Here is a 98,946-nt window from a genome sequence, read left to right as displayed (position 1 = left end):
GAGCACTGCCTCAAGAGTTTGTTTTAAGTCTTTAGTTTGATTGAGCATTCGCGCTTCAATCTGGCGCGCCGGCCGGATCTCCGAGGTTTGTTGGGGGGGAGGTCCGCCCGTGCACAACACAACCAGCCGATCGACGCGTCGGCGCTCGAACAGCTGGGCGTCGATGCGCTTGCTGGTGTGTCCTCCCGGAAGCACCGCGATGCTCGGATCACTGACGCCAGCCAAGTCGATGACCGCCTCGGGCCCTACGGCGCTGACCCAGCCGATATCCACGCTGGCCACGCGGTGTCCCTCGAGCAACGGCCGCGCGGCGTCCATCAGCGCCAGGCGATCTGCCATCACATGCCGCGCGGCAAAGCCGCCTTGCCACCACAAGGCGCTCAGGGCGAGCCATGCAAGTAGACATCGAAGCAGCGACGCCCAGCGCGCTGCGTGCCGCCAGATCCCCACGGCGACGACCAACGCCAGCGGCAGCACCGGAACGTAGAGCCGGAAGAGCGCCATCCAGTCACCGCCCGCCAGGGTCAGGGCCACGGCGTGGGCAAACAGCGCCGCAGTCCACCAGCGCAGGCGCGGCGAGAGCTTGGGCCAAACCCGCGGCGCCACGACGCACAGCGGCAGTCCGGTCAGGATCCAGCCGCCGAGCGCGTAACGCAGCCCATGCTCCAAGTCGCTTGGCTTCGCCAGCACACTGAGCGGCATCGGGCGCCCGAAGTAGGCGCTCCGCAGAGCAATCACGAGTAGCGTCGGAGCGATCCCAAGTAGCAGTGGCAGCGCACGCCGCAGTCCCTGTTCGCGACTCGCGCGCTCGAGGAGCAACACTCCGACGCACGCCAAGAGCTCAGGACGCCACGCCCCGGCGACGCCCAACGCGAGGCTCGCTGACAGTGCGACGCGACGCGACTCCGGCGCATCCCCTCCCCCCAAACCCACGATCAAGAGCCCAAACACCAGCGGTGTTTCCATGCCGGTGCTGGCCCAAGTGGCGGCGCACGGGGCGAAGGCCAAGAGCAGCGCGAGGAGCCAGCCGCCCTGACGCGGGAGCGCCAACTGGCCGAGGCGTGCCCAGCCGAGCACATACGCGACGGCGCCAATTCCACGCGCAAACTGCAACACCGCGAGCGGTGACTCACGCCCGCCCGAGCTCAGCAAATGGGCGTAGCCGAGGGGCGTGACTGCGTCGACGATGTCTCCGTGAGGATTGAAGCGATAGCCGAGGCCCGAGGCCAGGTTCGCTGCCATCCGCGCGGAAATGAGTGCGTCATCGACCGCGAAGCCCCAACACAAGAGGAGCCCCGCCGCCCCCAGCAGCGCTCCGTAGAGGCATGCAGGTCGAGGCTTCGGCACTTCCATAACTCCCGTCTGAGGCGTCCCTAACTCGATTGGCCGAGTGTGTCCAAAACCCGGCGATCCCGTCTCAAAAGTTAGGAAATCCGCCGCGGCTTCCTACGATGAGGTCCACATGTCGGCCCTCCATGTCGTCGTTCGTCCTCGCCCGGAAAACGCACCCAACGCTGCCCTCGCCCCGCTCTACGGCCTGTTCGATGTCGTCGTCGATGGCGTGAACCTCACCGCTCGCATCGGCGACGGTGAAGCCCTGGCCCTGCTCGGTGAGCTGGGACATGCCGTCGCCACCCTGGCGGCCGGCCGAAAAAGCCGCGCTACCCTCGGTTTGTATGCCGATGAGGAGGCCTGGGAGCTCGGCCTCGAGCGCGCCGGGGAGCAAGTCCTGCTCACGGTGTTCCGCAACGGACCGCAGCCCGAGGTTGCGGTGTTCGAGCGCAAGGTGAGCCTCACGGCGATGCGCCAGGGCGTGCTGCGCGCGCTGAGCGATGTGGCGCCCCCGGCCAAGACGCCGACTGGCGTGCTCGCGTCCCTACGCTCCGCGAAGAGCCTGCTCGAGCGTGCGCTGCCAAGTGGCAAGAGCTTCGGCGCCGAGCGCGTGCCGGCGCGTATTCGCATCAAGACCAAGGACGCCCTGGGATTCGCCGCCTCGGGACAGTTCCGGGTGCCTCAAGGAGCGGAAGCCGACTGCCCCCACGTGGAGCGCGCGGATCTACACAGCCTGCTCACCCTGGGCACGTTCGAGGTCTCCGCCCACGGCAAGACGGCGCGCCTCAGCGGGGTGCACCTGTTCCTGGTGGCGGAGCGCTTGGTGGCACTGGCAGACGAGCTGCTCGAGGCGTGGCGCTCGGCGCGTCCACTGTTTCGGCGCTTTGACGTCGGCGGCGCGCGCCTCGGCTTCCGGCGTGGACCGGGAGAGTCTCCAGTGGCGCTCAGCTTGAGCGCCGCGGACGCGAATCCTGATTCCCCACGGATCACTTTTCCAGAGCTGTCCGCACCGGGCATGGTGGACGGCATCGCGCGCTTCTGCCGCTCGCTGCTCGACACGTTCGTTGATAAGGACGCTTCCCAGGGCAAAAACCTGCGGTTGATCGGGCTGTCTTCCGCCGTCGGCGCCCTTCAAGAGCGCCTCGACGACGCGCTGTGCGACGACAGCGTCACGAACCCGGAGCCTGAGAGCTACGCCTCCTTTGGGGCGCGGCGTGCCACTCGCGGCGCCAGTGGCATGTGGGAGCACGGCGGCAAGATGCGCTTCATGCCGCGCTGGGTCGCGACGGTGCCGGGCATCGACTTGCGCGCGACCTTCCTTTGCGGTGACCGCCTGATGGTTGGCGCCGCGCGAGAGACGGCTTGCATCGACCGCCAGAGCGGCGTGGTGCTGTGGCGCCTGCGCACCCAGCGCGCCGCCTGCGTGGTGACTCCCCTGGGCCTTGCCCGGATTCATCCAGATGGCCGCGTCGACTTGCTGGATCTCGAGACGGGTGAGACGCGCTTTACGCGCCACCTGCTGCCGCGGGTGCCAAGCGGTGCTTCGGGAGCCGTGGTGCACACACCGGGCCTGCCGAAGCTGTTGGTGTTGGCTGAAGGCGACCGGCAGATCACGGCCATCGACCTGGTGAGCGGCGAGGTGCGCTGGCGTCATACGGCGCGCCGCCCCGGCGCCTACCGCATGCGCCGCGCGGGCAAGCTGCTCTTGGCGGGCGGCGGCGACTCCAGCCTGTTCGCGCTGGATGTCTCCACCGGCGAAGTGGTGTGGCGCATCCGCGACCGCATGCCATTCCACGCGGATATTACCATCGACAGCGACTCAGCGTTTGCGATCAGCGCGGCGCCCGGTGGGCCCTGCCGCCTGCACCGTCTCGATCCGTGGACCGGTCGCCAGCTGTGGAGCGCGGATATCGAAGAGCGCCAGGCGCCCGGCCAGGCACCGCTGGTGACTCAAGAAGTGGTGATCGTGCCGGTGCGCGACAAGCGCGGCACGGGCGCCCGGGGCTTCCATCGCGAGACCGGAGCGGCGCTCTGGGAGCACGCGCCGGGACTCAGCTCACCGACTGCCGCCTGGCTCGCGGTGGACGACGCGCTGATGATCAACAGCGACGCGGGCACCTTCTTCTGCCTCGACGCGGCGACCGGCACCATCCGCTACAACCACGTGTTCTCGCGCTCCCTCGATGCGGATCAGCCGCGGCGCCTGGAGCCGGTGCTGCGCAGCGGCGCCCTGTTCGTACCGCAGCACGAGGTGCACGTGGTGCGGCCGCGCGACGGTGAGGTGATTGGTAGCGTACCCACGGACTTGATCCCGGATTTGCTCCGAGTCGATGAGCGCTGCGATGTGTACGTGGCGGAAGAGAGTGGGCACCTGGCAGCTTTCGGTGCTGCTCCCCGCTTGAGTGTGGTGGGAAGACGCTAGTTCCCTCCCCCGAACAAGCAAACGGGCGGCTCCAGTGGAGTCGTCGACGTTTGTGGCTGGTAAGGCTCAACCGCAGTGGGCTTCGCCGCCGTCGATGAAGATCACGTTGGCGGTCATCCAGTAGGTGCAGGGCTGCGCCAAGGCGACGATGCAGTTGGCGACGTCTTCCGGCAGCGTGAGCCGGTGGGTCGGCACCTTGCGGATCGCGACCTCGGCGATCTTGTCGTTGTTCGGGATCTTCTTGAGCGCTGGCGTATCGGTGACGCCGGCGCACAGCGAGTTCACGGTGATTCCGCGGGGAGCCAGCTCGGCGCCCAGCTGGCGACAGTGCGACTCGAGGGCGCTCTTGGCAGCGCTCACCGCGCCATACCCGCCCCAGGTCTCCCGCGAGCCGTTGCTGGTCATGGCGAAGATCCGACCCTCGTCGCACATCAGGCCGCGCTCCAGCACGTCCTGAGTCCAGTAGACGAGGCTATGGGCCATGACGTCGAGGGTCATGTCCATCTGCTTCTGGTTCAGCTGCTCCTTGGGGTTCTCGTCGATGAACGGGCGCAGCGTTCCGAACGCCAGGGAGTGGAGCATCACCCGCACTTGTTCGTTCTTGCCCCGTTCGGCGAAGCGGCGCTTCACGTCATCCAGCACTTCAGCGCGCTTGGCGGGATCCGCGGCGTTGACGTTGTAGAACCACGCCTCACGCCCGAGCTCCTGGATTTCCGCAGTGAGTTCCTCGACGTTGGACATCGTCGCCCGGCGATCGAGGTGCACACCGATGATGTTCGTGCCGGCGCGGGCCAGTGCACGACTCACCGCCGCGCCAAAGCCGCTCGAAGCTCCGAGGATCAACGCCCAACCGCTCAGCGGGGGCAGCGCAACCTTCTTCGTGTCGCTCATCGGAACCGCGCTGTACTACAGCCGAGCCCATCGTGTGACCCCGCAATCGTGCGCAAGTGGCCAGAATTCGGCCTCGAGAGCCACGAGCGAGCCACGGAGCAAACTCGAGATTGCTGCTCCACAAGGTGTGTGGAGCGTTACGCAGCTGCGTAAACTCGCTACTCGGCCGCTTGCTCGGCGGCGTTGCCTTCCGCCAAGCGTTGCTCTTCCGCTGCCTTCTCCCGCACGAAACGCGCGATAGCGCGCATCGGCACTCGCGTTGGGCACTGCGCTTCTTTCTTCGCAAGCACGGCGTCTGGAACATGCGCGAAACCCAGTGCCGCGGCGGTGTAGTCCGGCATGCTTCTGGAGCCTCCGAGCATCAGCAGCATCACACCGCGATACTCCCCGTTCGACTCCTCAATCCGCCTGCCCTCCCCGCGATCACACAGACCACATGCGATGCAGCCGCCAAAGCCAGCCAGCTGTTCGCGCTCGTCAGGCGTCACCGGAGGCAGACGGTCGGGACCGTAGTTCTCCTTGAAGAGCCCGATGCCGAGGTTCTCCTTCGAGCCAAACAGCCGCTTCAGCAGAGTGACGATCAAGGACCAGGCAAGGAAGACTGCAGCTTTGACGCGCGCCGGCACGCGGGCAACGTAGCACGAAGCCAAGCGGCGTAAGATCGCGTGCAAACCGGCCGTTCCTTAAACACCAGCACGCGACTGCTCGAGCCGGGGAAGGCGCTCGGCCGAGCCCCGTATACCTAAGCCCTCGCGTAACCGCGTTACGCCACGTCGTTACGCTGTTACGGGGGGTGTTACACGGCTAAGTGGCTGAAAACACGGTCAAATTACTTGGCACGCTGCGTGCTCTAAGGCTCGGTATGCAGACGGAAAGCGTAGCCCAAGCCCAGCCCACCAGCGCAGCCCAGCCCGGCCGCCACGACCCGGCGGAGCTGGAGCAGGAGCGGATCCTCCTCGAAGGCCTGATGGCGGACGACCCCCGCGCCTGGCAGGAGTTCAACACCCGCTACTCGCGCCTCATCTATCGCTGCATCACGCGGGTCACGGCGCGCTTCAGCGCGGTGGTTGGCCCCGACGACATCCGCGAGATCTACGCGATGCTCTGCCTCAGCCTGCTGGCAAAGGACAAGCGCAAGCTACGAAGCTTCGAGCCCGGTCGCGGCAACAAGCTTGGTAGCTGGATCGGCATGCTGGCCATCCACACGGCCTACGACCACCTGCGGAGCCTGAAGCGTGAGCCGAAGCGCGGCTGCCTGAGCGAGGCCGAGTCCCTCACCAGCGACACGCCGGACCCCTTCGAGCACCTGCTCATGCGTCAGCGCGCAAGCATCGTGAGCGAGCTGCTCCAGCAGTTCAGCGAGAAGGACCGCCAGTTCATCACGCTCTACTACGGCGAAGGTCTGGAGCCTGAGCAGATCGCCGAGAGCATGCAGATCAGCGTGAAGACGGTCTACAGCAAGAAGCACAAGATCCGTAATCGCCTCACCGCGCTGCTGCAGGATCAAGCCCTCGCCGCCTGAGGTTCCCGGTTTTCTACCGGGGACCGCGCTCCCCTCCCGATTCCCCCTCGCCAGTTCCTGTACGGAAACCTCGGGAAGTCTGCACCCCAACCTTGCGTAAAAAGCGATTCAACGGCAGGACCTCGGTCCTGACGGTTACCGGCGCTGGCGTAGAGGAAACACATGGGGACGAACGGGTATGAGTCGCGAGGCACTGAGCTAGTCCACGCGAAGTTTTTGGGGGTGAGGTCCAGCGCTTGGTCGCTGGTGCTGGCGGGTCTGACGCTCTGGCTGGGAGCCTGCGGCATCGTGACCATCAAGCCAGCCAGCGCTGGCACGGAAACCGAAGCCTCACGGAAACGCGCCGCGCGCTACGATGGCCCCGAGTGCTACCAGGTGCTGTACACGCCGGAGGAGAGCCGCGAGCGCCACGAGCTACAGACGGACACGAGCGCGGCCGCGCAGGTGCTGCTGGCGACGTGCGCCCGCAACGAGTACCGAGGACACACCCAGGATCCCAAGATCGCGGCCGTCCGCTTCATGGACTTCTACGAGGGCTACGACGAGCGGTCCGCGGACCCCATCCTGCTCGCAGCGACGACGATCAACGAACACTACAGCCTGAACGGCGGCGGCGGCATCTACATGGGCGGCCGAGGCGCACCGCCACTGATTGCGCTGTTCCTCGGCCCTGTGGAAGAACCTGAGCTGACGAAAGCGCTCGCGTCGGTGCAAGTCCCCGATGACGCGAAGCAAGCCTTCATCGAGAACTTCCGCGAGGCCAAGTCTCACTTCACGCATCAGACGAATCAGCTAGAGGGCGCCTACAAGGAGCTCTTCGTCGACGTCCCGAAGCAGGTCCAGGCGCGGCGCAAGTCCCAGTTCGAAGCGCAAGCGGCTAACTGGTCGACGCTGGATGGCTACGCGGAACGCATCAAGCAGGCTGCGGCCAAGCAGGGCGGCGACCCGGAGCTACTCGAAGACCTGAAGGCGCTGCGCGTGAAAGTCGTCGAGTCCTCCAAAGACGATTACCTCAAGGATCCGCTATTCGCGCGGCTCACCCGGGAGATCGCACTGCAGTACGCGCTAGCGCAAGACGCCGCGAGCCTCGCCGCGGAGCGACGCGTCTTCCGGCGTGACTTCCGCGAGCCAGACCCATTCCCAGAGACGCTCGCCGTCGAGGTCTATTACGCGCAAATCGAACTCATCAACGAGTTTCGCGTCGCCAAGGATAAATTCCGCAAGGCAAAATATGCAGGTCTCGACGACGCCACCGCAAAGGCGCGCGCCGGACGAGATTTCGAGGACGTGATCCCGAGTGACCTGCGCGTGCCCGAGCAAATGGGGATCCCGGAGTATGAGAAGCTCTTGGACAAGCGACGCCAGGCTTTCCCGTTTCAGGAGGTCGTCGAGACCATGACGCCGAAGGAAGATGGGGTCCTCGTTGCGTTCAAGAAGACCCCCATCAAGACGTTCGAGTACTACGGTTGCTACCGCACCAATCGCATCCGCCGCATCAGCTCCGACGGCCGCATCGAATACGAAGAACACTGCAACACCCGGCCGAAGGTCGAGATGCACGAAAACGTGAAACCTCTATTGTTTCCCGCTGAAGAGGCCCAATGGCTCAAGCGTGGGACGAAGATCCGCGGGGTGAGCGTTGGGGGGCAAGGCAGGGTCGTTTGGCTGATCGAAAAGGAAGAAATCGTTTCCGAGCGTGGGTACCCGGTACCCCATCGGCCGGCGAACCCGAAAGCAAAGGACTGAATTCCGGCTCGGCTTTGCTATAGAGGCCCGCGGTGCCCCTTCGAGGAACAAACGCGGCGAAATTCCCAAGCGCGGCGACGCCCCTGCTCTTGCTCGCGCTGACGTGCTCCGCTTGCGGCGTCTTCGGCAACGGCAGCGAGCCACCGGCGATCAGCGCTCCCTCGCCCCACAGCGGGATCCAAATCGAGGAGTCTCCGGACCGCCCACGGCTTTCGCTGATCGAGCGCTTCGCTGCTCCGAGCGCCACAGCAGCGCTGGGCGTCGCCCACGATCTGGGTCCAGAGGCTTCGGCGGCGCTGGGCGGCCTCGTGGAGGGACGCCTGCGCGCCCAGGGTTTCCCCGAGGTAAAGCTCGAGGTACTGAGCGTTGGCTTCGTCATCACGACTCCAGTCGCTGACGCAAAGAGCGCCGGGCGCTTCATCCAGCTGGCACACGGCGCGCTTCAAGCACCGGTGCAGGCTGGCGATCCAGCGCTGAAGCAAGCCGAACAGCGCGTCGCCGGGCTCGGCTCGCATCGTGACGACCTGGCGGCGCTGCTCAGCGGCTGCACCGGGGAGCTCGCCGTCGCCAGCAACCGCCCCGTGCCGAACTTCGCCCAGCCGAGCGCCGCGCAGTCGCTGGAGCAGTGGAGGAACCAGATCTCCGCCCCGGGGTTCAGCTCGTTCGCGGTGGTTGGCCCGGCGCCTGTGCTGAGCGAGGCACGCGCCGCTCACGCCGGGCTGCCGAGCGGCGACACCAGCAAGCGCCCGGTCGACGCCTGGCCGGCGCGCTCGGCTCAGCTCGTGAGTGATCCAGCAGCGCGTGGCCTGTTGAGTGTCGCCGTGCGCGTGCCCGACGGCGCGAAGGCTGTGCAAGCCGCGGAGCAGCTCTCCGCGCCTGGCTCCCGCTTCAAGCGGCGCCTGGCTTCCCTGGGGATCGCCGATCCCGAGCGCATCGTTGGCACGACACGCCCGCGGGGTGGCTGCTTGGCAGCAGCGATCCCCGTCGAAACCACTGCCGTGGTGGGGCCTGCGGAGCTCAGCCTGGTGCTCGAGGACGAGCTGCGTGCCGCGCTCAGCGAGAGTCGAGACGAGCGCTGGAGCCTCGACGAGAGCGTGCTCGAGCCGGCGGATCCCCGTGAAGTCGCAGCTCGCGCAGCTTGGCGGGCGCTGAGCGGCTTAGAAGCAGCGACCACGGCGCCGGTACCCTTCGTCGCCTACCGGCCGCCGCTCTACGACGCCGCCGAACGCAAACTCGACTCGGCGACACTTGGAGCCGCACGGAAACAAGCGAGCACGGCCGCGGTGAAGATGCTCTCCCGTGTCGAGCAGTCGAGCACCGGCGTGCGCATCTTGCTCGCCAACCCCTGTGCACCGACGGATGAGGATCGCGGGAGCGCTGGGAGTGCGGCGCTCTGGGCCACCGCCGTCGCTGAAGCAGCGAATCGGCGGCGCAGTGCGGATCTCCGCTTCGAGCCGTGGATCACCGGGCACGGCGTAGGCCTGATCGCCACAGCGCACCGCACGCGTCCCGATGACGACTTGTACACCCGCGCCGCTGCCGCCCTCGGGGAGGCGGTGAGCGCGCCCCTTGACGCGCGCTGGACCGTCGATGCACGGGAGCAACTCCTGGGGCAGCTCGGGGGCACCCCGGACCCCGGTTGGCAGACGGCGTTCGTCGCCTTCTCGGGCGAGCACCCGTCTTGGCTTGATCCCCGAGGATCCTGGTCGAGCATGAACCGACTAGGTTCGGCCGCGGCGGACACTCGACGCAGCCTGATGCTCCACGGCCCATGGCGCGCCGCGGTGCTGAGCGGCAGCCCCGAAGCAGAAACGCGCGTGAGCGGCGAACTCCAGCGCTGGCTCTGGCCGTTCGCGCAGAATGACTCGCGCTGCCCGGTCGAGCCCGCATCCGTGGCGAAGCCTGGCCTCTACCGCGTCAGCACCAGCAAGAAGGCAGAGCTCAAGGCAGACGCCTGGATCATCGCTCCGCTGCCTGTCGCGAGCAGCCTGTCCGCGGCGGGCGAGTACACCAGCTTTCTCCTGAATCGGCCCCAGGGCTGGCTCGAAGCAGCGCTCCGACCGCGACGCATCGCCGCAAGCGCCGAGGCTCGACTCCTGGGCGGAGAGCGCAACGCCGCGCTCGCGATTGCGATTCATGCGGAGCCAGAGAAGCTCGAAGACGCCGTCGCTCAGGTGCGCGGCCTGCTCGAGCGCTTGGCTTCCGGCGCCATGACGCGCGCTGAGTTGAACTTTGCCGAGCGCTATTTCCAGCTCCGCGATCGCGAGCGTTCGTTCGACCCCATGTTTCGTTTGGTCGCACTCTGGTTCAGCCGCCCGCTGGTGAGCAAGCCGCCAACGCTGGCAGAAATCCGCGCCCTACAGCGCTCCCTCACCCCCGCCCGCCATGTCGTGGTGATTACGACCCGCGACAAGTGATGCGGCGAACACTCCCCGTTTCCCGCCGCGGCGCGTCGTGGTAGGCGCGGCGTGCCCATGACGACTTCTCACGCCACCGCACACCCGGACCGCCAAGTCGTTCTGATCCTCGACTACGGCTCCCAATACACTCAGCTCATCGCGCGACGCATCCGCGAGAGCCACGTCTACTGCGAGATCCACCCCGGCACGTTGAAGCTCGAGGAGATCCGCGCCATCGGCGCCAACGCGATCATCCTGAGCGGCGGCCCCGACAGCGTCTACGGAGAACACGCCCCGAAGAGCGATCCTGGCGTCTTCGACCTCGGAGTTCCGGTGCTCGGCATCTGCTACGGACAGCAGCTGATGGCGCTGCAGCTCGGTGGCAAGGTGGAGGGCAGCGAGCACCGCGAGTACGGCCCAGCGAAGCTCGAGGTCGATGAGTGCGTCGGCATCTTCCGCCCGTTTCCCCAGGGAGAAAAGCTTGACGTCTGGATGAGCCACGGAGACCGGTTGACCCAGCTCCCCAAGGGCTTCCGCCAGCTGGCGCACTCCCCAGGAGCACCCCACGCCGGCATCGGCGACCCCGAGCGCAAGCTGTACGGCATTCAGTTCCACCCCGAGGTGGTCCACACGCCTCGCGGCCGCGAGCTGTTGGAGGCGTTCCTCTTCGACTTGGCCGGGCTCGAGCCGTCGTGGACGCCGGGCTCCTTCGTGGACGAAGCCATCGAGGCGGTGCGCTCCAAGGTGGCCGACGACGAGCACGTGATTTGCGGACTGTCAGGTGGCGTCGACTCCAGCGTTGCGGCGCTGCTCTGCCACAAAGCGCTCGGCGATCGCCTCACCTGCATCTTCGTGGACAACGGCCTGCTTCGGCAGAACGAGGCGCGCGCAGTCGAGCAGATGATGGGCGACCACTTCCACCTGAACCTGGTGTGCGTGGACGCGCGTGAAGAGTTCTTGAGTCAGCTCAAGGGCGTCACCGATCCGGAGCAAAAACGCAAAATCATCGGTCGCGTGTTCATCGAGGTCTTCGAGAAGCACGCCGCCGAGGTGCAGAACGCCAAGTACTTGGTGCAAGGCACGCTCTACCCCGACGTGATCGAGAGCGTGAGCGTCAAGGGACCGAGCGCCGTGATCAAGAGCCACCACAACGTCGGTGGCTTGCCAGAGCGCATGAAGCTCTCGCTGATCGAGCCCTTGCGTGAGCTCTTCAAGGACGAGGTGCGCGCCGTGGGTGAAGCCATGGGCATGCCCCATCACGTCGTGTGGCGTCAGCCCTTCCCCGGCCCTGGCCTCGCCGTACGTTGCCTCGGGGAAGTGACTGAGCCACGCCTCGCGGTGCTGCGCCAGGCCGATGCCATCGTCGACGAAGAGGTGCGCAAAGCCGGGCTCTACGGCCAGCTGTGGCAGTCCTTCGCCGTGCTGCTCCCCGTGCGCTCCGTCGGCGTGATGGGCGACGACCGCACCTACGACGAGACCTGCGTGATTCGCGCCATTCACTCCACAGACGGCATGACCGGCGACTGGGCGCGGCTACCTCATGATTTGCTGGCCTCGATGAGCTCGCGCATCATCAACGAGGTCAAAGGCATCAACCGCGTGGCTTACGACATCAGCAGCAAGCCGCCCGCCACGATCGAGTGGGAGTGAGTTCGGGGGTGAGGTACCGCGTGCGTCTCTGGAGCCTTCCCGTGCTGGTGCTGCTAGCCTTAGCGCCGTCCGTCGGTGCGGGCTGTGGGGTCGGCGCCGGGCGCGCCGCCGTTTCCCTACGGATGTCTCGCACCGTGGAGACGCCGCGAGATGCCTCGGTGTTCATTGACGAGGAGTACGTCGGCCCCCTCGGCTTCGTCGCCGTGCGCGGCGTGCGTCTACCCGTGGGTGAGCACCGAATCACCGTCCAGAAGGAAGGCTACTTCCCCTGGGACCAGTTGGTCGTCGCCGACCGCGAGCCCATCCAACTCGAAGTGGTCCTGGAACCGATTCCAGACTGAGCCCGAATCCGAGGAAAACGCGCGCCCACAAGGGCACTTTCGCGGCCCAATCGCGCGCTAAGTGCATAGACTTGCTGAAAGTCTCTTGCTCACCCTCAAGGACTCGAACATAACTCTGCCCTCTCCGGGGTGTACCTCAATCTGGTAGAGGGCCGGCTTTGGGTGCCGGCTGTTGTAGGTTCAAATCCTATCACCCCGACCCGGCCCCCAATGGCGAAGGCCTGCTCAAAGAGCAGGCCTTTTCGCCATTTGGGGGCCTCGATCTTCTTCTTGTGGGCGGGCGCCCCGCAGGCCCGCCCACGACCTTCGGCCGCTTCGCTTCAGCGGCTTTGCTGGTTTGGACGCGTCTTAAGTCTTGCCGTGCGGCGAAGCCCTGCTCACAGAGCAGGCCTCTTCGCGTTTGTGGGTCGGGGTATTCTTCTTGTGGGCGGGCGCCCGCAGGCCCAGGCACGGCTGTCGCTTCCCTGCTTTTGTTCTGTCGGTTCGGACGCGTCTTCGGCCTTGTGGTGCGGCGAAGGGCAGGCCAGCAGTCTCTGACTATCAACCCTACAGGTGATTCGCGTTTGCGTGTCCGGGCATAGAGCGTGTTGCCGTCGACCGCGCGGAATCGTGCGCGCAGTCTCCACACGGGGGCTGATCCGGGGTAAGATGCTGTTCATGCGTCTCAGTACCCTCACCACGCTCACGCTCGTCCTCTCCATCACCGGCTGCGGTGGCGACGGCCCGGGAGGTGGCGCGAGCGGAATGGCCGGCGTCGGAGGCACAGGCGGTTCCGGTGGCATAGGCGGTTCCGCGGGGAATGGTGGCGTGGCAGGACAAGCGGGGAATGCCGGCATGGGCGGCAGCGCCGGGACGGGTGGCGCTTCAGGGAGTGCCGGTGCGGCCGGCATGGGCGGCAGCACCGGGACGGGTGGCGCTTCAGGGAGTGCCGGTGCGGCCGGCATGGGCGGCAGCGCCGGGACGGGTGGCGCTTCAGGGAGTGCCGGTGCGGCCGGAGCGGGTGGCGCTTCAGGGAGTGGTGGAAGCGGCCCGACTGCAGCGGACTGGGAGTGCTGCGGAGATGGCTACGAGAGCGTTGGGGGCACGTGCAAGCCAAAGGGCATCACCTGCGGCGCCACTCGCTGCGAGGATCGCGCGCACACGGCGGCAACGTGCAACGGCGGCACCTGTAACTACACCTGCGATTCCGGCTGGGACGACTGTGATGGAGACCCAAGCAATGGCTGTGAGGCATCGCTACTAGTCGGCGCTCGCTGCGGAAGCTGCACCACGAAGTGTGAGGCGGGAGAGCTGTGCTCCGAATCCGCGGGTTGTGTGGCCGCGTGTTCCCCACCAGAAACGCAGTGCTCGAGCAGGTGCGTCAACCTCACCGCCTCGCCCAGTCGTTGCGGCGGCTGCTCCGCGAGCAACGCCTGCGCCGACAAGCCTCACTCGACGCCGGTTTGTACCGGAAGCTGTGACAACCAGTGCGACGACGGCTACACCAAGTGCGGTGGGAATTGCGTCGACACCACCGCGGACACGGCAAACTGTGGTGGCTGTGGATTGCCCTGCACTGCCCCCAGCGGTGGCCTGGCCAAGTGTAGCGGGAGCGCCTGCTCAAAACTGTGCCCTCCAGGGCAGCAGTTATGCGGAAACGAATGCGCGGATACGCTGCGCAACAACTCTCACTGCGGGGGCTGCAACCAACCTTGCGCCGGGCAGTGTGTCAACGGAACCTGCGATGCAAGCTACGACAGCCTCGTGCTCCCCGGTGTGACCGCGGAGTATTTGGTATACGAGCAGGGCAACCTCTACTGGATCGAGGGCAACGACATCAAGTCCGCCCCCGAAGCAGGCGGTGCGGTCAGCACCGTGATCGCGAATCAGGAAACGCCCAAGTACTTGGTCGCGGAGTCCGGCTATCTCTACTACATCGCGACGTTAGGAGGCGCGGTGTACCGAGTACCGACCAGCGGCGGCAGCCGGGAGTTGGTCTCCGCAGCAAGCCAGGGATCGGAGCTGGCAGTGGGGGCTGGCTATGCGCTCTGGACCCAGCCCCCGCAGACTGGCTTCGGACCCATCGTTTACCGAGCGCCAATCACCGGCGGGTCCAGCGAGGAGTTCTTCACCACGACGCTGGGCACGGCGCTTCGCGGTATTGCGGTGGACGGCAACGACGCGGTCATCATGGTCTCCGCCGGGCCGATTTGGACGAAGTCTCTGGTCACCGGTCAGGAGCAGGAGATCAGTAGCAACATCATCGGCGTTGGTCTCACCTCCTCGAAGCGCGTTGCCTACCTGACGAACCGCTCGGGAACCGGAAGCGGCGGATCACTGGAAGCGATCAACCTGGGTACCGGCGCGAAGCGAGAACTCGACAAGCGGACGCAGTTTCCCGCCATCGCCACGGGAGTCTCCGACACACCTTGGAATTACTTCGGTGCCTCCGGACCGTTTGCGGGTGGTGTCGTGCCCCCGAGAGCGTTCTACCGCGTGCACAGCTGCGGCTTTCCGGCCGAGCAACTGTATTCTGAGAGTTCCAACGACACGAACCTGATCGAGCACCCGGCCCTTGGACCAGACTTCGTCTATTTCGCGACTCCGGCAGGCGTTCGGCGCGTCCCTCGCTAGTGTTTCGCGCGCTGAACACTACTCGTGCCAGTACACAGTCACACCGCCACGGTGGATTGCCGAGGCACCGTCGTTTTGTTCCGCGCGGATACTATCGGGACTGAGCGCACGCAAATGCTCGTAGAACTCATCCAGCACCTGCGGGGTGTGGCGAGTGTATTCGACCTGTGGCGTACCGATGTGGAGGAGTGTCCAGATCACCTCGCACTCGTCCTCACCAGCCGCCAACCAGGTGGGCAGCAGCGGGCGCGCGACGTCGCCGCCAGCAACCTCCGTGTAGGCGATCTTCGCTGGTCCACGCCTGAGCTTGCTCCTACCAACGCATGCGAGCCAGCCCCGCAAACTGCGGCGCGCCGGAGGCAATCGCCGTCGGGGCGCTCCAAGTCGTCCCCGTGAGGCTCGAGTGCTGCAATGCACTGCCCCGCACGAAGACCAGCTCCGCGTCGTGGCCACCAACCCCTGGAGCCAGCGCGGGAGAGCCTTGCTGCCCAAAGCTGTCCACCTGAGCGACGCTCCAGCTGCTTCCGGTCAGCTTGCCCGCGTAGAGCGACTGATCGTCGAGGGACACCCAGGCCACCACGATGTCGCCGGCGTCGGTTGCGGTGACGGAGAAGGTCTGGTTATTGGCTGGTCCACCCACTGCCTGAGGCGCACTCCAGCCGGTCCCGTTCACGCCGGAAATCCACTGAAGGGTGCGATCCGAGCTGCGCTCGAAGACGACTACGTAGTCTGCAACGCGCCCAGCGATCGCCGGGGGCGAGTTGGCCACAATCGCCGTGCTCCCTTGATCCGTCCCGGTGGGGTCCCAAATGCCGCTGAACGCTTGGGTGATCAGCCGCGTGTTGTCTCCCTTGTAGGTGATGCTGAAGCCGGCGTCCCGGGCGGCAATTCCCACCTCCAGTGGGCCAAACGCCTGGGGGTTCCCTACGTTCGCGAAACCGTCCCAGGCGCCGCCGCTGTAGTTGGTGGAGTAGTACTTGAAGTCTTCCCCGTGGAAGACCAGGCGATGGGTCCCGTTGCTCGTCGTAGCCGCTGCCGGAGTGCCCCGAGTGGTGCCGGTTGACAGATCCGCGAACGAACTCCAGTTCCCCGCGGTATCGACCGTCATGTAGCGGAGCTTGTTGCCAATCTCACGTACCACGACCATGCCACCCAGCTTGCCCGCCGTCACCGCGACGCCGCTTTCGGTGTTCTGGGCGACGGTGTCGGAAGTCCAGCTAGTCCCGCGATAGATCGCCCGAGTGACGGCCGATCCGGCTAGCCCCACGGCGACGAGTGCTTCGTTTGCGACGGTTGTCCCGCCGGTGCCACCGGTGGTACCGCCGGCGCCGCCTACGCCGCCAGTACCCCCGCTACCGGCACTGCCGGCGAGCCCACCACTCCCCGCGGAACCGGAGGCACCGCTGCTCCCGCCAGTGCCGCCGCTACTACCACCCGTTCCGGCTGCGCCTGATGCACCGCTGCTGCCAGCATTCCCGGAGGCGCCGCCGTTCCCCGAGGTGCCGCCGTCCCCCGAGGTGCCGCCCTGACCGCCGGCCCCGCTGCCTGCAATGCCCCCGCTACCCGACGCTCCGCCGACGCTGTTAGTGCCGCCCTGCCCGGCGGGCTGCTTGTCCTCGATGTCGCCGCCAGCGGCGCAACCCACCGCGAGGACGCCCATTGCGGCAACGCCCCATGCCCACCTGATCCCCATATCAGCGAGGTTAGCGCCAAACGCGAACGTTTCGTCCGGATTTCGCGCGCACCAGGGCTCGCTTGGGGCCGCTATTCGCCGCGAAATCCAGGGCGCCGCTTCTCCAAGAAGGCGGAAATGCCCTCTGCGTAGTCCTGGCTCGAAAAACACGCGTCAATCTGACCCTGGGCGCGAACCAAGAGCGACGCGTCCCCCGTGGTGAGCGCGCGGATCCCGCTCTTCGCGGCGCGCAACGTGAGCGGTGCGTTGTCGCAGATCTTCCGGGCCACCTCCGCCACATGCGCGTCGAGTTCGGCCTTGGGGAGCACGTGAGATACCAGGCCCAGGCGCTGCGCCTCCTCCGCGCCCAATTGCCGCGCGGTAAAAAAAAGTTCCTTCGCCGTCGCCGGCGGAAGCACTCGCAGGGCGTTCTGGAGGTTCGTCAGACCGTAGCCGATCCCCAGTCGCGCCGGCGGAAGCGCGAAGCGCGCGTCCTCTGACGCATATCGGATGTCCGTACACAGCGCGATCGCCAGGCCTCCCCCCACACAGAAGCCATGAATGCAGCTGAGCACGGGCACATCCAGCTGCAGCAACGCAGCAAACGCCCCGTCCGTGGTGCGATCGTACTCACGCGCCAGGCCGGGGTCAGAACGCAAACCGTGGAACTCGCTGATGTCCGCCCCGCTGACGAAGGCCTCTTCCCCAGCCCCGCGTAAGACCACGCAGCGCACGTCGCTCGCTTGGTTCAGCTCGCCGGCTACCCTTGCAAGCTGTCGCCACATGCCCTGATTCATCGCGTTGCGCCGAGCAAGCTGATCCAGGATCACCCAAGCCACATGCCCCTGCTGGTCGACGCGCACTTCGCTCATGACGGCGACCATCTCCCGCCGGGCGCCCTGGGGTCAACAGCGCAGCCAGGCGGGAGTTTATGAGCTTCAGAGCAGCGGCTGAATCAGGAAGGTGCCCGCGACCGGAGCGTGGTCACTCAAATCGGCCAGGTTCTGAGGCAGCTCGTCGTCGTGGATGATGCGCGCGGATCCGTTGACGTAGTACGAGCTCAGCAACGGATTCACGATCACGTCGTCGTGCAGGGCGACTCCCGTACCCGTCGCGCTGCTAAACACCGACCAAGCGTCAGCCGTTGGCAGGCGCTGGCCAGTGCTCTGGAAGAGCGGTGAGCCCTCGATCGCATCGATCGGTGGTGACCCCGGGAAATCATTGAAATCGCCCAAGATCGCGATCGCCGCATCCGGCTCTTGTTCCGCGAGGAAATCAGCGATGAACCGAGTGTGCTGCGCCTCGGCGAGCCGCTTGTCGGGGTCGTCGTTGCTCTTGGCTTTGAAATGTACCCCGAGCAAAATCAGTGGCCGCCCAGCGACGCGCAGGTGGATCTCCAGGCAGTCGCGAGCGTAGTGATACTTGGGTCCGCCAGAGATATCGATACGCCCGAAGTAGTCATCCTTGTGGGACGACTGGCTCTCAATCGGCCTCACTGACAAGAACCCGATGTCGATGCCGCGGGGGTCGTTCCCAGCAATCAAGTAGCGATAGGGGTACGCGCGACCCATTTCAGGACGATCCGCCAGGTCGTCCAGCACCGAGCGATTCTCGATTTCCTCGAGCATCAGCACATCGGCATTCACCATCGCGAGCAGCGAGGCAGTGTCCCGAAGCTTGGTCTGATACTGCGCCGATGTCGGCGTGCTGGACTCCTCGTCCCGCACCCAGCTCTCGCCATCGATGCGGTCGTTGAAGAGGTTGCGGGCGTTGAACGTGGCAATGCGCACTTCAGTGGGGACCTTGGGCCCCCCATCGAACTCACCCCCGGTTCCACCCTGCGCGGAGCCGCCTTGGGAAGAGCCACCCTGGGAAGCGCCACCTTGGCCGGCCGAGCCGCCCTGACCACCGCCAGCGCCCCCGTCCGCCTCTGCAGTGGTTGCGTCCTGAGCACAGGCGCCCAGGCCGACCAGAGCACCGATCAGCGCGAGGCCCGTCAGGACACGCGCAACACCATGATCCGCAAGGAAATGAGCGGAGCCCAAGCGCTCAGCGATCCGCAGATCGCCACCGCTTGGGCTCGTTGCAGCCTTTTTCGCCACTTGGCTCAGGGGCAAGTCCCGACGCCCGAGCAAGCGAAGTCGTCGCAGTCGGTGAAGCCGTTGCCGTCGTTATCGACTTTATCGCTACAGGTGTCTTCGGTGCCTTCGCACACGGTCACATCGAAGTTCTTGCTGCAGGAGAAGTCCTTGCAGTCAGCGAAGCCGTTGCCGTCGTTGTCGATGCCGTCGCTGCACGATGCATCGGTGTTCTCGCAATGCGGGCTGTCCCAGCGGCAGGCGTTGTCGTTGCAGTCGACGTAGCCGCTGCCGTTGTTGTCGATGCCGTCGTCACAGACCTCGTCGGCCTCCACGGGATCAGCGACGCACGCTGGATCCTTGTTGTCCTTGCCGTAGCAGTCGGGGTCGAAGCAATCCTTGCGGCCGTCGCCATCGTTGTCCACGCCATCGCTGCACTCCGCGCCGGTCTCGCTGCACACGTCGGTGCCGTCACAGTCGCGGTCTTCACAGTCGGTGTAGCTGTCGCCGTCGTTGTCGGTTTGGTCGGAGCAAGCGGCCTCGGTGTTCTCGGCGCCGTTCCCAGTGCCACCGCTACCCGCGTTGCCCGAGCCCCCGTTGCCCGCGGTTCCACCGCTGGCGCTGGACCCGCCGTTGCCGCCAGTAGCACCGTTGCCCGCGTTGCCGCCACTGCCGCTGCTCCCGCCGGTGTTGTCGACGTCGTTGCGATCCGACGCGCAGGCCATGAAGCCGATGGGGAGCACTGAAACCAAAGCCGTAATACAAGCGAGAGCACGCAGATTCATGAGACCTCCAAGGATCCAATCAAAATATAGCCGAAGCGCCCGGCATAGCATGTGTTCGCCTCACGTCGAGAACAGGAAAGCGCGCTTTGTGTGACGAGCGGTGCAGCTCCGCAGTTCGCTCCTCGGCCGAGCCACGAGCACACCGCGGGTCGCCTCAGCGCGCTACTGCGTTGCTGCCGTAGCGTGTTGCGGCGCTACAAACCCGCAAGATAGCTCGGTGGTCGACGGCAGTTGCTGAGTCGGCTGAGACGCTTCGGGACAGCGAGTCCACCCAACCCGCCCGCATTCACACGGGAAAAAACCGACGCCCGATTGAAGGAAACGCGAACTGTAGATCGCACTGGGAAAAACCTGGGCGGTTTCCCAGCGCCGGCTCCGCGCGCGAGCAGTGCACCCCTCCGATCGCTGGCTGAGCGTGCCAGGTGACATTCCATGTCACCGTTCTTTGGCGCTGCTTCGTGTCTTGACGTCAATCCACGTTTGTTGTTCTCGTGCGCCCCCTATGCTTCGGCGTGCATCTCCACGCGTGTCCGGCCCGACCGGTGCGCCAGGTGAGGCGTCGGCGAAAACCAAGAGTGCTCGACGCCCCTTGTGGCATCGCCCGCACGCCTGGCTCGCTTTGGCGGCTCTGATTGGACTGGGTACGGCTGTCAGCACTGCTGCAGCCGAACCTGAGACCTTGGTCATCCTCAACAAGAAGGCGACTCCCGTCTACTTCAACGATGGGGACACCTTCCGCGCGCTGGCAGGCCCCTTCGCGGGCCCGTCGAACCGCCTCGCGGGGTTCAACACTCTGGAGAGCTACGGCACCGTCCACCGCTGGAAGGGCTGGACCTACAAGGAGCTCTACGCCAACGCGAAGATGGCGACGCTGAATGCGCGCCGCGGGGTCTGGCACTGCGAAGCCGACATGTCCCGCCGGGACGGCTATGGGCGCTTGCTGACGTTCTGCCCCGACTTGCAGATGAACCAGATCCGCAACGGCTTCGCCCACGCGCTCAGCGTCGACGGCCCCGCGGAACCCCGGCTCATTGCAGCTCAGCGAGACGCGATCATCCACCGCCGCGGAATGTGGGCGAAGGGCGCCCCCGCCGCGATCTTGACCTCAGTCCACTCGGTGGAAGAGCGTCCGGACAACGAGAACAACTACAACCGCCTCGTCTCCGTCGTCGACGGCGCGTCCATCGAGTGGAAGCACCAAGAGCGCTACGCCGAGTGCCAGAGCGTGTGCCACGAGGACAAAGAGGTGAGCCGCGAGGCGGCCCTCGCGATCATCGCCGCCATGCGCCGAGATGCGGACACGGCTCCTGCGATCAAAGGCATGGAGGACCCGTACCTGATCCTCGTGCTCAACGAGTTCGCTACGTTTGGCCGCGTCCCCATGATCTTTGGCGACCGGCAGAAGACCGTGGAACATTTCCTCAAGGAAGCGGAGGTCCACGGAGACTTCGCGCAGCCGAAGTCCGTGGAAGGCGCCTGCATGATCTACGTCCAGTGGCAGCGCCGCTTCCGCTACAAGCCCAAGTGCCTGAAATGGTGAAGCCAATGCCACGAGCACTCACGAAACGACTCAAGCGCGGCCTCGGCCTTGGACTTTTTGGAGGCCTCGGCCTCTTCGCGCTCAGCCTGCAGCCAAACTGCGACTATCAGCGCCCCGCGACGACGAACTTCGGCTACGAGCAGTACGACATCGACTGCGCCGACGGCATCGACAACGACTACGACCAGCTGATCGATTGCGCGGATCCGGACTGCATCTTCACCTCGAGCTACTGCGGCGAGGTCATCCCGGATATCCCGCCGGAAAGGGTCCCCGAGGCCACGTTCGAGCTCTGCACCGACGGCCTCGACAACGACGACGACGGCACGTTCGACTGCGGCGACCGCGGCTGCCAAGCCATCCGCGAGCTGTGCTGCTCCTTGGAGTGGACCAACGAAGCCTGCAGCGACGGCATCGACAACGACGGCAACAACTTCGCTGACTGCGGCGACTTCTCGTGTCGCAATAGCCCGTACGTCACCGTCTGCCGAGAGAGCACTTCCAAAGCTTGCCCCGCCAGCGACACGAACTGCCCCGGAGCCGAAACCACGCTGGAGAAGTGCACCGACGGCTTCGACAACGACGGCAACGGCTTCACCGACTGCGGAGACTTCAGCTGCAGCCGCAATGGCGATGCAGAAACCATCGCGGAGTGCGCCCGTCGCGCCGAGGACACGCTCGAGAAGTGCACCGACCGCGTCGACAACGACGGCAACGGCTTCACGGATTGCTCGGACTTCAGCTGCAGCCAGAGCGCGAACCAGGAGATCCTGGACGAATGCGCTCGCCGCGCGGAAAACACCAAGGAGAAGTGCAGCAACGGCGTCGACGACGACGGTAACGGCTTCACCGACTGCGCGGACTACAGCTGCTCCCGCGATGGCAACGCTGACGCCGTCGAGTACTGCTCGACGATCGTCGAGGGCACCGTCGAACGCTGCCACGACGGTCAGGACAATGATGGCAACGGCTACGCCGACTGCGCGGACAACTCCTGCAAGAACTTGGTGCCCCAAGCCTGCCAGGAGACTTACCTGCAAGATGGCGAGACCGACCCCGTAGGCGCCGCAAACGCGCGTTGCTCCGACGGCAAGGACAACGACGGCGACGGCTTCGTGGACTGTGACGACTGGGACTGCGACTACGACCCGAACGTCACCATCTGCAACGGCGTAAAGAAGGTCTGCCAGTAGCTCACCCCAAAACTCGCAACGGCGGAAAGCGCGCTCCGTGTCGAGCGCGCTCCGCGCTCCCCCCGATTCAGATCCTCGACCTCGACAGGTTCAGTACGATGCAAAACGACGACTCCATCTCCAGCTCCCGAGGACGCTTTTCCTCACGGAACCTCAAGGCAGCCCTGCTTGGCCTGTGCGCGCTCAGCGTGAGCGTCAGCGCCACCGCCCAACCGGCAGATCCTCCCCCGCCCCCGCCGGAGCCGCCCGCGGACGCGCCCCCGCCGCCTCCCCCGGAGCCCGCACCGGCGCCCGAGCCAGAGAAGGCTCCGCTCCCCGAGAAGGAGACGAACTGCACCGATCGCATCGACAACGACGGGGACTCCGTCGCCGACTGCGCAGACGCCGATTGCTACGATTTGCCCGTCTGTCAGCCGAGCGGCCTCACGGAGTCCACGAACGCCCTGTGCAGCGACTGGATCGACAACGACGGCGACGGCGTCCTCGATTGCGATGACAGCGACTGCCAGGCGCCAGGCATCACCGCCTGCAAGGGCTCGTTCAAGGCTGGCGCAGGCGACAAGGACAGTGTCCCGGCGCTCAAGGACGGCGAGAGCGTGACGAGCCTGATTGGCAAAGGCGGCGACGCCGATGGCGAGCGCAACGACATCTTGTGCTCCGACGGCTACGACAACGACGGCGACGGCCGCACCGACTGCCAAGACTTCGGTTGCCGCTTCGACCCCGACGTCACGGTCTGTGGTGGCAACCCCGGCCTGAACTTCAGCGTCGTGGCTCAAATCACCCAGAGCTACATGTTCGAGAACACCCGGGACAACGGCATCCAGGGCGACGAGTGGGACACCCGCTTCTCTCTTCTGCAGCTGCGCGCCATGGGCCCCATCCGCGGGATCCAGAACAGCTTCTTCCTGGTCAGCATGCGCGCAGAGCGTACGCCTCGCGTCACCTTCGCGATGTTCCAGATGCCCATCGGGACCGGTGGTCACTACGTGAACATCAACTCCGGTGGCGGCGGCCTCTCGAGTCAGCTGATCATCAGCGCATCCAAGCAGCTCTTGATCGAGCCCGCGTACTACATGTTCTCGGCGTTCGAGCAGGGCAACGGCGCAGCCCTCGAATTCGGCGGCCCCCTCGATAGCAAGGGCATGCTGGAGTACCGCACCTTCGTCGCTGGCGGCTCGGGTCGCTCGAGCGGCAATATCGGTGGCCGCTTCTACGCCGACGCGAACACCAACTACACCTGGGCCGCGGGCGCGCAGCTGCACGTCAACGCCATCGGTTACTACAGCCGCTTCGACAGCCCATTCCTGTATGAGCCGGCCCCGACGACGCTGGCCTTCATGGTCGGCGCGAAGTACGACCAGCGCGCTCAGGAGCGTTACCCCGCGGCAAACGCCTCGACCATCTTCAAGTATGGCCCCTTGGTCGTGATGGGTGAGTTCTACGGCAAGCGGGAGCTCGAGTTCGAGTCGACGCAATACGCCTACAATGCCCAGGTTGGCTTCCTGCTGTGGCCGAAGCACCTGATGCTCGCAGCAGACTACGGCGCCTACATCGCAGGCGACCTGGAGAACCCGCCTCAGGACCTGAGCTCGCTTGGCGGCGACGTGACCAAGCAGCGTGACGAGTCCCAGTACCGTGCGGCGCTGCACTGGTACGTATTCCGCAACATCGGCGTGCTCTCGCTCTTCTATCGCAACCGCGACGTGAAGTCTGGCCGCAACGCGGACGACGGCTACGTCGAGCGCGAAGGACGAGTCGTCGGCAGCTACCGCTTCTGAGACGGTACCCAATCAGCGATGAGGCCCGGGCGAAAGCGCGGGCCTCTGTGCTTTGTGCTCAGCGTCTTTTACTGCAGACCTAGTTTTGGGGGGTGAGAGTGTGCCTCACGGCGCTGAGTGCTCGCGGCGCAGTGTTCTCACGGCGCGGTGTTCTCTCGGCGCAGTGTTCTCACGGCGCCTTGAAATCGAAACTCAGGCTCCCGATGTCGGTGCCCACGAACTCCACTTCATAGCGCTGCCCACTGACCAATGCCCGCGGCGGCACCAGCGTGTCCCAGCCTCGCGGCGTCACAGCATATTCCACATAGAAATAATCGGTGCCGTCTTCGACTGGGCTCTGGATGCGCCAGGCGTCGTCGGTCGTCTGACTCTCTCCAGCCCCGCCGTCCCCCGCGGCATCCGCGGCGCCGGCATCACCGTCCGTACCCGTGTCGATGAAGGGCTCCTTGGGGGTCACCCGCACCGCGACGAGCTGCGCCGCTTGTTCGTCTTTGCAGTCCACCCAGAGCGTCACCCGCGGCGTGCCGTCTGGCGCTTGCTCCGTGCGCGCACACGGGCTCAGGTCGGCGTCACAACCAGCGACGGTCAGCGCTGCTACGAACAACCAGGGCGAGCCGCTGTGGTGCCGCCTCCCCCCCAAAAAAGACCGACCCGCACGTATGTCCAAGAGCCTTCGCTCCTCCGGGGCGACCGATAACAGCTGGGGCGCTCGCGCTGCGTTTCCGTGACGCTGCGTGATGAACGGCGGTCGCTGCCGCGCTCCACCTGGCGGAGACACTTTGGATTTTGCGGGATCGTGCCGCGCTGGGTGAAAACCTCGCATCGAGGCTCCCACTGTAGGATCGGCCGAAGTCTCTCGCCAGCCGAGCTTCCCGCTCGGGGCACCTAGCGCGGATGTCAGCGCGGCCGTTCAAAGGTTCGGGTTATGCTGCCGAGTAGCGTGGTCGAAAGCGGAAGAGCACAGCGACATGGGCGCATCAAGGGCGTTGCGCTGCGCGAGTTCGTCAACTGGGTCGAGCAGAACTGGGGACGAGCGACGCTCGATGCTGCGCTCTCCAAGCTCCCGCCGCGCTTCGGCGGGATACTCAACGCGGACCGGCCTGGTCTCGGTCTGCTCGCCGCGTCCTGGTACGACGGTGAGCTCGGGATCCTGCTACTCGAGGCGTTGTTCGACGGGCGCTCCGAGCAGGAGCGCAATCGGGCCATCGCGGAGGCCACGCAACGGCTGATGGAGGCGAACCTGGGGAGCGTCTACAAGCGCTTCTTCATTCGCCTGTTCTTGAGCCCGCAGCAGTACGTGGTGCACTGCCAGAAGCTCTGGGCGCTGCACTTCGACACAGGAGAGATCGACGCGCAGTTCATGGGGCCAACGAAGATCCGCTGGCGCATCGCTGGTTGGCGCACCTACCACCCCTATCTGTGTCGCTTCGTGATCAGCTCGGAGCCCGCGGTGTTTGGGGCGATGGGCTGCAAGCAAGTACGCGCCACCGCGACCACGAACGAGCCTGGCTACGAGTGCAGCCACTTCATCGAGTGGGACTGAGGAGGCGGCTATCGAGCGCCATCGCCTGGTCAACGCCAGACGGCTGGCGGGGACGGCAGCTCAATGCGCTGCTGAAAGGAGCGCCGCCCCCTCTACGCGATCAGTCGGCGTACATCGCTTCGATTGCGTCGGCGAAGTGCTCGTTGACCTTGTTGCGCTTCACCTTGAGCGTCGGCGTGAGCTCGCCATCTTCGATGGTCAGCTGACGCGGCAACACGGTGAAACGCTTGATGGTCTCCACCTTCGCGACCTGGGTGTTCACGTCATCGATCACTGTCTGCAGATGCTTCCGCACGGCATCGGACTCATGGGCCGCCTTGCCTGAGTCGAGCTGCTTGGCGACATCGGGATCGACAGTGATGAGCGCGCTCAGGAACTTACGCCGATCACCAATCACCACTGCCTCGGTGACCATCGAGTCGTTCTTGATCGCCGATTCGATGTTCTTGGGCGTGATGTTCTTGCCGCCCGCGGTGATGATGATGTCCTTCTTGCGCCCCGTGATGTGCAAGAAGCCTTCACGGTCGATTTCGCCCAGGTCGCCCGAGTGCAGGTAACCGTCGATCAGCGTGGAAGCGGTCGCATCGGCATCCTTGAAGTAGCCGAGGAACACGTTGGGTCCCTTGACCAGGATCTCACCGTCTTCGGCGATCTTCACTTCACAGCCCTTCAGCACCGGCCCAACGCTGCCGAACTTGGCTTGGTTGCGCAGGTTGTAGCTGGTGGGGCCGGTATCCTCACTTTGCCCGTAGACCTCTTGCACGATGATGTCGAGCCCAGCGAAGAACTCCAACACCTCCTTGGAGATCGGCGCGGCACCGCTCACGCATACGCGCGCGCGACCGAGGCCGATAGCCGGCTTCAGCTTGGAGAAGATCAGCTTGTTCGCGAGGTTGTACTGCATGCCGAGCACGCCGCTCGGCGTCTCCCCGCGCATCTTTACGGCGCTCGCTCGCTCACCGACTCCGCGCGCCCACTGCACCAAGCTCTTCTTCACGCCCTTTGCGTCCTTGAGCTTTGCCTCGATTCCCGCGTGGAATTTCTCCCAGATACGCGGGACACCGAAGAACACGGTAGGCTGCACCTCCTTCAAGTTCTCTGGCAGCGCGTCGATGCTCTCGGCGAAGTACACATGGGAGCCCGAGGTGATGGGCGCATGGATGGTGAACATCGACTCGGCGATGTGGCTCAGGGGTAGGTAGCTGACCGAGCAGTCGCTTGGTCGCGTGTCGTTGATCTCCACCGCGACCTTGGAGGTCCAAGCGAGGTTTTCGTGACTCAGCATCACGCCCTTCGGCGGCCCGGTGGTGCCAGACGTATAGATCAGCGTGGCGAGCTGATTCGGCTCGAGCGCGTGCATGGCCGCGAAGAAGTCGTCATCACTGACGGACTCGGCCTTCGCCAGGAATTCCTCCCAGCTGAGCACCATCGGGTCGTCGATCTTGGGAGCACCGCGCATCATTACCGCGTGCTTCAAGAGCGGCATGTTGGCCTTCTCGGCCTCGATCTTCTTCCACTGCTCAAGGTTCTCCAGCAAGACGACTGGGGACTCGGAGTGGTCGACGATGTACCGAACTTCGACGGGCGAGCAGGTCGTGTAGATCCCCGCGGGAGCGCCCCCGATCGCCATTGCAGCGAGATCGAAGATCACCCACTCCGGGCGGTTGAAGCCGAGGATGCTGACCTTGCTGTCCTTGCCGAGGCCTAGCGCCATCAGCGCCTTTCCCGCGGTCTTCACTTGCTCGGCGTAGTCGGCGTAGCTCGTCTTCTTCCAGCTGCCTTCCTCCTTGGCGAAGTAGGCTGGAGCGGCGCCCCGCTTCTTGGCTTGCTCGAATAGGCGCGCAACGATGGTGTCGGTCATGGGCTGAGCTTTCCTCCCTCTCGGTGAACGGTGGTTCGTTCGCGCCTTGCGGGCGCGACTCTGCACGACGCGCCTCCCCCGAGGCCAGCCGGTGACGTGCACCTCAGGGGCGTCCGCCGTGCGTTGCGGAGCATACCTGAAAGCGCTGTAAGCACAGGCCACAAGCGGAGGCGTCCGGCCACCGTCGGCGACGAATTCGTTGCAACGAAGCCTCGTTCCAGCTGGCAGTCAGCAAGGGAAGCGACTCGAGACGGCCTTGACCAGTTGGACCAACGGCCGTACGCCCGAAGGAGCTGGGGCGCGCCGCAGCGAGCCCCCTACTTTGAGATGCGCTTTCGCCTGCTCCGTTTCAGTCGCCCGCTCTACTTTTCGGTGTTTGCGGCGCTGCTCTTGATCGCCACCCAATCGTGCAGCTCGGGCGGCGAAGAGCCGGCGCCCCTCGCCCGCTGCGTGACCTTGGACGAAAACTGCAGCCTGCTCTACCAGCCGGTTTTCAGCGAGATCCACCGCCGCACCTTGGCGACGACCTGCGCCGAGCCTGGCACCTCTTGCCACGCGAGCGAGGGCCGGCGTGGTGGCCTCGCGCTCGAAGACATCGACGAGGCCTACGACTTGCTGTTGGATTCCGAGCGTGCGCGCGTCGTCCCCGGCGACCCCGAGTGCAGTCGGATCATGGTACGCCTCGAGCACACTGGCAGCTCCGTGATGCCTCCGGGCGATCCGCTGCCCGAAAACGAGCGCTGCACTATCGCCACTTGGATCCGCAACGGAGCCCTGCGTGACTAACAACCTCCCTCGCACCGGATTGCTGCTGGCTCTCGGGCTCGCATCACTCAGCGCCGCCAGCTTGAACGGCTGCAGCTCTGATGACCGGGTGGAAAAGAAACTCTCGGTTCAAGAGCTGATGAACCCAGAGACCTGCAAGAGCTGCCACAGCACCCACTACGAAGAGTGGAGCGGCAGCATGCACGCCTACGCCGCAACGGACCCGGTGTTTCGCGCGATGAACAAGCGCGGCCAAGAAGAAACCGACGGCGCCCTCGGCGACTTTTGCGTCGGTTGCCACGCGCCGCTCGCCGTGGCCGTCGGCGCGACCACCGACGGCCTGAACTTGGACGAAGTGCCGGCTGAGCTCCAGGGCGTGAACTGCTTCTTCTGCCACAATACCAAGGCCGTGGAGGGCACTCACAACAACCCTCTGCGCATCGCCTTCGATCAAACGATGCGTGGGCCGATCGGCGACCCGGTAGAGAACTCAGCGCATCACTCGGAGTACAGCGAGTTGCTCGATGGCAACGTCCAGGCGAGCGCGACCGCGTGCGGCAGTTGCCACGACATCGTGGTGCCGTCTCCCCCAGGCGTGGCTGAAGTCGCCCTCGAGCGCACCTTCGCCGAGTGGCAAGAGAGCCTGTTCAGCGACGAACCTGAGAAGGGCGGTCTCAGCTGCGCGAGCTGCCACATGCCAGGGCGCACGGGGATCGCTGCCGACACCAAGAATGTGAAGACCCGTCGGGTGCACGCCCATACGTTTCCTGCGGTGGATGTCGCGCTCACGGACTTTCCCCATATGGACGAACAGCGCGAGCTGATTCAGCGTGAGCTGAACGACACCTTGCGCGCGGAGATCTGCGTCGCCCAGCTGGTCGACGGGGCGGTGATGGAGGTCACCCTCGAGAACGTCAGCGCGGGGCATCGTTTCCCCACGGGAGCGAGTCAAGATCGCCGGGTGTGGGTCGAAGTGCGCGCGTTCAGCGCCGATACACCAGTCTACGAGAGTGGCGTGGTTGACGATCAAACCGCGGTGAGCGACCTGAGCGATCCCGATCTATGGCAGCTCAGGGACTTCGCCTACGGCCTGCAGGGCCAGCCTGTTCACATGTTCTGGGACATCGCAAAGCTCGAGAGCACGACCATCCCAGGTCCCCTCACCTTCGACCGCTCGAGCCCCGACTACTTCGCCACCCACGTGAAGCGTCGCTACCCCGGTGCCGACTCCACCCCGAACCAGCTGAGCGTGATGCCGGATCGCGTCAGCGTGCGAGTTCGGCTGCGACCCATGGGGTTCGATGTGCTGGATGACTTGATCGCCAGCGGCCACTTGGATTCCGCGCTGAAACAGCGCATGCCGACCTTCGACATCACGAGCGACGGCGTGAACACCGTGGAGTGGACGCTAGAAGCCAGCGACGATCCGCTGCGCGGCAGCAAACGCGAGCTGGCCGGTGTGCTCGCGCGCTGTGTAACCAGCGTACCTCAGCAGAATTAGCGGCCTTTTCCCGCGCACGGTGAGCGCCGCTCCGCCTGTGCGACGAAAAACCCCAGGCAAACGACCGGAAAAAGCCCCGAGTGGAGTAACCCCGTACCCCGATTCAGCGTAGGGTTATCTGCCATGGCTCCCTCGATCTCAGGCGCTCTCACTCGTCACCCCGGCCGACAGCGTTTCTCACGTAGCCTGCGCTTGCTCGTCCCCCTCGCCACCTCGGCGCTGCTGCTGGGCGCTTGCAGCAGCGATTCCGACGACCCAAGTGGCAGCGGGGGCACGGGCAACAGCGAGTTCAGCTGCAAGCACGCCACGGACACCTACAGCGTGGGTCTGTCCAAGATGAGCTCGAAGGCGATGTTCGAGGTGATGCTGATGGATGCCGACCCAGCGCCCCCGGCCAAGCTAGCCAACACCTGGATGGTCCACGTGAAGGACGCCAGCGGAAATAACGTTTCAGGCGCAACGCTGAGCGTGAATCCGAACATGCCCGACCACGGGCACGGCAGCACGCAGACCACGGTCGTCACCGATATGGGCGACGGCATGTACCAGCTCACCCCCGTCTACATGCAAATGGCCGGGTACTGGGCAGTCCCGATCACCGTGACGATGGGCGCTGACACCGACACCGCCCAGTTCGATTTCTGCATCGCGCCCTGACGCTTGTCGGTCTGGGAAGCGCCTGTCCGCCTCCGCAGGCACCGAGCGATCCCCACGGAATCACTCGAGACGGGGCGTCAGCGGCGCGACCTCTTCTGTCTCGGGAGTACGCGGCGTCGCGGGAGCCGCGTCGGACTGACTTCCGAGCGGCGCGCGCGCGGCATAGGCGTCAGACAGCCCTGGGTCAGAGAGTGAGGGGTCGCGGGGAGTTGGCGGCGGGAGCTCCCGGGGTGTCCTGGGTGCGGGCTCCGGGGGGCGCCAGGTATGACCCCGACCGCTGGTTGCCTCATCAGTCGCTAGAGGGTCGCTCTCGTCCGTGCGTGGCGTCGGGGGCCCGGCGCTGTGAGGGCCGGACGGCGCCTGCGTCTCCGCGGGCAAGTGGACGGCAGGCATACTGCGCTGCGTGAGGCCACTCTGGCGCAGGGCTGGTCGCTGTGAGAGCGGTCCCGCGTCCTCGTCCGCTGCAGGCTCCGGGGGTGGCATGAGTCCGCTTTGCACTGGGCCGCGCCACGCATCCAGCTTCCTGAGCTCATCCCAAACTTGCGCGGGAGTATTGAAGCGATATTGCTCGTGGCGCCGCAAGAGCACGCTGATCACGCTGCCCAGTGGCGAACCAAGCGCTTCCGCGCGGCGACGCGGAACGCCTTCACGGATTTGGCGAATCACCTCGTCGTAGCCTGCCTCGAGGTCGAGGGGCGGCTGACCGGTGTACATGCCGAACATCAAGAGACCGAGCTGGTAGAGGTCACTCTGAGCGGTCGAGTAGCCTCCGAGCGCCACCTCGGGCGCCATGATGCGATTGTTCACGATCGGCGGCCGCACCCCGGAGCGACCGTAGAGATCCTGAGCGATGCCAAAATCGCTGAACTTCGGCACTGGCTCCTTGCCGTGCACGATCAGGATATTTCCCGCATGGATATCGTTATGCACGATCTCGTGGTCGATCAGGTACTGCATCGCGAACAACAGCTGGCGAGTCAGCTGAATCACGAGCTTGTCCGTCAGCGGCTGCCCCAGCATGTCTTCCAGGCTGTGGTCACAGCGCTCGAGCACGAGGTAGAACAGCCCCTCTCGCTCGAAGTAATCGTGCACGTACACGATGTTCGGGTGTCGCAGCTGCCACAGGCGTCGCGCCTCCTCGAGCCACTCCCGACGCACCTGAGCGTAGGGGCGGTTCGCCGGCATCATCACCTTCAGCGCGAACGGCTGGTCGAACGGCCCGTGACAGTCGAACACCGCCCCGAAGTGCCCGCCGCCAATGTGTGCGCGCACCTCGTAGCCCCACCCGCGGGGGGAGCGCACGACTTGACCCACCTCGGGGAAACTGGGGGCGTGTGAGACACCGACCACGGTCCCCGCAGTCTAGTGCGCGACTCCCTCTCGGCGCATGCGGGATCCGCTCTGTGGCTGCCTTCCCTCGGGACGGCTCCAAACTCCCCGAAGGGGCCAGATGCTGGGTTTCAACGGAGAGCTTGCGCGAGCCCCGCCTGTTGGCTATGAGAACGACCCCTTTCGCGCCCAGGTTGGTTGCGAAGCATCAGCCTTACGGTTTTTTGGGGGTGAGGAGCCTCGTCGCTGACCGAGCGGCACCTGCTCACCTCCTGCAGTTAGGAAGTCTCTACATGGCAAAGCTCTGGAACATCCGCCTCCGTCACGAGTGGCTCACCCACGGTCTCAAGGGCAAGCGTCTCAAGAAGCGCAAGCGTGAGCGCATCGGCCTCGAGGAGGCCCTGCAGCGCAAGGCGCCGAAGTCCGAGCCCGCAGCTCAGACCGAAGGCTGAGCCAAGCGACTCGCGAAATCGCGCGCTGCAGGAGCGCGTCCCTGGCCGACCTGAGTTCTTCAGGCCGGCCTTTTGTGCTTTGTACCGAGTACCGCAAGCAGAAAAGCTGCGCCGCACCAAACACGGCCCCCGCAAACACCGCCCGGCCCCGTCACATACGGGGTTTGGCGAACAGCCGCTTGAAGAAGTCGCTGATGGTGTGCTGCTTCAAATCGCGGAACTCACCTGCGTCGAAGAACGAACCACCACACGCCGAACATTGCTCGAACCAGATGTGAGGCTGACCGGGGTCCACCATGCGCAGCATCTGAGTCGTGCAGCGGGGGCATTTGATACGGTCGTTGGTGTTGTGCTGCTTGCCGAGCTGGGCGTTGCCGCTGTCGATCGTCTCAGCGCCTTTGGCACGCAGCAACGCGTCGAGCTCGAGGGCGTCGAACCAAATCCCGGCGCACGCTTCACAGCGATCCACCGTGACACCGGCATACTCGACCTCAATCAGCTCTGAACGACACTTGGGACAGTCCACGTTGCTCCTCAACAAGGAAAGGCAGCTCGCCCCGATTGGCAAGGTGTTTTCAAAGCCCTGCTGGTGCGAGCTGCCGAGCATAACCCGTGGGCCGAGCCGAGCCACAGGATCCGACCGCCAGACTTCGGGCGGTCAGCGCTATACGGCCAGCACCGTGGAGATCGCGTGCTCCAGGCGTTTCACGCCGTCGGCGATGACCTCCTGCTTGACCGTCAGCGTTGGACGGAAGCGGACCGTGCGCTGTCCGCAAGGCAACACGACCATGCCGTCTTCGAACGCGGCGCGGATCACCTTGTGCCGAGTTTCAGTGTCGGGGAGATCAATCGCGCACATCAGCCCTCGGCCGCGGGCATTCGTGATGCGACCGGAGAAACGACTCTGAATCGCCTCCAGCCCGCTCAATAGCTCCGCGCCCCGCTGCTGCACGTTCTCCAAGACCTTGTCCTCTTCCATGATCTCGAGGATCCGCGTGCAGCGCACCATGTCTACGAGGGATGCGCCCCAGGTGCTGTTGATGCGCGACGACTTCTTGAACACATGCTGCTCGACGTCGTCGATGCGCTTGCTGACGAAGATCCCGCCGACCTGCATCTTCTTGGCGAAGCACACGATGTCGGGCACCACGCCGAACTGCTGGAAAGCCCACCAGCTGCCGGTGAGTCCGAGCCCGGTCTGCACTTCGTCGAAGATCAGCAGCGCTTCGTGTTCGTCAGCCAGCTCGCGGAGCGCCTTGAGGAATTCCACACGGAAGTGGTTATCGCCGCCCTCGGCTTGAATGGGCTCAATCAAGATCGCCGCGATGTCGTCGCCACGTTCCGCGAAGTACTGCCGCGCTTGCGCCAGCGCGCGCTGCTCGGCGGCCTCCGTCTCTGCGAGGTTCTGTGCGTCGAGAGGGAAGCGAATTGCCGGGTTTTCGATGCGGGGCCAGTCGAACTGCGGGAAGTACTGGGTCTTGACCGGGTCCGTATTCGTGACGCTCAGCGTGTAACCAGAGCGTCCGTGGAACGCGTGCCGCAGGTGCATGATCTGCTTGCCCAGCTCGCCCTTCCCGCGCGCTAGGTTCTTGCGCACCTTCCAGTCGAAGGCCGTCTTCATCGCGTTCTCCACGGCGAGTGCGCCGCCGTCGACGAAGAAGTAATACGGCAGCTCCGCCGGCGCGGCGGTGCGCTCGAGCGTCGCCACGAACTCCGCCATGAATGACGTGTAGTAGTCTGCGTTACTGACCTTCGTGACGGCGGCGCGGGTCAACCGATCACGAATTAGCTCGTCACTCATCCCAGGGTGATTCAGACCAATCGGGTTCGACGCGAAGAAGCTGAAGAAGTCGAGGTACTCCTTGCCAGTACGAGCGTCGCGCACGATGGAGCCCTTGCTGTGCTCCAGGTCCACGACCATCGGATAACCGTCGACCAGCATGTGGCGACGCAGCGTGTCGTGGACCTCGGTGGGAGAGACGGTGAGTTGCTTGTACACGGTAGGGGCCTCCGAGTTCGAACCTCAGGTCAGGGGTCCGACAGTTAGTGCAGTGTTGATTGTTCACGCCTCTCAGCCGCGAACTGAGTCGAACGACTGCGAGATGGCCTCGAAGCACACTCCAGTCGGTGACGGAGCGAACCTCACCCCAGGCTCGTCAGTTGCCTCGAAAAGGCCTGATTCGTCGAGCTGCGCCGGTGGTGGCGCGTTGGGCGACCGCCGCAGCGTGCGGCGCTCGGGAGAGGCGCTGGGACTGATTGCTCGTTCGCGCCGCGAAGAGCGCAAATGACGCGCAAGGGCGCGAGCATTCGAAACAATCCTCGCCGGTTGCGAGGAGACTGTGCCTTATACTCCCCCGACGATGGCTGACAAGTTGGCGATGTTCGGGGCTGCAACTGGATACCTAAAACGTCACCCAGCGGAGTTGATGCGCGTTGCGAAGAACGCGGTCGCGCTCCGCTTCGGGTTGCCCCTCGACGCACTGCGCTGGCTTGCGGGCCAGGCCAAGGGGCCGAAGGCACCCAAGGACGTGAGCGTGGAGGCCGTACCCCCAGGGATCCGCGTTGCCGCCACCATCACCGAGATGGGCGCGACAGTGCGCGCAGGCGCGGTGATCTTCATCGACCGAGTGAGCTTGAACGAAGCCGAGCTGCGCTTCGAAATCCGCCTGGACGACGTCACCGCCAAGGTGCTCGACGACAACGGCGCCTCGCCGGTCGCAACCCTGCTCAAGAGCGGGGCGCTGGACCTGAGCAAGCCCGGAAACCTCGCGGCGTTCATGCCGAAACGGCCGGCGATGTTGGTCGAGGCGCAGGACGATCGCATCGTGCTCGATTTCATGAAGCACCCCGCGATCGACAAGAGCGCCAAGCTGAAGGCGATGGTCGCCGCGCTCACCGCCTTGGGCTCGGTGAAATCCATCGAGACCGACTGGGATCACTTGGACCTCGCGATGTCGGCGTTTCCGCGCGGCTTCAATGAGGCGCTCGCATCCATCCGCCGCGTGCTCTGAGGGCGCGGCGGGGCGCTGGGGGGAAACGAGTCTTGCTTGCAGCGGCTGAGCTGGCCGAGGGGCGCGGCCCTACAGGAGGGCAGCGAGGCGTTCGCGGCCTAGCTCGCCTCCTGCTGTGGCCCGTGCTGCTGGGCTCCGCTGCTGGGGCCTGCAAAGACCCTGCGCCGCGCTCCGAGCTCACGCCTCCCCCCAAAGCCAGCAAGGCGCCCCCCGTCGTTGCTGGCCCAGCGCCGATGTGCACCTTCGAACCGGTCAGCGAGATCGAAGCCGAGACCCAGGCAGCCAGCGAGTTGTGCTTCACGCCGCTCGTCAGCGTCGAACCAGCTGCAGACGCCGACGGTGGCACCGCCCAACCCGAAGGGCCCGATGGAGACGAGCTGAACCCGGCTTGTCCGCCTGAGATGGTGCTCGTCGAAGGCGAGTACTGCCCAAAGGTCAAGCAGGTCTGCAAGCGCTACCTCGACTCCGGCTTCCTCTCCCACCATCGCTGCGCAGAGTTCGACGAGCACCCCGTGTGTCAGTCGAAGGAAAAGCAGTACATGCGCTTCTGCATCGACCGCGACGAGTACGTCGCGCCGACGCCGCCCGGCAAGGAAGCCGACGATTTGCCCCTGGTCGATCAATCGTGGGTGATGGCGCGAGAGATCTGCTCGAACCTCGGCAAGCGCCTGTGCTTCGAGGCCGAATGGGAGTTCGCCTGCGAGGGCGAGGAGATGCTCCCGTATCCCTACGGATTCAAGCGAAACAGCAAGATCTGCAACTTCGACCAGACCGACCTGGAGTACAAGGGCAAGCTCCGCGACCTGCGCAAGCGTGCTCCAGACCTACCGGAGTGCGTCAGCCCCTTCGGAGTGCGAAACATGGTCGGCAACGTCGACGAGTGGACGCACCGCGATGGGCGCCAGCACCCTTGGCGCGCGGCGCTCCGAGGCGGCTGGTGGTTAGCCGGTCGCAACAATTGCCGCGCGGCAACCACGGGGCACGACGAGTACTACCACGGCGCACAGACCGGCTTTCGGTGCTGCGGGGCTGCGCGCTGAGTCGTTGTTGGACCTGGTAGCCTCCCCCCAAAAAGAAGAAGGGAGGCGCCTCCCCCCACACGGCGTGGCGACAAAAGCCGAGAGGGCGATCCCTACGGAACCGCCCTCCAGGTTTCCTAAGCGCGATGCCTCAGGAGCCGTGAGCTGGCATCGGCGTGGGGCTGCCATCGCGCGGAGGCGACTTCGGCTCTGGTTTGCCGGCGATCCACGCCTTGAGGCGCGCCATGCTCGGCGGGCGACTGACCGCGAACATGGCCAAGATGCCGATCACGAAGAACAGCCATGACTGGGCCGTGTACTTGTCATCGACGAAGTAATACGAGTCCAGCAGGAGCTGGCTCGCCCCGCTGCCGATCATCATCATCACACCGACCCCGGGTCTTATGCGGGAGAGCACCGTGGCGATGAGGAACATGGAGAAGTAATAGCAAGTCAGATCCGTCAGGGTCATGACGAGCACCAGCCCCATCGGCAGCCCAATCCAGAGCAAGCGGGTGCGGCGCATCGCCCACACGCCCCACAGCGCGATGGTGAGCGCGATCGCGTAACGAAGCGGCTTGGTCTTCTTGTCCCGCTCGTGGCGCCCGTCCTTCCAAGGCTGGAAGGGATCATCGAGGCTGTTGTCGCGAGTAAACCGCATCCGCCCATCCCAGCTGTGGGTGAGCATGGTCTTCACGCCCATGTGGTTCGTAAGGCCCGTACCGGTGTGCAGCGTGATGTGCTTCCAGAACGCCTTGTAAGAGTCGAAGCCCCCGGACACCTTCGCGGAGACAGGCACCAGCACGGCGACGCACAGTGCCGCACCCGCGATGAGCCGAGTGTGCTCACGGAAGAAGCGGGTCTGGCGGTAGCGCTCCCACCCGGCTTTCAAGTTGCCGGCCTTGAAGACCATGGACAAGAAGGTGGTCAGGATCACGACCCCGTAGCCCCAGAACAGGCCAGCGGGGAACACGCGTATCAAGCCAGACCAGGCGAGAGCCCAGCCCGCCAGCATGAATTTTCGTTTCCGCGCGAGACAGATGGACGCGACGAGGAAGAAGATCCAGTCCTGTCTGAGGAACGCGCCTCCCGTCCAGTAGAAGTTGGCAGGCGCATTACACCCCCAGAAGACGGTGGCCACCATCATGGTGCGCCAGCCGAATGCCCAGTAGATGAGCAGGACTATTCCAAGGTGCAGCACCACGTCGATGGCAGCGAGCTTCTTGAAGAAGCCGTCGTCTGCCACGCCCAAGTTGGAGAAGAACTTCCCCTCCATGGTCCAGACCGGCGGCGGGTTGTAGCCGTGGTCTTTCAGCATGCTCTTCCAATAGTCCCCGCCATTGGCTGAGTTGCGGAACCACAAGACGTCCTTCTTGAACGCCTCCCAGTCCTTGGTGCTGAAGTGGTCCTTACAATGCCCCGGGTTCTTCAACACCTCGGTGTCGGCGACGGGCTTGATCAGGTTGTGATGGGCGAGATCGCGGATCTCGCGGTTCGGCATTTCCGCACCGAAACCCAGCTCCACCTCAGCCACCGCGGAGCACTCGTAGAGGCGTCCGTACCCGAGCTCCTCGAAGTACTTGGAGCCGAGGTAGTAGTGGTAGAACTCGTGGCGGTGGTAGTACTCGCTGTAGCGGGTGTTGGGGTTCCCGAAGTCGAAGTACGCGCCAAAGGCCAGCACGGTAAACAGCACCGCCAGGCCCTTCATCATCGACTGACTCACCGGCTGCCGCAGCTTGCGGGCCCGGATTTCGTACATCAGCAGCACCGCGCCGCCGAAAGTCAGCAGGTAGCGCACCGCGCGCATCACGCCGGTCCAGACGTCCTTCTGGAAGACCGGAGCGGTCCACATCGACGTATCGGCGAGCAAGTGGGTGTTCAAGAAAGCAAGCAAGGCGTGCATAACCGTCGTTTCTCGTTCATCGAGGAGGCGCCACGCAGGCGCTCGAGCCTCGCGCTGTAAAAGCGCAGCCCCGCAGGGCGCCCGGGACGCTAATCCATGGAGCGCCAAAGGCCCACCCTCGTGGCACCCTCAGACCGTTCGTTTTTGCGGCGATAGTTGCTCACGGCGGCGGGAGCGCCACTTGAGCTGCCTGGCCGCTTTCTTGGGGGGAGCGGCGCGGCGAACAGCGACTGAGAGCGCGCGCACGGACCGCTTGTGAGAGCGGCAGCCACAAAATTAGAAACGGGCCGGGTGGGACTGTGCCCACCCGACCCGCCGTAGGCCCCGTCTCCGACGGGCTTACCGCGTGGCCTGAGTCCACCAAGCTGCGACGCTCAATGGCCCAAACTCAGCGTGGTGATCGCAATCGATTCAGCACTGCTTCTAGTCTCCCGTAGGCGAGCCCAGCCCGCACACGGCCGCGAGGTTGCCCTCGCTGGTAGAGACCACCTCCCACGAACCCTTCAGACTGACGAAACCCAGGAAAACCAAGGCGCCGCGCAAATGAAGTCAGCTCAAGTGAGAGATTGGAACAAGTCCAAAGCAGCAGCAGCTAGGAGCGATCTGCCTCCTGGTTAGGGGTGTCACTACTCTGCATGTCTTTGCTTCCCTCCTCTGGCCAATGCCAGACACCTCAGCCTGAGCGAGAGCTGCCTCATCGCCCGGGTTCCGGTCGGTTTGAGCGAGAACCAAGCAGCGTACCGCGCTGGCGCGGCGCGCACTGAATCGCGCAAGCCGCCTTCCGTCCCCGTTGAGGTGTTTCCGAAACAACCGGGATCTCACTGCACGAACGCGCGAGGGCGTGACTGAGCGACCGTACGAACAGCGCAGAGCGCTGCTGGACGGACTCCAGCTCCCCCGGGGGCGCCGTGTGGCTTGATCCACACCCCCGTGCAAGTACAGGGGTTCTCCCCTGCCGGAACATTCCGGGAGTTGCCTCCATTCCTGCACGTTGGTTCAGACTTAGCACCCTCTCAAGCGCTTGCCAAGTCTGCAACGCGCCAGGCTTTTGCAGGAGGCCTATTGTTTCACGCCCGACATCAAAGCGGCGGGTCAGTTTTCGGCGGGGGCTTCGGTGCGGCTGGCGGTCATCTGGTAGGTGATCTCGCAGGGCAGCGTGTAGAAGCCGCCCTCGACGCCGATTGCCTCGGTGCAGTCCGAGCCTGCGCCAGGCACGAAGCCGTAGCTCAATTTCCCTGAGAAACCGAGCACCTCGTCGCTGCTATCCAGAGCTCCACTGGCGCGATCCGTGCGCACGACGGCGCAGCCTGGTGTCCCACGATTCGGCTCGATCAACTGCACCTGAGCTGAGCTGTCGAAGGAGAAAGTGAGCCCATCCGAGGCCAGGCTGCCGTCCACCGGCTCCTCGCCGTTTAGCCAGTAAATCGCGTTGTCTTCCCGAGACATGCGGACGTCGAACTCCCAGACGTCTTGGCTGCCAAGCGCTCCCGGCCCGCAGCTGCTGTCCTGGAGGCGCGCCACGATGTGAAAGGTGCCCAGGTCCTCGCCGGGGATGGTCGCGTCGCCCTCCCCGAAGTCGCACCCGGCAGAACCCGTGAGCAGCAGCAATCCGAAGGCCCCCAGCACTACAGCGGAGAGACTCGAGCCGAACTTCTTGAATCGATTGAGCATTGTGTTGTGTCCTCGGAGAGCAGCCCGCACTTCCGTAACAGCTGGTGCTCCGGCCGGACAAAAACTTCGTCCATGTTGAATCCTCACGGCAAAACCCAGCTCGCTCGCACGCTGCTCTTCGGAGCAGCCCTGTACGCGCTTGCCGGAGGTTTGACCTGGGCGACGGACGAAGTGGGAGCAAGCTGGGGTCAGCGCGCGGCGCGTATCGGTGCACTCGGCCCGCTGCTCGCCGGGATCGCCACTTGGCTCAGTGGTCAGCTCAGCCGCTTGCGTGGGGAGGCACGGGCGCTGCTGGCTCTGGGCGTCTCGCCGTCACGACTTGAACGTGGAGCAGTGGCTGGAGGCTGGATCTTGGCTGCGCTCGGGTTGGTACTTGCGCTGGGTCCCTGGGCGACTCAGGCGAGCCTGTTCCCGGCGTTCGAATCCGGGCGGAACTGGCAAGTGCTTACCGGCGGAACGCTCGTCGATCCGTTGGGCGCAAGATTCGATCCCCGCCTCGGCTTGACTCCGGGTCCCGTCATCGCGCCGGCACCCGGCGTCTCGTATTGGACCGCGAGCGTCGGTCTTTTGTTGCCGCTGGTGCTGGCGGTTCCGCCCTGGGTGGTGGACCTCAGACCATCAGCGCGGCGGCTTACCCTCGCAGCGGCAGCGCTCTTGGCGAGCGTCGCCGGCGCGTTGTGGTTGCTCCACGGGGTAGCCGCGAGTCGCCTGCCCTGGCCACTGCTCCTGCTCACGCCGCTGCCCCTGGGCATCGAGTATCGCCTGCGCAACTGGCGCGCGGCGTGATACACGCGGCCCATGAACGACTTGGCGCTGACGAGCTGGGCGAGTCCAGGCCCTGCCAGCTGGAGCATCCTGGTGCATGGCGGCGCGGGCGACGTCCCCGAGGCCAAGCGCCCGGCGCACGCCGCGGGTTGTAAAGCTGCGGTCGACCGCGCGCGCAAGCTCCTCGAGGCGGGAGGCAACGCGCTCGATGCAGCCGCCGAGGCGGTCGTGGCGCTGGAAGATGACCCTTGTTTCAACGCCGGAACAGGAGCCTCGCTCAATCTGGATGGCGCACCAGAACTCGACGCCTCGATCATGTGTGGCGAGTCGCTGCGCGCCGGAGCCGTGTGCGCCCTGGTTGGCTTCAAGAACCCCGTCCTGGTCGCGCGGGCGGCGCTCGAGCGCGGCGAGCACGTGTTGTATGCGGCGGAGGGCGCTCGGCGCTTTGCGCTGGCGAACGATTTCAGTGAGATCCCAGCGGAGCAGCTGGTCACGGAGGCCGCCCGGGTCAAGCTCCAGGCGGCCCTCGCCGCTGGCCACGCCAAGAACTGGGCGGGAGGCACCGTAGGTGCGGTGGTGCGCGATAGCGCGGGACACCTCGCAGCTGCCACCAGCACAGGCGGTACCGCAGGGAAATACCCCGGGCGGGTCGGCGACAGCCCCATCGTTGGCGCCGGTAGCTACGCCGACGACGCCCTCGGCGGATGCTCTGCCACGGGCTATGGCGAGGGGATCCTCAAGGCCGTCGCCAGCTACCGCGCGAGCGCACTTGCCAGCGCTCAAGGGCCTCGCGTCGCCGCGGATGCGCTGGTGGCAGAGCTCGCGTCGCGCTGGCAGGCGCCCGCTGGCTTGATCGTGATCGGCCACGACGGTCGCCTCGCCTGGTCTCGCAGCACCACGACGATGAGCTGGGCCGCTGCATGGGCGGGCGCGGAGACCGAAAGCGGCTTCTAGCCGAGGCTACTCTTCGGAGTTTTCGGCGAGCTCTGCCGGGGCTTCCTCGGTTTCGACGGCGCGAGCGCTGATTTTCCGTGTGCTCAGCTCGTGCACTGCCCGCTCCCCCAGCGTGTGCGCGAGGCGTGTCACTAGATCCGGCACCTCGGCGATCAGGTTCGCCCAGGTGCTCCCCGCGTCGCCGTCCACGGTGAGCAAGTGGGCGTGGCCGTCTTTCCCTACGGCAATAGCGGCGATGGGGTCGAGCTCTACGGCGCCACCAGCGCCTTGCCCTCCAGTGTCACCATCCAGCTTGCCGCCGTGTGCACCAGCGCGCGCCGTGCCAGCGCCAAAAGCAACTTTGAGCCGGTGCACGGGGATCACCGTCGCGTCGCCCGCCTGCTGAGGTTCCCCTACGATGGTTTCGCTCTTGGACAGCGTTCCCATGCCATCCAGCAAGCTGCTGACGATATTTCCTAGCTTTTGCTTCGACATCGTTCCCCTGACTGATGTGACGACCAGGCTACCCCTCAGCACGCTCGGTGTCGATCTCTTCGGCTTCCCGGCGCTTGATGAGCTTGATGTGACGCACCCCGAACCACAGCGCATCGAACATCAGGAGCAGGGGCCACACCCGCGCTTCGAGCGACAAATCCAGCGCTGCGCGGTCTTCGCTCTCCCAGCTCACGTCTTGAGTGACCAGGAGCGGCGGCGGCAGCACCCCACTGAGCACGTAGAGGGCGGCCATGAGCTTGCCCGTCGTCGCAACGTCCGCGAACGAATACTGCACGTGCGCCTGAGCCAGCTGCACCCGCACCCGGCGTCGCTCCTCCAAGGCGAAGCTGACCAGTGCGTCGGGGTCAAACCAGCGTTCGAGCCGTGAGTAGCCGCTGGTGACGCTCTCCAACCGCTCCTCGAGGCTACGCTCATCGGGTTCTGACTGCTGCTTGTCAGAGTCGCCCAGGCTGCGCTGCCACACGGTGCGACCAAAGAGGTGTGCCTGGGCGCGCGGCTGCACGCCGCGAGCCGCCGCTGCGCTGAGCGCCACAGGGCCGAATCGCCCGCCGCCACCCAGCACCCAAGTGCCATCTGGCGCGCCTCGCCCCTGAATCGACAGCTCGAGCCGCCAGGGTACGAAGCTCCACAGCACGAAGCCAAGCACCAACCCAGCGGCGACCAGCAGCCAGATCACATCACTCGTCGTCGGACTCGCCAGCGGTCAGCGCCTTGGCGGCGCCTCCCAGCAGCGCCGCGCTTTCTCCGCGCGGCAATATCTCGAGTCCGCGGCGCACCACGGCCTTCTTGCCGCGCTTCAGCGCCAACATATGGGGCACACCGTCTTGTCCCACGACGACGAACGCTTTTGGTTCCACGGTCAGGGCGCCACCTACGCCGCCGCCCTCGATCCCCGCGTCGCCTTTCAGCGCGTCGCGCTTGGCTTTGCCATCCAGGCCAACGATCGCGGCGCCGAAGCCGATGCTCACCTTGGAGAGCGGCAGCACCTTGGCGTCCCCCGCATCGCGGACCTGACCCACCACCGCGTCGCTCTTCGCCACTCGACTCACCTCAGCCAGCAGCCCCTTGACCAAGTCGTCGAGTTCCATGGGGTGCATCCCACCACGCCTGCACTCCCTCGTCAAAGTGGGGCGACAAAAGGCGGTGAGCGCCACGGGGTTTCGATCCGGGATCAGGCGTGCCATATCAGGGCTCCGCCGCTCCTCGGCTTGCAGGGCTCGCCTGTCCCCAAAGTTCGCTGCAGCGCTACCGCAGCACCCTTGACGTCCCGTATGTCAGTCGCAGAGCCCAAGCCGTCGGCCTCCCCCCCAAACCCGACTTCAACGCCGCCTGGAGCTGCCGCGAACCCTAGGCTGCGTACGATTCTGGCGTTGGCACTGCCCATCGTCGGCGGGATGGTGTCCCAGAACCTGCTGAACTTGGTGGACACCTTCATGGTGGGGCGGCTTGGAGACGCCGCGCTGGCGGGCGTCGGGCTGGCGTCCTTCACGAACTTCCTGACGCTCGCGCTGATCACTGGCCTGTCTTCCGGCGTGCAGGCCATCAGCGCGCGCCGCCTGGGTGAGGGCAAACGCGAACAGACCGCGCTGAGCTTGAACGGCGGGCTGTTGCTCGCGCTGGGCCTTGGGGCGCCGCTCACGCTGCTCGTGTACTTCGGCGCCTCGACCCTGTTCCCGCTGCTGGTGGACCAGCAGCCAGTGGTCGACGTTGGGGTTGGCTACTGGCAGATGCGATCCCTGTCTATTGTTGCCGTAGGGATCAATTTCGCCTTCCGCGGCTTCTGGAATGGCGTGGGCGAGTCCTGGCGCTACTTCGTGACCTTGCTGGTCATGCACGTGGCCAACGTGGTGATCAGCTACGCGCTGATCTTCGGTGTGTGGGGCATGCCGAAGATGGGTGCCGACGGTGCAGGCCTCGGTAGCAGCATCGCGACGTACATCGGAACGCTGGTGTACTTCGTTCAAGCGTTTTCCCGGGCGCGCCCCCTGGGCTTCCTCAAGGGGCTGCCGAGCCGAGAGGTGCTCGCAAACTTGCTGCGCTTGAGCACCCCTGCCGGGGTTCAGCAGCTGTTCTTTGCTGGGGGGATGACCGCCTTCTTCACCATCGTGGGCCGTGTGGGCACGCGAGAACTCGCCGTGAGCCAGGTGCTGGTGAACTTGCTGCTGCTCGCCGTGTTGCCCGGCATGGGGTTTGGGCTGGCCGCCGGTTCCCTCGTGGGGCAGGCGCTTGGGCGCGGGAGTGGCGACGACGCGCGGAGCTGGGGCTGGGACGTGGCGAAGCTGGCAGTTTGCGTGATCGCCGTGCTGGTGATCCCTGGGCTCTTGTTCCCACGCTTTTTACTGGCGCCTTTCCTCACGGATCAGGAGACGTTGGCACTGGGAGTGACTCCGCTACGCCTGATCTGCGTCGGCCTGCCCATCGACACCCTCGGCCTGGTGCTGATGCACGGCTTGATCGGGGCCGGCGACGCGAAACGCACGATGCTCGTCTCGGTCGCTACCCAGTGGCTCCTGGCGATCCCCCTCGCCTACCTGCTCGGGCCGGTGTTCGGCTTTGGGTTGATCGCTCTCTGGCTCTGCTACATGTCGAGCCGCCTGCTGAACAGCGCCGTGTTCACCGCGATGTGGCAGCGCAGCGGCTGGACGGAGATACGGGTCTAGTCAACCGGCTCCTCACGGAAAGTACTTCAGCTGCAGCACGAAGTTACGCTCGCCGTCAGGCGTGGCTGGGATATTGAAACAGCTGTCCCCGATTTCATTCGCCAGCTCCGACGGGCCATACGAGCCGCACTGTCCGTCCGCAGTAAACTCGAAGCGCTGAAAGTTGTCCGTGAAGGAGCCTCCCCCAGAGGAGCAGAAGCCAAAGTTGGTGAAGGTGTCGTCGAACGCGAACTGAGTGCCGCGAATATCTGCGACGCCGCTACCAACGACACCGGCCCCGGTGTTGGAGTGGCAAGAGGTTATTGTGGCGTACGGTGTGACGGGTGACGCGGTGTCCGAGCTAGCGAAGGTAGGATCCTCGATGCCCACCTTGAGGGTGGCCAGATCCACGCGGATCTTGGTGTAGGTGACCACCTGGGTTGGCGCAGGTGTATTGCTGTAGTCGTTCGTGAAGGTATTGGGGTTGATCAGCGTGAGGTACTCGAGCGGAGTCCCAGCCATGTCGTTGCAGAAGATCTGCGCGGGCTTCTGCGGGTCGTTCCCGACGAACAGCTGGTGCTCGCCGTCTCCCGCAGCAGGGTTCAGCGCCTTGAGCGCAGCGCAGCTGCCAGGGTAAACACATGCCAGCGTCCCTGAGGCGTCCTGGCAGAAGCCACCGGTGACGCAGGCTCCGACCGTGCACGCGACCTCGCAGGTGCCGTTCCTGTCGTGGTCCTGGAAGCCACTCTTGCAAGCCTCGCAGGTGGCACCCTCGTAGTTCGACTCGCACACGCACACGGGCGTCGAAGTGGTGTCGCAGCTGCCATGCGCGCCACAAGGCGGAGAACAAGTCGCTGCGCCGCCGGTGCCGCCGACTCCTGCCGCGCCGCTTGCCCCAGCAGCGCCGCTGCTTCCCGCGCTACCTCCAGAGGATCCAGCTGCGCCGCCTGAACTGCCCCCAGAGCCCGCACTGCCCGCAACGCCCCCGGCTGCGCCGGTGCCGGAGTTCCCTGCTGTGGCAGTGCCGCCGGTTCCGCCGACGGTCGTACCGCCGGCGCCGGCCCCACCAGCGCCCGCTCCTCCAGCGCCGCTCCCGCCATCCGCGCCAACCCCTGACGTTCCCCCTTGGGACGCGCTACCTGAGCTCCCAGCCGCGCCTCCAGTCGCCGCCTCGCCCTTCGGTGATGGCCCCGCACAGGCAACGCTGGAAAGGCCGATCAGGACCGACGTCAGGGACCCATAGGTCCTTCGCTTCATGTTCATTTCATTCTTCCTTTCCTTGCGGCAATAATCTGAAGAAGCACCTCGGGCGCCGGATGGAGCTCCGCCTGGCGAGTCCACGCTCACCCCTCGCGCGTCCCAGGAGCCGCGCGCGCCCCGGCCAATAACCAGTGGTTAGAAGGTTCCGTTCACTCCCAGGAAGCCCGACCGCTGGTCGGCGGCGACACTCGGCTGCAGCGTGGCCTGCCCGTCGTCAGAGCTCCAGGTGAGCCCAACCACGAACACGCCTGCGCCGACGAGGCCGGCGACACCGAGCCCCCAGCCGAGGGCATAACCGCGCTTCTCTCGCGAGAAGTCCGCGTCGGCGTCATACCCCGTCGGGCATTTATTCCTCGAGGAACCACACTGCGCGTCCAGGTCCGAGCCCGCGCTGCTGGCGTCGAGGAAGAAGAACGTCGCCGCCCCCAGCAGCACGACGCCCGTCCCTCCCGCGACCCACGCCCAGGTGGGCGGTCCCCCGGCCTGCGGCCCCGCGTCGCCGGCGACGTCACTCGACACCACGGGCACAACGGGCTCCGGCTCTGGCTTGCTCGCTACCGGGGCTGGCGCAGTGTTCGCCGGTTCCTCTGGCACTTCTTCGAGCAAGGGCACGGCGATCACCGTGGGCGGTGAAGCGCCGACGATCTCGAACTCGTGGACCCAAGTGCGGCGCCCCGGCGCGGAAGCTTCGATCACGTGATGACCTGGGTCGACAGCAAAGGCCACACCGAGGGACCCGGCGACGACCACTTTCCCATCCAAGGTCACCTTCAGGTCGACTCCACCTTGCAGCTGCTGAGCGTCGATGCGGAGCTTGGTGAGCTGGGACTCGAGCTTGCGCGCCAGCTCCGTCGCCTTCGCGGCGTGCTTGTCTCTGCCCTCGGAGCGAGCCATCGCGGCCGCCTCCTTGTACTGCGCCCAGGCCGTCGCGGTGCGCCCGAGGTGCTCGTAGCAGTTGGCCAAGACGATCAACGTTCCGCTCTTTTTCTCGAGCTTTTGGCTGGCCTCCAGGGTCTGACATGCCTTCTCGAAGTCGCCGTCCTGCATCATGGTCAGCGCCTGCTGAAACATCGACTCAGCCACCGGGTCCACCGCCTTCGCGGTTCCACCCCACAACCCAGCGGCTGACAACGTGGCCAAAGAGAGGGCGAACAACTGACTTCTCATGCCTGACTCCATTTCTGCACGGTAATCATACTAGCGATCATCCACCGGAGGGACGTAGCCGGTGCTGGTTGGTTTCGAGGTGGGCTTCGGTCTCGGCGCCGCGTGTGGCGGCCTCTGGACGGCAGCTTCCACCGCCGCGGCAGCGGTGCTGGACGCGCCGGGCTTGTTGGTTGCAGGCTCGCTGGCGGCGGCTTCAGCGGCGCTCGCCACGGCCGGGGCTTCCGCCGGAGCTTCCGTCGGAGCTGTCGCCGTCGAAGGCGTTGGAGGCGCCGTGGCTGGCGGCTCCGCCGGGAGCTCGACGGTCGATCCCAAGAGCGCGGCTCCGCTGGCGGCCGTGTCCGTGGACGTCGCTTCCGTGGACTGACTGAGCGCCCTCACCCCCAACCAAGCGAACAGGGCAAGCATCGCCAAGCCACCGACTACCGGCAGCCGCCAGCGTGCCCGCTGACCGCCCAAGGTGTGCGACACCGCGTTCTGCGTCACCTGACTGGTTGGCGTGGGACTACCCGGCGACGCGTCGGCGCTGATGAACGACCCGCTGCCCCGCGCGGGCGAGAGCGACCCTTTGTAGTTCCCGCCGTCGGCGTGCTTCTTTTCGCGCTGGGGTGACGCCTCGACCACCGTGAGCGCAGGATCCGGCGGAGGCAGCGTATCTGCCGTGGCCATCCCAAAGGCGTCCTTTAGCGCTGCAATGCAGCGGCCGGCGCTCTCGAAGCGCTCCACAGGGTTCAGCGCCGTTGCCTTGTGGAACCAACGATCGAAGGCTGCCGGCAGCGTCACCTCGCGACGCCGCAGGGCTCGCTCCGTCGGCAGCTCTGGGTTTCCACGTAGCATCGCGAACAGGAGCTGCATCGCGTTCTCCGCGGTATTTTCCTCCTCGATCCAGTAAGCTTCGCCGACCAGCACCGTGTAGGCGATGTGCGCCAGCGCGTAGACGTCTGTGCGAGGCGAAATCGGGTCGTCGCCGCTCGCCTGCTCGGGTGCGATGTAGAGCGGAGTACCGATGATGCCCTTGGTGACGTTGGTGGCCGATGCCTTCTCGTCGAGCACCTTGGCGATGCCGAAGTCGAGCACCTTGACCCGCGGGCTACCGTCATCGCGCCGCGTGACGAACAGATTCTCCGGTTTGAGATCGCGATGAACCACCTCGGCCGAGTGCGCGCGGTCGAGAGCCATCGCAGCTTGTTCAAGCAAGGTGAGCGCCAGCTCCGGCTGCAAGACGCCATGTCGACTGAGGCCCTGCGCCAGCTCCTCGCCTTCGAGCAGCTCCATGACGATGAACGGGCAATTCGTGGCTTCTTCAACGCCAGCGTCGATGATCTCGACGATGTGGTCGCTCTTGATCTTGGCGACGATGCGGGCTTCCCGCTCGAAGCGCCTGCGCGCACCATCGTCTTCGGCGATCGCCTCCGCCATCACCTTCAGCGCGCGTCGCTGCCCCGTGCGAAGCTGCTTGGCTTCGTAGACGTGACCCATTCCGCCGCGGCCGATCAGACGCACGACCTCGTAGCGGTTCTGAAATACGGTCCCTGGCTTCAGCTGACTTGGCGGTGTCGTCATGGCGGTCCGTTCGAGCGCGCGCTTGCTCGCGCCCCTGGGGCCAATGCCCGAACCTGAGGCTAAGGCAGCAACACACCCCCACCGATATCAGCCCGATATCAGCCAGCCGACATGGGTCGGCGCCTCCGTCATTTGACCGAGCCGACTCTGCCTCGGGGATCAACGCCTAGACCACACTCACCAGCGTCGCGGGCCCGATCAAGAAGCGCGTTCCGCGCCCGCCGCGCGCCCGCTCAACCAGGCGTGAACCATCGACCCCAGCCTGAGTCAGCGTCTGGCGAGTGCGGTGGATCAAGGTGTTCAGCTGCACCCGAGTCGCGCCGTCACCGTGCCAAATCATCGGGATCAGCTGGGCGTCGCTGACCCAATCGCCAGGCTTTGCTGGCGCTGGGGGCCGCAACAGCGACGCGATCAGGTCACAGCGCCTATCCGCGAGGAACACGCGGTACTCATCGTCGAGGCAGATCCGCAGGAGCCCACCGTTCGGCAGAAACTCGAGGTCGACGCTGACTGGAAAGTGATCCGCGTCGCCCGACGTGCTGGCGATCCCCTTGCCGTCCCTCAGCAAGCGCAAGCGTGTTCCGCCGTAGGAAATCTCATCGCGGTCATCCATCGAGATGAGTTCATCTTCGACGACGCTGCGACCGTTGATCTCGATGGCCGCCGTGGCTTGCCCCACCAAGCCGCGATCGACGGTGGTCAGCACCAGGGCTCCAGGGGGCCAGCCGGAGACGTTGAGCTGATCCTTCGCGCCACCACCGATGCTGAAGATCGGTCCCAGCACCCGGTAGCGCTGGGAATCGGTCTCGAGCAACCAGGGCCCCGGGGAGCTGCTCGCTGGCTCGATCTCGACGGAGAAGCGCGCGCCAGGCAGCTCGAGTACGTCGCCATCCTGGAGCCAGGCTTCGATCTGGACCGGCCGCTCGTTGACCTGAACTCCGTGGCGCCCAAGGCAGAAGATCTGCGTCCCCTGCTTTCCGTGGGTCACCAGCGCGTGGCGACGACTCGCGAAGGGAGACGACAGCACGATGCTGCAGGTCGAATCGCGCCCCAACATCACCCCAGCCGCGGACAGCTGGATGCGGACACCGTGGCGGTCCTTCAGCCACGCGGTCATCGCCCGCAACCTTTACGTTGCGGAACGCTGCACCCTGGCTCACGGCGGGAGCTGCTCATCGGATCGATCTCCCTCTAGTCATAGGGCCATTCGAGGGCAGTTGTCGACATTCCAAGTCGCGAACTGCCCGGAGGCGCCGCCTTGCCTCAGCGCGCGTCCCGGATTTCGGGTATGCCTTGCAGCCATGGAGCTGACTAGCTTCGGTGGACTTGGCGTCCGACTGAGCGCGTTGCGCCCCGGGGAAACTCCTCGCGGGCTCGTGGTGTTGATGCATGGCTTCGGAGCGAGCGGGTCCGATCTGGTGCCTCTCGGGCGGCAGATCCCGACGCCCCCAGGAGTCCGCTACGCGTTCCCCGAAGCCCCACTCGTGCTCGATCCACTATTCGACGCGCGAGCCTGGTGGCCGATCGACGTCGTAGCTCTAGAACGCGCGATGGCCCGCGGCGAGCATCGCGACCGCACCCAGGAAGAACCCCCAGAGCTCGCCGCCGTGAGCACGCAGCTCGAGCGCTGCCTGAACGAGATGCAAGAAGCGCTCGGGATGCAGGGGCTACCCCTGGTGCTGGGCGGCTTCAGCCAAGGGTCGATGCTCGCGTGCGATGTTGCCGCACGGAATAATATCGCGCTGCGCGGGCTGTGGGTGATGAGCGGAACCTTGCTGGCGGAGCCCCGTTGGCGAGCTGGCTTCGCCAAGCGAGGTAGCGAGCGACCGCCCATGCGCGTCCTGCAGAGCCATGGTCGCCACGACCCGCTGCTGTCCTTTGAGCACGCGGAGCGTTTGAAGGCGCTCTTCGAGGCCGCGTCACTGCCCCTCGAGTGGCTCCCATTCAACGGCCAGCACGAGCTACCCCAGTCGCTGCTCGGCGCCGCTGGCCAGTTCCTGGACGCAGTCTTCTCGGGCGACGGATCGGATGGGGGTGAGGGATGAAACTCGCGGCAATCGACATCGGTTCCAACTCGATTCACATGGTGGTGGCCGAGACCACCGGCCGCGAGAGCTTCGAGGTGATCGACCGCGAAAAGGACATGGTCAAGCTCGGGGCCGGCGCTTTTCGCGACCATCGCCTCACCCCTCGAGCATTCGACGCCGGTCTGGAGGTGCTGGGCCGCTACCGCAAGCTGGCGGACCGCCTCGGCGCCGACGAGATCCTCGCGGTAGCAACGGAGGCGATCCGCGATACGGAAAATGGCGGCGAGTTCCTCTCCCGCGTTGGGGTCGAGACAGGCATCGAGCCCCGGGTGATCTCCGGACGCGAAGAGGCGCGGCTGATCTATCTGGCGGTGCGCCATGCGCTGGAGTTCGGCAACGACAAGATCCTCGAGATCGACATCGGTGGTGGCAGCGTCGAGTTGATCGTCGGCGACACGCGGCACCTGCTCCTGAGCGAGAGCGTGAAGCTCGGCGTTCAGCGACTTCGGGATCTCTTCGGTGAACAACCCCTTGGCAAGGGACGCCGCAAGCAGCTCGAAGACCACGTGAAGCGCGTCGCCGGTCCAGCCATCAAACACGCCAAGGCGCTGGGGTTCAGCCGCGTGGTGGGGACGTCGGGCACGATTCGCGCCTTGGGCGACGCCGCCCATCGCCTGGCAGGCAAGCAGGCCTGGCGCTCCGTGAACGCGGAGGTCGCCGACCTGAAGGACCTGCGTCGCCTCTCGGAACGCCTGGTCGCCGCTCCCCAAGCCGAGCGCAGCGACCTGAAGGGCGTCGATCGGGAGCGCAGCGATACCATCCATCTAGGCTCGGTTCTGCTGTGCGAGCTACTCGAGCTGGCCAACGCCGACAGCATCACTCTCTGCGAGGCCTCCCTGCGCGAGGGCGTGATCCTGGAGTTTTTAGGGCGCAAGACGGATGGTAGCGCACTGCTCTCGATCCCTGACGTGCGGCCTCGAGCGACTCTACAGCTCGCCCGCAAGTACGGCATGGGTGGGCCCCGGGAGCGCCACGTATCGAAGCTCGCGCTGCAGATCTTCGATCAGACGGTACTCTTTCACGAGCTGGGCTCCCGTGAGCGGGAGATCTTGGAGTACTCTGCCTTCCTCTTTTCCGTAGGGCAATATATCGGCTTTCGGAACTACCAAGCCCACTCAGACTACATCATCTCGAACTCGGGGATCCGCGGGTTCAACGACGAAGAGGTCGAGCTGATCAGCCTGGTGGTGCTCTTTCATCGCAAGAGCGAGCCATCCAAGAAGCATCCCCGAGTCAAAGCCCTGGACAAGCCAACCAGGCGCGCGTTGAAGGTGCTGAGCGCGATCTTGCGCATCAGCGTCGGTCTCGATCGCTCGAACAGCCAGTCCGTCAACAACGTCCGCTGTGAGGCCCACGATGGCGTGCTGCGACTGCGGGTGAGCGGTGAGGACGACCTCGAGCTCGCGATCTGGGGCGGGCAACGCCGCAGCGAGCCCCTCGGCAAAGCGCTAGACCTGGACGTCGAAGTCCTCCGCGCCGAGCGCTCCGACGAGGACTGAGCCCGAGAAACCGCCCACTGGCTAGTTCCCGATCCAGCGCTGGCGAGTGCGCGAAATCCGCTGACTTTTCACGGAGTTGGCGGGTCGAAAAAAGCCCCCCCCGCACGGTGCGACGCCCAGCAAAAGATGCTAGGTGGGGCGATTGCTTGATTTTGGTACCCGCGACCCCAAGTCGCCCCCCAAGAGCCAGCGAGCCAATGCCCCAGATGACTAGCGACTCCGCGAAAAGAATGCCCACCGAGGACCAAGAACTACACACCATCGTCGCGGAGGAACGCGATTGCTTGGAGCGCGTAGTCGACCACCTCCGGCAGAAGACCCAAGCCAAGCCGGTGGCCCAGGAGATCGACTACGACTCTCAGCTGATCAGCTTGCGCGACCAAATCGCCAACGCCCGGCTCGAGGACGTGCCTCCGTTGGTCGAGCAGATGGAGCGCATCGCCACCCTCGCCTCGCGTCACCGCGTCAGCACCGAAGGCTGGGTGGACCCGACGTCGCCGTACTTCGGCCGCATGGTGCTCAACGAGGGGGAGCGCACCCGGGAGGTGTTGATTGGGCGCTCGACGTACCTCGACACCAAGAGCGGTGTGCGCATCGTCGACTGGCGTGATGCTCCAGTAAGCCGCCTATTCTACCGCTACGAAGAAGGCGAAGACTACGTCGAGGTATTCGGCGACCGAGAAGTGGAAGGCGACGTCCTCACGCGCCGGAGCCTTGCCATCAGCGAAGGTGTGCTTCGCCGCATCGTCTCTCCCCAGGGCACCTTCGTGCGCGCGCGCGAAGATGAGTGGCAGCGCGCCGGTTCGTCCACCCGCCTGCACGGCGGACAAGGCTCTGCGTTGCGCGCAGAGGACCACCACCGCCCGGGCAAGTTGGGTGTGCAAGGCGCCGACGGGCGTGAGGACAAGCACCTCAAGGAGATCACCGCGCTGATCGACCCCCGCCAGTTCGATCTCATCACCCGCCCCGACTCGGGCCTGGTGGTGATCCAAGGCGGCGCTGGCTCCGGTAAGACCACCATCGGCCTGCACCGGCTGGCGTATCTATCGTTCCAGGACAACCGACGTTTCCGTCCGGATAAAATGTTGATCGTCGTGTTCAACGACGCTCTGGCGCGCTACGTCGCTCGCGTCCTACCTGCGCTGGGCGTCTCGGGCGTCGCTGTGCGGACCTACGAGGAATGGGCGAGCAAGCTGCGTCTCTCCCACGTCCACGGGATGCCAAGGGCGTACACGGACGACACGCCAGCCAACGTGACGCGCCTGAAGAAGCACCCCTGCATGCTGGACGCGATCGACGACTACGTGAACCGCGTGGAACAGCGCATTCACGAACAGCTGGAAGCGGCGCTAGATGGCGCTCAGGACAGCGGTCGTGACGCCGTGCTCGGAGCCTACCGTCGCACCCCGACGGACCCTCGCCCCCTCTCCCACAAGATTCACGCCGCGCTGAACAAGGTCACCGAGCCCCGCACGAGGCTGCCCGCCGCGGTGCGTACCCGCACGGAAGCGATGCTCAATCGCTGCCGCGCCGAGGCGCGAGACGTCGCGACCGCTTGGGCTGAGATCCTCAGCGATCTGCCGAAGCTCTTGGAGGCATTCAAGGACGCGGGCGACTTGAGCCGCGCGGAAATTGAGCGCGCACACGCCTACTGCTCCCAGCGCGTCAACCTCGCCTTGGACGAGCTCGAGCGTCACCAGGAAGACGCCCAGCGCGCGGCGGACCAGCGTGAGTCCAGAGCTGGAGAAAAGCGCGGACCGCGACCCCAGAAGCGCGTCGAAGAGCCGCGTGAAGACGACGAGCCGTTCACCGCCATCGACGGCGGAGACGTTGAAGAGCATGCGAAGCTCGACCGCGAAGACGACACGTTGTTGCTCCGACTGGTGCAACGCATGCGGGGCCCGCTGATGCGCGGCAAGGGCAAGGAGGCGTTGGTCTACGAGCACGTACTCGTCGACGAAGCGCAGGACCTCAGCCCGGTGGAGCTTGCGGTGGTGATTGGCACCGTCAGCCGCGCCCAGAGCGTCACGCTCGCGGGCGACGTCGCGCAGCGCTTGCATATGGACAACGGCTTCACTGGCTGGGACAGCACGCTCTCCCGGCTCGGGCTGAATCACGTAGCCGTCGAGCCGCTCAAGCTCTCCTATCGCTCCACTGCGGAAATCATGGAGTTCTCGACCGCAGTCCTCGGACCGCTAGCATCGGACGATCCACCGGCGGCGACGCGCCATGGCGCCCCGGTGGAGCTGTTCCGGTTCGCTCACGCTGGGGACGCGGTGGGCTTCCTGAGCGAGGCGCTGCGTACCCTGATGGCCGAGGAGCCGAACTGCACCGTGTGCGTGATCGGCCGCTACCCAGAGCAAGCGGACATCTACTACGACGGCTTGAAGAAGGGCGAAGTGCCGTTCCTGCGCCGCATCGCCGCTCAAGACTTTCCGTTCCGTGCGGGCGTGGACGTCACCGACGTACGCCAGGTGAAGGGCCTCGAGTTCGACTACGTCGTGCTGCTCGACGTCAACGAGAGCTCCTACCCCGAGGACGATGAGGCCCGCCACCTGCTGCACATTGCGGCAACTCGCGCGGCGCACCAGCTGTGGGTCGTCGCTTCCGGGAAGCCGAGTCGCCTCCTGCCTGAGGAGTTGCGCGACCGGGGCTATTGAACGAAGCTCGCCGCATGCAGAAGCTCAAGGGCGCATTTGCGGCCACTCAGTGGCTCGTCGTGGCGTTCACCCTGGCGCTCAGCGCCTGTGGTCGCCCCGCCGCCAAGGCGCCAGGTGACGACGTCGCGCCCATCGATCACGAGGCGGCGGACTCGGACAAGCCGGTTTCGCCGCGCTTCACAGCGATCGAGCTGCCTGCCCCCCAGGAGTTCCACGGAGTGCGCGTCAAAGACGGCAGCGCGCTCAGCGTCGAGGAGCTGCTCACGGATATCACCACGGCAGACGTGTTATGCGTCGGTGAGCAGCATGACGACGTTCACCACCACTGGGCCCAGTACCTGGTGCTCAACCAGCTGATCGAGCGCCGCCAAATGAACGGCCGCGGCGTCGCCCTGGGCCTCGAAATGGTGAGCCGCCGCAAGCAGCCCGCGTTGAACCGCTGGTCGAGCGGCGAAGCGAAGCCGCGAGAAACCCTGGACGAGCTCCAGTGGAACCAGACTTGGGGCTACGACTTTGGCTACTACGCGCCGATGTGGTGGCTCGCGAAACAAAACCGCGTGGCAATTCTAGGACTCAACCTGGAACAAGAGATGAGCCGCAAGATCGCGCGCGTGGGCCTCAAAGGGTTGAGCCCCGAGGAGCGCGCTCGCCTGCCCCGGGACATGAACCTGCGAGATCGCGCTCACCGCGAGTACTTCGAGCAGGCCATGGCTCATCACCCGCCCCCCGTCTCCTCGCGGCGCAAGTACTACGAGGCGCAGGTCGCGTGGGATGAGACCATGGCGGAGACCGCCAACAAGTGGTTGGTGAAGCGCGCGCCGGCGAGTCAGCTCTTGATCCTGGCGGGGCTTGGGCACTGTCAAAACAGCGCCATCCCCGATCGCATTCGCCGCCGTAACCAGGAGGCCAAGGTGATCAGCATTCGTCCATGGCGCGAAGGCGACGAGCCCGGTCTCCCCAAGCTCCTGGAAGAAGGCCGCTTCGACTACGTCCTCGTGATGAGTCAGGAAGACAAGCCAGGTCGTCGGCGCGGTGGGCCGGGGCACGGCATGGGTGGTGACCGCGGGCGAAGGCGCTGATGCTCGCCGAGCTGATCCCGTCACACACTAGCCTCCTGCAACGGGGTCAATCCCTGCTCGGGCTCGCGGTCTTGATTGGCCTGGCGTGGCTGCTCTCCGAGAAACGCGGTCAGGTGCGCTGGCGCCCAGTGCTATGGGGCGTAGCGCTGCAGCTGCTCCTGGGCTTGATCGTGCTGAGTCCCGCGCTCCAAGGCTTCTTTTTCGCCACCATAGACAGCGGCGTGAAGCGGCTCTTGAGCTTCAGCGAGGCGGGCTCAAACTTCGTTTTCCAGAGCATCGAACCGCACCAGATCCTGGATCCCAGCGGAAAAGCCGTCACCTTCGTCGGGCGCATCTCTCCGCCGGTGAAGACCTTCGCCTTCTGGATCCTCCCGACGATCGTCTTCTTTTCCGCGTTGACATCGATCCTTTACCACCTGGGCATCATGCAGCGCGTGGTCTGGGGGATCGCCTGGGTGATGCAACGCACGATGAAGGCGAGCGGCGCCGAGGCGCTGAGCGCGGCGGCCAACATCTTCGTGGGGCAGACCGAGGCGCCGCTGTTCGTGAAGCCTTACATCGCGAAGATGACCCGCTCCGAGCTGAGCGTGGTGATGACCGGCGGTTTTGCGACGGTAGCTGGCGGCGTGATGGCCGCCTACGTGGGCTTCCTCCGGGATCTACCTGGCATCGCTGGGCACCTCGTCACGGCGTCGATCTTGAGCGCCCCCGCGGCGATCGCCGTCTCCAAGCTGATGGTCCCAGAGACCGAAGAACCCGAGACCTTGGAGAGCCTAGATCTCGCGGCGAAGAGCCCTCACTCGAACGTGCTCGAGGCCGCAGCCACCGGCGCCGCTGACGGTGCAAAGCTCGCGATCAACGTGGGTGCGATGCTGATCGCGTTCGTGGGTCTGGTGGCGATGGTGGATTTCGGCCTCTCGAACATCACGGTGGCGGGCGAGGTGTTGAGCCTGTCCCGCATCCTCGGTTGGCTGTTCTCGCCCTTCGCGTTCATCATGGGTGTCCCCTGGAATGAAGCGCCCGCCGTTGGACGTCTCCTCGGGGAAAAGCTAGTGCTCACGGAGTTTCTGGCTTACATCCACCTCGGAGATCTGGTGTCCAAATCTCCAGCGGTGCTGAGCGAGCGCTCCGCCGTGATCGCCTCGTACGCGCTCTGCGGCTTCGCCAACTTCGCGAGCATCGGAATCCAGCTCGGCGGCATCGGCGGCATCGCCCCAAAGCGCATGCCCGACTTGGCGAGCCTCGGTTTCAAGACCATGGTCGGTGGCAGTCTCGCGGCGTTCATGACCGCCTGCGTCGCCGGCGCGCTGCTCTAGCCATGCTGGGCCCCCAGCCGCCGCAGGGCCGCGTGCAGCCACAGGGCCCCGTGCGGCCACAGAGAAGCGTGCAGCTCTCGAACCGCGAGCAGCTACTCCGCGTCGCGGAGCCCTGGCGCTCCCGACGCCGGCTCGCGCTGGAGCTCGTCGAACGCACCCTCGCGTCCCTGGATCCATACGCGTCCACACTGGAGAGCCTGCAAACCGTGTTTCCACGCGGTGCGGCGACGGACAGCTGGGAGTTCGTCGTTTTCGCCCTGGGCAAGGCCGCAGGCCCCATGGCGCGAGCGGCGCTGGACTACCTCGAGCCGACCGCTGGCTACGTGCTTTCCCCAGCAGAAATCCCTGGGCTCGCTCCCCCTCCTGGGAGGCCGACGATTGTGCAACTCGTTGGCAGCCACCCTACCCCAAGCCCCGACGCCCCGGAGCAAGCACGCCGTGTCCTCTCAGCGCTGCGCGCCCTCGACTCCCGTCACCACCTGGTGTGCCTGATCTCCGGCGGCGGTTCGTCCCTGCTCGAGCTGCCGCGCGCGGGTGTCAGTCTGGAAGAGCTAAGCCAGACGAGCGAACGCCTGATGAACGCCGGCGCGGACATTCAGGCGCTGAACGTCGTGCGCCGCGCGCTCTCTCAGGTCAAAGGCGGCGGGCTGCTGCGCGCCTCGGGGACCCAGCGGGTCACCAACTTCATCCTCAGCGATGTGGTGCTTGGCCCGCTCTACGCCGTCGCCAGCGGCCCCACGCTCCCAGTGACCGAGCCTGCCCAGTCAGCGAGGCAAATCCTCGAGGATTTTGGGGTGAGGGATGCGCTTCCAAGCGCTGTCGTCGCCGCACTGGATCGCGCCGTTTCCGCGCCAAGCTCCTCTGCTACCGAGCCGCTCACCACACCGCCAACCTGGTTGGTCGCCGATAACGAGCGCGGTGTGCGGCTCTTGGTAGAGCACGCAGCCACCGTCGGCGTGAAGCTCCAGGTGCAGACGCAACCCCTCCAAGGCGACGCAGCCCAAACTGGCGCCGACCTGGCAGGCCGAATCTCCGCACGGCAATCCGTCTCAGGCATCGCGATGGGTGGGGAAACCACCGTGAGGCTCGACGTGACCGAGCCAGGTGCAGGCGGTCGCAACCAGGAGCTGATCCTCGGCGCCGCGAGGGCAGCGCTGCGCGACGGGGGCTTCAGCGGCACGCTCGTGAGCTTTGGCAGCGACGGCATCGACGGGCAGAGCCCCGCGGCGGGCGCGTTGCTAGATCAGGCGGTGCTCGCCACGCTGGACACGAGCCAGGTCGAGCAAGCGCTTGCTCGCCACGACAGCTACAGCCTGCTCGAGGACAAGGGCGCGGCGCTGATCAGCGGAGCAACCGGGACGAACGTCGCCGATCTGCTCTTCTGGCTACCCGAGTAGCGCTATTTGCCCTTGGGCCGGAAGCGGAGCAAGGACTTGATCCGCAGGGTAACGGATTGGCTGCGCTTGCCCATGGTGGTCTTCATGGAGATCTTCGAGCTGGTCTTCATGCGACCTTTCGGCACCGGGTTCTCGAGGTCGAAGTAGGTCTCCCCCTCGCCCTTCGAGGTCATCTTCACCAGCTCTGTCTTCGCGTTGGGCGGCAGGCCAGGCAGCTTGATCTCGCCCTTGGGTGCGATCTGACGCATCTCCACTTTGGCTCGACCGACGTTGCCGTCGAGGGACACCAGCTCATAAATCGCAATCTGGGTCAGGGGCAGGCCTTGCTGCACGACGGAGGTGTTGACCACCCACTTGGCGCCAACGCCGATTGCTTCCGCAGGGAGAGGAGCGCTCATCCCACCCAGGTTCGCCTGCAGCCCCTGGAGGATCTGGTTCATCTCCATGCTGTCGACCTTCGCTGCGTCGAAGGACAGTGCCTTCTGCACGCCTCGGTCGGAGACCTCGCTGACGCCGTGGAGCTTCGGCAGCTTGCCGAGCGCCGCCTCCAGCTGCTGCTGGACGGGCTTGGGGAGCTCCTTCGCGTTGCGGATCTTCGGCCGCAAGCCGATCAGATCCACCAGAAAGTCCCCGTCGCTCTGCTTTTCTTTCACCTTCAGCTTCGCGAGCATCTCGATCTTCGGGACGAAGTTCGCCTTTTGCTTCTTGCCGTCGGTCTCCACCTCGAGCTCGCTGCGGGTGGTGACGCGCACCACGCCTCCAGCGCCCACGGGATACTTGTAGCGCAGCTGTTTGCGAGGCTCAGCGCCCGCCTCGAGCAGCTTGATCTCGCCGTTCTTCATCTTGGGCAGCTTGTCCCAGACGCTGCCCTTGGCCTTGGAGGCGGCGGTGGCCGGCGCTGCACTGCCACCACTTACGCGAAACGCCGCAGGCGCCTTCTCCGTCGGTTCGGCGGCGTGAGCGGCACTTCCCACGCAAATCGCACCGCACACCAGCAAAGACAGGCCGAAGCCCCACCCGCGCAGCGTGCCTCGCTGCCCCAAATCACGTTTCACCCCCTTCCCCTACCGCGGCCAGCCGCTATTGGCCAGCTTCCCGGCGCTTCCGAGAGCGCTTGTGAATAAGCTCGAACGGCGCTGCGTCAGTCGAGGTTTCAGCACTCGAACGCACGCGCCAGGCGCTGCGCCAACCCTAACGCGTGTTGCACGCGCATCGAGGTCTCAGCACGCGACAGCGCGGTGAGCGACAGTCGCAGCTTGAGTCCCGAAAGTTCACGAAACACCACGCCCTTGCGCCCCACGCGGGTCATCGAACGACTCACGACGCTGAGCCCCATGCCCGACGCAATCAGCCCCAGCAGAGCTAGCTTGGTGTCAGTCTCCTGAACCACATCCAGCACCACGCCAGCTCTCCCGAGCGCGACGCTCGCAGCGTTGGCCCACGCTGGTTCCACCTCCGGCTTCACGAACACCGCTAGCTGACCGTCGAGCGCTCTCACGGGCACGCTTCTCCGCGCGGCAAGAGGGTGGCGACTCGGCAGAGCAACCACCAAGCGGTCGTGATGGAGCACGCTTTCGCTCAGCTGAGCGGCATCGGCTGTAGCGCCCGCCAAGACGGGCCCGCAGGCGAGCCCCAGCTCGATACGTTCGCTCTGCAGTGCCGCGACCTGTGCGGGGCTCCCAAGCTCCAAGAGCTCCAGGCTGAGCCCCGGGAGCTGCTTTTTGAGTTCTCGCAGCCAAACCGGGAGCAGCTCGTACGTCGCCGTGGGTGTGTAGCCAACGCGCAACACGCCGGCTTGCCCCGCGGCAACAGCCTGCAGTCGTTGTACGGTCTGTTCGGCCTCCTTGAGCCAGCGTCTCGCGGTCGGCAACAGGTAGGCGCCAGCGTCCGTTAGCTCCACGTGTCGGCGGTCGCGTTCGAAGAGCGGAGCACCGACGAGCTCCTCGAGCTTCTTGATCTGCATGCTGAGCGGGGGCTGACTGATGTGGAGCCTCCGCGCCGCGCGCCCAAAGTGCAGCTCTTCGGCCACCACGACGAACGCCCTCAGCAGGCGCTGATCCAGCGCTTCGACGTCTGTCATATCCGCACACTATCACAGACGTCGATTCAAGTATTGGACGCTATCAACAGCGAACCTCAGAGTCGCCCCATGTCCGACTCCAAGGTCCAAGTCATCAAGCGCTACTATGAGCAGTTGTTCAACGAAGGAGAACTCGAGCTGGTCGATGAGCTCCTGCATCCCGACTACGTGAATCACTCGCCCGGCTCGCCTGAACAGCCCCGCAACAGGGCGGCAGTGAAGGACGTGGTGCGGGAGCTACGCGATGCGTTTCCGGATCTGCACTACACCATCGAACAGCTGGTCGTCGGCGAAGACAGCGTCGCCGTGCGCACGACGCTGCGAGGCACACAGTGTGGCCCGTTCTACGGCAACCCGCCGAGCAAGCGCAGCGTCGAGGTGTCTCAGATCACCATCGAACGCTTCCTCGAGGGTCGCATCGTGGCGCACCACCGCCTAACCGACGAGCTTGCCTTGCTGCGTCAACTTGGGCTGATCGGGTAGCTCACAAGGCTGCGCTTCCAGGGAAAAAGCCGGTGAACGCCCACGGCAACTGCAAGCTCTGGCGTGAGTCGCTCGGGTCCGTACACTGCCCTCCGGCGTCGCGCTCCGTCGGCGCCCAACGCGAACGGATGGAAGCGAGCATGCAGAACTACGATCGGATCTTCATCGATGGCAGCTGGGTCGAAGCGAGCGGCGACGGATACTTCGATGTCATCAACTCCTCGACGGAAGAAGCCATGGGCCGCGTCCCCCGCGGCGACGCGACAGACGCGGCCCGTGCGGTAGAGGCTGCGGCAGCGGCCTTCCCGGCCTGGTCAGCGACGCCGGTCGCTGAGCGTGCCGCGCTGCTCAAGAAGCTCCAGGCCGGCTTGGCCGAAAGGAACGCAGAGATCGCCCAGACCATCGCGGCTGAGGTGGGCATGCCAATCAAGCTCGCGCGCGCGATTCAAGCCGGGCTGCCAACCCTGGTCATGGGGCAATTCGCAGAGCTGATCGAGAAGTACGAGCTCGAACGCCAAGTGGGGAGCTCACTGGTCGTCAAGGAGCCCATCGGGGTGGTCGCCGCCATTACCCCGTGGAATTATCCACTACATCAGGTCGTAGCGAAGCTCGCGCCGGCGCTCGCGGCTGGTTGCACCGTGGTGCTGAAGCCGAGCGAGGTCGCGCCGCTCAGCGCCTTCATTCTGGCTCAGATCTTCGAGGCCGCAGGCGCTCCCAAAGGGATCTTCAATGTGATCAGCGGTGACGGACCCAGCGTGGGTGAGGCGCTCGTCAGTCACCCGAAGGTCGATATGGTGAGCTTCACCGGTTCGACCCGCGCCGGGCGCCGGGTGTCTGAGCTCGCCGCCCAGAGCATCAAGCGAGTCACCCTCGAGCTGGGTGGCAAGAGCGCCAACGTGATCCTCGACGACGCAGATCTGGGCCGCGCGGTGAAGAGCGGCGTTGGCGCGTGTTACCTGAACTCAGGGCAAACTTGCTCCGCGTTGACGCGTATGCTGGTGCCGAAGAGCAAACACGACGAAGCTGTCGCCATCGCGAAGGCAACGGCGGAGAGCTTCACCCTGGGCGACGCCGTGGAGGGCGCTGGCAAGCTCGGACCACTCGTCAGCGAAACCCAACGGGAGCGCGTGCGTGGCTACATCCGTCGCGGTGTCGAAGAGGGCGCAACCCTGGTGACAGGCGGCGCGGAGCCCCCGGAAGGGCTGAGCAAAGGCTACTTCGTGCGCCCCACGGTGTTCGCGAACGTGAAGAACGAGATGACCATCGCCCAGGAGGAAATCTTCGGGCCGGTGCTGTGCATCATCCCTTACGAGGACGAGGCGGACGCGATCCGCATCGCCAATGACTCCCCCTATGGGCTAGCAGGCGCGGTTTGGTCGGCTGATGCGGAGCGAGCCAAACGCGTGGCCCGCCAGTTGCGCACCGGCCAAGTGGAGGTCAACGGCGGTGCCTTCAACGCCCTCGCGCCCTTCGGTGGCTACAAGCAGTCGGGTAACGGGCGCGAATACGGCGAGCACGGACTGGACGAGTTCTTCGAAATCAAGTCTCTGCAGCTTTAGCGCGGGCACACCCCAGGGAAACGCGCAAAGCGTTCGTCAGCTGGCCCCCGCTCCCCGCGGAAACTGCGCCTGGTTGTGGTTCGCAGCTCGCGAGGTCGAGCTGTCTCCGCGGGGGATTGGGTCAAAAGCATGTGCTCCGAGGTAGGTGCTAAAGAGCGTTTCCCTGCGCAAACTCGAGGACCTTCGCTGCTCCCTCCCCCCCAACCCTCGCGGATCTGCAATCTCACAAACGAAATGCTCAAGCTTCGCGCTGGAGTCCCGTTTAGAGATTTCGGACAGTTGGGCTGTCATCTGGCCTGGCACGGGTCCTGCTAACTCTGTGGCCAGAACCGGGTGGGATAGGAAGCTCGCGCCGGTTCCGAGGTTTCAATGGGGTGGGAAAACACACAACTCATCGAGCGCTTGGCCGGAGCCCAACGGGGGCGACACAGCGGGGTGCTCACGGTACACGGACCAGCCGCCAAGCTCGAAGTGCACCTGATTGACGGCTCAGCGGCCTTCGTCGGCAACGCCCTCGGTGGACGGGATGCGCTGGATGACAAGAGCTGCGAGCTCTTGGAGAAGGCGCTGCGCTGGAGCAAGGTCGCCATGACCTTCACCCACAAGGCGCCCAGTGTGCTCCGCCACTCCACGGCCCGCTTGAACCTGGAGCGCCTGGTGACGCGAGCGATCCGCGATCACTTCGACGACTACCACTCCGGTGTGCGCCCGGTGCCCGAAGGCATCATGCCGGGTCGTCGCGTGAGCCACGACGGCGCGCCGCCAGTGCCCCCGAGCGCCCCCCATGCCCGGGTCGCCGGGGCACGCAACCATTAGTCCTAGCCGCAACCATTAGTCTTAGCCGCAACCACTAGGCCTCGCGAGGCTCGCTTCCCCGAGGAACCAGCGATCCAAACGGCTACTGGACCAACCCCGGCTGACTGAGCGAGAACGCTGCGATCTCGGCGTCGAACTGCTCCCCAGTGGGACGCAACATCTGGTAGCTGCCATGCATCGAGCCGAAGGGCGTCGTCAGCGGGCAGCCCGACGTGTATTCGAAGTGTTCACCATGAGCCAGGCTCGGCTGTTCTCCGACCACGCCTGGTCCCTTGACTTCTTGCACCTCGCCGTTGGCGTCGGTGATGATCCAGTGGCGGCTCACCAGCTTGACCGGCTCACTACCCTCGTTCTTGATCGTGACTTGGTAGAGGAAGAACCACTCGCCGCGCCGCGGATCCGAGTGCTCTGGTGAGTAGCGTGGGCGAACGGTGACGCGCACGCCTTGGGTCACGGCCTCGCTGCTGCCATTCTTCATGGCACGGCCTTAACACTGCGAGCGCCTACACTCCAAGCCTCAGTGACCCAGCTTGGCCTTGGCCTTGGCGAGGCGCTTCTGCGCGTCCTCCAAGCTCTTCGGGCGGGCGCGCTTGCCAGTGAGCGCTTGCCAACCTTTTACTTCCTCCTCCAGCGTGGCGACGGCCGCCTTCGGGTCCCCGAGTTTCAGCTCGAGGCTCGCCTTGCGCTCGAGGTACATGAGCTTGCGGGGGCCGTGGGCCATGTTCACCGCGCGAGTCGTGGCCGCGAGTGCGTCCTTCGTGCGGCCGAGCGCTGCGTAAACCTGGGAGAGGCGCGCAGGCGGCTCCGCGGAGCTCGGGATTTGCTTCTCGCGCTCCTCCAGCATGACCAGCGCTTCCTTGGCGCGGCCGAGCTCCAAATAGGCCTTTGCGCGGCCGTAGTCGTAGGTGGCTTTGATCTCAGGCTCGTCGGCTTTTTCGGCTGCCGCCTCCAGCACCTGCAGCCCAGCCTCGATGGAGGCCCTGGCGCCCTTCTTGTCACCCCGCAGCTCCCGCGCGTAGGCCAAGATGTTGTGAGCATCCGCGATGTCGTCGGGGCTCATCACGTCAGGCGGTTCCGCGAGGAGATTAGTCAGGCGAGCCTCCACGCGCCTCACCGTCTCTTGCAGCGTGGGGTGGCTCTTCAAGCCTTGTGCGCAGGCCAGAACCTGGTTCGCGAAATCCGCGGGGATCGACGCGCCGCGTACCTCGTCCAGGTGTTCCAAGCCTGCATGCACACACTCACTGGCCATGCCAGCTCGCGCCAGGCTTCGGATCCAGCCTTTCAGCGCCTCGCTACGCCTCGGCCAGTCCTTCGGGGCGCGCTCCACTGCGAGCCCGTACTGCTTGGCTGCCTCGCGGTGCTTCGACGCCGCATGCAGCGCACGCGCTTCGACTAGCGCCTTGAGGGGGCTGTCTTTCGGCAAAGAGTCGCTGGTCAGCGCTTCATTCGCCTCGAGGGAGCTATCCAGGAACCCCCGCATCTCCCCCACACTGGCGGAGCCAGGCCACATCCCAAGCACCCCGCCGGACGCGTCGAGAACGAAGAAGCTCGGCAACACCTCGACGGCGTACTTGTCTTGGAAGCCGGCGTTCTCGTCGCGGTCGGTGTCGAGCTCGACGAACACCATGCGCTCTCGATACGGCTCGAACGAGGCGTCGGAGAAGACGTGGTTCTTCATCGATAGGCAGGTGTGACACCAAGTCGCCCAAGCATCGACGAACACCAATTTCCCCTCGGATTTAGCTTTGGCCAGCGCCCCGGGGAGGTCATCGATCAGCACCGCACGCTTCTTGTCGGGGGGGAGAGGCGCGCTGCTCTCAGCCGCTACTCGGGCGCTGTCGCTCCCGCTCGAGACGGGCACCTCCGGCGCCACGGGCTCAGCCGTTGGTCCGCCACACGCGCCCACCAGCCCCACACCCAAACCGACGCTCATCACCCAGCAAAGCTGCTTCATACGTCCTCGACTGTAACAAACCGTCGAGGGCGCGCAGCCCTTTGGTCGCGCCTTTCAGGGTCCGCCGGAGAGCGTGACGTAGAGCACCGGAACCAGCGCGCCGAGGATGGCGATCACCGCGCCCCTGCCAAGCAGGCCCTTGCGTCCGGGGATCATGAAGAGCCCGCTGATGGCCAGGTAGAGCAGGAACACCGCGTAGCCGTCGGCGATGTAGCTCCAGGCCTTCTTGCCGCGGTTGAGGTGCAGCCAGTTCGCGACCCGCAAGAAGAAGCGCGGCTCTTGTCCTTGCTCCAGCACGGCGCCGGTCTTCTGGTTGACCTGCAGGGTGCGTCCGCTTGGCAGAGACACCTCGAGCTCGTCGTCGTTGACGCGATAGACGTCCTGCGGCTTTTCCTCGAGCTTGAGCTTTTCAGCGACGATCTTGCCGATGGCCTCTTCGTCTTCTTCCTCTATCGGGCCAATCTCGTAGCGCTGCTCGATCTGGGTGAAGTTCGGGTCCCAGTCGGCGATGTGGTTCACCGCCAGGCCGCTCAGCGCGTAGATGACGGTGAGGCCGATCGCAAAGTAGCCGATGTCGCGGTGCAGGGCGCGGATCCAGGGGCGCCACTTGAGCTTCTTTTTAGGCTTGGCTTGCGCGGGGGACTTGGCCTTTGGAGTGTCCTCCGGAGTGTCGGTCTCGCTCACGATACAATAGCTTTCGTCACCAGGGCTTTCGTTTCCTTAGGGTAACTTCTATCCGCACAGGTTCAGCTGTAGCGCTCTTCGAGCCACGGGTTGCCACGGTTGTGGTAGCCGCGTGTCTCCCAGTAGCCGGGCTCGTCTCGCTTGACGAAGCGGATCCCGGTGATCCACTTGCTGCTCTTCCAGAAATACAGATCCGGAATCAAGCCGCGGGCGGGCGCGCCGTGGGCCTCAGCGAGGGGATCGCCGTTGAGCTCGTAGGTCACCATGCAGGTCTCCTTGAGCGCCTCCCGAAGCGGCACGTTGGCGGTGTAGCCGTGAGCCGCCTCGATGATGGCGTAGCGAGCCGTCTTCTTCAGCTTGGCTTTCTCTGCGAGGTCCTTGATGCGCACACCCTTCCAGTTGGCGTCGAGCAGCGTCCAACCCGTGACGCAGTGAACGTCTGCTTTTTGAGTGACCTGGGGCAGCTTCAGCAGCCCACGGAAGTCGACCTCGAAGGGGTTCTCGACTTCGCCGTGAACCTTCAGCTTGAACTTGCTGCGCAGGGGGCTGCCCTCGGCGCCGCCCATGGGCTTGAGAGCGCTGATCACGCGCTGGCCCGGGGGAACTCGAGGCCGCCCATCGTCCCGGGGCTTGGCATTGGCGGTAGCGATCAAATCATCGACGATCGTCCACAAACCGCCGCCGAAAGCCGTGATCACCGTGCCCACAGCAGCGGTCTTGATGAAGCGGCGGCGGGCGAGCAGCTTCTCTAGCTCGCTGCCTCGAAGGCGATCACTCAGTCGGTCTTGGTCGTCCATGAAGTCTCCTCGCCGCGGGTTTTGCGCGCGACCCAGGTTCCTACGCGAGGTCGGCGTCTAGGTTACTCCGACCACGAAGTCGCCACGGCAAGGGGTGTACGACGAACCTTGCGCCGCGGCTCGATGCAAGCTGATTTCCGCGCGGCCCCGGCGCTCCTCCCCCCAAAAAACCTACTCAGGATCGGGGCGGTTCCTGAGAAAGTTCGCGACCTCTTCCAGGCGGGAGAGCACGAAGTCCCGAGCGGCGGGCTGGAATGGGCCGCGTGCCTGCTCGACGTCAGCGAAGGCCGATCGCATCGCCCGGAGCCAGGCATCTCGCTGATCGGAGTCGATCGCGACCCCAGCGTGACGCATGCGCAGCCGAGGATGACCGTGGAGCTGCATGTAGTCCTGAGGGCCACCAAGCCAGCCGATGAAGAACAGCCGAAAGCGCTCCCGGATCTCCGGCAGGATGCGGCCGTCGGGACCCAGCGGGTGGAGCTTGGCCAGGGCCGGCTCGTCTTGCTCCATGTGATCGTAGAAAGCCTGGGCGATCTGGCTGACGATCTCTGCTCCGCCGAGCAATTCGAACGGGGTCTGTTCCGGGCTTGAGTCGGGCATGACGAAGCGGTTTATGGCATGCTCGGAGCCCACATGTGCCGGCTTTTTGGCTTCCGTAGCGTCATCCAGAGTTCCGTCCACCGCTCCCTGCTGGACGCTGACAATGCCCTAGGTGAGCAGAGCAACCAGCACCCCGACGGCTGGGGTGTCGCGTTCTACATCGACGGTTCGCCCCACGTGACCCGCAGCCCGACCACGGCGCTGGGCGACCAGCTGTTCCACCGGTTGAGCGGCGTGGTGTCCTCGGAGACGGTGCTCGCCCACGTGCGCAAGGCCACTCGGGGACCGAACAACGTGCTCAATTGCCACCCGTTTCAGTTCGGGCGCTGGGTGTTCGCGCATAATGGCGATATCCCGAACTTGGACGCGAAGCGCAGCGAGCTCTTGCGTGAGGTGGTGCCCGCGCTGCGCCGCTTCATCCTCGGGGAAACGGATAGCGAGATCGTCTTCTTCATGTTCTTGACCCAGCTGCAACGCTTTGGGCCGCTGAGCAGGCGCCACTCGGTCGAGGACGTGATCGCCGCGCTCTACGCAACGACGGCCCGGGCACGCGCGATCTGCGACGACTCAGAGAGCAAGAGCCTGCTGACACTGATCCTCACCGATGGCGAGGTCATGGCAGCCACTCAGGGCGGCAAAGAGCTGTTCTTCTCCACCTACAAGGGCCAGTGCTCGGACCGTGATACCTGTCCGTCGCTCTCAGCGGAGTGCGAGGCGCCAACGCAGACTGGCTTCGTGAATCACCTGCTCATCTCGAGCGAGCCGCTCCAAGGCGAGAACGTGTGGGAGCCACTCGCAGAAGACGAAGCGATTGGAGTCGACTTCCGCATGCGCCTGGTGCGCTCGACGCGGGGCGAGCGTCACTTGCCCCTCGCGGCGGCGGCGCCGTGAACGACGCACCAGCACATCGCCGGGCAACGGTACGCCAGGCCTTGGAGCGGGCGCTGCTCGAGGAAGCGCTCACCTTGCGCGAGCTATCTCAGCGCGTGGGCGTGTCGGAGAAGCAGCTAGCGGAGCACCTGGAGCACCTGGAAAAAAGCCTCAAGAGCCGCGGGCTCCGCCTCAAACGAGAGCCTGCACATTGCCTCGCGTGTGGCTTTCTGTTTCGCGACCGTCAGCGCATGACGGCGCCCAGCCGCTGCCCCCAATGCAAGAGCGAGCGCGTCGAGCCGGCGTCGTTTCAGCTGGTTGATTGACACGCCGGGCGCCCGCATCATTTCCGCGCGGCTATCCTAGTTGGCGTCAAAGATGGGCACGCTCAAACCGGCGACTCCAGGGTTGCCGTCAAGCGATGATGGGCCCGCGGCGCCGCCACTACCTGGAGTCAGCACACTCGACGTCACCGTCGGGGCCGGCCCAGCGTAGACGATCGCGGCGGAGATCCCGCCTGCCCCGCCCCCACCGATGCCAGCACCCCTGCCGCCTTCCCCACCGTCGCAGGCCGTGCTCTCAGCGCGTGGCCCCGGCGCTCCGCCGGCCATCCCGTACTGCCCGACGTGACCGGTGCCACCGTCTCCCCCGTTTCCAGCGATCAGGACACTGTCCACCACGCTCACGGAGCTGTTGAAGAGCAACAGCGCGATGCTGCCGCCCCCGCCGTAGCCCCTCGAGCCGGGACCGCCGCCGCAGCCTCCAGCACCGCCGCCGCCACCTCCGCTCTCGAGGGAGCCACGCCCGCCGCCACCCCCTTGTCCAACGTGGCCGGGGGTGCCGAGCTCACCGGAAGCCGGCACCCAACCAGCCTCGGTGAGCGTCCCCTGGCGAGTCGCCCCAGCGCCCGGATCGCCGTTGGCGCCGACCGCGCCGGTCTGGCCAGCCCCTCCGAGAGAACAGGCGTAGTTGTAGATCCCCCCGGCACCGCCGCCAAGGTCTGGTGCACCAATCGCTCCTCCGGTTGGAGTAGTGCCGCCATCTCCTCCCGCAGCGCCGACGCTAGTGCCTCCCCCAGGACAGCCCGCGTACTCCGTCGGTCCCCCTGGCTGGGTTCCCGACGCTGAACTTCCAGCAAGCAAGCTCGCGCTCGGATAGGCGAAGTTGATGAAGTCCCCAGTGCTCGCCAGTACCCCGGGACCCGTTTCGAACTTCACCTTGTTGAAGGTGACACCGCTGGAGTTCTTGATGAACGCGGCAACGCCGCTCTCACCGATGGCGTTCCCACCCAGGGTGTGAAATTCAAAGCCTTCGATCGCGGTGCCCCCCACACCATCCATCGTCAACGCCAGCTTCTGACCCGACACGTACGCCTTGAGCGCAGGATCGTAGGACCAATCATCGCATCTGAACGACCCGAACAGCTGCATACCGGAGTGGCTGGCGTCCAAGGAAATCTCTAGAAAAAAGCTTCCGTCCGCGCAGGCGTACACTCGCTTGCCGGCGGCCTTCGCCACCTCGAGCGCCTCGCTCAGGCTGTTGAAGGGATCTTGGCGGCTTCCGTCGCCGCCGTTGTCCGCGTTCCCCTGGACGAATACGCCGTACTGCTCGTCCACCACGCACGGGTCGTCTGCCGGCAGGGCCGCGGCGTTGCAGGTCACCACCCCGGTGCCGCCTGTGCCGCCCGTCTCCGAGCCTCCAGCACCGGTGGTTCCGCCTATCCCCGCGGAACCACCAGCGCTCATCCCGGCCGCTCCGGACGAGCCACCAGCGCTCCCCGACGAACCACCCGCGCCGCCCGACGAGCCGCCGCCAGAGCCAAGCGCACCGCTCCCCGAAACTCCATCGGAGCCGCCAAGTGCGCCGCTCCCGGAAACTCCGCCTGAGCCACCCAGTGCACCGCTCCCTGAAACTCCGCCGGAGCTGCCCTCGCCCGAGCTACCACCCAGTCCGCCGGTGCCGCTAGCCGCGCCAGCGTCACCGCCTTCACCCGGCAGACCCGAACTCCCTCCAGCCGACCCCGCGGCACCAGCGCCGGCGCCCCCCGAGTCCGAAAACCCAGGGTGGTACTCATCCAAGCCGATGATGCTCGAGCAGCCGGAGAGCAAGACTACCGCACCAAGAAGCCAGCCGCGCATCTGGGGTAGCCTAGACGGGGGCCAGCGAACACTCAACTCGTGTGGCCGAGAAAGCTCATTGCCAGCGGAGACCTGGAACGGAGAATGTTCTCAATGGTCCGAGTCGCGCGCCACCGAGTGACGCCTCCACCTGCGAGTGATAGGCGCTGATCTCCGTGTGAAGGAACCCCGATTATCTCCGCGGGGAATCAATCCATCAACTCGCGTCGTACTGAGCGGTGCTGGTGCCGTTGATACCAGCGTTTCCGCCGCCCACGGCGGGACCGCCTGACCCGGCTCCCCCAGGAGTAAGCGTGGTGGACGTCAAGGTTGGTGCGGTACCCGAGAACATGATCGCCGCAGAAACGCCACCTGCGCCGCCGCCGCCGGGTCCTCCGTCGCCGCCCTTCCCGCCGTTGCCGCCATCACAGCCGGGGAAACCAGACCCATTCCAGGCGCCCGCACCCTTCAGGCCGCCATCCATTCCAACTTGTCCGTTGGAACCGCTTCCGCCGTCACCCGCCTGGGCAGACACCAACTGACTCGCCATGAGAGCGACCTCGGAGTTCCACGTTACCAAAGCTACGCTCGCGCCGCCGCCGCCGCCCGCGGCTCCACCCGCCCCCCCACACCCTCCCGCGCCACCGCTGCCCCCAGCACCGTTCACCGAGTACCGCCCTCCACCTCCGCCCTGCCCCACGCCTCCTTCGGTTCCAGCGCTTCCCGTGCTCGACTCCCATCCGCTCGAACTCAACGAGCCGAGGGTAGAAGCGCCGGCCCCGGCACCTCCGGGGGGCGCATCCGCACCATCGCTTCCACCGCCTAGGCCTGGGCTACAAGACGCCTCTCCGGCAGTTCCGCCGCTGCCACCGCCCAAGAGGGGACGTCCAATCCCTCCTCCGTTCTTACCCGCGGTGCCTCCCGGGCCCCCAGTCGTGCTGCCACCCCCGGGGCACAAATCGTACTGCTTCTCCAAGCCTCCGGTTGTACCGCTCGCCGAGTTGCCTACCAAGGTGCTGGCGGAGGGAAAGCTAAAGTTGGTCGTTGTCCCGGACACGCCTTTCGCTCCATTTCCGGCTTGAAGCACCACTCGAACGAATTCCACGCCGGTCGAGTCCTTCACGAAGGCCGCCACGCTGTTGGTTCCTGCGGCGGTGGCATTTGCCGCGCGGAATTCGAGGCCGTCTAGTCTAGTGGCAACAGCAATGCCATCTATGCTTAATGCCACACCAACTGCGGCGGGCGCCACAACCGCTCTTAGGTTCGAGTCGTAGGACCAATCCGCACACTTGAACGACCCGAAGGCCTGAACCCCGGCGTGATCAGCGTTTAGCGACACCGCAGAAGTGTAGTTCCCGCCGTCCGCGCACATGTAGACCCGCTTACCCGCAGCCTTCGCAACGAGCATAGCCTTTGCGAGTGTGGCGAACGGCGCCTCGCGAGTACCGGTACCCGTGCTGTCGTTGCCACTTGGCTTGACGAACACCCCGTACTTCTCGTTTACCACGCATTCATCATCCTCGGGCAAAGCAGCTCCGTTGCACGTCGCACCCCCCGTTCCTCCACTTCCGCCGGTCGTCGAACTGCCTCCTTGACCACCCATCCCCGCGGAACCGCCCAGGCCACCGGTACCGGAAACGCCAGCGCTCGCACCCTGACCGGCGTCACCGCCGCTTGCGCCGGACGAACCCCCGTCTCCGCTCACTCCACCGAACCCGGATGCCCCAGCATCTCCCCCGGCCCCACCGGAGTCGGCGCTCCCCTCGTGGAAGTCATCGAGACCGATGATCGAAGAACAACCCGAGAGAACCAAAACGGAACCAAGCAACCAACGGCGCATCGGCGGAGCCTAGACGCAGAGTGGCTGTCGCTCAACTCGCAGTTTGCCTCCGCGCGGATCCGCGCGGCCATACAGAACACCCGCGCTCGCACTGGACTGGGCGCTGGCGTACCTAACTACAGCCGTCGGTCAGGCACCCGAACTTGCCCCGCGGAATCTTCAACCCCAGCGGATCCGACGACAGGTCGGATACTGAGGGCATGCGACAGCCTGAGACACAGTCTCGCTCCACACTTCCGCTGCAAGCGGAAGATCACGCGCAGAGCAAGCCGCTCCGGGAATATGAGCGCCAGCACCCGTCAACAATTTCCAACACTTAGAGAGCATGTGCCGAGATGTGGTTGCCTTCCCACACGAGCGCTGGCATGCCGCTCCACCACTGGCGGGAGATGGCCTCCCGCCCTTTTTATGCTCGCAGCGGAATACCCCCATTGGGCTTGGGTCACCGCGGCGAACGAGGTGAAGCAGACATGATTCGACAGATTGGCTTGGGACTGGTTGCTCTGATGTTGGCCGCAGGTTGCTCCGGCTCCGACGGTGCAAACGGCAAGAACGGTGAGAACGGCGAGAACGGCACGAACGGCACCGACGGCACCGGCTTCGACACCACCGCCAGTGTCAGCGGCGTGTTCCCCGGCTTCGCCCTGCTGGGCGCGAGCACCGAGGTGACCCTGAGCGGCTTCGCCACCAACTGGGATGACACCACTACCGTCAGCTTTGGCGACGGCGTGACGGTGAGCAGCGTGCGCGTGGCGAGCCCCACCGCGCTGATCGCAACCGTCGAGATCGCCGGCACCGCGTCGATGGGTCTGCGTGACGTGACCGTCACCACGGGTGATGAGGCCCTGACCTACGCCCAAGGCTTCAACTTAGGTTCGCCGATCGCGGTGGTGACCGAAGGTACCGTGGCTCAGGGCAGCATCGTCCTAGCCACCATCAAGAACATGGACCCCTCACGTCCGTTTGACGACACCTTCGTTCAAACCAGCCTCTTCGACGGTGAGTACACCAATCTGAGCGTAACCACTCCGACGGGTGTGATCGCGCAGGTTGGCACGGTAACTCCGACGAAGGCCGAGGTAACCCTGCTGATCGACGGCGATGCCGCAACTGGATTGACGGCCCTCGAGGTCGTCAGCGGTCCAGACGGCGGGACGCAGGACAGCTTCCCCACTCCCGAAGGAATCGACATCGCCGAGCGGGCGGCGACCCCACTGACTGGCAGCGACGACCTCACTCTGAGCGACGCGTTCGCGACCCAATACGTGAGCTTCGACGTGGCCGCCGGTCCCCAAATCATCGACATCACGTCGACGGGAGGGGGCGGCGATCCTCAGATGGCGATCCTGGAGGGCTCACAGTCGTTCCAGGACCTAGTGGCGTTCGACTCAGTGTTTTTCCAGTTGTCTGACGCCGCCGCCGCCACGACCTGGCACGCGGTGCTTTGGGACAACACCGGAGAGAGCGGCTACACGGCCAACATCAGCTCCTCTATTTTCACGCCGAACCTTGCGACCGAAGGCACCAGCAACGGTGACAAGGGCTCTGCGACCGCGCTGACGCTGCCTGCGTTGGTTCAAGGCGCGAGCCTTTCAGACGCCCTAGATGCTGATTGGTTCGCAATCACCGTGGCCGCTGGCGACGTGGGCAAGAGCATCTTCGTGGCCACGCTCGGAGGCGATCCAGACACGGACACGTACGTGACCATTTACGATCCGAGCGACGCTGTGTTCGCCGAGGGCGACGACCTAGATTACCACGAGAGGGTACTCAGCCCAGCCACGAGCACCGCCGGAACCTACTACATCGCCGTCGAGGCTTCGCCAGAGCCCTACCTCAGTCCCAACTACCAGTTGGTCGCTTACCTGAAGTAGCCTGCAAGGCGTGAAGCCTGACGAACGCTACCCTTTCATCCCCTACCGCACTGAGCCTCTGAATGAGGCGACGCTCCTCGAACGAGGAGAGTCTTTCTTCGCGGAAATGGATGGGAGGCGTAGCGTTCGGCATTTCAGCGACCGAAAGGTGCCGCGGGAGGCTATCGAGTGGGCAATTCGCGCGGCCTCCACGGCGCCTTCGGGCGCCCATCGTCAGCCCTGGCATTTCGTCGCCATCAGTGATGCAGAGACGAAGCGGCTGATCCGCGAAGCGGCGGAAAAAGAGGAGTACGAGAGCTACGAAGGTGGCCGCATGCCCGAGGCCTGGCTCGAGGCGCTGCGCCCCCTCGGCACCAACTGGGAGAAGCCGTACCTCGAGACGGTGCCGTGGATCGTCGTGCTCTTCGAAGAGCTCTACGGCCTGGAAGCGGACGGCTCCCGGCGCAAGAACTACTACACCAAAGAGAGCTGCGGCATCGCCGCCGGCCTGTTCATCGCGGCGTTACATCGCATGGGGCTCTCGACGCTGACTCACACGCCGAGCCCGATGGGTTTCTTGAGCAAGATCTTGGGGCGACCGAGCAACGAGAAGCCGTACATCTTGTTTCCCGTCGGATACCCCAGCGCCGATGCAGAGGTGCCGGATCTGCGGCGCAAGGCGTTGGATGAAGTGAGCACCTGGGACCCCTCCCCCCCAAACTCGGACGATTGAGCGGAATTTTTTCTTGGGGGGAGCGGAGCGCTGAAAAGCCGCCTAGCGGCTGAGCAGCGTACGGGCGATTTGCGAGATCTGGATCTCGTCGGTGCCGCCGTAGATTTGCAGCACCTTCGCGTCGCGGGCGAGCTGCTCCACTTGGAACTCCGCCATGTAGCCGTTGCCGCCAAAGAGCTGCACTGCCTCGAGCGCGACCTCCATCGCCGTCTGCGCGCAGTAGAGCTTGCAAGCGCTGGCTTCGGCGATATCCATCTGCTTCCCTGCGGCACCGAGCTCGATCACGCGAAACACCAGGTTCTGGATGTTCATGCGCGCGACTTCCATCTTCGCGAGCTTGAGCTGGATCAGCTGAAATTCGCCGATGGGGCGGCCAAACGCCACGCGCTCCTTGGCGTAGTTGGTGCTGAGCTTGAGGCACTGCTCCACGATACCGAGGGCCATTGCGGCGACGCCGGTGCGCTCCGCGGTGAAGGTATCCTTCGCGCTCGAGCGTGCGCCGGAGTCTTCTGTCTCGCCGAGCAGGCGGTCCCCGCCGACCTTCACATCCTCGAGGAATAGCTCGCCGGTGGGCGACGAGTGCATGCCCATCTTGCGTAAGGGCTTGCTCTGGGTGAGGCCTTCCATGCCGCGGTCGAGCACGAAGCTCACAACTTTCCGCACGGAAGGATCGTTGCCTTCGTCGAGCTTGCAGATGAAGACCATGGTGTCGGCGTAGGGCCCGTTGGTGATGAAGGTCTTCGACCCGTTCAAGACGTAGCCATCGCCGTCTCGCTTCGCTGAAGCCTTCATGCCGCCGAACGCATCGGAGCCGCTGCCCGGCTCGGTGATGGCCCAGGCGCCGACCTTATCCAGGGTCAATAAATCGAGGGCCCAGCGCTCCTTCTGCGCGATGGTCCCCTTCTTCATGATCGCGCCAGCCGTCAGGCCCACGCTGACGCCCAGCGCCGTGACCATGCCGGGGCAGTAGCGGCTGAGTTCGATGATCGGGATGAGCTGCATCGCCATGGCATCTCCGCCGCCGAAGCCACCGCCGTCGGACTCCTTCTTTGCGGAGTCACCCGCCTTGTCCTTGGCGATTTGCGCGGCGAAGCGCATCTTGCCCATCTCCTTCAAGCCGAAGGTCGCGAACAGTTTCCGCAGCACGTCGTAGGGCGGTGTGTCGCCGTGCTCGAGCGCTTCGAGGTTCGGCTTGATCTCCGCGTCGACGAAGCGGCGGACCATGTCGCGGATCTGCTGGTGCTGTTCACTCCACTCGATCATGGGGCCAAAGTTACCAGCAGCGCTCCCGGGGGGCGAAGCCTGGCTTGCGCCAGGCCGAATCGCTGCAGGAGCCGCATTCCAATGCACGGATTCATCGGAGCAGTCAGGACGCACCGCGTTGTGCGGCTTCGGTCTGGCCGAAGCTTTGTTATCTTCGCCGGATGAGTGGACACGAGGAGGGCGAGCCCAAGGAGCTCGCGGAGTTCCGCGCCGAAGTCAAAGCCTGGATCGCCGCGAACAAGCCAGCAAAGCCGGCCTTCAAGCTGCCGCTGTCGTTCCTGGAGGTCGAGTCGAAGGAGCAGTTCGACTACCTGAGAGAGTGGCAGCGCAAGGTCTACGACGCCGGCTACCTGGGCTACGACGTGCCCAAGGAGTACGGCGGCCAGGGCGTCGACCGCGCGCGTTTCCGTGTGGTAGGCCAGGAGCTCGCGCGCTCCCGCGCGCCGTTCATGGTGAACCTGATCGCTCTGCAGTGGGCCGGGCCGACCATCATGACGTACGGTACGGAGGAGCAAAAGAAGGCCTATTTGCAGGGGATCCTCAGCGCCGAGGAGATCTGGTGCCAAGGCTTCAGTGAACCCGGGAGCGGCTCGGACCTCGCGAGTCTGCAGACCCGCGCCGTGAAGGTCGACGGGGGCTACCGCGTGACCGGCCACAAGGTGTGGACCACCCTCGCCCACTTCGCGAAATACATGATCCTGATGGCGCGCACCGATCCTGCCGCCAGCAAGTACTCCGGGATCTCCTACTTTCTCTTCCCCATGGAGACGGAAGGCGTCGACATCCAGCCCCTGGTCAAGCTGAGCGGCGAAGGCGGTTTCAACCAGATCGTCTTCGACGACGCCTTCATGCCGGAGTCCGCACTGCTCGGGGAGGAAGGCCAGGGCTGGAACATCGCGATGACCACGCTGATGTTCGAGCGCGGCGCGAACGAAGGCGTCGGGCGCGAGCGAGCGGCCGGGTTCGTCGAGCGCATCAACACCCTGACCGAGGTGGCCAAGCGCCAAAAGCGCGGTGGCAAGCCAGTGTCAGAGGATCCGGTGTTCCGAGACCGCATCGTGCGCGCTTGGATCGAAGCCCAGGCCATGGCCTTGGCCGCGGCGCGCTCCGAAGCCCCTCAGCTGAACGCCGATCGCCCGCTGGCGTTGCCCCTGATGAACAAGCTCGTGATGAGCGAGTGGGCGCAACACGTGGCGGAGCTCGGCTGCGAGATGCTGGGGCCAGAGGGCGCGCTGTGGGTCGGCGACGATCATGCGCCGGACGGCGGCGATTGGCCGCGCGCTTTCATGAACAGCTTTGGTATGACCATCGGCGGCGGGACCAGCGAAATCCTGCGCAACATCATCGGCGAGCGCGTGCTCGGCCTACCGAAGAGCAAGTAAGGCCCACGTCAGTTCCCCACGGATTTATCATGACCGACGTCACTCAGATCATCCCCCAGGCGCCCTACGCCTTCGGCTTCACAGAAGACCACGAGCTCGCCCGCAAGGAGGCGCGCCGCTACCTCAATGAGCACGTGACCCGAGAGCACGTGCGCGCCCAGTACGAGGACCCGCGAGGCTTCGACAAGGAACTCTACAGGCAGACCCTCGAGCTTGGCTGGCTTGGGCTCAGCGTGCCGGAGCAGTACGGCGGCGCCGGGCTCGACGCGCTGCATCTGCTGTTGCTCTGGGAGGAGCTCGGGCGGGCCCTGTATCCGTCCCCGCTCTTCGCATCAGCGCTAGCGGTGGAGGCCCTCCTGCGCGGCCGACACGAGGCGCAACGCGGCCAGTATTTGCCGGAGATCTTGAGCGGCAACGTCATCGCGACCTTCGCCTACGCGGAGCCCGGCGGAGCCTGGGGCTCAGATCAAGTTTCCTGCCGCGCGGAACCCAAAGAGGGTAGCTGGGTGCTCAGCGGCACCAAGGTAAACGTACCGTTCGCTGCCAGCGCGGGCTTGCTCATCGCTCCGGCGATCGACCACAAGGGCGAGCTTGGCCTGTTCCTCCTCGAGCTCCCCGCAGCCGGCATCGAACTCACCCCGGAGGTCTCCGTCGACCCCACTCGGCGCAGCGCCCGCGTCGAGCTGGACCGCGTCAAGGTACCCCATGGCGCGCGCATCCAGGGCGACGGCAGGGCCATCTTCCAGCGCGTGTGCAGCCTGGGTTACGCGCTGCTCGCCGCCGAGATGGTCGGCGCCGCTGAGGCGACGATGCTCATGACCCGCGACTATGCCAACGACCGCCAGCAGTTCGGCCGCGCCATCGGCTCCTTCCAGGCGGTGAAGCACCCCATCGTGAACGCGATGGTGCAGATCGAGCTCGCGCGCAGCCTGGTGCTGGGCGCTGCGTCAGCCATGAGCAGCACGGAGGCGATTGATCGCCCAGAGATCGCTGAGCACGCCACGCGCATGGCGAAAGCCTTCGCTGAAGAGGCGCTGTCCTTCACGGTGCAGCGTGGTGTCCAGCTCCACGGCGGCTTCGGCTTCACCTGGGACTGCGATGTGCAGCTCTACTTCAAGCGCATGCTGTGGACCCGCGCGACCCTCGGTGACTCCACCGAGCACCGCCAAGCGCTCGCCAAAGTGCTGTTCGGCTAACGGTGTTCAAGAAGGGGAACCGCCAAGGACGCCAAGGACGCCAAGATTTTTTGGGTTCGAGTTGTGCCAGGCTTTTGGGACGCCGTCTTGAACGCGCGAGAGACTGCTCAATCCCGAGCGTGCGGTCCGAAACCGAGACGCGACGCCCCGCGGGCCAAGCAGGCCGAAACCTTGATCCTTGGCGTCCTTGGCGGTCAAATTCCCGAACGGATTACGCCGGCCACGGGCGGGTCTGGGAGGAAGCTAGCCCTTTAGCAAAGGCTTCAAGAACTGCCCGGTGTGGGAAGCCTTGATGCGGGTGAGCGCTTCGGGAGTTCCTTCCGCGAGGATCTGCCCGCCGCCGGGTCCGCCTTCGGGACCGAGATCGATGATCCAGTCGGCGGTCTTGATCACGTCGAGGTTGTGCTCGATCACGACGACGCTGTTGCCAGCGTCCACCAGGCGCTGGAGCACGCCCAGGAGCTTGCGCACGTCTTCGAAGTGCAGGCCAGTCGTCGGTTCATCCAAGATGTAGAGCGTGCGCCCGGTGGCGCGCTTGCTGAGCTCCCGCGCGAGCTTGATGCGCTGGGCTTCACCGCCGCTCAGCGTTGGGGACGGCTGCCCGAGGTGCAGGTAGTCGACACCCACCTCCGCGAGCAACGACAGCGGCTCCTTCACCTTGGGGTGCGCCTTGAAGATCTCCAAGGCCTCAGCCACCGTCAGCTCCAGCACGTCGGCGATGGATAGCCCCTTGTAGCGCACCGCGAGGGTCGCGTGGTTGAAGCGCTTGCCCTGGCACTCGTCGCAGCGCACGTATACATCCGCAAGGAAATGCATCTCCACCTTGCGCACGCCGTCGCCCTCACAGCTCTCGCAGCGCCCACCCTTCACGTTGAAGGAGAAACGCCCCGGCTTGTAGCCGTGGACCTTGGCGTCGGGCAGCTCCGCAAAGAAGCTGCGGATTTCGTCGAACACCTTGATGTAGGTCGCCGGGTTCGAGCGTGGGGTGCGGCCGATCGGGCGCTGATCGATGTCGATCACCTTGTCTAGTTGCTCAAGGCCCAGGATCTTCGAGTGCTTGCCCACGCGGGCGGAGGCGTTGTTCAGCTCGCGCGCCGCGGCTGGATACAGGATGTCGTTGACCAGCGTGCTCTTGCCGGCGCCAGAGACGCCAGTCACCGCCGTGAGCACACCCAGTGGGAACTTCACGGAGACGTCGCGCAGGTTGTTCTCCCGCGCGCCGCGCACCTCCAGGAAGCCCGTGGGCTCCCGGCGCGCCTCAGGCAGGCTCACCTCGCGGGCGCCGCTCAGGTAAGCGCCGGTCAGCGAGTCCTTGCAGCGCAGTAGCCCCGACAGCTCCCCGGCGTACACCACCTTGCCGCCTTGCACGCCGGCGCCGGGCCCAAAGTCGATCACGTGGTCTGCTGCGCGGATCGTATCCTCATCGTGCTCGACAACGACGACGGTGTTGCCGATGTCCCGCATGCGGATCAGCGTCGCCAAGAGGCGCTGGTTGTCCCGCTGGTGCAGACCAATCGACGGCTCATCCAGGATGTAGATCACACCCGTCAGCTCCGAGCCGACTTGGCTCGCCAAGCGGATGCGCTGAGACTCACCACCGCTCAGCGTCGGCCCGGCCCGATCGAGGGACAGGTAGCCAAGGCCCACGGCGCGTAGGAACTCGAGGCGACTCCTGATCTCCTTGAGCACCTCGGCGGCGATCTCCTTGTCGGCGCCCTTCAGGTTCAGCTGCTCGAAGAACTCGCAAGCGGAGTCGACCGTCAGCTTCGAGACCTCCACCAAACCGTGGCTACCCAGCTTCACGGCGGCGCTCTCGGCGCGCATGCGCCCGCCGTTACACGTGGTGCAGTCCGCGTCGCCCACGAAGCGCGCGTACCACTGCTTCGCGCGCTCGCTCTTGGTCTGAGAGAAGCGGCGCATCAGCCGCGGAATCAAGCCTTCCCACTCGACCTCGAAGCTGCCTTGGCCGGTTTTCCCGCTCCACTTGACCTTGTAGGTCTTTTCCCCGGTGCCCCAGAGCAGCTCGTTGTGTTGCTTCTTCGAGAGCTGCTTGATTGGCTTCTTCGGGTTGATGCCCAGGTACTTGATGATCTGGCCGCGAAAGCCGTGGGCCCAGTTCGTCTTGCTGGAGACGTCTTCTCCCCACGGAATCACTGCACCGTCATCCAGGCTGAGGCTTGGGTCAGGGATCACGAGCGCGGGGTCAATCGCCACTCGCGTGCCGAGGCCGTTGCAGTCCGGGCACATGCCTTGAGGGCTGTTGAAGCTGAAGCTCTGGGGCGTCAGCTCTGGGAAGCTGATGCCACATTTCGTGCACGCCAGGTGCTCCGAGAAGACGCGGTCCTTCCCATCGTAGTTGGCGATCAGCTGGCCCTCACCAGCGCCGAGGGCCTGCTCCACCGAGTCGTAGAGCCGCGCCAGATCGCCTTCGCGGATCACGACGCGGTCGATCACCGCCTCGACGAAGTGCTTCTTCCGCTTGTCGAGCGCCTCGAGACCTTCCGTCTCGACGATCTCCCCGTCGACGCGCAGGCGCACGTAGCCTGAAGCGCGCGCGCGATCGAGCAAGTCGCGGTGTTCGCCTTTGCGATTCACCAGCAGTGGCGCGAGCAGAATGAGCTTGGTTCCGCTCGGCAACGCCGCGAGTTCGTGGGCGATCTGCTGTGCGCTCTGTCCGGACACCGGCTGACCACACTGGTGGCAGTGTTGGCGCCCCACGCGCGCGTACAAGACACGCAAATAGTCGGCGATTTCGGTGATCGTACCGACGGTGGAGCGCGGGTTATTGCCCGTCGTCTTTTGCTCGATGCTGATCGTCGGCGAGAGCCCGCGAATGGCGTCGAACTTCGGCTTGTCGAGGCGGCCCAAGAACTGCCGCGCGTAGGCGGACAGGCTCTCCACGTAGCGGCGCTGACCTTCAGCGTACAAGGTATCGAACGCGAGGGACGACTTGCCCGACCCGGAGACGCCGCTCAGCACCACCAAGCTCCGCTTGGGGATGCGCACGTCGACTGACTTCAGGTTGTGCTCGCTGGCGCCCTGAATGTAGACGTGATCAAGTTCGAGGCCGGCCAGCTGGGGGGCACTGCCGTTGGACTGCTTCGCTCGCTTGCCGGTCGACTGCTTGCTCTGCCGCTTGCCGTTGGTCGTCGTCGTGCTCACTCGTGTGCTGCTTTCTTCGCTTCGGGCTCGCTGAGGCGACGGATGCGCGCCGCCAGCTCCTGAACGTGCTCGTCTGCGGCGCCGAGCTCGCCGAGAGCGCGCTCCAGCTCCAAGACGTAGTCGATGTTCGCGCCGCTCGGCCCGTGGCTCTTGATGATCTGTGCGGCGATTTGTTCGAGGGGCGCGGGACCGAGGTAGTTCGCGTTCGCGGGGGTCGCGATGTAGGTGAGCGCGCGCACGGAGCCGCGAGCGTCCCCCGGGACCTCAACGTCGAGCTCGAGCCGCTCATAGCCGCCTTGTTCCCGCACATCCAAGGCGTCCAAGATCGCCTGCGTGCTTTCCGCATGGAGACGGTAGGTCATGCCCCATACGGCGTCTTCCGCCGCGCCTGGCAACAACGTCACCACGCGGCCGGGCGCTCCAGGTACGCCGCGATGGTCCGTGGAGCCCTGCCAGAAGCGGCGGTTGTAACCGCGCACGTAGCCCGGCGTACGCTCGATGTGCTCGAACGCGGGCCGCCAGACCAGCGATCCATAGCCAAAGACCCACACGTCACTCATGCAGAACCGGGTCGCCAGGATACGCAGTAGGGCGTTGAACGCCACACCAAATAGCTGAACACTTGCCTAGTTCCTGCCACTCCGTTGTCAGTAGCCCCGGCTGTCCTCTCCCCCCCAAAATCCTCATGTGGCGCGCGTCCCAGCATCAGCTCTCCCATCGGGCTGCAGCTCGCAAACCGCCACCGCTGACCCAACAATCGCGTGACGCCACTGGCGCTCGCCCCTCGAGCGCCTTAAGTCGCGTGGCTGAATCACTGCAGCGTCGAGCGACAGCTCGCGCGCACGGACGACGAAAGTGTTAGACACCATCGAGGAAGAGGCTCCACGCCGGGGCCCGGGCTTTCGGCCCTTGAAGGACTCGTCGCCGCCAGTCATGTCCCGCCCCACGCGCACCGCTGAGCTCGAGCTAGCCATCGACGATGTGGTGGCGAGCTACGACGGTTCCGCGGAGATCAACAACCTCGAGAGTGCCCTGCTACCCAACCGGCGCGCCGTGATCGAAGCGTTTCGGCATCTGGTGCCGGCGATCTACATGGGTTTCTACAGCACGCGTTCGCTGAACCGCGACAACCTGCGGCACTCAGTCAGCGAATGCCTGTACCCCGCCTACGAGATCCTCGTCGAGCAGATCAACCGCGCGATCACCTACGAAGATCGCGTGGGCCGCCTGGAAGAGCCACGTGATGCGGGGTGGTCCGAGAACGTGGTGATCCGCCTGTTCAAGGAGCTACCGCGCCTGAGAAAGGTGCTGAACTCGGACATCCTGGCCGCGTATGACGGGGACCCAGCCGCGAAGAGCATCGAAGAGATCGTCTTCAGTTACCCCGCGGTAAGGGCCATCACGGCGCACCGCATCGCCCATGAGCTGTTCCTGGCGGGTGTGCCCATGCTGCCTCGTATCATCTGCGAGCATGCCCACGGGGAAACCGGCATCGACATCCACGCCGGTGCGCGCATCGGCGAGCGCTTCTTCATCGACCACGGCACGGGCGTCGTGATCGGCGAGACCAGCGATATCGGCAACAACGTCAAGATCTACCAGGGCGTGACCCTGGGCGCGCTCTCCACGCGTCGCAGCAAGCGGGGCAATGCGCCGCTCGCTCCCAAGCGCCACCCGACCATCGAAGACAACGTCACCATCTACTCCGGCGCGACCATCCTCGGCGGAGAAACGGTGATTGGTGAAGGCTCGGTGATCGGCGGCAATATGTGGATCACCCGCTCGGTCGAACCCAACACGCGCCTCTTCGGCCGCCCCCGCGAGGGCGCAGACTCCGACGAGCGCGACGGCTGATCGCTGGCCACTTTGCTACGCTGCAGGCTCCGATGCCTCGCGCCTGCTTGCTCGCCCTGTTCGTCACCCTGCTCGGCTGCGCCCTGACCGCGCCGAGGGACATCAAGGCCCATCGAAGGTGCTCGAGCGACCTGAAGCTGCCAGATGAACTCTGCAGGCGCACGACCGACAAGACGGATCCTGGGCAGCTTTGCGTCGTGGACTGCGTAGAGCAAAACCGCACAGTGGCGCCCGCCCGAGCGTGTATCGCGAGCTGCCCAGCGTTCGCTGCGCCATAGGCCAAAGCCAGCCCCTGAGTGTTTCCACGCCGGTTTGGGACCGAACCCGCACGCTACCGCACTCAGGAAACGCGGAACCGCAGGGAAACATATTTATTTTCCTCATGGGATTGATTGGCAAAGACAAGGATTGATAGCCTCCTTTCGATGAAACGCGCACTTCTCCTTGGCCTCTTGTTTCCACTCCTCGCCTGCAAACTCCTGAAACCTTCGCCAGAGAAGGTCTGCGCCAAGGCGGAGAAGGTCGGGGTGAAGGACACGGAGTGCGTCACCAAGCTCACGCAGCTAAAGACGGACAACCCGACAGCCTTTGAATGCTCGGCGAAATGCGTGAGCTCCGAGAAAGAAAAAGCTGCGCTGGAGGCTTGCATGACCGCCTGCGCTCCCGGCGAGACCGAGACCCCGTCCTCTGAAAAGGCGAAATCGGTTTTGCCAAGCGTGTGGCACGACACCAATGTCGACTCGCTCAGCTCAGCGACGCTCAAGTCGCGGCTCAAAGCCAAGTACAAGAAGGCGAAGTTCTCCGGCGAGACGACCAATCAAGCAGGCTGGACTATCAGCGTGCTGAACAAGGAGGGCGCACTCGTCGCAATCTACAAGGTGGTGCTCGCCGATATCAAGTCTCCGGAGGACGCGAGCCGTTGGCTCTCGGTTCTACGAAAGGAGAACTCCAACTCACTTCACGAGTATCGGTACGGCGACTCGAAGCTGCTCTACTGGGGCTGCTCGCAGATCGACAAGCGCAAGCGCACCACTCCATGCAATTCAGCACAAACCCTGGTGATGCAGTGGGCGCTGTTGCCTTGAATTCAACCGGGGAGCCGACCCCGCTTTGGCTACTTTTGCGACGCTTCAAGCGCCAACGTCGCGAGATGCGGCATCACCGCGCGGCCAAAGTCGATCTCTGGACGGTAGTGCAAGAAGAGCCCGCCTAGGGACGCGAACACGCGCCCAATCATCACGAACTCCGCTGGCATCGCGACCACCGGGTCATCACTCGCCGCGCTGAGCAACGCACGGCCCCGTGCTTGCAGCTCGGTCAAGTCAGGCCAATTCCCCCCGGAAAGTGCCTGACGCAGGTCGCCAAGCATGATGTCTGCGAACGCCAGCAAGGTGTCCGGTTTGCCGCTCTGGGTGCGGAAGCCGAGCTCTGCGAGCTGCTCTGCAACCTGACTCGAGTCGCCTTGCAGGGCAGCTCCGAAGATCTGGCCAAAACCGAGGCGCATCTTGCGTGTGAGCTGCCGCATACAACCAAAGTCGATGAGCACCAGTGTTCCGTCCTGTTGCACCAAGAAGTTCCCCGGGTGCGCGTCGGCTTGGAACTCCCCATGCACCAAGATCTGCTCGACATAGGTCGAGAGCAGGCGCTCTAGCACGCTCGACACGCGATCCTGGTCGCCGGCGTCGCGCGCTCTGTCGAGTGCTGCCAGGAGCGGCAGACCGTCCACCCATTCGCTCACCAGAACCTGCTCTGAGCAGAAGTCCGTGAAAACTTGGGGCACGCGTACTCCGCTCCGTCCGGAGAAGCGCTGCTCGCTGCGTTGCATCGCCGCCGCTTCCTCGCGGTAATCCAGCTCGGAGAGCACGGTGGCCTTGATCTCGGCCACGATGGTCTCGTGATCCATCGGAGGCAAGCTCGACGCCAGAGCCTCGGCAACCAGCTCGAGGAGCTCGAGGTCGAAACTCACACGCTCGGCGATGCCCGGACGCTGGAGCTTCAAGGCGACCGGGAGCTCGACGCCATCGCTCGAGATGCTTGCCCGGTGCACCTGGCCGATGCTCGCCGCGGCGACCGGCGGCCAGACGATGTCCTGGATCCGCGCGGATTGTTCCTCGGAGAGCGCCTGCGCGAGGAGCTCCCGCGCGGCGTCTTCGGGTGCGGGCGGCACTTGATCGCAAAGGGTTTCGAGTTCCTCGGTCCACACACGCGGCAATAGATCGCGGCGTGCGGCCAAAAGCTGCCCCACCTTGAGCAGCGCCCCGCCGTGCTCCAGGGAGGTGGCGACGAAGGCCTCTGCATGCTTCTGGTGCAGCTCCTCGAGCGACTGCTCGGCTCGCAGCTTGGACTGCCAAGCGGAGCGGATCCCATGCCAGCGATAGCCCGCCACGAGCGCCGCCAGGGTGCGACCCGTCTTCAGCGCGCGCTCTGACTCGGCGCTGATGCGTTGCTTCTCGTGGCGTGCCCTCTGCTTCGCGTCGCGGAAGCCCTGCTTGAGCGCCGTGCGGCGGCTCTCGGCGACTTCGACGGCTTCCCTCACCCCCCAAGCCAGCCGCTCGATGCCTCTGAGCCAACCGTCCACCGCCTTCACGGACCCCTTCAGCGAAACCCCATCCAGTGCCTCTGCGACGCGTGTCATGTCTCCTCCAACTCGGTGTATGCAACACGGCTAACGAGCCAACCTCAACTGCGTCAGTATTAATGTAACAGTCTACACTGTCAAGATACATCCTCCGGGTGCGGCAACCGAGCGATCTGATTGAGGAAAGGGCAACTTGGACCGTCGGAGTAGCCAAAGCGAACCGCCGGGGGCTCCTGGTGCTGGGAGGTCACCCGTAAGTTTCCGCGCGGTATCGCACTGCTACTCTCGTCGAGGACTCAGGGTGGCAGCGCCTAGTGGCCAATGGTTCCAGGCGTGAGGAGGCGGCGACGGGTCCTGCAGTGCCTCGAACCGACTCGCATGGGTTGAGCAGCTACTGCGTATGCACTAGGTTCCCGCGATGCGGCGCGCGATTGCCCTGGCTGTGTTTGGTCTATGTGGATGCTCACGCTTGATCGGGCTGGATGACTTCCACTACCTCGGGGATCCGGGAGCAGCCGGGGCGAGCGGGACAGCGGGAGACAGCGCCGGCGGTAGCGCAGGCAGCTTCGGCATGGGGGGTAGTTCCGGCATGGGGGGTAGTTCCGGCATGGGCGGCAGCTCGGGCACTGGCGGCAGCTCGGGCACTGGCGGCAGCTCGGGCCTGGCGGCAGCTCGGGCACTGGCGGCAGTTCCGGCACTGGCGGCAGTTCTGGAGCTTTCACTGGCGGAACCAGTGGCGGGGCGACTGGTGGCAGCGGCGGAAGCGGAGGCACGACGAACGTCGAGTGCGATACCACGGCTCATCCGGGGACTGAGACCTGCCTGGTCAACGAGGCCTACGGCGTGTTCGTCGCACCCACCGGTGACGACACCAGCGGTACTGGCTCTCGCGCGGCACCCTTCGCTACCCTCGCCAAGGCAGTCGACGTCGCAGCCGCCGCGGGGAAGCGGGTCTTCGCGTGTGCCGACGCGGGCACCTTCACCGAGTCGCTCGCGTTGACCGCGGAGCACGCGGGCGTGGACATGTATGGCGACTTCAAGTGCCAAACATGGACCCACGACCCGAACCTCCGCGCCGTCGTGGCCCCGGAGTCTCCCGGGTTTGCTCTGTGGATCGACCGGCTCCCCTCCCCGATGCGACTGGAGGGCTTTAGGTTCGAGGCGCAGGACGCCGTGGCGCCCGGTGAGAGCAGCATCGCTGGCTTCATCCTCTCAAGCGCGGACATCACCATTCACAACGTCCGCTTCGACGCCGGCGCGGGGGCAGACGGTGCGCCCGGCGACAATAGCGGTGATTTCAGCTTCCCGAGTCCCTCTGCGCTTGTTGGCAACGCCGGTTCCGCATCGGGTCCAGGCGCTCAAAAGGCCTATGCGCTCTGTCCGGGCGGGGGAACCACCGTCGGGGGACGTGGTGGGGATATCACGAGCGAGCTGAGTGGTGCGTCTGGCTCGCCCGCGCTCGGCGCAGGCGCCGGTGGTGACGCCAGTGATGGCAGCTGCTCCCCTGGCCTTGGTGGCGGCGAGACGGGTGCTTCGGGGGCAACAGGCGGCGCTGGCGCAGCGCCCAGCGACCCAACTCTCGTAGGTTATCTCAGCTCGACTGGCTGGACCGGGAAGCCAGGTTCACAGGGAGATCCGGGAGGAATCGGTCAGGGCGGCGGCGGCGGGCGAGGGTCGGCCACTGGAGGTGGCGGAAGCGGAGGCGCGGGAGGCTGCGGTGGCGCCGGCGGGGGTGGAGGACAAGCAGGCGGTGGCAGCATTGGACTGGTGGTGATCTTCACCCAGCTCCATGCATCGGGGGGCTACTACATCCACTCAACGAAGCCCGGTAATGGAGGCTCCGGCGCGCTGGGACAGCTGGGGATGGACGGCGGCGATGGGGGCCCCGGATATCAGACCGCTGGCTGCGGCGGTGGTCGCGGCGGCAAGGGCGGACGTGGTGGCCCTGGCGGCGGCGGCGCCGGCGGGGTGTCAGTCGCCCTGATGTATCACGGCCCGGCGCCTGAGCTCGGCGCCGGTGGTCTCGCACCGAGTCCCGGAGGCACCGGCGGCGCGGCAGTTGGTGGCGGGAACAAGGGAGTCAACGGCTTCGGACAAGCCCTCCATGAGATCCCGTAGGTTATTCTTCCCGGCGCTCGATCCCACCCTGCTCGCGACCGGGCGGTCTGCTTGAGGGGACCTACGTCATCCACTAGAGTCCGCCAGTGCGTCGACTCATCCCTCTCGCCCTGCTCGCGCTGTGCGGCTGCTCGAAGCTGATTGGCCTTGATGATTTCGAGTACGGCCCCCATGCCGTTGGCGGCAGCGCGGGCGGCGGCGGCAGTTCTGGTAGTGGCGGCAGTGCCGGCGACGGCGGGAGTGCTGCGAGCGCTGGGACTGGCGTTGGAGCAAACGGCGGTTCCCAGAACGGCGCCGCTGGTGGCGAATCAGGCAACGGCGGAATGCCAGGCATGGGCGGCACTCCGGGTACGGGCGGCACCGCCGGAATGGGAGGCGCAGGCGCGAGCGGTGGCCTCGGGGGAGGCGGCATTTCCGGCTCTGCGGGGGCCACGGTGGGAGGCGCCGCGGGGGCCACAGCGGGGACCGGCGGGACTGGTGCGACCGGCGGTGTCAGCGGGTCAAGCGGAACAACCGGCGCCGGCGGCGTCGCTGGCACGGGCGGTACGGGGTCAACCTGTGACACCACGAAAGACCCGCAGGACGAGCCGTGCTTGGTGGATGAGGCCTACGGGGTCTTCGTCAGTGGCGATGGCAACGACACCACCGGCGATGGCACTCGCGTAGCTCCGTACGGAACCATCAACAAGGCGCTGGACGAGGCCGCTGCCGCAGGAAAGCGCGTCTACGCTTGCAAGGACCACGGGAACTACACCACGCCGGTCCATTACCGAGCGGAGCACTCGGGCGTCAACGCGTATGGGTTGTTTCAGTGTGATACCTGGACGATCTCCGACGTCCAGCTGAAGTCGAATGTGACTCCCGCGGGGGTCGAGCCCGCGCTGACGATGCAAGGCCTCACGGGCACTACGCGCTTGAAAGGGTTCCGCTTCGTCACGCCGGACGCCACGCTCCCGGGGCAGAACAGCATTGCCGCAATCGTCGAAAGCTCCGATGGCATCGACATGGAGCATGTCTTCTTCGATTCCGGAAAAGGCGGAGCGGGTGGGAACGCGACGCTGACTCCGTTTATTTTTCCAGACGGCAATTCACTCAGAGGCAACGACGCGGACTCCAGCAGCCCTGGCACCTCCGCCACCTTCACGGGATGCCCTGGGGGCGGCACGACCGTCGGTGGTGGCGGAGGCGATATGAGCCCCAGTAGCGGAGACAGCGGGAGTCCGCTGCTCGGCGCTGGCGAGGGCGGCGACGTCGCCGAAGCCACGTGCAGCGCGGGCCTTGGCAGCGGTGCGCAGGGAGCGAACGGCGCTGACGGAGCCGCGGGTCCGGGAGCCGCGACGGTGGGTCGCCTCATAGGAAACCAGTGGGTGCCCGAGCCGGGCGGCGCGGGGGATCCCGGCGGAATCGCTCAAGGCGGCGGAGGCGGCCGCGGATCGGCAACCGGCGCTGGGGGAGGAGGCGCGGCCGGCGGCTGCGGTGGCGCTGGAGGTCGCGGTGGTCTAGGAGGCGGCGCGAGCATCGCGCTGCTCGCTCTGAACAGCACGATTCAGCTCAAGCACTACACCCTACAGGGACATGGCGGCGGCGATGGCGGCTCGGGCTCTCTGGGGCAAGCCGGGATGTTGGGCGGCATCGCCGGCGCGGGCTGGTTGGCTCCTGCAGGCTGCCCTGGCGGTGACGGCGGCAAGGGAGGCGGGGGCGGCCCTGGAGGCGGAGGTGCTGGAGGGGTCGCCATCGGCGTTGCCTGGCGCGGCAGCGAACCCGTCCGCAACCTCGGTTCCACTAGCCCGGGTTCCTCAGGCAAGGGAGGGGCCGCGGTTGGCAATGGCAACCCGGGCGTGCAGGGCTATGGCGCGATTTCGAAGGAGCTCCCCTCCGACTAGCCACGCCGCGCGTCGCCTACTTCTTACCCTCGGCCAGCATCGCGATCGCCTTCTCGATCCTTCGCTCGCGGGTCTCTGCTTGCTTCGCCCCTTCGATCGCCTCGACGTGGCGGCGCTGGTGACTGTAGGCCAACGTTTCAAAGCAACGCTTCGCGGCGGGAGCGGCCTTGAGTGCCTTGGCGAAGTCGGGCGGTACGCTGACTTCCCGAGGCGCTTCGTCGAGCTCTAGCTCGACCTTGATGCTGTCTCCGGCAGCGACGCCAGCCGCCTCTCGCACAGCCGCGCTTACAGGGATCAGACTCTTGCCGCCCATCGACCCGATCGAAGTGCGGTAGGTGTATCCGTTCAAGGTCACGCTGACTTTGGGTCGTTTCCCCGCGGCTAAAGCTGCAAGCACCTTCTCAGGCACCTCGATACCAGTCGTGTTCTTGCCTGTCGCGAGCAGCTTCGAGCTGAACTTAGCCATGCGCTCCTCCCAAAAATTCGTCACAGAGTACTGGGGCCAGCGCCTTCGCTGAGATGGTGTGAGTTTGCCCGGGTATCACCCCGAGGCTAGCCCCGCTCACCTTCGCGGCGACCGTCTCGCACGTGTGGCGCATCCAGTCTGGGCTCTTCCCGCCCACCAATACCTTTGAGCGCCCGGAGATTCTTGCGAGTAGCGCGAGCCACTCTTCGGGCAGAGCCTCGCCACGCTGCGTATCCCCCATCACACCGAAGTCGTAAGGCAACGTATGAGCGGCGGCGCGAAGCTTTGGCCAGATATTGGGGAACAGGCGCATCATGAAAACGCCGAAACCAGGAACGCCAACCACTCGAAGAAAGAGCTTCACCGCAGCGTCGCGGCGCCCAGCCTCCAAGTGCGCCGCGATCCGCTCACGAAAGTCCGCCGGTGTCGGCTGGTGCGTGCCGTCGAGGTAGAACGGCGGCTCGAAGACCACGACTTCGCTCTCGCACACGCCGGCCGCGGCGGCGCGGAGCACGAGGGCAGCGCCCGAAGAGGTGCCGAAGACTTTCGGCTGCCCACCAACAGCCCTGCAGATCGCCTTTAGATCTTCTACCTCCCGCTCGGGCGTATACGACTGGGTGTCCTCGCTCCCACCGCGACCGCGCCGGTCGTAGAACGTGACACGCATCCGCGGGGCAAGTCGCTCAGCGAGCTCGCGCGCAGGACCAAAGGTGCGACCGCAGAATGCACCATCCACCAGTACCAGTGCTGGGCCTTCGCCAACGGTTTCATATGCGAGGGACGTACCGTCGGCGGAGCGTGCTTGCTTCATGAATTCAGCTCCGTCGCCAAGCGTCCCAGCTGGTCTAGGCCGGACTCTACACCCGGGCGATACCCCATACCCGTGTGCTGTTTCATCATGGCAATTGAAGCGAACAAGGTGTGATGGGTGAGCGTGGTCGTGCCACCCACTTCATCGAAGCTGAGGGTCACAATCATCGTCTCCGCGCCTGGCAGCTCAAGACAGCTGGTGTAGGAAATCCTGCGATTTGGCTCGATCTGCAGGTACTCCCCTCCAAAGAACGGGGTCTTCGCTCCATCGGGACCGGTCATCGCGAAGCGAAAGCGCCCCCCTACACGGAAGTCCATTTCACACGTCGTCAGGGGGAACCCAGTCGGCCCGAACCACTCACGCATGTGCTCCGGTTTGGAGCAGGCCAAAAAAAGTATCCGCGCGGGAACGTCGAACACCCGGATGATCGTCAACTCCCGTGCGCTCTCGTCCTCAACATCACTCTCCACGATCCAGCTCCTCGCGCTGCAAGCGCTTTGCATAGGCATCTAGGCGATCGAACGATTGCTCCCAGAACGCCCGGTAGTCGCCAAGCCACGCCCACGCCTGCTCGAGGTGCGCCCCGCTGATCCGACAACGCCGGAACTGTGCGTCCCGCCGCCGCTCGACCAGACCCGCTTCGACCAGAACCTTGAGGTGCTTCGAGATGGTGGGCTGCGCGAGGTTAAATGGCGCCCCAAGCTCACTCACGGTCGCTTCACCCACCGTCAATCTCGCCAAAATCGCCCGGCGCGTGGGGTCAGCCAACGCCGCAAACGTGCGATTCAACGCCTGCTCATGCCCAAACATTGCCCCCTAGCTATATTGCCTATCAGCAATATACACAAGCCCCAACAGCACGCGAATCCCCTCAAGAAAAAGGCGACCCGAACAAACGCGAAAAGGGCGAGACGCGCCGAACCCGCAGTCCCGAAGGCCAAAACCCAACAGCCAAACGCGACGCGAAGCCGAAGGCGAGCCAAAGCCCGAGCGGGCCTGCGGGGGCCCGCTCGAGAGAAAATGCGACCCGAACAAACGCGAAAAGGGCGAGACGCGCTTAAGCACACCTCGCCCACAGTCCCCGAAGGCACAACCCAACAGCCAAACGCGACGCGAGCCGGCGGAGCCCGGCGAAGCCAAAGCCCGAGCGGGCCTGCGGGGGCCCGCTCGAGAAAAGGCGACCCGAACAAACGCGAAAAGGGCGAGACGCGCTTAAGCACACCTCGCCCATTCGGGGAGCGGGAAATGGGGCTCGAACCCACGACCCCGAGCTTGGGAAGCTCGTGCTCTACCAACTGAGCTATTCCCGCCTGTGAGAGGCGTTATAGCCGAGATTGGTGCAGTGGAAAGCGAATTCGCGCACGAGCGCTTCTTGCTTCAGCCCCAGCTGATATGGTCGCCCGACCGGCGGAAGATGAGGCGCGTCGCCGCGTATGAGGGAGTCGAGATGAAGAGCGGGATGGCGATCGGGGCGGTGTTGGTGTTGGCGTTGCTGGCGTGCAAGCAAGCTCCTCCTGCGAAGAAGGCGCCCGAGCTGAAGGTCAGCGCGCAAGACCTCCGGTCAGCGTACGAGGCCAACGAGGCGGCAGCGGATCAGAAGTACAAAGGCAAGGTCCTCGAGGTGTCCGGCGCCATCACCGCCATCGAGTCCGACTTCAGCGACGAACCAGTGATCCGGCTGTACACCGGCGACCTCATGGGGGCTTCGGCTCGGGGTCTGTCCAAAGCGGAAGCCGCGAAGCTCGCGAAGGACCAGCGGATCATCATCATCTGCACCGGCAACGGTGAGCTGGTTGGGGCACCTCAGCTGAAGGACTGCCGCCTTCCCTGAGCCCAACGCTTGACCTCGCGACGCAGACCGCCCTATGTGCGAGGGCTACGGCGTGACGCGCCGGTCGATACCCATGAAATACGCGCAAATTTCCTCGGCCTGTGAGTGCCAGGCCAAACTCTTCGCTGACCTCGACGAGAAGCGCTTCGTGCTGCGTGGCTGGGCAAAGGACATGCGGCGCAAGCAGGAGCAAAACGCTCCCGCGCACTCAATCCACGCGGATTCGCAGCAGTTCCAGGTCGCGTGGCTGTGCCCCTTCTGCAACCGCAACACGCTGCGTTCCTTCGACGCGACGGGGCTCGCTTGGCGTGAGGCTCCGGCTGCGGCGGCCGAAGCACAGACTGACTGATCAGTCCTCAGGCGGCCTGACGTAGGCCGTCTAGTAAGCGGCGAGTGACTGCCGCGCGGGGGTAGTCGTGGCTCCGCTCGCGAAGCCAGAGCGCTTGCGTGAAGGCGTGCTCGGCGCGATCGGCCTTTCCCGCACGGATACATTCGTGGGCGTACAGGGTCCACAGCGAGGCGTCGTCGCCCGCATCGAAGGCTGCGTCGCGGAGCGCGAGCATTGCCTTGCGTTGATCCCCGCGGCGACGCAAGCGACGTACGCGGGACAGCAGCACATCACGCTCCGTTTCCGGTCGTGAAAGCGTTGCTTGGGGTCTCCTATTGCGTCGTCGGCCTGCCATGGTGCGTCTCCGTTGCTTCGGGTTCTACGTGGTCTTGTTCTCCAAGGTCGGTTCTGTGGTCTCAGTCATCGCCCTGAATGGAAAAGTTTTGAGCCTTGCTTGCGGGAGGTCGGGGGGTCCCCGCTCTCGGCTGCTCAACGGCTGAGTTGCGAGACGCATGCCAATACGAACCAGCGCGTTAAGGGTTTCTTGGGCGCCTGAGCTGCACGGCTTTGCATGAGGTAGTCGCGGCACCTACCCTCACCCCCAAACCAAAATCGAACGTGATTCCATACGGGTACGCTCGCTTGATTGAGGCGCGCCTGCGACTGCAAGGCTGAGCGATGCGAATTGCACCGGTGCAAGGCGGTGCGCGGTGTCCAGTGTGGGGTGTTGCACCTGGTGTGACGCGTTACACCCCATGACGCTGGCGTCAGACGGCTGGCGGCGAGCGCAGACACCCCTAGGGGTGACAGCGAGGTAACGGCGGTCAGTAGGAGTCAGCAGCGAGCGCGTATTACCCCACGGTGCACGAAACCCTACGGAAGCGCCGATATCACGCGTATCAGGAGGAGACGCGGCTATCTGCTCCTAGCCGGCCGGTTGCGGAGTCACCAACCGAACAGTATCCGATCACTCGTGAACCAACCCGATTCCGTCCCCGACTCGAACCCCTCACCCGAGTCAACCCCTCAGAGCAATGCCCACTCCGTCCAACCGGGCTCACATCGTCGCCGTCGCCTCGGCGCTCGACGTGAGGCAGCCAAGGCGGAGACCCGAGAAGCCCTGATCAGCGCCGCGATGGCAGCGTTCGCTGAAGAAGGCCTCGACAACCCGAGCCTCGACGCGATTTGTGCTCGCGCCGGCTACACCCGCGGCGCGTTCTATGTCCACTTCAAGGACCGGGACGAGCTCATTCAGGCCGTGAGCGAACGCTTCCTAGGCAAGTTGCTGGAAGGCGTGCGGCACTACGACGAGTCCTCTGCGGCGATGTTCAATCTCGTTGGCCGCCTGATGGACGCGGCGGCCTCTCAAGAGAACGTGCCACTGCACCAGTTCCTCCACGCCGCTGGGCGTTCCGAGGTGCTGCAGGAGCGCTATCTGTCCGCGCTACGCACCGCGTCCGAGCACATCACCGACGCGGCCCAGCTCAGCCAAGCCCGCGCCTCCATGCGCGGAGACATCGACGCCGGTCAGCTCGCTTGGCTCCTCCTGGCGCTAACAACTGGCGTTCAAGCGCTGCGCGAAGTGGGTGCTCCAATCGAGCCCCGACGCCTGGGCGATGCGCTCGCCTACCTCCTTCAGCGAAGCTAGAAAGCGGCCTCGTACAGGCTGAGCAAATCAGCCTGTGTGCACTCCCGCGGGTTGCTGCGATGGCAGGCGTCCATGTACGCCAGCTCGGCGAGCCGCGGGAGCTGCTCCCGCTTCACCCCCACGCTCGATAGCGACGGCGAGAGCCCCAGCTCCTGACGCAGTGACAGGAGCGCCTTGGTCGCCGCGCCCACCTCTGGCTCACCACCGAGGAGCAGCGCAACGTGGAGCAACCGATCGAGGCTCGTCTGCTCGTTGAACTTGGCAACCGCAGGCAAACAGATGGCGTTGGCGAGCCCGTGGTGCAGCCCGCACTCGCTCGAGAGTGGATGAGCCAGCGAGTGACAAGCTCCAAGGCCCTTCTGGAACGCGACGGCGCCCATCATCGCCGCTTGCAGCATCCCGCCGCGCGCCTCGAGATCGCTGCCCTCAACCACCGCGCGCCGCAGGTACTTCTGCACCAAGTCGATTCCCGCGACCGCAATTGCGTCAGCCATGGGGTGAACCCCCTTGGATAGATACGCCTCCACGCAGTGAGTCAGCGCATCGAAGCCCGTCGCCGCGGTGATCTTCGCCGGCAATCCAACGCTGAGCTCCGGATCCAGGATCGCGACCCGTGGGAGCAGCTGAGGGGCGAAGATCACGGTCTTGCGCCCCGTTGACTCCAGCGTGACCACCCCCGAGCGACCGACTTCACTGCCGGTGCCCGCGGTGGTTGGCAGCGCGAGCACCGCTGGCACGTCCTTGGGGATGAACTGCCCACCGTCGATCGCGTCATCCAGCTCCTCGAAGGGGCGCGAGGTCGTCACCCGAACGGCGATCAGCTTCGCGCTGTCGATGGGTGAACCGCCACCGATCGCGACCAGCCCCTGAGCCTTCGCCTCTTGATAGGCCATCGCTCCCGCACGGATATTTGCTTCCGTGGGGTTACCTTCGACGCCGGTGAACGCAGCGTGACGCACGCCTGCCTCGTCGAGCGCGGCTCGCACCGGGTCCAGCAACCCAGCGGCTTCTACCCCCGCGTCGGCGACGATCAACACCGAATCCAAGCCAAGCGCCTTGGCCTCCGTGCCAACCACCGCCGTCTCGCCAGCGCCAAAGATGATGCGGGTTGGGAAACTCCAAATGTGCGCCATAGTCTTGCTCGTCTCCGTGATGTCACCGCGCAGGGCGGCTCACTGCTTCAACTAAGGGCTCCCCTTAGCACACTCAGATGATCTCGAAGTAGCGCCTCAGCTCCCAGTCGCTGACCGCCTGCTCGTACGCGCGGCATTCCCAGTCCCGGGTCCTCACGTAGTGGTCTACGAACTCCTCGCCGAGGAGCCTGCGCGCGAGCTTGCTCTTGCCGAGCAGCGCTGTCGCCTCCCGCAACGTCGTCGGTAGCCGCTCGCCGTCCACTCCTGGATCTCCGACTGACTCGGCCTGAAGTTCGAGCCCTTGCTCGACGCCATACAACCCCGCCGCGATGGATGCTGCGATCGCGATGTATGGATTGATGTCCGCCGCGGTCTGCCGATACTCGACGCGCTGAGCGTTCGACTCCCCTAGCCCGACGATGCGCAGCGCGCAGGTGCGGTTCTCGACGCCCCAGCTGGGGACGAGCGGCGCCCAGAGTCCCGGGACGTACCGCTTGTAGCTGTTGACCGTTGGGGAGTAGAGCGCCGTGAACTCACGCATCAGCTTCAGCTGACCCGCCATGTAGCTCTTCATCAGCTTCGACATGCCGCGCGAGGCGCGCGGATCGAAGAACACATTCTTGCCGTTCTGCATCAGGCTCTGGTGCAGGTGCCCGCTGCAGCCCGGCAGCTCGGCGTTCCACTTCGCCATGAAGGTGGCCACCAAGCCATGCCGCCGCACGACTTCCTTCAGCGCGGTCTTGAAGAGCGCAGCTTTGTCAGCCGCGCGGAGCGCCGAGTCGACCTGCAGCGCGGCCTCGTAGACGCCTGGCCCCGTTTCCGTGTGGAAACCATCAAGAGACAGACCGTAGTCACCAAGCTCTCGCAGCACACTAGCCATCAGCTCCGGGTCCTGTCCGGTGCGCAGCCAGCTGTAACCAAACATCCCTGGATCCGCAGGAGTCATGCCGCGGAAGCCCTTCTCTTGAAGGGTCTGGGGCGTCTCCTGGAAGAGGAAGAACTCGAACTCCACGCCCACGAGGGGCTCGAAGCCAAGTGACTCGGCCTTCCTGATGACCCGCCTGAGCAAGGAGCGCCCGCACCCTGGGTGGCCCTTGCCGTCGGCACCTCGGAAGTCTCCCAGCATCGCGACGACGCCTGGCTCCCAAGGGATGTCGCGCGCCGTCGTGGGGTCGAGCAATGTGAGCGCGTCGGGATACCCCGTGTGCCAACCGGTGACCGTCGCGTTGTCGTACAACGTGTCCGTCGCGTCCCAGCCGAACACCACATCGCAGAAGCCGAAGCCCTTCTTCAGCGCGCCGGTCAACTTCTGCAAGGAGACATATTTTCCCCGCAGAATCCCATCGATATCGAAGGCGCCAATCTTCGCGTGCTGGATGCCGCGCTCCTTCAGCGCTGTGACCAAGGCCTCAGCCTCTTCCGCGCTAAGGCGTGGATCGTGCTCCACCCGATTGGTCGTCCGCGTTGTGGCCTTGCTCTTGCTCGTCCTCGCCATGCTCCCTCCGGCTCCTTGCAGGTCGAGCACACCCTACTCGAATCGCCAGCATCGTCGCAGCCTCCGCATGCTGGTTTGGGGGAGAGGCGCGCCGAAACGCGTTCAAAAGCAAGTGTGACGGCGATGTATCAGCGGCCAATCGCGTCGATCAAGCGATCCACTGGATACGGCTTGGCGAGAAAGCCAGAGACCCTTGGGTGGTCTCGCAGCTCAGACGGAACATCCTCAGCGGAGTACCCGCTCGAGAGCAGAACCGGCAGCTCGATGCCAGCGGCGTCCAAACCATGAATCACCTCGAGCGCTGACATCCCGGCAAGATTGACGTCAAGCAGCATGAGGCGAAACGCCTCCTGCGAAGCGAGTTCGAGGGCTTTGGCGCCGTCGTTTGCGACCTTTGAGCGATAGCCGCGTTGCTCGAGCAGCCCAGCGGTCAACATCGTCAACCGGGGTTCGTCGTCGCAGATCAAAACTGGCAGTGATTCGCTCATTCTATTCCATATGGTTATGCGCAGCCCAACTAGGCTAGCGCATCGGCGCACGAATCCGCCGATGCGTCGCCCAGGTGGCTGAGCCACCCGGTTGGGCCAACGCAAACCCCTCGACGGAAATCCTAGTCCAACGTTGTGGGATTGACCACCGCTCAAGACGGCGAACGCGTCACTCGCAAAACCCCAAGCGCGATGCCCACGACGACGAGCAAGCCGGCAATCCAGCCAACGCGCACCGGCCCGACGGCAAGCACCTCACCCGTCTGCGAGGCGTAGAAACCATGGACGATGGACAACACGATGCCTGCGATGACGAACGAGCCAGGCACCAACAGGCGTTGACGTAACGACGGTTCCGTTTGAGCGGGC

At 65.2% G+C, this 98,946-nt stretch carries 87 protein-coding genes and 2 tRNA genes (1 of these 89 running past the window's edge); 44 read left to right on the top strand and 45 right to left on the bottom strand.

Annotated features, from left to right (window positions below):
- On the bottom strand, window positions 1-1,347 hold a 1,347-nt coding region (locus tag H6718_34540; GenBank protein MCB9590579.1), incomplete at its 3' end, for a hypothetical protein.
- A 115-nt stretch (window positions 1,348-1,462) separates the two neighbouring features.
- Between H6718_34540 and H6718_34535 the strand changes: the two genes are divergently transcribed.
- Complete coding sequence (locus H6718_34535; protein ID MCB9590578.1) at window positions 1,463-3,754, top strand: PQQ-like beta-propeller repeat protein; 2,292 nt, start codon at window positions 1,463-1,465, stop codon at window positions 3,752-3,754.
- 66 nt (window positions 3,755-3,820) lie between these two features.
- On the opposite strand, the gene H6718_34530 is transcribed toward H6718_34535, so the two are convergent.
- The gene (locus H6718_34530) at window positions 3,821-4,645 is read right to left on the bottom strand and encodes an SDR family oxidoreductase (protein MCB9590577.1); all 825 of its coding nucleotides are present in this window, start codon (window positions 4,643-4,645) and stop codon (window positions 3,821-3,823) included.
- 158 nt (window positions 4,646-4,803) lie between these two features.
- A complete protein-coding gene (locus H6718_34525) occupies window positions 4,804-5,271 on the bottom strand; it encodes a hypothetical protein (GenBank protein ID MCB9590576.1) in 468 nt (155 codons plus the stop codon).
- 236 nt (window positions 5,272-5,507) lie between these two features.
- Between H6718_34525 and H6718_34520 the strand changes: the two genes are divergently transcribed.
- The 7 genes from H6718_34520 (at window position 5,508) to H6718_34490 (ending at window position 14,916) form a co-directional block, all read left to right on the top strand.
- Window positions 5,508-6,167 (top strand): sigma-70 family RNA polymerase sigma factor, encoded by a 660-nt coding sequence (locus H6718_34520; GenBank protein MCB9590575.1) that lies wholly within the window; start codon window positions 5,508-5,510, stop codon window positions 6,165-6,167.
- 162 nt (window positions 6,168-6,329) lie between these two features.
- Window positions 6,330-7,913 (top strand): hypothetical protein, encoded by a 1,584-nt coding sequence (locus H6718_34515; protein ID MCB9590574.1) that lies wholly within the window; start codon window positions 6,330-6,332, stop codon window positions 7,911-7,913.
- A gap of 32 nt (window positions 7,914-7,945) precedes the next feature.
- Window positions 7,946-10,330, top strand: coding sequence for a hypothetical protein (locus H6718_34510; GenBank protein MCB9590573.1), 2,385 nt, complete (start codon window positions 7,946-7,948; stop codon window positions 10,328-10,330).
- Between the two features lie 57 nt (window positions 10,331-10,387).
- Window positions 10,388-11,962, top strand: coding sequence for a glutamine-hydrolyzing GMP synthase (guaA, locus tag H6718_34505; protein MCB9590572.1), 1,575 nt, complete (start codon window positions 10,388-10,390; stop codon window positions 11,960-11,962).
- A gap of 122 nt (window positions 11,963-12,084) precedes the next feature.
- Window positions 12,085-12,303: a PEGA domain-containing protein gene (locus H6718_34500; GenBank protein MCB9590571.1), complete on the top strand. Its 219-nt coding sequence runs from the start codon at window positions 12,085-12,087 to the stop codon at window positions 12,301-12,303.
- 125 nt (window positions 12,304-12,428) lie between these two features.
- Window positions 12,429-12,502: transfer RNA gene (locus tag H6718_34495), tRNA-Pro, on the top strand.
- Between the two features lie 458 nt (window positions 12,503-12,960).
- Entirely contained in the window at window positions 12,961-14,916 is a 1,956-nt protein-coding gene (locus tag H6718_34490; protein MCB9590570.1) for a hypothetical protein, read from the top strand.
- 18 nt (window positions 14,917-14,934) lie between these two features.
- Here H6718_34490 and H6718_34485 read toward each other — a convergent pair whose 3' ends face one another.
- The 5 genes from H6718_34485 to H6718_34465 all read right to left on the bottom strand — a co-directional run bounded on the left by H6718_34485 (window position 14,935) and on the right by H6718_34465 (window position 19,451).
- Entirely contained in the window at window positions 14,935-15,258 is a 324-nt protein-coding gene (locus H6718_34485) for a hypothetical protein (GenBank protein ID MCB9590569.1), read from the bottom strand.
- Window positions 15,230-16,609: a hypothetical protein gene (locus H6718_34480; GenBank protein ID MCB9590568.1), complete on the bottom strand. Its 1,380-nt coding sequence runs from the start codon at window positions 16,607-16,609 to the stop codon at window positions 15,230-15,232. Before H6718_34480 ends, H6718_34485 begins: the two co-directional genes overlap by 29 nt.
- A gap of 71 nt (window positions 16,610-16,680) precedes the next feature.
- On the bottom strand, window positions 16,681-17,460 hold the full coding sequence (locus tag H6718_34475; GenBank protein MCB9590567.1) for an enoyl-CoA hydratase/isomerase family protein: 780 nt from the start codon (window positions 17,458-17,460) through the stop codon (window positions 16,681-16,683).
- A gap of 66 nt (window positions 17,461-17,526) precedes the next feature.
- A complete protein-coding gene (locus tag H6718_34470; protein MCB9590566.1) occupies window positions 17,527-18,690 on the bottom strand; it encodes a hypothetical protein in 1,164 nt (387 codons plus the stop codon).
- A gap of 5 nt (window positions 18,691-18,695) precedes the next feature.
- Window positions 18,696-19,451 carry a hypothetical protein gene (locus tag H6718_34465; GenBank protein ID MCB9590565.1) on the bottom strand — a complete coding sequence of 252 codons (756 nt, stop codon included), beginning with the start codon at window positions 19,449-19,451 and terminating at the stop codon, window positions 18,696-18,698.
- 589 nt (window positions 19,452-20,040) lie between these two features.
- On the opposite strand from H6718_34465, the gene H6718_34460 reads away from it, so the two are divergent.
- The 3 genes from H6718_34460 (at window position 20,041) to H6718_34450 (ending at window position 23,965) form a co-directional block, all read left to right on the top strand.
- Window positions 20,041-20,991: a hypothetical protein gene (locus tag H6718_34460; protein MCB9590564.1), complete on the top strand. Its 951-nt coding sequence runs from the start codon at window positions 20,041-20,043 to the stop codon at window positions 20,989-20,991.
- Between the two features lie 5 nt (window positions 20,992-20,996).
- Window positions 20,997-22,184: a hypothetical protein gene (locus tag H6718_34455; GenBank protein ID MCB9590563.1), complete on the top strand. Its 1,188-nt coding sequence runs from the start codon at window positions 20,997-20,999 to the stop codon at window positions 22,182-22,184.
- 98 nt (window positions 22,185-22,282) lie between these two features.
- Window positions 22,283-23,965, top strand: coding sequence for a hypothetical protein (locus tag H6718_34450; GenBank protein ID MCB9590562.1), 1,683 nt, complete (start codon window positions 22,283-22,285; stop codon window positions 23,963-23,965).
- A gap of 169 nt (window positions 23,966-24,134) precedes the next feature.
- Here the strand turns inward: H6718_34450 and H6718_34445 are convergent, their stop codons facing one another.
- Window positions 24,135-24,569: a hypothetical protein gene (locus tag H6718_34445; protein ID MCB9590561.1), complete on the bottom strand. Its 435-nt coding sequence runs from the start codon at window positions 24,567-24,569 to the stop codon at window positions 24,135-24,137.
- A 321-nt stretch (window positions 24,570-24,890) separates the two neighbouring features.
- Between H6718_34445 and H6718_34440 the strand changes: the two genes are divergently transcribed.
- Window positions 24,891-25,508, top strand: coding sequence for a hypothetical protein (locus H6718_34440; GenBank protein MCB9590560.1), 618 nt, complete (start codon window positions 24,891-24,893; stop codon window positions 25,506-25,508).
- Between the two features lie 100 nt (window positions 25,509-25,608).
- Here H6718_34440 and H6718_34435 read toward each other — a convergent pair whose 3' ends face one another.
- Entirely contained in the window at window positions 25,609-27,369 is a 1,761-nt protein-coding gene (locus H6718_34435; GenBank protein MCB9590559.1) for an AMP-binding protein, read from the bottom strand.
- A gap of 327 nt (window positions 27,370-27,696) precedes the next feature.
- Between H6718_34435 and H6718_34430 the strand changes: the two genes are divergently transcribed.
- From H6718_34430 to H6718_34420, 3 genes are all read left to right on the top strand, one after another.
- A complete protein-coding gene (locus tag H6718_34430) occupies window positions 27,697-28,155 on the top strand; it encodes a hypothetical protein (GenBank protein MCB9590558.1) in 459 nt (152 codons plus the stop codon).
- Complete coding sequence (locus tag H6718_34425; GenBank protein ID MCB9590557.1) at window positions 28,148-29,635, top strand: hypothetical protein; 1,488 nt, start codon at window positions 28,148-28,150, stop codon at window positions 29,633-29,635. Before H6718_34430 ends, H6718_34425 begins: the two co-directional genes overlap by 8 nt.
- A gap of 123 nt (window positions 29,636-29,758) precedes the next feature.
- Window positions 29,759-30,292 carry a FixH family protein gene (locus tag H6718_34420; GenBank protein MCB9590556.1) on the top strand — a complete coding sequence of 178 codons (534 nt, stop codon included), beginning with the start codon at window positions 29,759-29,761 and terminating at the stop codon, window positions 30,290-30,292.
- 60 nt (window positions 30,293-30,352) lie between these two features.
- Here H6718_34420 and H6718_34415 read toward each other — a convergent pair whose 3' ends face one another.
- Entirely contained in the window at window positions 30,353-31,606 is a 1,254-nt protein-coding gene (locus tag H6718_34415) for a protein kinase (protein MCB9590555.1), read from the bottom strand.
- A gap of 308 nt (window positions 31,607-31,914) precedes the next feature.
- Here H6718_34415 and H6718_34410 point away from each other — a divergent pair, with 308 nt between their 5' ends.
- The gene (locus tag H6718_34410) at window positions 31,915-32,073 is read left to right on the top strand and encodes a hypothetical protein (GenBank protein ID MCB9590554.1); all 159 of its coding nucleotides are present in this window, start codon (window positions 31,915-31,917) and stop codon (window positions 32,071-32,073) included.
- A 151-nt stretch (window positions 32,074-32,224) separates the two neighbouring features.
- On the opposite strand, the gene H6718_34405 is transcribed toward H6718_34410, so the two are convergent.
- Both H6718_34405 and H6718_34400 read right to left on the bottom strand, forming a co-directional pair.
- On the bottom strand, window positions 32,225-32,599 hold the full coding sequence (locus tag H6718_34405) for a zf-TFIIB domain-containing protein (protein ID MCB9590553.1): 375 nt from the start codon (window positions 32,597-32,599) through the stop codon (window positions 32,225-32,227).
- A 138-nt stretch (window positions 32,600-32,737) separates the two neighbouring features.
- Window positions 32,738-34,072 (bottom strand): L-lysine 6-transaminase, encoded by a 1,335-nt coding sequence (locus tag H6718_34400; protein ID MCB9590552.1) that lies wholly within the window; start codon window positions 34,070-34,072, stop codon window positions 32,738-32,740.
- A gap of 361 nt (window positions 34,073-34,433) precedes the next feature.
- Here H6718_34400 and H6718_34395 point away from each other — a divergent pair, with 361 nt between their 5' ends.
- Window positions 34,434-35,084 carry a hypothetical protein gene (locus H6718_34395; GenBank protein ID MCB9590551.1) on the top strand — a complete coding sequence of 217 codons (651 nt, stop codon included), beginning with the start codon at window positions 34,434-34,436 and terminating at the stop codon, window positions 35,082-35,084.
- Between the two features lie 122 nt (window positions 35,085-35,206).
- Complete coding sequence (locus tag H6718_34390; GenBank protein MCB9590550.1) at window positions 35,207-36,124, top strand: SUMF1/EgtB/PvdO family nonheme iron enzyme; 918 nt, start codon at window positions 35,207-35,209, stop codon at window positions 36,122-36,124.
- Window positions 36,125-36,254: 130 nt separating this feature from the next.
- Here the strand turns inward: H6718_34390 and H6718_34385 are convergent, their stop codons facing one another.
- Window positions 36,255-38,006 carry a hypothetical protein gene (locus H6718_34385; protein ID MCB9590549.1) on the bottom strand — a complete coding sequence of 584 codons (1,752 nt, stop codon included), beginning with the start codon at window positions 38,004-38,006 and terminating at the stop codon, window positions 36,255-36,257.
- Between the two features lie 1,092 nt (window positions 38,007-39,098).
- Complete coding sequence (locus H6718_34380) at window positions 39,099-39,677, bottom strand: hypothetical protein (GenBank protein MCB9590548.1); 579 nt, start codon at window positions 39,675-39,677, stop codon at window positions 39,099-39,101.
- 72 nt (window positions 39,678-39,749) lie between these two features.
- Between H6718_34380 and H6718_34375 the strand changes: the two genes are divergently transcribed.
- Together H6718_34375 and H6718_34370 are read left to right on the top strand one after the other, a co-directional pair.
- Entirely contained in the window at window positions 39,750-40,463 is a 714-nt protein-coding gene (locus H6718_34375; GenBank protein ID MCB9590547.1) for a hypothetical protein, read from the top strand.
- Between the two features lie 12 nt (window positions 40,464-40,475).
- Entirely contained in the window at window positions 40,476-41,396 is a 921-nt protein-coding gene (locus H6718_34370; GenBank protein MCB9590546.1) for an isoaspartyl peptidase/L-asparaginase, read from the top strand.
- Between the two features lie 6 nt (window positions 41,397-41,402).
- Here H6718_34370 and H6718_34365 read toward each other — a convergent pair whose 3' ends face one another.
- The 3 genes from H6718_34365 to H6718_34355 are packed head-to-tail and all read right to left on the bottom strand — an operon-like array spanning window position 41,403 to window position 42,979.
- On the bottom strand, window positions 41,403-41,870 hold the full coding sequence (locus tag H6718_34365; protein MCB9590545.1) for a hypothetical protein: 468 nt from the start codon (window positions 41,868-41,870) through the stop codon (window positions 41,403-41,405).
- Window positions 41,871-41,898: 28 nt separating this feature from the next.
- On the bottom strand, window positions 41,899-42,567 hold the full coding sequence (locus tag H6718_34360) for a hypothetical protein (protein MCB9590544.1): 669 nt from the start codon (window positions 42,565-42,567) through the stop codon (window positions 41,899-41,901).
- Window position 42,568: 1 nt separating this feature from the next.
- Window positions 42,569-42,979 carry a hypothetical protein gene (locus H6718_34355; protein MCB9590543.1) on the bottom strand — a complete coding sequence of 137 codons (411 nt, stop codon included), beginning with the start codon at window positions 42,977-42,979 and terminating at the stop codon, window positions 42,569-42,571.
- A gap of 183 nt (window positions 42,980-43,162) precedes the next feature.
- On the opposite strand from H6718_34355, the gene H6718_34350 reads away from it, so the two are divergent.
- On the top strand, window positions 43,163-44,551 hold the full coding sequence (locus H6718_34350) for an MATE family efflux transporter (GenBank protein ID MCB9590542.1): 1,389 nt from the start codon (window positions 43,163-43,165) through the stop codon (window positions 44,549-44,551).
- A 12-nt stretch (window positions 44,552-44,563) separates the two neighbouring features.
- Here the strand turns inward: H6718_34350 and H6718_34345 are convergent, their stop codons facing one another.
- From H6718_34345 to H6718_34330, 4 genes are all read right to left on the bottom strand, one after another.
- Window positions 44,564-45,787, bottom strand: coding sequence for a hypothetical protein (locus H6718_34345; GenBank protein ID MCB9590541.1), 1,224 nt, complete (start codon window positions 45,785-45,787; stop codon window positions 44,564-44,566).
- Between the two features lie 138 nt (window positions 45,788-45,925).
- A complete protein-coding gene (locus H6718_34340) occupies window positions 45,926-46,957 on the bottom strand; it encodes a tetratricopeptide repeat protein (GenBank protein ID MCB9590540.1) in 1,032 nt (343 codons plus the stop codon).
- Between the two features lie 30 nt (window positions 46,958-46,987).
- Complete coding sequence (locus H6718_34335; protein ID MCB9590539.1) at window positions 46,988-48,517, bottom strand: serine/threonine protein kinase; 1,530 nt, start codon at window positions 48,515-48,517, stop codon at window positions 46,988-46,990.
- A gap of 166 nt (window positions 48,518-48,683) precedes the next feature.
- Window positions 48,684-49,634, bottom strand: coding sequence for an FHA domain-containing protein (locus tag H6718_34330; protein ID MCB9590538.1), 951 nt, complete (start codon window positions 49,632-49,634; stop codon window positions 48,684-48,686).
- Between the two features lie 184 nt (window positions 49,635-49,818).
- Here H6718_34330 and H6718_34325 point away from each other — a divergent pair, with 184 nt between their 5' ends.
- From H6718_34325 to H6718_34300, 6 genes are all read left to right on the top strand, one after another.
- A complete protein-coding gene (locus tag H6718_34325; GenBank protein MCB9590537.1) occupies window positions 49,819-50,562 on the top strand; it encodes an alpha/beta fold hydrolase in 744 nt (247 codons plus the stop codon).
- Complete coding sequence (locus tag H6718_34320) at window positions 50,559-52,103, top strand: Ppx/GppA family phosphatase (GenBank protein MCB9590536.1); 1,545 nt, start codon at window positions 50,559-50,561, stop codon at window positions 52,101-52,103. Before H6718_34325 ends, H6718_34320 begins: the two co-directional genes overlap by 4 nt.
- Before the next feature lie 230 nt (window positions 52,104-52,333).
- The gene (locus H6718_34315; protein MCB9590535.1) at window positions 52,334-54,763 is read left to right on the top strand and encodes an ATP-binding domain-containing protein; all 2,430 of its coding nucleotides are present in this window, start codon (window positions 52,334-52,336) and stop codon (window positions 54,761-54,763) included.
- Between the two features lie 14 nt (window positions 54,764-54,777).
- Window positions 54,778-55,842, top strand: a complete 1,065-nt coding sequence (locus H6718_34310) for a ChaN family lipoprotein (protein MCB9590534.1) — start codon at window positions 54,778-54,780, stop codon at window positions 55,840-55,842.
- Between the two features lie 35 nt (window positions 55,843-55,877).
- A complete protein-coding gene (locus H6718_34305) occupies window positions 55,878-57,158 on the top strand; it encodes a NupC/NupG family nucleoside CNT transporter (protein MCB9590533.1) in 1,281 nt (426 codons plus the stop codon).
- Between the two features lie 68 nt (window positions 57,159-57,226).
- A complete protein-coding gene (locus tag H6718_34300) occupies window positions 57,227-58,555 on the top strand; it encodes a DUF4147 domain-containing protein (GenBank protein ID MCB9590532.1) in 1,329 nt (442 codons plus the stop codon).
- Window positions 58,556-58,557: 2 nt separating this feature from the next.
- On the opposite strand, the gene H6718_34295 is transcribed toward H6718_34300, so the two are convergent.
- Window positions 58,558-59,610 carry a hypothetical protein gene (locus H6718_34295; GenBank protein ID MCB9590531.1) on the bottom strand — a complete coding sequence of 351 codons (1,053 nt, stop codon included), beginning with the start codon at window positions 59,608-59,610 and terminating at the stop codon, window positions 58,558-58,560.
- Between the two features lie 98 nt (window positions 59,611-59,708).
- Window positions 59,709-60,635: a LysR family transcriptional regulator gene (locus tag H6718_34290; protein ID MCB9590530.1), complete on the bottom strand. Its 927-nt coding sequence runs from the start codon at window positions 60,633-60,635 to the stop codon at window positions 59,709-59,711.
- Between the two features lie 69 nt (window positions 60,636-60,704).
- Between H6718_34290 and H6718_34285 the strand changes: the two genes are divergently transcribed.
- From H6718_34285 to H6718_34275, 3 genes are all read left to right on the top strand, one after another.
- Entirely contained in the window at window positions 60,705-61,118 is a 414-nt protein-coding gene (locus tag H6718_34285; GenBank protein MCB9590529.1) for an ester cyclase, read from the top strand.
- Window positions 61,119-61,258: 140 nt separating this feature from the next.
- Window positions 61,259-62,677 (top strand): aldehyde dehydrogenase family protein, encoded by a 1,419-nt coding sequence (locus H6718_34280; protein MCB9590528.1) that lies wholly within the window; start codon window positions 61,259-61,261, stop codon window positions 62,675-62,677.
- Between the two features lie 369 nt (window positions 62,678-63,046).
- The gene (locus H6718_34275; GenBank protein ID MCB9590527.1) at window positions 63,047-63,493 is read left to right on the top strand and encodes a DUF4388 domain-containing protein; all 447 of its coding nucleotides are present in this window, start codon (window positions 63,047-63,049) and stop codon (window positions 63,491-63,493) included.
- Between the two features lie 82 nt (window positions 63,494-63,575).
- Here H6718_34275 and apaG read toward each other — a convergent pair whose 3' ends face one another.
- From apaG to H6718_34250, 5 genes are all read right to left on the bottom strand, one after another.
- Entirely contained in the window at window positions 63,576-63,971 is a 396-nt protein-coding gene (gene apaG, locus H6718_34270) for a Co2+/Mg2+ efflux protein ApaG (GenBank protein ID MCB9590526.1), read from the bottom strand.
- Window positions 63,972-64,010: 39 nt separating this feature from the next.
- Window positions 64,011-65,447, bottom strand: coding sequence for a thioredoxin family protein (locus tag H6718_34265; GenBank protein MCB9590525.1), 1,437 nt, complete (start codon window positions 65,445-65,447; stop codon window positions 64,011-64,013).
- A gap of 54 nt (window positions 65,448-65,501) precedes the next feature.
- Complete coding sequence (locus H6718_34260; GenBank protein ID MCB9590524.1) at window positions 65,502-66,131, bottom strand: PepSY-associated TM helix domain-containing protein; 630 nt, start codon at window positions 66,129-66,131, stop codon at window positions 65,502-65,504.
- Between the two features lie 62 nt (window positions 66,132-66,193).
- Window positions 66,194-66,928 carry a molybdopterin-dependent oxidoreductase gene (locus H6718_34255; GenBank protein ID MCB9590523.1) on the bottom strand — a complete coding sequence of 245 codons (735 nt, stop codon included), beginning with the start codon at window positions 66,926-66,928 and terminating at the stop codon, window positions 66,194-66,196.
- A 171-nt stretch (window positions 66,929-67,099) separates the two neighbouring features.
- Window positions 67,100-67,528 (bottom strand): cyanoglobin, encoded by a 429-nt coding sequence (locus tag H6718_34250; protein MCB9590522.1) that lies wholly within the window; start codon window positions 67,526-67,528, stop codon window positions 67,100-67,102.
- Between the two features lie 33 nt (window positions 67,529-67,561).
- On the opposite strand from H6718_34250, the gene H6718_34245 reads away from it, so the two are divergent.
- Both H6718_34245 and H6718_34240 read left to right on the top strand, forming a co-directional pair.
- Window positions 67,562-68,419: a class II glutamine amidotransferase gene (locus tag H6718_34245; protein ID MCB9590521.1), complete on the top strand. Its 858-nt coding sequence runs from the start codon at window positions 67,562-67,564 to the stop codon at window positions 68,417-68,419.
- Complete coding sequence (locus tag H6718_34240; protein MCB9590520.1) at window positions 68,416-68,724, top strand: helix-turn-helix domain-containing protein; 309 nt, start codon at window positions 68,416-68,418, stop codon at window positions 68,722-68,724. Before H6718_34245 ends, H6718_34240 begins: the two co-directional genes overlap by 4 nt.
- A gap of 36 nt (window positions 68,725-68,760) precedes the next feature.
- Here the strand turns inward: H6718_34240 and H6718_34235 are convergent, their stop codons facing one another.
- Entirely contained in the window at window positions 68,761-70,536 is a 1,776-nt protein-coding gene (locus tag H6718_34235) for a hypothetical protein (GenBank protein MCB9590519.1), read from the bottom strand.
- A 196-nt stretch (window positions 70,537-70,732) separates the two neighbouring features.
- Window positions 70,733-72,355 (bottom strand): hypothetical protein, encoded by a 1,623-nt coding sequence (locus H6718_34230; protein MCB9590518.1) that lies wholly within the window; start codon window positions 72,353-72,355, stop codon window positions 70,733-70,735.
- Between the two features lie 470 nt (window positions 72,356-72,825).
- On the opposite strand from H6718_34230, the gene H6718_34225 reads away from it, so the two are divergent.
- Together H6718_34225 and H6718_34220 are read left to right on the top strand one after the other, a co-directional pair.
- Entirely contained in the window at window positions 72,826-74,229 is a 1,404-nt protein-coding gene (locus H6718_34225) for a hypothetical protein (protein ID MCB9590517.1), read from the top strand.
- Between the two features lie 106 nt (window positions 74,230-74,335).
- Entirely contained in the window at window positions 74,336-74,941 is a 606-nt protein-coding gene (locus H6718_34220) for a nitroreductase family protein (protein ID MCB9590516.1), read from the top strand.
- A 42-nt stretch (window positions 74,942-74,983) separates the two neighbouring features.
- Here H6718_34220 and H6718_34215 read toward each other — a convergent pair whose 3' ends face one another.
- Complete coding sequence (locus H6718_34215; protein MCB9590515.1) at window positions 74,984-76,204, bottom strand: acyl-CoA dehydrogenase family protein; 1,221 nt, start codon at window positions 76,202-76,204, stop codon at window positions 74,984-74,986.
- A gap of 161 nt (window positions 76,205-76,365) precedes the next feature.
- On the opposite strand from H6718_34215, the gene H6718_34210 reads away from it, so the two are divergent.
- Together H6718_34210 and H6718_34205 are read left to right on the top strand one after the other, a co-directional pair.
- Window positions 76,366-77,586 carry an acyl-CoA dehydrogenase family protein gene (locus H6718_34210; GenBank protein ID MCB9590514.1) on the top strand — a complete coding sequence of 407 codons (1,221 nt, stop codon included), beginning with the start codon at window positions 76,366-76,368 and terminating at the stop codon, window positions 77,584-77,586.
- A gap of 29 nt (window positions 77,587-77,615) precedes the next feature.
- Window positions 77,616-78,782 carry an acyl-CoA/acyl-ACP dehydrogenase gene (locus tag H6718_34205; protein ID MCB9590513.1) on the top strand — a complete coding sequence of 389 codons (1,167 nt, stop codon included), beginning with the start codon at window positions 77,616-77,618 and terminating at the stop codon, window positions 78,780-78,782.
- Between the two features lie 243 nt (window positions 78,783-79,025).
- Here the strand turns inward: H6718_34205 and uvrA are convergent, their stop codons facing one another.
- Together uvrA and H6718_34195 are read right to left on the bottom strand one after the other, a co-directional pair.
- Window positions 79,026-81,857 (bottom strand): excinuclease ABC subunit UvrA, encoded by a 2,832-nt coding sequence (uvrA, locus tag H6718_34200; GenBank protein ID MCB9590512.1) that lies wholly within the window; start codon window positions 81,855-81,857, stop codon window positions 79,026-79,028.
- A gap of 83 nt (window positions 81,858-81,940) precedes the next feature.
- Window positions 81,941-82,504, bottom strand: coding sequence for a gamma-glutamylcyclotransferase (locus H6718_34195; protein ID MCB9590511.1), 564 nt, complete (start codon window positions 82,502-82,504; stop codon window positions 81,941-81,943).
- Window positions 82,505-82,877: 373 nt separating this feature from the next.
- Between H6718_34195 and H6718_34190 the strand changes: the two genes are divergently transcribed.
- From H6718_34190 to H6718_34180, 3 genes are all read left to right on the top strand, one after another.
- Window positions 82,878-83,798 carry a serine acetyltransferase gene (locus H6718_34190; protein MCB9590510.1) on the top strand — a complete coding sequence of 307 codons (921 nt, stop codon included), beginning with the start codon at window positions 82,878-82,880 and terminating at the stop codon, window positions 83,796-83,798.
- A gap of 32 nt (window positions 83,799-83,830) precedes the next feature.
- On the top strand, window positions 83,831-84,076 hold the full coding sequence (locus tag H6718_34185) for a hypothetical protein (GenBank protein MCB9590509.1): 246 nt from the start codon (window positions 83,831-83,833) through the stop codon (window positions 84,074-84,076).
- Window positions 84,077-84,223: 147 nt separating this feature from the next.
- Window positions 84,224-84,883 (top strand): hypothetical protein, encoded by a 660-nt coding sequence (locus H6718_34180; GenBank protein MCB9590508.1) that lies wholly within the window; start codon window positions 84,224-84,226, stop codon window positions 84,881-84,883.
- 29 nt (window positions 84,884-84,912) lie between these two features.
- On the opposite strand, the gene H6718_34175 is transcribed toward H6718_34180, so the two are convergent.
- Complete coding sequence (locus tag H6718_34175; GenBank protein ID MCB9590507.1) at window positions 84,913-86,433, bottom strand: AarF/ABC1/UbiB kinase family protein; 1,521 nt, start codon at window positions 86,431-86,433, stop codon at window positions 84,913-84,915.
- 786 nt (window positions 86,434-87,219) lie between these two features.
- Between H6718_34175 and H6718_34170 the strand changes: the two genes are divergently transcribed.
- The gene (locus H6718_34170; GenBank protein MCB9590506.1) at window positions 87,220-88,494 is read left to right on the top strand and encodes a hypothetical protein; all 1,275 of its coding nucleotides are present in this window, start codon (window positions 87,220-87,222) and stop codon (window positions 88,492-88,494) included.
- An 86-nt stretch (window positions 88,495-88,580) separates the two neighbouring features.
- Window positions 88,581-90,377, top strand: coding sequence for a hypothetical protein (locus tag H6718_34165; GenBank protein ID MCB9590505.1), 1,797 nt, complete (start codon window positions 88,581-88,583; stop codon window positions 90,375-90,377).
- A 16-nt stretch (window positions 90,378-90,393) separates the two neighbouring features.
- On the opposite strand, the gene H6718_34160 is transcribed toward H6718_34165, so the two are convergent.
- The 5 genes from H6718_34160 to H6718_34140 all read right to left on the bottom strand — a co-directional run bounded on the left by H6718_34160 (window position 90,394) and on the right by H6718_34140 (window position 92,964).
- Window positions 90,394-90,843 (bottom strand): DUF1905 domain-containing protein, encoded by a 450-nt coding sequence (locus H6718_34160; GenBank protein ID MCB9590504.1) that lies wholly within the window; start codon window positions 90,841-90,843, stop codon window positions 90,394-90,396.
- Window positions 90,836-91,654, bottom strand: a complete 819-nt coding sequence (locus tag H6718_34155; protein MCB9590503.1) for an alpha/beta hydrolase — start codon at window positions 91,652-91,654, stop codon at window positions 90,836-90,838. The genes H6718_34160 and H6718_34155 overlap by 8 nt, the downstream gene beginning before the upstream one ends.
- Window positions 91,651-92,124, bottom strand: a complete 474-nt coding sequence (locus tag H6718_34150) for an SRPBCC domain-containing protein (GenBank protein MCB9590502.1) — start codon at window positions 92,122-92,124, stop codon at window positions 91,651-91,653. The genes H6718_34155 and H6718_34150 overlap by 4 nt, the downstream gene beginning before the upstream one ends.
- Complete coding sequence (locus tag H6718_34145) at window positions 92,114-92,464, bottom strand: winged helix-turn-helix transcriptional regulator (GenBank protein MCB9590501.1); 351 nt, start codon at window positions 92,462-92,464, stop codon at window positions 92,114-92,116. The genes H6718_34150 and H6718_34145 overlap by 11 nt, the downstream gene beginning before the upstream one ends.
- Window positions 92,465-92,891: 427 nt before the next feature.
- Window positions 92,892-92,964, bottom strand: a tRNA-Gly gene (locus H6718_34140).
- Between the two features lie 137 nt (window positions 92,965-93,101).
- Here H6718_34140 and H6718_34135 point away from each other — a divergent pair.
- Window positions 93,102-93,485, top strand: a complete 384-nt coding sequence (locus tag H6718_34135) for a hypothetical protein (protein MCB9590500.1) — start codon at window positions 93,102-93,104, stop codon at window positions 93,483-93,485.
- 73 nt (window positions 93,486-93,558) lie between these two features.
- Window positions 93,559-93,834, top strand: a complete 276-nt coding sequence (locus tag H6718_34130; protein MCB9590499.1) for a hypothetical protein — start codon at window positions 93,559-93,561, stop codon at window positions 93,832-93,834.
- Window positions 93,835-93,841: 7 nt separating this feature from the next.
- On the opposite strand, the gene H6718_34125 is transcribed toward H6718_34130, so the two are convergent.
- Window positions 93,842-94,102: a hypothetical protein gene (locus tag H6718_34125; protein ID MCB9590498.1), complete on the bottom strand. Its 261-nt coding sequence runs from the start codon at window positions 94,100-94,102 to the stop codon at window positions 93,842-93,844.
- 684 nt (window positions 94,103-94,786) lie between these two features.
- Between H6718_34125 and H6718_34120 the strand changes: the two genes are divergently transcribed.
- A complete protein-coding gene (locus tag H6718_34120; protein ID MCB9590497.1) occupies window positions 94,787-95,461 on the top strand; it encodes a TetR/AcrR family transcriptional regulator in 675 nt (224 codons plus the stop codon).
- Here H6718_34120 and H6718_34115 read toward each other — a convergent pair.
- The 4 genes from H6718_34115 to H6718_34100 form a co-directional block, all read right to left on the bottom strand.
- On the bottom strand, window positions 95,458-96,594 hold the full coding sequence (locus tag H6718_34115; protein MCB9590496.1) for an iron-containing alcohol dehydrogenase: 1,137 nt from the start codon (window positions 96,592-96,594) through the stop codon (window positions 95,458-95,460). The genes H6718_34120 and H6718_34115 overlap by 4 nt on opposite strands.
- A 73-nt stretch (window positions 96,595-96,667) precedes the next feature.
- On the bottom strand, window positions 96,668-98,089 hold the full coding sequence (locus tag H6718_34110) for a glutamine synthetase (protein MCB9590495.1): 1,422 nt from the start codon (window positions 98,087-98,089) through the stop codon (window positions 96,668-96,670).
- Between the two features lie 128 nt (window positions 98,090-98,217).
- The gene (locus H6718_34105) at window positions 98,218-98,577 is read right to left on the bottom strand and encodes a response regulator (protein ID MCB9590494.1); all 360 of its coding nucleotides are present in this window, start codon (window positions 98,575-98,577) and stop codon (window positions 98,218-98,220) included.
- Between the two features lie 152 nt (window positions 98,578-98,729).
- On the bottom strand, window positions 98,730-98,946 hold the end of the coding sequence (locus H6718_34100; protein ID MCB9590493.1) for a protein kinase. It continues 1,538 nt past the right edge of the window; 217 of the gene's 1,755 nt are visible here — the last part of the coding sequence; its start codon lies beyond the right edge, outside the window — the gene reads right to left on this strand; it ends in the stop codon at window positions 98,730-98,732.

The sequence above is a fragment of the Polyangiaceae bacterium genome (genome assembly GCA_020633205.1).
GTDB lineage: Bacteria > Myxococcota_A > Polyangia > Polyangiales > Polyangiaceae > JAHBVY01.
The sequence above is the reverse complement of the archived record's forward strand: the minus strand, read 5'-3'. Positions and strand labels throughout refer to the sequence as shown.

Bases quoted from the DNA above. Each gene is read 5' to 3' on its own strand.
- H6718_34535 (MCB9590578.1), top strand. From the start codon at position 1,463: ATGTCGGCCCTCCATGTCGTCGTTCGTCCTCGCCCGGAAAACGCACCC.
- H6718_34530 (MCB9590577.1), bottom strand. From the start codon at position 4,645: ATGAGCGACACGAAGAAGGTTGCGCTGCCCCCGCTGAGCGGTTGGGCG.
- H6718_34520 (MCB9590575.1), top strand. From the start codon at position 5,508: ATGCAGACGGAAAGCGTAGCCCAAGCCCAGCCCACCAGCGCAGCCCAG.
- H6718_34515 (MCB9590574.1), top strand. From the start codon at position 6,330: ATGGGGACGAACGGGTATGAGTCGCGAGGCACTGAGCTAGTCCACGCG.
- guaA (MCB9590572.1), top strand. From the start codon at position 10,388: ATGACGACTTCTCACGCCACCGCACACCCGGACCGCCAAGTCGTTCTG.
- H6718_34500 (MCB9590571.1), top strand. From the start codon at position 12,085: ATGTCTCGCACCGTGGAGACGCCGCGAGATGCCTCGGTGTTCATTGAC.
- H6718_34490 (MCB9590570.1), top strand. From the start codon at position 12,961: ATGCGTCTCAGTACCCTCACCACGCTCACGCTCGTCCTCTCCATCACC.
- H6718_34480 (MCB9590568.1), bottom strand. From the start codon at position 16,609: ATGGGGATCAGGTGGGCATGGGGCGTTGCCGCAATGGGCGTCCTCGCG.
- H6718_34475 (MCB9590567.1), bottom strand. From the start codon at position 17,460: ATGAGCGAAGTGCGCGTCGACCAGCAGGGGCATGTGGCTTGGGTGATC.
- H6718_34465 (MCB9590565.1), bottom strand. From the start codon at position 19,451: ATGAATCTGCGTGCTCTCGCTTGTATTACGGCTTTGGTTTCAGTGCTC.
- H6718_34455 (MCB9590563.1), top strand. From the start codon at position 20,997: ATGCCACGAGCACTCACGAAACGACTCAAGCGCGGCCTCGGCCTTGGA.
- H6718_34450 (MCB9590562.1), top strand. From the start codon at position 22,283: ATGCAAAACGACGACTCCATCTCCAGCTCCCGAGGACGCTTTTCCTCA.
- H6718_34440 (MCB9590560.1), top strand. From the start codon at position 24,891: ATGCTGCCGAGTAGCGTGGTCGAAAGCGGAAGAGCACAGCGACATGGG.
- H6718_34435 (MCB9590559.1), bottom strand. From the start codon at position 27,369: ATGACCGACACCATCGTTGCGCGCCTATTCGAGCAAGCCAAGAAGCGG.
- H6718_34430 (MCB9590558.1), top strand. From the start codon at position 27,697: ATGCGCTTTCGCCTGCTCCGTTTCAGTCGCCCGCTCTACTTTTCGGTG.
- H6718_34420 (MCB9590556.1), top strand. From the start codon at position 29,759: ATGGCTCCCTCGATCTCAGGCGCTCTCACTCGTCACCCCGGCCGACAG.
- H6718_34410 (MCB9590554.1), top strand. From the start codon at position 31,915: ATGGCAAAGCTCTGGAACATCCGCCTCCGTCACGAGTGGCTCACCCAC.
- H6718_34395 (MCB9590551.1), top strand. From the start codon at position 34,434: ATGGCTGACAAGTTGGCGATGTTCGGGGCTGCAACTGGATACCTAAAA.
- H6718_34385 (MCB9590549.1), bottom strand. From the start codon at position 38,006: ATGCACGCCTTGCTTGCTTTCTTGAACACCCACTTGCTCGCCGATACG.
- H6718_34380 (MCB9590548.1), bottom strand. From the start codon at position 39,677: ATGCTCAATCGATTCAAGAAGTTCGGCTCGAGTCTCTCCGCTGTAGTG.
- H6718_34375 (MCB9590547.1), top strand. From the start codon at position 39,750: ATGTTGAATCCTCACGGCAAAACCCAGCTCGCTCGCACGCTGCTCTTC.
- H6718_34370 (MCB9590546.1), top strand. From the start codon at position 40,476: ATGAACGACTTGGCGCTGACGAGCTGGGCGAGTCCAGGCCCTGCCAGC.
- H6718_34365 (MCB9590545.1), bottom strand. From the start codon at position 41,870: ATGTCGAAGCAAAAGCTAGGAAATATCGTCAGCAGCTTGCTGGATGGC.
- H6718_34355 (MCB9590543.1), bottom strand. From the start codon at position 42,979: ATGGAACTCGACGACTTGGTCAAGGGGCTGCTGGCTGAGGTGAGTCGA.
- H6718_34350 (MCB9590542.1), top strand. From the start codon at position 43,163: ATGTCAGTCGCAGAGCCCAAGCCGTCGGCCTCCCCCCCAAACCCGACT.
- H6718_34345 (MCB9590541.1), bottom strand. From the start codon at position 45,787: ATGAAGCGAAGGACCTATGGGTCCCTGACGTCGGTCCTGATCGGCCTT.
- H6718_34340 (MCB9590540.1), bottom strand. From the start codon at position 46,957: ATGAGAAGTCAGTTGTTCGCCCTCTCTTTGGCCACGTTGTCAGCCGCT.
- H6718_34335 (MCB9590539.1), bottom strand. From the start codon at position 48,517: ATGACGACACCGCCAAGTCAGCTGAAGCCAGGGACCGTATTTCAGAAC.
- H6718_34330 (MCB9590538.1), bottom strand. From the start codon at position 49,634: ATGACCGCGTGGCTGAAGGACCGCCACGGTGTCCGCATCCAGCTGTCC.
- H6718_34325 (MCB9590537.1), top strand. From the start codon at position 49,819: ATGGAGCTGACTAGCTTCGGTGGACTTGGCGTCCGACTGAGCGCGTTG.
- H6718_34320 (MCB9590536.1), top strand. From the start codon at position 50,559: ATGAAACTCGCGGCAATCGACATCGGTTCCAACTCGATTCACATGGTG.
- H6718_34315 (MCB9590535.1), top strand. From the start codon at position 52,334: ATGCCCACCGAGGACCAAGAACTACACACCATCGTCGCGGAGGAACGC.
- H6718_34310 (MCB9590534.1), top strand. From the start codon at position 54,778: ATGCAGAAGCTCAAGGGCGCATTTGCGGCCACTCAGTGGCTCGTCGTG.
- H6718_34290 (MCB9590530.1), bottom strand. From the start codon at position 60,635: ATGACAGACGTCGAAGCGCTGGATCAGCGCCTGCTGAGGGCGTTCGTC.
- H6718_34285 (MCB9590529.1), top strand. From the start codon at position 60,705: ATGTCCGACTCCAAGGTCCAAGTCATCAAGCGCTACTATGAGCAGTTG.
- H6718_34280 (MCB9590528.1), top strand. From the start codon at position 61,259: ATGCAGAACTACGATCGGATCTTCATCGATGGCAGCTGGGTCGAAGCG.
- H6718_34275 (MCB9590527.1), top strand. From the start codon at position 63,047: ATGGGGTGGGAAAACACACAACTCATCGAGCGCTTGGCCGGAGCCCAA.
- apaG (MCB9590526.1), bottom strand. From the start codon at position 63,971: ATGAAGAATGGCAGCAGCGAGGCCGTGACCCAAGGCGTGCGCGTCACC.
- H6718_34265 (MCB9590525.1), bottom strand. From the start codon at position 65,447: ATGAAGCAGCTTTGCTGGGTGATGAGCGTCGGTTTGGGTGTGGGGCTG.
- H6718_34255 (MCB9590523.1), bottom strand. From the start codon at position 66,928: ATGGACGACCAAGACCGACTGAGTGATCGCCTTCGAGGCAGCGAGCTA.
- H6718_34250 (MCB9590522.1), bottom strand. From the start codon at position 67,528: ATGCCCGACTCAAGCCCGGAACAGACCCCGTTCGAATTGCTCGGCGGA.
- H6718_34245 (MCB9590521.1), top strand. From the start codon at position 67,562: ATGTGCCGGCTTTTTGGCTTCCGTAGCGTCATCCAGAGTTCCGTCCAC.
- H6718_34235 (MCB9590519.1), bottom strand. From the start codon at position 70,536: ATGCGCGGCTGGCTTCTTGGTGCGGTAGTCTTGCTCTCCGGCTGCTCG.
- H6718_34230 (MCB9590518.1), bottom strand. From the start codon at position 72,355: ATGCGCCGTTGGTTGCTTGGTTCCGTTTTGGTTCTCTCGGGTTGTTCT.
- H6718_34225 (MCB9590517.1), top strand. From the start codon at position 72,826: ATGATTCGACAGATTGGCTTGGGACTGGTTGCTCTGATGTTGGCCGCA.
- H6718_34220 (MCB9590516.1), top strand. From the start codon at position 74,336: ATGGATGGGAGGCGTAGCGTTCGGCATTTCAGCGACCGAAAGGTGCCG.
- H6718_34215 (MCB9590515.1), bottom strand. From the start codon at position 76,204: ATGATCGAGTGGAGTGAACAGCACCAGCAGATCCGCGACATGGTCCGC.
- H6718_34210 (MCB9590514.1), top strand. From the start codon at position 76,366: ATGAGTGGACACGAGGAGGGCGAGCCCAAGGAGCTCGCGGAGTTCCGC.
- H6718_34205 (MCB9590513.1), top strand. From the start codon at position 77,616: ATGACCGACGTCACTCAGATCATCCCCCAGGCGCCCTACGCCTTCGGC.
- H6718_34195 (MCB9590511.1), bottom strand. From the start codon at position 82,504: ATGAGTGACGTGTGGGTCTTTGGCTATGGATCGCTGGTCTGGCGGCCC.
- H6718_34190 (MCB9590510.1), top strand. From the start codon at position 82,878: ATGTCCCGCCCCACGCGCACCGCTGAGCTCGAGCTAGCCATCGACGAT.
- H6718_34185 (MCB9590509.1), top strand. From the start codon at position 83,831: ATGCCTCGCGCCTGCTTGCTCGCCCTGTTCGTCACCCTGCTCGGCTGC.
- H6718_34180 (MCB9590508.1), top strand. From the start codon at position 84,224: ATGAAACGCGCACTTCTCCTTGGCCTCTTGTTTCCACTCCTCGCCTGC.
- H6718_34175 (MCB9590507.1), bottom strand. From the start codon at position 86,433: ATGACACGCGTCGCAGAGGCACTGGATGGGGTTTCGCTGAAGGGGTCC.
- H6718_34160 (MCB9590504.1), bottom strand. From the start codon at position 90,843: ATGGCTAAGTTCAGCTCGAAGCTGCTCGCGACAGGCAAGAACACGACT.
- H6718_34155 (MCB9590503.1), bottom strand. From the start codon at position 91,654: ATGAAGCAAGCACGCTCCGCCGACGGTACGTCCCTCGCATATGAAACC.
- H6718_34145 (MCB9590501.1), bottom strand. From the start codon at position 92,464: ATGTTTGGGCATGAGCAGGCGTTGAATCGCACGTTTGCGGCGTTGGCT.
- H6718_34135 (MCB9590500.1), top strand. From the start codon at position 93,102: ATGAAGAGCGGGATGGCGATCGGGGCGGTGTTGGTGTTGGCGTTGCTG.
- H6718_34130 (MCB9590499.1), top strand. From the start codon at position 93,559: ATGAAATACGCGCAAATTTCCTCGGCCTGTGAGTGCCAGGCCAAACTC.
- H6718_34115 (MCB9590496.1), bottom strand. From the start codon at position 96,594: ATGGCGCACATTTGGAGTTTCCCAACCCGCATCATCTTTGGCGCTGGC.
- H6718_34110 (MCB9590495.1), bottom strand. From the start codon at position 98,089: ATGGCGAGGACGAGCAAGAGCAAGGCCACAACGCGGACGACCAATCGG.
- H6718_34105 (MCB9590494.1), bottom strand. From the start codon at position 98,577: ATGAGCGAATCACTGCCAGTTTTGATCTGCGACGACGAACCCCGGTTG.